Source organism: Anthropogastromicrobium aceti (assembly GCF_020687335.1).
In the GTDB taxonomy this organism is placed as follows: domain Bacteria; phylum Bacillota; class Clostridia; order Lachnospirales; family Lachnospiraceae; genus Anthropogastromicrobium; species Anthropogastromicrobium aceti.
Genome location: NZ_JAJEQN010000005.1, coordinates 1 through 115,343 on the forward strand (window position 1 = coordinate 1; position 115,343 = coordinate 115,343).

The window sequence follows — 115,343 nt, forward strand, 5'->3', positions numbered from 1 at the left end:
CCTCAAGATGAGATATCCCATCGTAAGAGTAAGACCCCTTGAAGACGACGAGGTTGATAGGGCAGGGGTGGAAGTGCCGTAAGGCATGGAGCTGACTGCTACTAATCGGTCGAGGGCTTGACCAAAAGGTCAGGGTAGGAAATGGTAATAGGTTTGAGATGAAAAGTTTGTGTGCAGTTTTGAAGGTATATGGAATTGAAATAAATGATTGCGAGGATGATGCTTCTGATTAGTTTTAGGTCAGGGCATTGTTTTTTGCATTTTAGAATGCGCGAGTGGCTCAGTGGTGGAGCATCGCCTTCCCAAGGCGAGGGCCGCGGGTTCGAATCCCGTCTCGCGCTTATCTTTACGAAGCTCCCTGACGATTTGCCAGAGAGTTTTTTTATTAAGGGGAAAAAGAATATGGATGTATTTATTTGGATTTTGGATGTGGTTGGAACTATCGCATTTTCAATCTCAGGTGCTATGGTTGGCATACGAAAGAAAATGGATTTGTTTGGTGTTTGCGTGCTTGGAGTTGTCACAGCCACTGGAGGCGGCATGACAAGAGATATTGTACTGGGAATAAATCCACCGAGAATGTTTACCAATTCGACAGATGTTTTAATAGCGGCAGTCACAGCTATTCTCACATTTATAGTAATTCATTATGCAAATAAGAAAAAGCAGACACATGTAGGTTTTCGTGAGATGTATAGTCTTGTACTTTTTGTAATGGATACGCTAGGTCTTGCAATTTTTACTGTAATTGGTATTGAGGTGGCGCTGGCAACGAGGCCTGATGCAGGCAACTTCCTGCTTGTGTTTGTCGGTACAATTACTGGTGTTGGAGGCGGATTGCTAAGAGATATGATGTCAGAGTCAATTCCATACATTTTTCAAAAGCATATTTATGCGACAGCATGTATTGTTGGTGCAGTGATCTGCGTTATTTTTTATAGAAAATTGAACATTTCGCTAAATATATCTATGATAGTGGGAGCAATTGCAGTGCTTGTAATTAGAGCATTAGCGGCACAGCTAAGATGGAATCTTCCGACAGTTCATTTGGACGAAGAGGGAAAATCGTAATTAAAAAAGTAAGCACCATGGTGCTTACTTTTTTTTAGATCGTCTGTATTCTGCCAGAATTAATAAAAAAACTCCGGAAAATAAAACTAAAAAAGCATAGGAAGGAATAACCCGCAGTGAGTAATAGCTGATGGTCAGCCAGAGTAGAGCAATGATAATTAATATAAAGGCTGCCCAGTGCAGCATATTGAATCGTTTCATACAAGCTTCTCTTTTCTGTTAGCGTTACTTATAAAATATCATACTTTAATCAAATTGTAAAGCAAAGGAAAGACGCCATTTATTAAGAATTATTTATGATGCTATTCAAATTTTGTGACAGCATTTTTGGCGTATGTTGTGGTTACGAGATCATCGTAAGGCACTTTTTGTTCAAGCTCCCCAGCATCAAGCAGGATATCCTGAAGCAGATCAAAGCTTTCCTTTGTGAATATGGTATCATTTTTCCAAGTATCCTGCTCAAGATAACGATTTACAATGATGGTAATTGTTTTGATATCTGTTTCTGGAAATTGAGGTGCAATGACGTTTGCAATCTCCGCTGCACTGTGAGAATTGACATATTCAAGCCCTTTTTGAATAGCATTTGTAAAATGCTGTATTGTATCAGGGTGGGCCTTTAAAAAGCTTTTTCGGGCGCTGTAGGCGGTATATGGAACGTACCCTGAATCAACTCCTAGAGATGCCGCTACATATCCATCACCAGACAGCTCAAGAAGCGTTGCATGTGGTTCAAATTCGACAGTATAATCGCTTAGAGATATGTCAGACGAAAAAGCTGCAGCTGTAGAACCAAAATCAATATTTTGTATTATCGTCACATCTTTTTGCGGAGTTAATCCGTTTTTCTTTAAGATATATTCAAAAACCATCTCTGGCATACCGCCTTTTCTGCCTCCAATTACAGTTGATCCCTTTAATTGTGACCAAGAAAAACTATCATATTGTTCTCGGCTGACAAGAAAGTTTCCAGCCCGTTGTGTAAGCTGGGCAAAATTGATAGCAAAATCCTCATTACCTTCTTTATACGTATAAATACTGGCTTCACTGCCCATAAAACCGATATCAGCATTTCCGGAAATGAGAGCAGTCATTGTTTTATCAGCGCCAAAACCGGTGTCGAGTGTCAGCAAAATACCTTCCTCTTCAAAATAACCAAGCTCAATAGCAGTATATTGCGGTGCGTAAAAGATAGAGTGAGCAACTTCATTTAATGTTACAGGAGTAAGCTCCTTGTTATTTTCAGTTGATGATGCAGTTGAATGAGCATTATTTTTTGAAGAAGAGCAGCCTATAAGGGAGCAGATCAAAATAGAGAAAGCAAGAATAACGAGGTGAAGAAGACCTGTTTTTAGTTTGCTTTTTACTAAAGAATTGTTTACAGAAAAATTGTTCATGGAAAACCTCAGAGAGCTGTTTGTGATTAGAATATGCATAAAAAAGGTGAAGCGTTAATGGATGATTTGTGGTATACTTATAACGTATTTTTTAACAAATCAAGGAAGTCCCCCGCTTCAATTGCGAAGAGCAATAAGCAGTGGGTGGGGACTTCCTTGTATCAGGAGGGGTATAAGCCCCTCCTGATAAACTGCGAAGCAGTTATTTGGTTATGAGCAAGTAGCGAAGCGGATTGCGAATATCCGCTTGACTAGTTAGAAAAATTGGCAGGTGAAAGAATATGAAAATTGTGGTAATTGATGGTCAGGGTGGCCGTATGGGAAGTGCATTTATTGACAAATGGATTAAGTCTGGGGGTGATCCAAAGGAACTGATTGCAGTTGGCACAAATGCGATGGCAACATCAGCAATGATGAAGGCAGGTGCTGTGAAGGCAGCGACAGGAGAAAATCCAGTAGTTGTCAATACGTCAGGAGCTGATTTTGTAGTCGGACCAATTGGAATCATTGCAGCAGATGCACTGCTTGGCGAGATAACACCAAAGATGGCACAGGCAGTTGCATCTTGTACAGCACAAAAAGTGCTATTACCGGTAAATACATGTATGTTTCATGTGGTTGGTGTGTCAGATAGTCGCCTGAGTGATAACATTGATGAAGCTATTTCTTATATTTTGCAAAATAAATAGCAAAATATTGTATTTTTTGTCATTTTGCTAGTTCCATTTTCGACAGATAATTGATATACTGGAATTGTTCTGCGAGTAAAAAGAAAGTAAAACTTATGTAAAAACCGCCGAACAAGTAAATCAGAGGCTTGGGCACAAAATGTGCTAAGTCAAAAGAATGAGAGGTAAACATGGGAGTAACATCCATATTGTCACTGTTAAGTGGCGTAGCGCTATTCCTTTATGGAATGTCGGTCATGGGCGATAGCCTGAAAAAGGTGGCAGGCAACAAGCTGGAGCTGATTTTGTATAAGCTTACCAGTACCCCTCTAAAGGGAATATTGCTTGGAACAGCAGTAACGGCAATTATTCAGTCTTCATCGGCGACAACAGTTATGGTTGTCGGATTCGTAAATTCTGGTATGATGAAGGTTGCGCAGTCAATTGGTATTATCATGGGCGCAAATATCGGAACGAGTGTCACTGGCTGGATCCTCTGTCTGTCCTATATTGAGGGATCAGGTGGCATTGCACAGCTTCTTTCAACAGCAACTATTTCAGCAGTTGTTGCCATTATCGGTATTGTTTTCCGTATGGTTATGAAAAAGGACAGCTATCGCCATGTCGGTGAGATTATGCTTGGTTTTGCAATTTTAATGTTTGGTATGCAGACAATGAGTGGAGCTGTAGCACCACTTAAGGATAGTGAGACATTTAGAAGCATGCTGACAATGTTTACAAATCCGGCAGCTGGAATTTTAGTTGGTATTCTTTTCACAGCAGTTTTACAGAGTGCATCTGCATCAGTTGGTATTTTGCAGGCACTGTCTGTAACAGGAGGAATCAGCTTTGCAGTAGCACTTCCGATTGTTATGGGTATTGGTGTCGGTGCAGCATGTCCAGTTTTAATGTCTGCAATCGGTACAAATAAAAATGGTAAACGTACAGCTCTTATCTATTTGCTGAACGATTTATTTGGTATGCTGTTCTGGTCAATTGTGTTCTACACATTAAATGCAATTTTCCATTTTAAATTCATGAATGTTGTAATGACGCCGGTATATATTGCGCTGATGAATACAGTTTTTCGTGCAGCAACAATTTGTATTTTGTCACCATTTATTAAATACATTGAGAAGCTTGTTTACATTTTAATCAAGGATGACGAGGAAGATCTTGATGAGCAAAAGGATTTTGATCTTCTTGAGGAACGCTTCTTAAATTATCCGGCAATCGCAATTGCACAGAGTCATACTGCGATGAATGGTATGGCGAGAAAGGCGCGTAAGAATTTATCAAGATCAGTGAGCCTTCTGAAAAAATATTCTGATGAGAAATATCAAAAGATTGAAGAAAAAGAAGTGCTGATTGATAAGTATGAGGATAAGCTTGGAACATATTTGATGCAGCTGACTGGAAAGGAATTAAGCGGAGATCAGACTAAGCAGGTATCTAAATTTTTGCATACAATCAGTGATTTTGAGCGTATGGGTGATCATGCACTGAATGTTGCCAGAACTGCAAAGGAACTTTATGATAAGAAGATTGTCTTTTCAGATGAAGCGCGATATGAATTAAATGTCTTAATTGCTGCAATGAAGGAGATTGTTACAAGTACAGTTCAGGCTTTTAGCCGTGATGACTTACAGATGGCAGCTAGAATCGAGCCGCTTCGTGAGCTTATTGGTATGTTGTGTGATGAACTAAAAATGCGTCATGTAGATCGTTTGCAGTCTGGAAAATGTGGAATTTCCCAGGGCTTTGCATTTAACGATTTGTTGACAAACATTGAGAGAGTATCAGATCACTGTTCCAATGTTGCCGTAGCGATGATTGAGCTTGAGTCCAGAAACTTTGATACGCATGAGTATTTAAAGAGCGTGCGTGAGATGAGAAATACTGAATATAAGCGTTACTTTGAGGAGTATGAGCAAAAGTATAGTATTGATGATTTCGAAGCTTGGTCAGAAAGACAGCAGGAGAAGGCAAAGATGAAGGCTCTATTAGAGGAGCAGCAGCTACAGCAGGGAAGAAAATCTAAGAATGTTGAAACGGCAGAGACAATCATTCCAGAGAATATTGATCCGTTAGAAGATCCGCTTGAGGATACAGAAGAAAATTAACAAATCAAGGAAGTAGTTATTTGGTTATGAGCAAGTAGCGAAGCGGAATATCCGCTTGACTATAAAAAAGCAGGTACCTGCAAATGGAGATAAATCCATACAGGTCCTGCTTTTTTGTATGTGCAACTTACTCGGGAGTTTTGGTTTGACGATTAGAATTTGCCACCTCCACCGCCAAAACCGTTGCTGTCAGTGCTTCCGCCGCCGCTACTGCCACTGCTAGAAGAGCTGTCATTTTTCTCTCGCTTTACACGCTGCGTAGTGGTATAAAGATAATAATCACGTTTCTTTGTAAGATGAAAACTTCCAGGTTCCATATAATCTGCAGCGCTAGTTTTCTTAACAGCTGTCTTCATAGAGGCAGCCTTTACACTACAAATGATAAGTGCAACTATAAATGCAATGCCAAATGACATCAGATATGGCAAAGCGCGAGATAAGAAGGTAAGTTTTGCCGGATTATCATCACTGTAAGGTGTTCCCTCACGCGCTTCCTTTAAAAAGGCTTCGCTCAGATCAGCAAAAGTGGTAAAAGCATCATAGTAATCACCATCAGAAAGCTTCGAAGTAACACGACTGGAGATGTAGTCAAAACCGTATTCATTGCTGACTGCGGTTAATCCATAGCCGTATGTTAAAAGCTGCCAGTCGCGCTCAGCCATACTGACTGCAAAGATAATACCATCATGACCGTCTCCGTAGCCGTAACCACATTGCGTATAGATTGCTTCAACGTAATTACGCACATCATAGCCATTTGTATCTTTTAATGTAAAGACAACAACATCACATTGATACTGCTGTTCAATTGCTGCCAATTTATTAGATAATGCAGTGATTTGATCTGATGAGAGAAGTCCGGCACCATCATAGACATCACCTGAAATCTCAGATTTATTAGCAACTTCAATGCTGGCAAGGTCAACTTTAGCACTGGCAAGAACAGGAAGTGTTAAGCTGATGCATAATAAGAAAGTGCACAGTACAGCAAATAACGATCGCTTGCTGTGTTTTTTATGTAAGATTGTGTTCATATGATCACTCCTTTCATGTCCAACGACAAATTAAAAGATAAACAGCTTCAGCAGAATGCCGAGCGGAATCGTAATGCCAGCGAGAAGACTAAAGAAGCGTCCCTTATCAATCGGAAGATCACCAATCAGCTTGCCGGTTTGTCCATTGATGGCAAAATGGTAGGATTTGCCATGCCAGTTAGTTGTCAGCATCCATACAGGAAGGAGTGCATAGTCAACGCTGTTTTGTGTGGTGCTGATTTTGCTGGTACGTGGTGTCAGCGTTGTGTAGTCGCATGTTCTGCGGATAGCTGCAATTGTTGTGTTTTTTACGCGAGCTGTTGCGCGCGGTGCGCATGCAGTAGCATCCTCATCATAAGTTTGTGCTGCATAGCCTGGCAGATAATCAGTATGAAAATCAGTGATAGCGCTGTAATCAAATGGTTCAATTGCATCCATGTAGGCATCATCCATCTTCGATGAGCCATCAACAGGAATGTTGTTAAAACGAGCTTCGCCATCACGCAGAACAAGATAATGTTCTGTTTCTGTGACATCATAATCACCGTCTGTGTAATGATGTGTGCGTGTCGCATCAAAGGAAAAGCTTCCATTGGATTCACAGCTGTAAAGCCAGAAAGGAACGTAAATACCGCTGATTTCCTCAAGATGGTTTTCAGCAGAAAAAGCACGCGGAAGGAAAATCTTTCCCTTATAAAAGTTTTTCAGTGTTTCTTTTGCTGTTTTTTTGTCGACCTTAAAAGGAATCACGTAATTAGGGCGCTTAGCACCACTTAAATGGTCAGACAATACGACAGGAGAACCACAGTAGGCACAGGTAGAAGCAGCTGTTGTCTCATCAGTGACAAGTTCTGCACCACATGTAGGGCAGTGATAGCTGCGCATACCTTGCTGCTCACTAGATGACCAGTTAGATCCGGCGTCAGACGTATTCCAGCGTGCATTATCTTGATCAGTACTGGAAGGTGTGTCGCTTAGAGCTTTCATTGCCTCAACATCAATTGAGGTGTCACAGTGAGAACAGTGTAGTTTCTGGGTTTTGCTGTCGAAAGTAAGTGCTGCACCACAGTTGGGACACTTATAGGTTTTAATCGAATCATCCATAGAAACCTCTTTTCCGTGCCGCTAAAGGCACTATTTTCTTATAATTATTGTATCATGGATGAAACTGTTTGTCTATAAAAAAGAGACTGCGCATTTTTATGCACAGCCTCTTTTTTATAGACAAATATTTGCAGTATGCCCTAAGACGAAACCATTGCACCGAAGGGCTTCGTCACATAATGCGTAAACTGTAATCTTTGCTACAATTATAGTTGATAAGCTAACATTTACAGATCCTCTGGCTTTACTGCAACAGTAATAAGCTCAAATGGATGATAGGAGACAACCTTGGTACTGCCTTCGATATCCTCGATGAGATTCATAGTCTGTACCTCAAATGGGAAAGCAATCTTTCCACGGCGTCCATCCTGCTCTGACAGACGAAGAATCAGATACTGTCCGTCCTCAGAACGCTTCATTGCCTGCAGATAAAGTCCACAGTTGTTTAAGGTGCCACGAAGAGCAGCAGGAACAGTGACATTTGACTTGCAAAGAGGAACATTATATTCCATAGCAGTCTTATTTACCTGTGCCTCTACAGCGTCACCGCTGTGCGGAATGATTGTGTAGCAGAAGTCATGATGACCGATATCAGATGTGATATCAGGGCGGATAGTTGCACGAAGAAGACTTAAGGAGATCTCATCTTTTTCAAGACCAACGCCATATTTGCCCTCGTTAATGATTGCAATACCGCTTCCGCTTTCAGACATATCACACCACTTATGATGGCAAACCTCAAAGCGAGCCTGCTGCCAGGAGGTGTTCTTTGTAAGATCACGTTTTACAAAGCCGGCACTTGTATCACAAACGAGCTCTCTTGTCAGAACGTCTGGTCCAAAGTTTACTTTCACGAGCTTATGCTTCTCATCCCAGTCTACGACGTTTTCAACTTCGATTGCACGAGAATCAGCAAAGAAGCGAAGAATCATCTTCCAGGTACTCTTTTCTGTTGTGAAAGTAACAGCAAATTCAGCAGAGGAACCATCAGAAGATACAAGAGCAAGTGGCTTGTCTACGTTTAAAGCGACCTGAACATCTTTATAATTTGGCAGGATATCCCATGCATCATAAACACCTGGGTTATCGGCATACAAATGAAGTTTGTTAAAGCCACAGCCTTCCTTAACCCACTCGCGGTCAAGCTCTTTATCGTACAGACTTACAAAGCTTCCATCGCTTGAAAGCTTTGCGCGGTAGTAAGGAGTTTCTACAACGAGACAATCACACTTGTCACAAAATTCAGTGCTCAGCCAGTTTTCCTTGGATGGAAGAGCTGCGACAGTGCCAGTACTAAGACCGGCAAGTGTAGGAATGCTCCAGAATCCCTTTACACCGTGACGAGTAATAGATCCGTTTTCATCTTCAATGAAGGTAATTGAAGAACGAGTGAAGTTTAATGAGTTGAAATATTCATTGCCAGCAGTTAAAGCAAGCATTGCATCAAGACGCTCGGAAACGCTGCGATAATCATTCATTGCATCCTCATATACTGGATGAATATGAGAACCTGGCAGTATATCGTGGAACTGATTTAATAAGAACTTCTTGTAGCACTCTGTCAGTTCCTCAGATGGATAAGAAGTGCCAGTTAAGGATGCGAGAGCAGCGCGAAGCTCGGTCTCACGAAGCTTAAATTCAAGAGTACGGTTTGCTTTCTTTAAATTAGACTTTGTAGTGAAGGTACCACGGTGCATCTCAAGATACAGCTCACCATCCCAGGTTGCAAGGTTTGTGTTATCCTTTAAGTTCTTGTGAAGGAATGCGTCACCGCCAGTGACTTCGATTTTTGGCATAACAGAAACCTTGTCAAAACGACGAATCATTTCAAGCATTTCCTCGGTACATCCAGAACCACCGTCTCCGTAGCCATACATATTTAGTGTTTGGCCGCCAGTTTCCTTATCCTGATAAGCTTCCCAGTTTTCCTGAATCTGACTTGGCATGTTCCAGGTAATAAAGTGTGTCGGAGGAACGCAGGCATATACGCTGCTTCCGTCGATACCCTTCCAGATAAAGTTGTTGTGTGGGAAACGGTTTGTATCGTTCCAAGTGGACATCTTGTTAGAAACAAAGTAATCAACACCACTCTTTTTTAAGATCTGAGGAAGAATCCAGCTGTTTCCAAAAACATCTGGAAGCCATGCATTGTCTATGGTGCGTCCAAATGCCTTTCTGAAGTACATCTGTCCATACAGACACTGACGAATTAAACTCTCAGCAGACGGAATATTACAGTCAGGCTCGACATACATAGCGCCAACAGGTTCAAACTGACCAGCTGCAATTTTTTCTTTTAATTCAGCAAACAGTTCTGGATAATACTTTTCCAGTGTTTCATAGGTGTATGCCTGTGTGTGAGTATATTTAAACTCTGGATACTGATCCATAAGACGAAGCTGAATAAGAATGGTTCTTGCATTTTTATGTACAGCATGGATACGGCGCCAATAATAAGCTATATCAAGATGAGAATGACCAACTAAAGCAACATCACCGCTGCCCTTGAAGTCCGTGTTAGAGTAGATATTCTTTTCTACATACTCAGCAGCCTGATCAACGCCTTCATAGGTGTCAAAATCAATGAAGTCAAGCGCCTTGCTCAGTTCACGGAACAAAAATTTGCGGTAGTCTTCATTAAAATACTCGCTGTGAGCGATATCCATAAATAAGATATAGTCATAAACAAGAGACTGTACATTATCACGGATAGTTGAAAGATAAGCTCCCTCGAAGATCTGGCGGCAGCCACGATGTGCAAGAGAGGCAGGGTTTCTCTCGTCGTCCGGCTTAGAGCGGTTATATGCTTCAATCTCAATTGTAAGATCGTCAGAATCAATATATGGATTAAGCAGGATGCGTTCACGGTTCGGGTCAACGCCGCCAACATACTTTCCATTAATTTTAACGATCATCTCAGCTGCTGTATGAAGTGTAAAGTAGATGTTTTTTCCCTTCATATGTGCTGGAATCTGCACATGGCCGCGGATAAAGGCAGTTCCATCTGGGGTGAAATACATGTCGTCTTTCTTTAACGGACGATATTCATCAGAATAATATTCGTATTGATCTTCTGAAATCTGTCTGGCATCGCGAATCTCAAGATCTGTAATTTCAAATTTCTCTTCATAAATGCCGCGCTGCAGCCATACAAAACGAAGGTCAGTCCATTCCTCCGGTCTCATACTGCGGCGGACAACTTTTACATGAGCCATAGTAAAATCCTTTCATATATGTAATTAATTATGATGCCTACGAATGCTTTGATACTTCGCATCTCTCGCAATTCTAAAAACATTCGGGTCTCAAGGTCACAAACTTCCTCATGCAAACATGATCAGCTTGCGACTTTGAGACTCTGGCATCACACGTTGTCCCAGAAGAATGGCTTCTTGCGGACAGCAGTGATCTCAACAGTTTCACCCTTTGCTTCTTTGATTTGCTGGGCAATCCAGTCTACGCAGCGGTTTAAAATCAGACATTTAGAACACTCGCCGCGGAAGATCAGAGTCAGTTTTTTATTTTCATAGGAGACAAACTCGACCCAGCCGCCATCACCCTGGAGCTTTGGAGCCAGAACATTTTCAATATATTCTTTCATGGCGTTATCCTTTCTCTTTATTAAAAATTGATCCTTATTTCTTGATGAAATCCTCACGCATTGGTGTAAAAACATCGCACAGAACACCAGCCTCAAGACATTCACATCCGTGAAGACTATTGGATGGCATTAAAATGCTGTCACCTGCGTTTACTACCTGAGTTTCTCCATCAATTGTGAAGGCGAAACTTCCCTTTACGATGTAAGTAGTCTGAACGTGTGGATGAGTGTGGAAATTACCCTTAGCTCCCTTTTCAAATGTGATCTCACACATCATAACCTGATCGCTATAAGCCATTACCTTGCGGGAAACACCTGGCTCACATGGTGTAGCAGTTACCGTATTGTTGTGTACAAACATAATGAAACCTCCGTAAATTGTAAATTTTAATCTGGATAAAAATCCTTTATGTTAAGTATACCATAAAAATTGACAAATGACAGGACACTTTTCAGGGAAAATACAACAGATTTTATAATTATGATACTAGGGTCAAAAGCTCCAAAAGCCGTTCGTGCTTGCACGATAAGGCTTTTGAGCTTGGGACCCGCAAAAACATGAGGATGCAGCGATTTTCGAAGAAAATCAGCGAATCCGAATGTTTTTAGAATTGCGAAAGTTGCATAGCAACGGAGCAATTCGTGGGTATCGGTTGGGGGCAAAATACTTTTAGACCCCAACATCATAATTAATTTCCCCAAAGGCAATATTTTATAAAATCTTGAATAACGTCGGGATGATTTTTGTCGGTGCAGACAGAAAGAGAAGATCCGTCTGAGAGAGGAAGTTTAGACGAAAGGTAACTGTCATCAAGCGAAATTCCGGTATGGATTTTGTTTCCGTTCCCATCAATGGCTGTTAAAAGACGGTTTTCTTTTTCAAGTTTTTCATATAAATCTTCAGAAAGCAAAGAAGAAAGATCAAGGAAGGCATTTTGAGCCGTATAGTAAGAAAACATTTGAGGGACTGTGATTAAAACATCTACAGTATCAGTTGCAAGAAGAGAGGTCAGCTTAATGTTGGATGCAGTGTTATAATACTGGTCATAAACCTCTTTGTTACTGTCGTCAACAGATAAAGAACAGTCAAAAATAGTGTTTTTCTTCCAAGTTTTGTCAAAGCCATTTTTTTCTTCAAATTCCTTTTGAACAACAGAAAAATCAGAGGAGAGAAGACTTGTTTCATTTACTGTTACGCAGTAAAGCATGGTATCCTGAAGATTACGGTAGATGCATGCGCCTGCTTCATATAAAAGAAATATGACTAGAAAAAATGCAAAAATCTGGAGCTTATAATATTCCCATATATACCATAGTCGATCTTCAATGCTCATCTGTTTTAATTTTTCAAGCTCAGTTTTAAAGGTTTTATTTATATTATTTTGTTTCAATGATGTTCCTCCTCAAAATCAGGAATCGGATAAATAAAGGGGATCCTGATCTGTACAATATTTTCATAATATGGAATAGAAGAAAAGGTGATTTTGACCGTTTCTCCGTAGAAAAATACGAGTCTTTGATAGACATTATTAAGACCAACATGCTTTTGTCCGTCTGTACCTGTGTGTAAAATTTGTGTCGCTCTTTCAATATCAATTCCTGCGCCATTGTCAATCACACGAAGATATAACCATGGATCATCACGGTAAACTTCAATTTTTATGGATGGCACATCGAGATAGCTAGAACTGTTGTCAAGTCCAAAACCATGACGAATAGAGTTTTCAACAAGCGGCTGAAGAATGATTTTTAATATTTCATAAGAAAGCAGTTCCTTTGGAATGTCGCTCGTAAAGCATATCTTATGGCTAAAACGGTAATTCATTATATTGACATAGGCCTGAACGTGTGCAAGTTCCTTTGAGATTGAAATCAGCTCGCCTCCAAAATTAAGACCGATTCGCATAAAGTCAGCTAAATTTTGAATCATCATGGAGGCATTTTGGGTGTGATTGCTGTAGACTTCCATATTGATATATTCAAGCGTGTTATATAGAAAATGTGGATTGATCTGCTCTGAAAAAAGTCGTATCTCAGCATTGTATTTGGCTTGACGCTCCAGCTTAATCTGTTCGATTTGCTGCTGAATTGTCTGATACATGGAATCAAGTGATTTACTTAGCTGACCAAGTTCATCTGACTGGGTTAAAATCTGACTTGAATCATAAGTCTGATTTTCAATAGCAGAAACAGCACTGATCAACTTTGAGAGTGATCTGGTAATTAGATTGGAGGCAATCAGTGTACCAACAGTGATTGTCAAAAGTACAACTAAAATAGCAAGATACAGATAATGCTGGATAGTACGAAGCGATGACAGCAGCTGGTCCACCGAAATTAAATTAGCCAGACAAAGCGATCTGTTTCCAATTCGGTTTAAGATCAGATAGGCATCATCTTGTTCAATAGTAAGAGAGTTTTTGCGAACTGGAAGAGGATGAAGCGCATCACTGTCAGAAGAGTCGCTGTTCTTTCTTGAAGCATTTACGATAAGATTGCCAGAGTCGGTTAGATAGTAAGCTCCTTCAGAGCTTCGTTCGCTATAAGTATGAAGAAAGTCGCGAACCATTCCGGCATCGAGAAGGATAAATAAAATAGCATCAGATGCATCAACACTGTCTGCTACAATCACAATGGTCGTATTTTCCATATAGGTGAGAGGAATGGCAATAGGAATTACAGTCTGCTGATCTAAAAATGGGCTTGTCTGAGCTGCAAGTACTGTGATGCCAGAGATGGACTCAGCAGGATTTCCAAGAGTATAATCAGTGGCTGACAAAAGGCTTTCACTAAAATTGTGGTAAACCATTCCAGTTTTGCTTGTTATTAAAGCAGAGCGAATAAGTGAGCTAGATACACACAGATCGTGAAGTGTATCTTGAAGATCACTGTTAAGTTTGATATAATCATCATTTTTGCATCGCCGTATTCGCGAAAATTTGTTGCTAAATTCAGTTGTTCCGCAAATATCAACGAACCGTGTCGTGATAAAGGAAAGTGCATTTTCAAATGCCTGCGCAGTGTTTGCAGTGTTATTTTCTGCCCGTGTCAGCGCATGAGACAAAAAATAGTTTTTTAAAAAGACCTGTGCCCCAAGGCTGATGAAAAGCAGGCTTGCCACAACAATAAATGTAGTGGCAAACCAACTTTTTATCATGATATGGTGTGAGGGCCGAAAATGATCAATAAATTTTTTTAATTGTTTCATCGTCATATAAAAATGTTGTATTGTGGTCTGTACTATCGGTTTTGATAGTCAGAAGGAGAAATTCCAGTGACATTTTTAAAAGCTCTTGAGAAAGAGCGGTAGTCTTGATAGCCGGTCGCATAGGCAATTTCGCTGATACTAAGCCGCTGCTCTAAAAGAAGCTTTTTGGCAAGATCAGTTCTGGCATTCAGTACATAATCACGGAAATTTTGTCCGGTTTTTGTTTTAAAGTAAATCGTAAAATAAGATTCACTTAAGTTGACAGTGGCAGCTACATCCTTTGCTTTTAAATTACTGCTGATATGGTTTTTTATATATTCTTTAGCAGTTTCAATAATAGGATCTGAGGATTTCTTTTGCCGTTTATAGCTTTCTGAAAGCGACAGAAAACCAGCTGTCAGCCATTCAATTAGTTCTGTGATTGTGTGACATAACAGCACATCATCTGGGCGTATAGGCTCTTCTGGTGAAAGCTCTGTGTGTTTTGCAAGAAAGCGCACACGGATGTTTGTCAGTACGTGAATACACATGCCGCGGATAAAATCAGGCGGAGGCAGTTGTGTAAAAAAGAGCGAATGTACAAATTGGGCACAACATCTTTTTATTTCATCAGGATCATTGCGCTCAATGCAGGAAATCATTGGATCATATGCAATTGATGAAGGAGAAAATGAAGGCTTTTGGCGGCAGACCATGGTATCGTCATATACATCATTTTCACGTTCATATATGTGATAAGATAATGCGCGAAGTGCGTCTGTGTAAGCGGCAGCAGCTTGTTCAGTCTGATCGGCAAGTGTACTGATAGCAGTATAAAAACGGATACCAGTTTGCTGCTTTAAATGGCAAAGTATACTTGCAATAGGTTCTCGGATTGCACAAAGCTCCTTATTTTGAGCGTCAGAAATAAGAAGTACAAGCTGTTTTTCACGAAGAATCCAGGCTTCAATAGACTGGTTGGAGAAAGCACTTATAAAAAGAGATTTTGCCTGTTTAAGAGCAGGTAAAAGTCTGTCATTTGATATAACTGCTGAACAGACAATAACGCGATAAGGAGTATCAAACAGCGTAAGAGAAAGCATCGTGCGGCGTCGTTCAATCTCACTTTCATCGCGAATTTCATTTAATAGAAGTTGATTCAAAAAGAAAATTTTTGAACTTTCCATTAATTCATCTAAATTTCTGGCGGCAGCAGAAGAATGATGATGGGAGAGAATCTCAGCATATTGTCGAGATAGCTCATCCTTAAATTCTTCAATTTTTAACGGCTTTAAAAAATAGCCGTTTGCACCATAGCGAATTGCTTTTTGTGCAAGGTAAAAATCGTCATATCCGCTTAAAATTAAAAAACGACAGGTGATTCCAGCAGCTTTAGTTCGGCGGATTACTTCAAGCCCATCAAGTTGAGGCATTTTAATGTCAATTATAACAAGATCCGGGAGATAGCTTCTGATTAAATCAAGTGCCTCCTGGCCGTTAGAAGCAACAGCTACTACCTTGGCATGGTATTGCTCCCAGGGAATGGCATTTTGGAGACCGTTTCGAATAGCAGCCTCATCATCAGCAAGCAGAACCCGGATAGAAATGGATTCCATGAAAGTTCCTCCTTGTTTTGAAATTTCTAATTTTGTATGTTTGTTACGCACATATGCTGGTGTTATTTTAACATGAATGGAGCAGAAAAGCAACTTTTAAACGTAAGCCAATATTTATAGCAAAGCCCAAAGGTGAATGGATTTCGTAACATTGATGCGTGAACTGTAACCAACAAAATGAATAATTGAAAAATGTCACATGATGGAAAGTGTTACATAATCCATGGAAAATGATGTTGAAAATTGTTACAATTCATGATAAAACATAACCATAGCAAACAGCAATCCGAGTTTTATTGTGAAACTGGATAAGCTGTAAAGGAATTTAAGGAGGACTTTCTAATGAAAAGAAGAGGTATGAGTCTTGCACTTTGTGCAGCAATGGCAATGGGTACGATCGGCGTAGTTCCGGCAATGGCAGATGATGTAACTACCATCACTTACTGGGTAAATGACCGCCATGACAGCGAGTACATGACTGAGATGGTAGAAAAGTACAACAAGGAGAATACAGACAATATCTACATTGATATGCAGATCATCACAGATGATTATGAGAACATGATTTCTCTTGCTTACACAGGCGGTACAGCACCGGATATCATCGGACAGAGCGTAACATTAAAGAATTTCGTAGATAACGATATGCTTGTTCCGTTAAACGATTACATTGATGCAGATGAGGAGTACCAGAAGGTTAACGAGCCATATGAGCATGCATATGAGGGCTTAAACTACATGGATGGCAATCTGTACTGGGTATATTCTGGTATGAGATCTGGTGTTCGTATTGAGTACAATAAGGATCTGTTAGAGAAGAGCGGATATACAGAAATTCCGAAGACACTTGACGAGTACATTGATATGGCAAAGAAGATCACTGAGGATGGAAACGGCGAGTATTATGGAATCGGATTTACTTCATCTTCTCCATTTGAGCGTCAGCTTGAGATGATGGCTCAGGTATCTGGTATTTATTACTATGACTATGTAAATGGCAAGTTTGATTTCAGCGGCTACAAGGAAATCCTTGAGAAGGGCAAGAGATTTATCGATGAGGAGATTGCTTACCCGGATCAGCAGGGCGTTGATAACATGAGAGCATTATTTGCAGAAGGCGAGTTTGCACTGTGGGGCAACGCTTCTCAGGAGGCAGGTGTATTCACCAGCCAGCTGCCAATCGAAGACTTTGAGTGGGGTGTAGCAGAGGTTCCATCTCTTGACGGCGAGATCAAGGGTGCACTTCAGACAACACCGTCTAAGGGCTATGCAATCATGTCTTCCAGTGAGCATCCAGATGAGGCTTGGAAGGTAATTCAGTACTTCCAGTCTGAGGAATTTTTAAAGGGATACTTAGAGAATGGTTACTGTCTGCCGATTACTTCTTATATGGATGAGAAGATCGATAAGTCTAAGATCGGCCGTCTGGCAGACTTCTCTTTACTTGACTATGAGTCTGTATACCCGGCAGTACCGACCATTAACCTGACAGGTGATGATTACAGAACTGTTATGTGGAATGCAATCATGGGTTATGTTGATGTTGACGATGCAATCGAAGATCTGAATACCCGTTACAATGAGGCATATGATGCAGATATCGAGTCTGGCAGCGTTAAGAGACTTGTAATTGAGGATTATGATCCGCTTCATCCAAGTGATGGAACTGCAACCTATCTTGACAAATAAGAAACAGACAGCCTATAGTGGCATCTGAATAAAATGGGAAGGCTGTTTCCGAAAAATAAGGAGACGGCTTTCCCTTTCTTATCGCATCTATTCACGGGATGCAAAAAAACGTGAACTAAGAAAAAAAGGAGGATTTTATGAGCCAGAAAAAAATGACTTTTTCACAAAAGTTCCAGAAAGCGAAAAGTAGTGGAAGTTTTTCAGCAGCACTTATGCTGGCACCGGCAGTATTTTTTCTTTGCCTGTGTTCTATCTATCCGTTTATCTGGATTTTCCGCTATGTAGCATGTGACTACAATGGTTTCAAGTCTACATTTACCGGATGGAAAAACTTTGAGCGTATGCTGAATGATAAGGTTTTCTGGAATAGTGTTATGCATACATTTGAATATGCATTCTATAAGCTGATTTTCATCATTCCGTTAGCTCTGTTGATGGCAGTTTTATTAAACCAGAAATTAAGAGGTTCTTCAGTATTTAGAGGAATCTATTTCATGCCGACTATCATCAGTACATCTATTGCAGGTATGATCTTTGGATTTATCTTTGCAACAAAGAATGGTATTTTAAACTCTATGCTTCAGAACATGCATATGATTGATTCTCCGATAAAGTGGTTGAACAGTCCGAGTGTTGTTATGGTAGCCGTTACGATCCTTGCAATTTGGGGTGGTTTTGGTAACTACATGCTGTATTTTATTACTGGTATGACTGGTATTTCTGAGGATGTTTACGAGAGTGCAAAGATCGACGGCGCAACTGGCGTGCAGACCTTCTTCCGCATTACACTTCCAATGCTGGCACCAGTATTAAAGGTTGTTTTAATGCTTGCAATCACTGGAGCATTTAAGGATTACGAGGCAATCATGGTTCTGACAAATGGAGGACCTGGCAACCGTTCCATGGTAATGTTCTTATATATTTACAATATTATCTTTGGATCAGCCGGAAGCACAAGCCAGCCACAGATCGGTTATGGAGCACTGCTTAGTGTTGTTGCAGCAGTAATCGTAGGTATTGTAACTGGTATTTATCTGTTTGTTTCCAAGAAACTTGACGATGTAGTATAAATTAGGAGGAGATACGATGGAAAAAACTCATGCAGTATATTCAACAAGAACGAAGATCGTCCGTCTGATCATCTGGCTGTTTTTGGCACTCGCGGCGATCATCACAATCTTTCCTGTATGCTATGTTATCTTTGGTTCCTTTAAGGACAATAAGGAGCTGCTTGTCGGAGGTTCAAGCATTTTGCCAAGCAAGTGGGTGTTTGATAACTATGTGCAGGCATGGAAACAGGCAAATTTTGCAACTTATACAATGAACAGTGTGTTCTTAAGTTTAGCTGTTATGCTTATTTCGTTAATCAATGCCAGCATGGCAGGATACGTATTTGCAAGAAAGAATTTTAAGGGTAAGGAACTTCTGTATATGCTTTTCGTAGCATTCATGTTCATCAACGTTGGTTCTGTTTCCCTTCGTCCTTTATTTGAGCTGGCTGTTAAGCTGAAGATGAATAAGAGCCTGTTAGCTGTTGCTATTATCTCAGCAGGCGGCGGCCAGGCAACATTTATCTTTTTATGCCGCGGATTCGTTAATTCTGTTCCGAAGGAGCTTGACGAGGCAGCAAAGATGGATGGGTGTGGATTCTTTAGAATTTATTATCAGATTATCCTTCCAATGTTAAAGCCGATTTTGGCAACAATTGCACTTTTATCCTTCAGACAGGGATGGAACGAGTATATTCTTCCTCTTGTATTTACAATGACTAATGATAAGCTTCGTCCTCTGACCGTAGGTGTTAATATGTTAAAGAATGCCGGAGACGGTACTGCAGCATGGAATATCATGTTTGCAGGTGCGACAATTTCAATTGTTCCGATTTTGATTGTTTACTGTTGCTTTAGCCGTTTCTTCATGGGCGGTCTGACAGCCGGTGCGGTAAAGGGTTAAAAAAAAGACAGGCCGACAATTTGTGGTAGTACGAATTGTCGGCCTTTTTTAGAAAGGATTCACTGTTATGTATAACACATATGATACACCCACTTACCCAGAATTAGGAAATATCTATCCGGGTGATTATTATGAAGCACTTCCATATGATGAATTTATCGATAAAAATCAAAAGCTTCCAGAAGGAAAAAAGGTTTTTGATATTCGCAATTTTGGCGCAAGACCAGAAAAAAATCTTTTAAATACCGAAGCTTTCTTAAAAGCTGCAGCAGCATGTGAGAAAGAAGGCGGCGGTGTGATTCTTGTTGCTGGGGGATCATATTGCATGGGCACTGTGTATATTCCGTCTCATACAACACTGTTTATTGCGGCAGATTCTGAAATCAAAGCGTCCAGAAATGTAGATCTTTTGCTTGCAAAAGAAAAAGAACAGATAGATGACAGAAAGGGCGAGTCAAGTGAGGGTGCATTTGTACGCGTTAAGAATGCAGAGGATGTGACGATTACTGGTGGCGGTCGTATTAACGGAAGCGGTGAGTGGTATGTATATGAACCAAGAGAGCTTCCGGCACTTGTTCCATTTGAGACAAGCCGTTTGCCAAGACGTGATCAGGCAAAAGAAATTAATAATATTCCAGGAACGCTTCGTTATTATTATAGACAGAGAATCCGCTATTCAGAGGATAAATATGGCGAAGGCAAGCCGAATTTAAATCGTCCGGCAGCACTTGTTTGGGTACAGGACAGTAAAAATGTTACGCTTGACAATATTATCTTATATGATTCAATGAGCTGGACACTTCATATTGAGTGTTGTGAAAATATCACAGTTAAGAATATGGTAATTGATGATAATCGTCATGTGGCAAATTCTGACGGTGTTGATATTAATGCAAGTGATAATGTATTAGTAGATCATTGTTTTATCTCCTGTGCAGATGATGGAATTGTAATTAAAAATCCAATTCGTACTGGACGTGCCATGACGCATGTACATGTAAAAAGATGTACTGTTGTTACAGTTATGAACGCATTTAAAATTGGAACTGAAACAGCAAATGATATTAGTGATATTCTTGTAGAAGACTGTACATTTTGCATGCCTGATATTTATCCTGGTTCTGTTTCAGGAATTTCGCTTGAGTCATGTGATGGAACTAATCTTTCTGATGTAACTATTAGAAATATCATGATGGATAAGATTATTTGTCCTCTTTATATTTGTTTAAATAAGAGAAATCGTTATAATGAACCTTATACAGACAATGTAGGAGAAAATCGCTACTGGGGAGGCAGCATTAAAAATATCTGCATTGAAAATATTCATGCAAACAATGCAGAGATTCCAGCAATTTTAACAGGTTATGAGACAACTAAAAATGATGGAAGTGTTGTTCGGAGACCACTTGAAAATATTACTGTAAACAGTTATCATGTTACATATAGGGATAATAAGGAAATCATTGAAATCCCAGAGACGTTTGATGAATTTTTGGAGGATTATCCAGAGAGCAATGCACATGGTGATGTAGATGCATATGGCATCTGGGCACGTCATATTGATAATCTTGTATTAGAAGATATAAATGTAGTACCAAGGAGCTGTAATACAAGAAAAGCAATTTGTCTTTATGATGTCAATAACAAAAATTGATCAGCGTAAGTAGAGTTAATGATGCTGTAGGAGGAAAAAGCAAATGAGCGGATGGAAACTAGGCCTAGATGGATTTGTGACACATTTTATGGTGTCAGGTCCGCAGGAAGAACCTTATTTTAATGAGGCAAAGGATAAAAATCAGCTTCGCTATGAGGCATACCTGCGTTCTGTAATTGCAGAACACAAACCAGTTGGTGAAACAGGTGAGATTCTTGTGGGTGCAAAGAGTCGCCTGAATGAAGAATGGAAGTATTACTATGACAGTGGAAGCTGTTTTGTAAATATTTCAACATTCTATTCTGTTATGCGCCGTATTCATTTTGACATTGCGACTGTACTTGAGACATCATCTGATATTGATGTTAAGGCAGCGCTTTGGTCATATGCAGCAGTTGATGTGTATTGCAATGGCAGATTAGAAGGTGCATTAAAGCAGCCAGTTTATAAGCCAATTCAGAAAAAAGAGCTGACGCTTCATTTAAAAGCAGGACGCAATCTTATTTATTTAGCATGCGAGAATCTTGGCGTGCGTGATACAAGAAGTGTAGCAGGTCTGCAGATTTTAAATCATAAGGATGAAATTAAAGTGTCAATTCCAGATGAAGCATGTGCTGACGCTGCAGCTGTGGCAGAAGCATTTTTGGAGAGTGCACATTTAGAGTCAAATAAGCTTTGTTTTGACAGCCCAGCTCCAGCAGGAACAAGTTATACATATCGCTATCATGAAGAGGATTTTGCAAAGGCAAAGATACCTGCTGTTTGGTATCAGGCAGAGGGAAAAAACGAGATTCTTTTAGAAAATGGACAGCCATATATAACAGTGAAGGTTGTGTTAGGAAAGCTTGAGCTTAAGCGTGTCTTTGAACGCACCGAGCAGCTTGTTCCTAAATATGCATTACGCGAAGATGGAAGTGCATTTAGCTTTGAAGAGAATAAGGAGCTTATATTCAGACGAATTGCAGATGTTATGAGCGAAAGCCGTGGAGAGAAATTTGGTTTCCCGATCTCTAACATCCTTGCAAGAAAGTATTTCAATGACAACTCTATGGATGATGAGCGATTGATGTATGAGATGCTTGAGATGATTGAAGAGCGATATGACTGTTCTGATTTTTTAATGTGCGGATTGATTCGTTATCTGCATAATTATCCAGTTGAAGGAGCCATGAAAGACCGTATCAAAGATGTTATGCTCAATTATCGCTACTGGATGGATATGGACGGCTTTGACGGCATGTGCTTTTGGAGCGAGAATCATGCGCTGATGTTCTATACATGTGCGATGAATGCAGGAGAGATGTATCCAGACGAATATTTCCCTCGTGCAAAGATGACAGGAAGAGAACTGCATTTATATGGAAGAAACAAAGTTTTGCAGTGGCTTGATGATGTAGAAGAGTATGGCTTTGAGGAGTTTTTGAGTACTGTCTATATGTGCGTTACATTTGCTGCATTGATTAATGTAGTTGATTATTCAGAGCCAGAAATTTCAAAGCGCGCGGCAGCTGTTACTGATAAGATGCTGTCTATGCTTGCCCTTCATACTTATAAAACTGGTATTGTGGCACCAATGGGACGTGTTTACAGAAGTGTATTGTATCCGTTTGATCAGGGAGCAATGGCACTTATGAATTTGATCAATCCAAAGCTGCCATACACATTTGGAGAGGGATGGCTTGGATTTTATGCAAGCAGCCACTATCCGATTCCAGAAGGTCTTGTAAAGCTTATGGAGGATGATGTTGAGACGAATTATACGACAGGCAATGCAAGAGTTTATCTGGAGAAAAATGATGACTATTGTTTGACGAGCGTAGCGTCTCCTAGAGAGCCGTTTACACGTTGGGAAAATGAGACTCTTAAGGAAGATGTGGATATCACGACACATAACTTTACGAAATCATTTAACGAGCGTTTCCATGGAACTACATATTTTAGACCAGGTACATACGGTTATCAGCAGCACATGTGGTATGCAGCGCTTGACGGAGAAGCGAGCATTTTCGTTACACATCCAGGTTCTACATCAGAGGAGGGCGATATGCGCCCAGGCTACTGGCATGGAAATGGTGTGATGCCGGCATTAAAACAGCAGCACGGTCTTCTTGGCGGTATTTATGTGATTCCAGATGAGCATCCAATTGGATATACTCATTTATATTGCCCAGAGTGTCGTTTTGATGAGGTGATTCATGAAGAAAATTGGATATTCCTTCGTAAAGAAACAGGCTATCTGGCATTATGGTGCAGTGAAAAAATGGAAGCACATAATGGTATTAATTTTAATTGTGAGCAGCGTGCTTACAGCAAAAATGCAGCTTATCTTTGTGTTTGCGGCGGTCAAAAATCAGATGCTAGTTTTGCGGCATTTAAAAAACGCGCAAAAGAAACTTTACCATCTTATGATAAAGAGTCAAAAACGCTGACAGCGCAGAACTTTGAACTAAGCTATGTGGCATGCAAAGATGTGACACAGTTTTTATAAGTATGATTGCAGCACGAACAAAAATTTTACTACCAAAAACCACACAAAAAATGTAAAAAAACACATTTTCAATCACAGTGATCTATGCTACTATGTAAATATAGTAAAAAATATATAAAACTGCCGTTTATCTGTAATGGATAATTGGCAGTTCAAACAGGAGGAGAATTCGTTATGCAGATGACAATGAGATGGTACGGCAGCCAGTATGATACCGTTACCTTACAGCAGATCAGACAGACAGCTTATGTAAAGGGTGTTATTTCTACTCTTTACAACAAAATGCCAGGTGAGCTGTGGACTTATGAGGAGATTATGGCTCTTAAGAATGAGGTAGAGGCAGCAGGACTGACCCTTCCTGGTATTGAGAGTGTAAATATCAGCGATGCAATCAAAACGGGAGCTCCAGAGCGTGACAAGGATATTGATGCATATATCAAGACACTTGAGAATCTTGGTAAGGCTGATATTCATATGGTATGTTATAATTTTATGCCAGTATTTGACTGGACTCGTACAGAGCTTGCACGTATGAGAAAGGATGGTTCTACAGTTCTTGCTTACAATCAGAAGACAGTAGATAGCATTGATCCGGCTAAGATGTTTGATTCTATTTCAAATGACATGAACGGAACAGTTATGCCAGGCTGGGAGCCAGAGCGTATGGCAAAGGTTAAGCAACTGTTTGAGGAGTATGCAGATATCGACGAGGAGAAGCTGTTTGCAAACTTAAAGTACTTCCTTGAGGCAATTATGCCTGTATGTGATAAGTACGATATCAATATGGCAATTCATCCAGATGATCCGTCTTGGAGTGTATTTGGTCTTCCGCGTATCATCAACAACAAGGATCACATCATGCGTATGATGAAGATGGTAGACAATCCGCACAATGGTGTTACCTTCTGTACGGGATCCTATGGAACCAACTTAAACAATAACTTAGTTGAGATGATTCATGCACTTAAGGGAAGAATCCATTTTGCACATATCAGAAACTTACAGTTCAATGATGGCATGAATGACTTTGAGGAGTCTGCACATCTGTCTTCAGATGGTACCTTTGATATGCATGCAATCATGAAGGCACTGTACGATACTGGATTTGATGGAATTATTCGTCCAGACCACGGAAGAATGATCTGGGGCGAGAAGGCAATGCCTGGATATGGTCTGTATGACAGAGCACTTGGTGCTGCATATTTGTGCGGTCTGTGGGAGTCAATTGTAAAGGAGAATCAGAGATGAAACTGACATTACAGGATGTAACACAAAAGAAAAATGAATTTGAAAAGGCAGGTATTACACTGCCGTCTTATGATATTGAAGCAGTTCATAAAAAGACACTTGAAGAGCCTGTATGGGTTCATTTTGGAGCAGGAAATATTTTCCGCGGATATATTGCAGGACTGCAGGAGGATCTGTTAAATAAGGGTGCTGCTGACAGAGGAATTATTGCGGCAGAGACTTTTGATTATGATATCATCGATAAGATCTACAAGCCACATGAGTCAATGACACTGATGGTAACGCTTCTTCCAGACGGAAATACTTCAAGCCGTGTAATCGCAAGTATTGCAGACGGAATCAAGGCAAATACAGCTGATGAAGCAGAGTATGGCAGATTAAAGGCTATCTTTGCAAATCCATCCTTACAGATGATCAGCTTTACAGTTACTGAGAAGGGATACGCATTAAAGGGTATTGATGGAAACTTCCTTCCGGTGGTTGTATCAGATATCGAAAATGGTCCGGAGAGCGCAAAGCATGCAATGAGCATCGTTGCTGCACTTCTTTTCGAGCGTTTTAAGGCAGGCCGTTATCCGCTTGCTGTTGTCAGCATGGATAACTGCTCTCATAATGGAGAGAAGCTTCAGGCATCTGTTATGACAATCGCAAAGGCATGGGCAGAGAAAGGTTTTGTAACAAAAGAGTTCATCAAATATCTTGAGGATGAATCAAGCATCAGCTTCCCATGGAGCATGATCGATAAGATCACACCAAGACCGGCAAAGGCTGTTGAGGAAAAATTAGAGGCAGCAGGCGTTGAAGAAATGGCACCTGTTATTACTTCCAGAAATACTTATATTGCACCATTTGTAAATGCAGAGGGACCGCAGTACCTTGTAATTGAGGACAAGTTCCCGGCAGGAAGACCGGCACTTGAGAAGGCTGGTGTATATCTGACTGACCGTGACACTGTAAACCGTGTAGAGCGCATGAAGGTAACTACCTGCTTAAATCCGCTGCACACAGCTCTGGCTGTTTATGGCTGCTTGCTTGGTTACAATCTGATTGCAGATGAGATGAATGACAAGGAGCTTACAGGACTTATTCGTCATATCGGTTACGATGAGGGTATGAAGGTTGTTACTGATCCTGGCATCCTTTCCCCGAAGGCATTTATTGATGAAGTAATCGAGAAGCGTCTTCCAAATCCATTTATGCCAGACACACCGCAGCGTATTGCAACTGATACTTCTCAGAAAATCGTTGTTCGTTTTGGTGAGACAATGAAATCTTACATGGCAAGCAGTGAGCTTGACTGTTCTTCTCTTGTATACATTCCGCTTGCAATTGCAGGATGGCTTCGTTATCTTCTTGGAAAAGATGATAAGCTTGAGAAGATGGAGCTTAGTAGTGATCCAATGCTTGCTAAGCTGCAGGAAAAGCTTTCTGGTGTAGAGGCAGGAAAGCCAGAGACTTATACAGGACAGCTTAAGGAAATTCTCACTAATAAGGCAATCTTTGGTGTTGATATGTACGAGGCAGGTCTTGCAGACAAGGTAGAGGGCATGTTTGTTGAAATGCTTGCAGGAAAAGATGCTGTTCGCAATACTTTAAAGAAATATGTAGATTAATTAAAATAATATTTCGCCGCCCTGGCAACAGGGCGGCTATTGTACTTTTAAATATGAGCTTAAGAGGTGTAAAATGAAGAACGTTATATTTGATATGGATGGTGTCATCTTTGATTCTGAGCATGTATGTGAGCGCTGCTGGGAGGATTATAAGGAAAAATATAAATTGAAGGATGCAAAGGGCATGTTTCATGCCTGCATTGGCACTACAATTGAAAAGACAAAGGAAACAATGTTTCGCTTTGAAGGACCAGATTTCCCTTATGAGGAGTTTAGAAAAGATACATCTAATCGCTTTCACGAAATTGAAGAGACAGAAGGGCTTCCTGTAAAAAAAGGAGCTAGAGAGCTTTTGTCATGGCTAAAGGAGAGCGGTGCTAATGTTGGACTTGCTTCATCTACAAGGAGTGAGACAGTCGTTCGTCAGCTGACTCATGCCGGTTTAATACAGTATTTTGATGTGATTGTAGGCGGTGAGATGGCAAAAAAGAGTAAGCCAGAGCCAGATATTTATTTAGAGGCATGCAAACGCATGGGCATTACTCCAGAGAGCGCATATGGTGTTGAGGATTCATATAACGGAATGCGTTCACTTCATGCGGCAGGTCTTCATCCTATTATGGTGCCTGATCTTCTTGAACCAAATGAAGAAATGCAAAGTCTTGCTGAAGTGATTTTGTCAGATCTGTTTGAAGTAAGAGACTATCTAAAAAACGTCTGGCATAATAGTCAGAAAGAATGAGAAAGGAAAAGACAGCGTGAACAAAAATCTCTACTATCTGATTTCTTTGTCAGGTGCCTATGACAGTCAGTCTTTTTGGAAAACAAAAGACATAGAAAAAATGGACACTGTTTTAAATAAGCCAGCCTTAGACTGCATATATACAGACTGCACTGATATTTTAGGAAGTCTATATTTTTGCAGTGATGATGCGAGAACAGAGCTGGAAAAGCGATTGGCGTATATTCCAGTGAATGCGCTTCATTTTATAGATTCAGGCGACTATCATTATGTCAGTCTTTTGTTTTTACAGCGCATAAATCGGCCATTTAGCCTTCTTTTATTTGACCATCATTCAGACTGTATGGAGAGCGCATTTGGAGGCGGTCTTTTAACATGTGGAAGCTGGGTTCTTCATGCATTAGAAAATCTTCCTAATTTAAAAAAGGCAGTATTAGTAGGTCCGGCAGATGAGGATAAAACAGCAGAGCAGCTTTTAAAAGATTCTCGCATCACATGGGTGACAGAGGCTGAATTTGAACAGCAAAAGGAAGCTTTGTGTAAGGAACTTTCAAAGTGGCCCGTATATATTTCTCTTGATAAGGATGTATTAAACAAAGAGGAAGCAGTTACGGACTGGAGCCAGGGAACCATGCAGCTTTCACAGATTCTTTGTTTTTTGACAGATGCAAAGAAGTCAGGTGCTATATTTCTAGGTATGGATGTGTGCGGAGAGCAGAAGGTATCACCAGAAGGTTTTCATTTAGATGAAGAAAATGGAGCAAACTTAAACAGTAGTACAAATGAAAAGATTAAATTTTATCAAAAAGACTTGACTTTTTCGCTTTAGCGTGTCAAAATACATGCATAGGGTTAAAAATCTAATTAAAAACCAGAAAAAATAAAAACAGGAATGTAGAAAGGAGAGGGTGTGTGCTTTAATAATATATTGTTTGAGCACACGGAAACCAGAATGAATAAAAAAATTAAAAACCCTGAAACAGATCATTTGTTTCAAGCAATTCTCACATTGAAAAATCTTGATGAGTGTTATGCTTTTTTTGAAGATGTATGTACCGTCAATGAACTTCAGTCTATCGCACAGCGCTTTGAGGTAGCAGCTATGCTGCGCCAGAAAAACACATATCTTGAGATTGCACAGAAAACAGGTGCATCTACTGCGACAATTAGCCGTGTGAACCGAAGCTTAAACTTTGGAAGTGACGGTTATGAAATGGTGTTTGAGCGTATCAATGAATAATGATATATAAGAGCAAATAACCTATTGCTTTTTATCCCAAAGTAGTGTATTGCTTCAAAAAACTTGATGTAATTTAATTGATTATTGATGCTATTTGTGGAACGAAGTTTGTTCTCTTGAAAAAAATGTCAAAATATACTAACATAGGGAAGTACAAGTGCTGAAAGGTGCTTGTACTTTCATTATGATAAAAAAGAAACTTTTTGCAGACAGCTTTTGCTGTTGGAAAGGATACAGGATGACAGGTAAGATTGCATTGATACCAGGAGACGGAATTGGTCCTGAGATTGTGGCTGAGGCCAAAAAGGTACTGGATACCGTAGCAAAAAAATATGGACATGAGTTTGAATACGAGACGCTTCTTATGGGCGGCTGCTCAATTGATGCGTATGGCGAACCGCTGACCGAAGAATCACTTGAAAAGGCAAAGGCTAGTGATGCCGTGCTTTTAGGTGCAGTAGGCGGAAACGTCGGAAACTCAAGATGGTATCAGGTAGCACCAAATTTACGTCCGGAGGCAGGTCTGTTAAAGATTCGTAAAGGTCTTGGTCTGTTTGCAAATATCCGTCCGGCAAAGCTGTTTTCACAATTAAAAGATGCTTGTCCATTAAAGCCAGAGATTATCGGCGATGGATTTGATATTGTTATGATGAGAGAGTTGACCGGAGGCGTATACTTCGGTGAACATAAGACAGAGGAAATTGATGGCATTCGTAAGTCAACTGATATTATGGCATACGATGAGAATGAGATTAAAAGGATTGCAGTTAAAGCATTTGAGGTTGCAAGAAAGCGCGGAAAAAATGTAACAAGCGTTGACAAAGCAAATGTTCTTGACACTTCAAGACTTTGGAGAGCAGTTGTTGATGAAGTTGCAAAGGATTATCCTGATGTAACAGTAAAGCATATGCTTGTTGATAACTGTGCCATGCAGCTTGTTATGAATCCGAGACAGTTTGATGTTATTTTGACAGAGAATATGTTTGGTGATATTCTTTCTGATGAGGCAAGTATGATTACAGGCTCCATTGGCATGTTATCATCAGCAAGCCTTGGTGCAGGAAAGCTTGGACTTTATGAACCAAGCCATGGCTCTGCACCAGATATTGCAGGTAAGGGCATTGCAAACCCGATTGCGACAATTTTATCTGCTGCCATGCTGCTTAGATACTCTTTCGATCTTGATGAAGAAGCAAAGGCAGTTGAGACTGCAGTAGAAGAGGTACTTAAGGCAGGCTACCGCACAATTGATATCATGTCAGAGGGTATGACACAGGTTGGCACAGTTTCTATGGGCGATCTGATTGCAGAAAAAATTCTTGGTTAACAAATTTGGAAGGGGTTAAAAACATGAGAAGTGACAATGTAAAAAAAGGAATGCAGCAGGCACCTCATAGATCACTGTTTAATGCATTAGGATTTACAAAGGAAGAGATGGACAAACCAATGATTGGTATTGTCAGCTCCTATAATGAGATTGTTCCAGGTCATATGAACCTGGACAAGATTGTAGAAGCCGTTAAATTAGGCGTAGCAATGGCAGGAGGCGTGCCGGTTGTATTCCCGGCTATCGCTGTCTGCGATGGTATTGCAATGGGACACGTTGGTATGAAGTATTCTCTTGTTACGAGAGATCTGATTGCAGATTCTACCGAGTGTATGGCAATGGCACACCAGTTTGATGGTCTTGTTATGGTTCCAAACTGTGACAAAAACGTACCTGGTCTGTTAATGGCAGCAGCCAGAATCAATATCCCGACTGTATTTGTCAGCGGTGGTCCGATGCTTGCAGGTCATGTAAAGGGACAGAGAACAAGTCTTTCCTCCATGTTTGAGGCAGTTGGTGCTTACGCAGCAGGCAAGATGACTGAAGAAGATGTATATGAGTATGAGTGCAAGACATGTCCAACATGCGGTTCCTGCTCTGGTATGTATACTGCAAACTCCATGAACTGTCTGACAGAGGCACTTGGTATGGGGCTTCAGGGCAACGGAACAATTCCAGCTGTTTATTCTGAGAGAATTAAGCTTGCAAAGCACGCTGGTATGAAAGTTATGGAGATGATTGAAAAGAATATCTGCCCAAGAGATATCATGACAGAGAAGGCATTTGTCAATGCGCTGACTGTTGATATGGCACTTGGATGTTCTACAAACAGTATGCTTCATCTTCCGGCAATCGCAAGAGAGGCTGGCGTAGCTTTAAACGTTGATATCGCAAACGGCATTAGTGCAAAGACTCCGAATCTGTGTCACTTAGCTCCGGCAGGTCATACTTATATGGAGCAGTTAAATGAAGCAGGCGGTGTTTATGCCGTTATGAATGAGCTGTCAAAGAAGAATCTGTTAAATCTTGATTGTATTACAGTTACAGGAAAGACAGTTGGAGAGAACATTGCAAACGTTGTGAATAAGGACCCTGAGGTTATTCGTCCAATCGATAATCCATATAGCCAGACTGGCGGAATTGCTGTATTAAAGGGTAATTTGGCACCAGATTCAGGTGTTGTAAAGCGTTCAGCAGTTGCACCAGAGATGATGGTTCATGAGGGACCGGCTCGTGTATTTGACTGTGAGGATGATGCAATCGCAGCAATCAAGGGCGGAAAAATTGTTGCAGGTGATGTTGTAGTCATCCGTTACGAGGGACCAAAGGGTGGCCCTGGTATGAGAGAAATGTTAAATCCGACTTCTGCAATTGCAGGTATGGGACTTGGTTCCAGTGTTGCATTGATTACAGATGGCCGTTTTTCAGGTGCTTCAAGAGGAGCAAGCATCGGACATGTATGCCCAGAGGCAGCTGTCGGCGGTCCAATTGCACTTGTTGAAGAAGGAGATATCATCGAGATCAATATTCCGGCAAACACTCTGAATGTGCGTGTTTCTGACGAGGAGATGGCAAGAAGAAAGGCAGCATGGACACCAAGAGAGCCAAAGGTAACAACTGGTTATCTGGCACGCTACGCAGCACTTGTAACTGATGCAAGTAAGGGTGCAGTTTTGCAGGTTCCGGGAACTAATAAATAAGCTGGTTTTCTGATATAAAACATAGATAAGACAGATATAAGGAAGGGAAAATAAATATGGAGTTAACAGGTTCTGAAATTTTAGTACAGTGTTTAAGGGAACAGGGCGTAGATACCGTGTTTGGTTATCCGGGCGGCTGCATTCTGAATGTATATGATGCTCTTTACAAGCATTCGGATGAAATTACACATATTTTAACCTCCCATGAGCAGGGCGCGTCTCATGCAGCAGACGGCTATGCAAGGGCAACCGGAAAGGTAGGTGTCTGCATGGCCACATCTGGCCCAGGTGCTACCAATCTGGTAACGGGAATTGCAACAGCTTACATGGATTCTATTCCGATTATTGCAATTACATGTAACGTTGCTGTTTCACTTCTGGGAAGAGATTCCTTCCAGGAGATCGATATCGCTGGTGTTACAATGCCGATCACAAAGCATAATTTTATCGTAAAGGATGTCAATAAACTGGCTGATACAGTTCGTCGTGCATTCAAGATTGCAAAGGAAGGACGTCCGGGTCCGGTGCTTATTGATATTACAAAGGATGTTACTGCAAATAAGGCAGAATATGAGCGTAAAGAGCCAGAGCAGGTTAAACGTATTACAGATAGCATTAAGGCAGAAGATATTGAAGCAGCAGTCAAGATGATTGAGGCATCAAAGAAGCCATACGTTTTTGTCGGAGGCGGTGCAATTGCATCAGGTGCAGACACACAGCTGAATGAATTTGTTCATAAGATTGATTCTCCAGTTGCAGATACCTTAATGGGCAAGGGTGCCTTCAACGGTACTGATCCTTTGTATACAGGTATGCTTGGTATGCATGGAACAAAGGCATCAAACTATGGAGTAAGCCAGTGTGACCTTCTTGTAGTTGTCGGAGCACGCTTCAGTGATCGTGTATATGGAAATGCAAAGAAATTTGCCGCAAATGCAAAGATTATGCAGTTTGATGTAGATCCAGCAGAGATCAATAAGAACATCAAAACAGATGCAAGTATCATCGGTGATGTCAAGGTTATCTTAGAAAAGTTAAATGAAAAGCTTTCACAGATGAATCATAAGGAGTGGATTACAGAAGTTAAGAGCTATGAGGAATCCCATCCGATGACTTATCATAAGGGTGTTCTGACTGGTCCTTATATCATCGAAAAGATCTATGAGGCAACACATGGCGATGCTATTATCTCTACTGAGGTAGGACAGCACCAGATGTGGGCAGCGCAGTATTATAAGTATAAGGCACCGAGACAGCTTTTAACATCAGGCGGACTTGGAACTATGGGCTATGGTCTTGGCGCTGCAATTGGTGCAAAGATGGCGTGCAAGGATAAGCTTGTATTCAATATTGCAGGAGATGGCTGCTTCCGCATGAATATGAATGAAATCGCAACAGCAACTCGATATAATATCCCAGTTATCGAAGTCGTTGTAAACAACCACGTGCTTGGTATGGTACGTCAGTGGCAGGATCTGTTCTACGGACAGCGTTATTCTCAGACAGTGTTAAATGACCGCGTTGACTTTGCAAAGGTAGCAGAGGGTCTTGGAGCAAAGGGCTACACAGTAAGCACATGCGAAGAGTTTGATAATGCAGTTAAGGAAGCAATAAAGCTGAATATTCCAGTAGTAATTGATGCTCAGATTGACAAGGACGACAAGGTATTCCCAATGGTAGCACCAGGTGCACCGATCAGTGAATGCTTCGGAGAAGAGGACGTTGCTGAAAAGTTCGGAAGATAAAAACAGAATATCAGAAGAATGCTAGATTATTAAGACACTGTATGGAGACATGCAGTGTCTTTTTTTTGAAGATTGCGTGAACGATATATGGGAAAGTATCCAGTGATTTCAATTAGCTTAAAAGGCGCAGATGCAGCAAACTACGATGAAGCATATCGTTTGATGGTGCAAATTATAAATGATGAGGCAGAATGTTTTCAGTTTTTATTGGATAGTGAAAAACTTACCAAAATTGATAAGATGCGTTATGAGACTTTAATTGATATGGAAATGCAGCCAGCAGTGTTAGCAATGAGTTTAAAAAAGCTTACAACATTATTGGAAAAACATTATGGTCAAAAAGTTGTTGTACTCATTGATGAATATGACGTACCTTTAGCTAAGGCATATGAGAATAATTTTATGATAAAATGGTTCTTTTACTTCGTAATTTATTTGGCAATGTATTGAAAACGAATGCGAGCCTTGCGTTTGCGGTTTTAACTGGATGTTTGCGCATTGCCAAGGAAAGTATATTCACTGGATTGAATAATTTTACGGTATATTCAATCACAGATAATGAATTTGATGAAACTTTTGGCTTTACCAGTGAGGAAGTACAGGAAATGCTCTCATATTATGGGTTAAGCAGTCATTATGAGGAAGTAAAAGAGTGGTATGATGGTTATCGTTTTGGAAATGCAGATGTATATTGCCCATGGGATGTTGTAAATTATTGTAAAGATCATAGAGAAAACCAAAATGCCGCTCCGAAAAACTATTGGATGAATACCAGTGGTAATGATATTATCAATCACTTTATTGACAACATTAGCGATAACGGAATGCTTACAAAAGATGTTTTGGAACGTTTGGTGAATGGTGAGGTTATCACTCAAAGGGTAGATGAGATGGTGACATACAAAGATTTGTATTCTAATATTGATAATCTGTGGAGTACGCTTTTTATGACTGGTTATCTGACACAGCGTGGGTATATTGGCAATGGATATTATAGCCTCGCTGTTCCAAATCGAGAGATTCGCAATATCATAATTGAACGTATTTTGGCGCTGTTTCGTAAAGAGGTTTCCGGAAATGGAGAACTGCTCAGAAGTTTTTGCAATGCAATTCTAAGTGCGGATGCAGAAGCTGTTGAGCGACTGTTAATCGAATATATGGGAAAAACAATCAGTGTGCGTGACAATTTTGCAAGATCACTTCACGAGAATTTTTATCATGGATTGATGATTGGAATTCTCGGATTCAGACGAGATTGGGAAATCTTGTCTAATCGGGAATCTGGTGATGGCTTTAGTGATATTCTTATTAAGACGAAAGGTCAAGAGAGTCGGGTTGGAATTGTAATTGAATTAAAGTATAGCAAAAATGAGAAATCGCTTGATAAGGATTGCCAAGATGCATTGCAGCAGATTGAAGATCGAAATTACGGACAAGAATTGTGTAATCAGGGATATCAGAAAATATTGAAATACGGCATTGCTTTTTATCATAAGAAATGTTGCGTCAAGGTAGCAATGCAATCTACAAACGATTAAAAATAGATACATAAGAAATAATCAAAATGTCAAATGACCAAAGCATTTTTATGTATCTTCAATGTCCTTATTCTGAAAAATTTTATAAAAATAATAGGCGAGGTTCATTCTGGTCTTTTATTTTTTTCAGGCAAAATGATAGAGTAAATTGTAAGTGGGTAGTCAATGAAAATTAAATAAAAAAGCAAAGTTGCTGAAAGAGCTAGGAAAATCAATGAAAATTGAGTAGAAAACACAAAGTTATTGACAAAACATACTGGTAAAACTATACTCTTAATTAAGATAGATTTGTAAATACTCTGGAAAAATGTGGTAGTTTGACATTTAAAAGGAATAGTCGTCGTTAATATATAGGTGATGATAAAATAAAGACACAAAACATTAATCAAAAAGAAAAGGAGAATTTATGAAAAAGAACACAAAATTTAAGATAAGAATGGCGGCAGCTTTCTCTATGGGTGCAGTGACAGCATTATCGTTTAATGCATTTTATACGGTAAAGAATGTTGTGGCAGAGGAAATGTCAACGGAACATGTAATAAAGGAAAGTAATTATACACTTGCAGTCGAAAATTACGATGATACTTTTTCTGTAGAATCAACAGGAATTGACAGCTTTGATTCAGAGACGGACTGGGATTGGTCCTATCAGACTTCGCATACAGTTTCTGCATTTGCCAAAGGACCGAAGGGCTACTATGTCCGCTTAGGTGATTTCGTGTATTATTGCGATTTTGAGACACAGACATTGATTGCACTATGTAATCGTCCGGATTGCCTTCATGACAAAGAAACAGACAGCGAGAAGCGAAGTGAATGCACAGCATATGTGGCTTATGGCAGTGTGAATGATGGATTGCAATATTATGATGGAAAGCTGTATGCCAATACATCATCGGTTTATTTTGATACAGAAAGGGATGCGGATTACCGTGAAAAGGAATATCTGCTGGAGCTTGCACCAGATGGAAGCAGTCGTGAGCAGATGGATTACCAGATGGAGAATGCATATAGTTTTGCCTTTCATCGTGGCAGCTTGTATTACATATCAAGAGAAACTAACCCGGAAACACTCATTGGCACCGAAACCGTTAATCGTCTTGAGTTAGGGAAAAAAGAACCAGAGACAATCGCAACACTTTCCAGTATGGATGCAGTGCTTCGTGTATATCCATATGGAGATCTTGTATATATTCAGACGAAGCTTGCCGATACAGAAGAATCCAGTCTCATCATTTATGATACAAAGACGAGCAAAGCACAGGTGAAAAAAGCAAATTGGCAGAGCATGTTCCTTCCAACTGAGAATGATACATTTCTTCAGTGTACGTTAAAAGAGGATGGTCTATATGCAGAGAATGTCAATGCGATGCTTGAATCAACAACAGAAAGTAAACTGTTGACGATGGATTCTCTTAAAAACCTTGGCTTTGATGCAAATACAACCGGCGATTTATATAGTTGGATTTCTACAGACGATACGCACTTATATGTGTATGGAATGACCGAGATTGACCCGATTGTTGCAGCCTTTAATAAAGAAAGTGGAGAACTGGAAGCGGCAGCTGTCTTGCCGGGAATGCCACTTTTCCAGTGTATCGGTGTGGACGATGAATATTTATTTTATCAGTGCGCTGAGCTGGACGGAGGAACAGACAGTGTATATTGGGTGAAAAAGTCGGATTTCCTTGAGAATGGAGCAACATTTAATTGTATGGAGCCATAATCTTTTTTCAAGAATCATTATCGAAATCAATTTTATTAGAACAGGTTTTATTAGAATGTTTTATTAAAACAGATTTTATTAAGACAGATTTTGCTAGAATATGTCAGAACAGATGTGGAGGGAAGTGAGAGAGAAGATGGAACTGGAGATAAAAGATGTAATACACACCTATCCAAATAAGAAAACAGCGTTGAATCGAATTTCATTGACGCTTACGCCGGGAATTTACGGACTGCTTGGTCCGAACGGAGCCGGAAAATCTACGTTGATGAAAATCATTACCGGAAATATGCAGCCGTCAGGTGGTAAGGTACTGTTTAATGGAAGCGATATCAAGGAATTGGGCAGAGCTTATCGTGATCGCTTGGGTTACATGCCTCAGCAGCAGGGGCTGTATAATCAGTTTACCGGACGGCGTTTTTTGTGGTACATGGCAACGCTAAAGGGCTTATCGCATCGGGAAGCAAAATACAAGATTAACGATCTGCTGGAACAGATGAATCTGACAGAAGTATCAGATCGAAAGATCGGCGGATATTCTGGCGGTATGAAACAGCGTCTGTTGATTGCACAGGCCGTCATGAATAGCCCGGATATTCTGGTGTTAGATGAGCCGACAGCAGGTCTTGACCCAAAAGAGCGAATTAACATTCGTAATTTTGTCAGTGAACTGTCAAGAGAATGCATCGTAATTTTTGCAACGCATGTCGTTTCCGATGTTGAGTGTATTGCAAAAGAGATGATTCTGATCAAACGCGGCGAGATTGTCCGTCAGGATGAGGTCCCAAAACTGATTGCAGAAATGGATGGACTAGTTTGGGAGTTTGTGGCACAGGAAAATGAAGTGGTGTCGATACAAAAAGAATATCTGGTAAGCAATTTGTCAGTGGGCAAAGAAGGCATTATCGTTCGAGCAGTTGGAATCGACGAAGAAATCAAAAGAGAAAAACATGCAGTAAGGGCAGGCATGGAAGAAGTATATTTGTATCACATGACATCAGAAGCAAAAAGAGAAAAAGACAAATAATGTGTCATGGGGGAAGTTACGTATGAAGCAGGTATGGTATGAATGGAAAAAACTGATATCGGATAAAAGCGTGCTGTTGGTAGTAGTATTGAGCATGTGCATTGTGCTTGGATATCAATGGAAAAATGCTGATAGTTATGCCTGGCAGCGGAATGAATCCTATCGGGAATATTATGAGGATGCACTTACAACAGTAGAGAAAATGGATGCAGAGACAGCCAGACAATGGCTACAGGAAGAAAGTGCATGGCAAAGCTTTCTGCTCTCGGCAGCATATGGAGATTCCGATATGGCATTCGAGCTGTTACAGATGAATGCACCAGAGGTTGATTGGAATAAACGCCTTCAGGAAAACGCGAACGAAAAGACAGATATCCAGCAGACACAGCAGAAGTATCAGGCATTCACTGAACTATTGGAACGTGTCAATTATGCAATATCCTATGAGGAGTTTTTGGAGAGCGTAAAAACACAGGCACAGTCCATGTCAAAGCTATCATTGTTTTCGGATGTGGATTCTTTTTCTCAGAAAAACATACAGAAAACCGCAGAAGCGTATGAAAAGATGAGTGCAGTACAGCCGGGGCTAACCTATTCCGATGCGGCAGATGCATGGTCAGACAGCGCATTGGCAGATGTGATTGTGCCTGGGTTGCTGTTGTTTCTAGGCTGGGCAATTTTTCGGAAAGAAAAAGAGGCGGGGCTGTATCAGTTGCTTGAAAGCACGAAAAGAGGTCATCTGGAGATGGCACTGGCAAAGACCATTGTTTATTTTTGCTTTGCTGTGTTGCTTACCATTTTGTTATATGGAAGTCAGATTGTACTTGCCATTTTGATGTATGGAACGGGAGATATGACGCTGGCCCTTATTTCCATCCCAAGCTTTCGCAATTGCCCATATCCCATAAGCATACAGCAATATTTGATTCTTTATTTAGCCGTTAAGGTGTTAGCTGCATTGTTTTATGCGTCTGTTATCATGGCAATGCTGACAAGAAGATGGCGATTTGGCATTGCAGCGAGCGCATACGTGGTAGTTATCTGTCTGGAATATCTTGCCTATAAGCAGATTAACAGTGTATCCAAATGGAATGCGTTAAAATATTTGAACTTGGCAGCTGTGATTGATGCGAAGGCATGGTTTTGTGAGTATCATAATCTCAACATTTTATCACAGCCATTTTATGTGGTAACAGGAAAGCTGTTGCTTGTGCTGTGTGGTATCATTTTATTGCCAGTGGTGTCCTGCATCAGTTTCAGCAAAGAGACGAGAGAATCAGGAAAGTTACCTCGTTGTTTTCAAGTTGTGGCAAATGGCATGGCAAAGCTTTGTGCGCAGCATAGGGGGCTGTTTTGGCACGAAGGCTATAAACTATACAAATTGGGTGCAATGGCAGTTGTAATTGTCTTACTTTTATTTTTCAGTATTCGCCTGTTGCCGGATATTGAGTCACACAAAGGAAATACAGATCAACAAGTATATCAATATTATATTGAGAAGTTAAGCGGAGCGTACACGCAGGAGAGTAGAGACTATCTGCAACAGGAACAGCAGCTCTTAAATATGGAAGATGAAGAAGCCATTCAAAAGAGACAGCAATACGAACAGGGAGAACTCTCAGAAGACGAATACGAAAAATGGCAGATGTATCGTCAGCTTTTGAGCGATACCAGACAAAAAGGCTTTCAGCGTGTAATGGAACAGGCTGCGGTGATTGAAAAGCATCTTTCGACGGGAGAAAAGGCTGGATTCGTAGATGTTGATCAGTTAGTCTATTTGTTTCAGGATAATAAGAAACAGGCAATTTTTGCAATGATTTTTGCAGCTGTTTTTCTTCTGGGTGCGACTGCGTTATTTGGCATTGAACGACAATCCGAAAGCAGTCTCCTTTTGCAGAGTACAAAGTTTGGAAAACGCCCGGTTGCTATGTGTAAGCTGATGCAGATGATAGTGCTGGAATCCGTGATCATTGCAATTTTGTATGTACCGTATGATTCTGTATTATTGAAAAATATCGAGCGCATTCCAATGGAACTATCCTTAAATACCGTTATCGGTTATGAAAAGTTTGAACTTTCGATTTCAATTCGTCATGCCTTTTTAATAAAAACTATATTGCAGTATTTTACGGTTATCAGTGTTTGCATCGTCGTTTCGCTGCTTGCCTATCGTTTAAATCCTGCATCGGCAGCAATTCTTTGTTTTTTGTTCTTTCTGATGCCATGCTTTTTATATTGGCTGGGGATTGATCTGTCAACATGGACATGGCTGGGGCTGTTTCTTCCAGAGCTTATTTTTGCAAATGGAGGAACAGCGCGTTATTATATGGAAGCGGTGATTGTCTTGCTTATAGATATGAAAATCGTCTTTTATTTCTGGGATGCGGAGATTCGGACAGGCAGATGATAGGATTTTGTATTTGGACGTAAATAAGAAAAGAAAGTAATCTCAAACGCATAACAGGTCGGTTGATTCCGGTCTGTTATGCGTTTGAGATGAAAACGAAATATTGGCAATATATTGGTTAATTTTGCGGAACGTCCTCTAAACTGTTATAAATAGGAACGTAATCATACCCCATGAGAGAATCAACAGTCTCGATATATTCTCCATAAAGATAAAGGTCATATGTCCCATCGCCATTTGAGATTCCATAAGAATTTTCATTAGTTAAGGTAAAAATCTCATTATTTTTTGCTTCAGATGGGGTGGAAACGCCTCGTAAAGTGAAATAATAAGAAAAAAGATAAATGCTGACACTAATGACAACCACAAAAACAGAAAGAAAATGCTGGCGCTTCTGTGAGTGCGTTAAAAGCTGAAATCGCTTTTCCAACATACTCTCCTGAAGATTGTTCATGGAAAGTGAAGAATTCAGCTTTGGGAATAGTTGTTGCTGTGCAGACTGCTTTTTCACTTTCAATAAACAATTGAGGTAAGCGATTGTTTCATCTGCGGATGAAGAAAAACTATGATCAATACTCATTTCCAATAACGTGTCAATTTGCTTTTTAATATATTTGTTGAGCGGGTTCCACCAATATACGATTGAAAATAGTTCGCCCCCAAAATGGTACAGCAGATGATGATAATAGAAATGGCCTACCTCGTGTCGAAAAATGAAAATAAGTTCTTGGTCAGTATATTGATTTTGGGCTGGCAACAAAATCGTTGGTTTGCGTATAGAAAAAATCATAGGGCTAGAGAGTTCATCAATTTCATAAATATCAAAACTTCGGTTTAAATGATAATACTGACAAGCACAAGTTAAAAGCTTGGAATACCGATCATTATTAGAGACGTTCACCCCTAAGCTATGAATTAAAAAATGATCTCTTTTATAAGTTTTAATATATTTATACAAACCAATTATGATGCCCAACATCCAAACAAGGATTCCAATATCAAATAATGAAAACGTAATAGTTGAAAGAAGCATATGTTTTCTTCTAAAAATAACAACAATATGAGTAGCCATTTTATTTAAGTGTAGGTTACTGCCAAAAGAAAATTCAAACGGAAAAAGCAATCGTAAAACGGAAAGCACACAAACGACAGTCAGAGTATGGTAACCAATCGTAAGAATTCGTTTTGAACGAACGAACAAAAAACAGGCAATTAGAAAAAGTAAAAAAGATGCCAGAAGGGTGGTAATGAAAGACTCAAACTCCAATCTCATTGAAAAATCCTCCCAATGTACAAGTCAATATTTGTATTTTATCGCAAAGTTGGCTATCTGTCAAAAGTAATACAGAAGGAAGGCAAAGCTACTGAAAAATCACTGTGCTACCGAATAGAATTAAACAAACAACGCAAAGTTATTGACAAAACATACAGGCAATATTATACTTTGAATAAGAGAAATTTGCAAATAATCTGGGAACAAAAAGTATTTTTTAAGGTAATCATCATTGCAGCGATACCGGCAGTGATAAAACTAGTGGTTAATTGAGAATCAAAAAAAGGAGAGTTTATGGAAAAAACAAAATTTAAGAGAAGAATGTTTGCCGTCGCAGCAATAGTGGGAATGGGCATGACAATGACACAGATTGCATTTGGAAAAGAAAGTTTTAATGCAGAAAATGGAGGGCTTAACTATGTGCTTCCAGCTGATAATGGATATTATTTCTTATGTGGTGGTCATTTATATTTTTGGAATGGTGATGTTACAAAACAGGCTGTGCCATTGTGTAGTCGTCCTAATTGCAGTCATACAACAGAGGATTGCGTTGCGATGATTCGAGATGCATCTCGAAAAATGTACGAAGTAGATGATGGATTCTATGTGCTTTCTACATGGCCAAGAGAGGATTCAAGGACCGGGGAAAAGATGATGCCAATATGGAGAGTGGAAAAGGATGGGTCAGGTAAGGAGATTATAGCAGAAATTCCAGAGGCAGGTTCGGTAAACTATACGATATTTCAAGACAAGATTTACTATACCATGGAAGATGCACAGGAAGATGGAAATTATCAGTTTTCGATATGGCAGATGTCATTAGACGGAAAGGATAACAAACAGATTTGGCAAAGTGATTTGTATAGTGGATATATAGATACGTTGCAGGGAATCGGAGATTGGTTATATGTAAGTGAGAATGGATGTGAAGAAATTATTGACTGGACAAATGAGGACAACATTGACTTTGAGAAATTGCCTATGCGAACAAATTTATATTTGTATCAGCCACAAGCAGAGGAATGGATAACGAATCCTGATGAATATAAGAAGGAAGATGTTTTATTAAGCATTCAGAATATTTATCAGGATGAAATTTATTTGACTTACTATGATTCAAAGGCAGAGATTCGTAAAGTATGGAAAAAAGGTTTTGATCTGGAGGATGAAGCTCAATTTGTAGGAGAGTTTCCCAGAAAAGCGTATAAATGGGATAATTTGTATGGTTATACATGGCCAGATCGTAATAATGAGAATGAAAATTGGTTTGAAATTTATGATCACAATGGAACGTTTGTGCAGAAAATTGATTTGTATCCGTATGATGATGTGGATATCGTAAGTGCAGATGAAAAGTATGCTTTTGTATACTGGGAGCAGGTACAAGATAATGTTTCACAGGACGTAATAGGTGTGATTGAACGCGATAAAATTGCAACACAGGAAGCTACGCTAATTCAGTTGACTAAGGGAATGAATGGAAATTCTTTTGAACGCTGATTGGTAGGTGTTTGATTATGGATTACAAGGGCAGAGAGGTGATGGAGAAAAATGATAAGAGCGGAATGGAAAAAGCTTCTGCGTCAAAGATGGTTGATCGGAATTGCGATATTGCTTATTTTTGTAGATGTTGGTCTATTTCTTAATACTCAGTATACAGAGAAGAAAGATTGTGTGGCAGCGGTTCCTCTTTTTGCAAAGTATCAGAAAGAAACCGCGAATATGACAAATGAGCAGGCACAGGAATGTTTGACTGATCAGCTAAATATGCTTTCTAATTTTCAGTTTGTGCAGATTGCGTTGAATGGGGAAGTGGATGAGGGGTTTCTGCAAGGGCTTGTGGAGGAGAATCCAAATATCTTGGACGAATATCGACAGGCTGGATATGAGGAGAATCCACTGGCGCTTACGACAAAAATACAGGTAATATCAGAACTTCTTGAACAATATCAAAATGTCAGCGGGTATCAGGCGTATTTGGAATCCATTCAGGCACAGTATAAACAGATGAAGGACAGTTCGTTTTATGAAGGACGTCCGTATGCGGAAGCACAGGGCAAAAAGACGGTAGAAGATTTTGCAAAGCTACAGGGAACGAAACTTGAAATTGGTATGAACTGGGGCGTGGAAGCACTGATGGAGGAACAAATCTCATCAGTAATTCTTATTTTACTGGCACTCGGTATTTGTATTGTCTTGGTATCTCAGGATCGCACATATGATATGTTTGGGTTGCTTAGAAGCTGTAGACGTGGACATGGCTATCTGATTGTTGCCAAATTTGCAACAGCGCTGACAGCGGTTTTACTTTTTGGAATTGTTATGTATGGGAGTCAAGTTGCAATCGCGTGGAAGCTGTATGGAATGGGAAATTTAAATCGTCCGATGCAGTCTGTCAATTTATTAAATGAAAGTGCAAGACAACTGACAGTGGGCGGCTATCTGCTCGACTATTATCTGAGACATTTAATTGCAGTGCTTGTCTTGACGGCATTCATGCTATGCTTATTCTTATCGGTTTATTCGACAATGACGGTGTTGGCGGTAGTCGGTATTTGCGCGGTGCTGTGCGCTGTGGGCTATTGGAAGGTATCGGAGATCGCAGCAAACTCGTGGATTCATTTTTTAAATCCAGTTGCCTGGTTTTTGAGTTCGCAATTATATGAAAGTTATTGGAATATAAATTTGTTCGGAAAACCGGTGAATGCGTTGACAGCGAATAGCTGCTTTCAGCTTGTAGTGGTAATTGGCTGTGTAGCAGACAGTGGTCTTCTAGGAAGACGGATTCCGGGAAAGCTAAGAGTCGCATCAGGGCAAATTCAAAAGTGGATTGAAGCCGCAAGGGAACGACTCTGGTATCCATCCAGTGTAGTCGGTCAGGAATGGCGAAAACAGCTGATAAAAAATGGCATAGTGTGGATGATGATAATAGTGGCAATCCTTTTGGTATACGGTATGCGAACAACACCAGTGACAGTAGGGCAGACCGAGAAAATTTACCATGAATATGCGAAAAAATATGAGGGGATTGCAGACCAGACGCTGATAGAAGCATTGCAGCAGGAAAAGGAGCAATTTGATAAGCTAAGGCAGCGTCAGGCCGAATTAACTGAAAAATGGAAGAAAAAGGAAGTTTCAAACGAGCAGTATGCGTCAATTAGTGCGATGATTGATCATATGCTGCAAAATGAAGCAGGACTGACGCGTGCAATTGAACAGGCAGATACATTGGTAAATTGGAGCGAAGCACATGATCTTCAGCTGTTTTTCACGGATGACAGTATTGGGCGTTACCTGTTTGAAAATGCCAGTATGGATCAGTATCGAGGCGCTGTATTGCTTTTTGCAGTAATCGTATTACTGAGTGGTATTTTCCCGGGAGAGCGCAAAAATGAGATGCAAAATATGCTTCTCTGTACGAAAAATGGACGGCGTCCGCTGTTTGTAGCAAAATATGTGTTGGGCGTCGTGATTGCATGTATCGTGTCAGGTGGATTTACTGTGATTCATTTGTTTTCCGCATCAAAGATGTATGACTTTTCTTTATGGAAGGTTCCGCTACAAAGCATTCGTCAGGCGCAAGTAATAGATGTACAGTTGTCCGTGCGTGGATATTTGGTGTGGACGTCGGTGATGCAGATGATGGGTGTGGTCTGTGCAGCGGTTAGTTTTTTGTCGATTTCTGTGCGGATGAAGAACCGGCTGTATGCGGTGTTAGTGGGAGCTGTACTGTTTGTTCTTCCAGTAGTAATTAGTGGAGCAGGGTTGTCAAACATATTTGATCTTTGGCTTGCAAAGGTATTTCTGTTTGGAACGCAGACATTGAAACAAGGCTTTGGGGAACAGATTGGATATCTAATTTTGCTTGTAGCAGTGGCATCTGTTTTTACAGCAGGCGCGTGGCGCGCATATCAGAGAAAAAGGAGAGCAAGATGATGAAACTGGAATTAAAAAATCTGACAAAAAGCTATGAAAAAGGAAAAATAGCGCTCGATCATTTTTCGGCAGCGCTTGAGCCGGGCGTTTATGGTTTACTTGGACCAAATGGGGCTGGAAAATCGACCTTAATGAACCTGATTACGCAAAATTTATAGCCGGATGAGGGTGAAATATTGGTAAACGGTATTAGCGCGACCAAAATGGGCGCTTCTTACCGTGATGTGCTTGGTTACATGCCACAACAGCAGGGTCTATATGATCGTTTTTCTGCGCTAGAATTTTTGCGCTATTTTGCATCATTAAAAGGACTGAAGGCAAAGGAGTCAAGGAAACGAATTGAGGAATTGCTTGAAGTTGTAAATCTGACTAAGGCAAGAAATCGAAAACTGGGCGGATTTTCTGGCGGTATGAAGCAGCGTGTGTTGCTTGCGCAGGCATTACTAAACGAACCGCAGATTTTGATACTGGATGAGCCAACGGCAGGTCTAGACCCGAAAGAGCGTATCCGTATTCGTAACTATATCAGCAGCATTTCCGAGAATAAGATAGTGCTGATCGCAACGCATGTAGTCAGCGATGTGGAATGTATCGCAAAGGAAATCTTGTTTCTGCGAGGCGGAAAATTGTTGGAGAAAGAGACACCGGAAAAGTTGGTGGAACAAATGGATGGGCTTGTTTGGGAAGTAATTATTCGGTCGGATCAATTAAGTCAGCTGGAACAGGTGCTTCTTGTCAGCAATGTGAATATCGCAAAGGAAGGTCTTCTGGTGCGCGTAATCGCAGAAAGTGAGCAGATGAAGGAACAACAGCTTCAATTTGGATGGGGTACGCAAAAGGTGGTTGTCCCAACACTGGAAGATGTATATTTATATCGAATGGAAGCAGATAATAAGCTTTATAAAAATTGAAAATATAGAAAAAAATAACAGACCGATTCATTTTGACCTGATATTTTTTACAGAACTTTAAATGCAAAATGCATCTGCGATTTCTGTAGTAACGCATCTATGGACCAGATTTTATACCCCCCCAGAAGTCTTCTTCTTAAAGTTTTCCAATATACTTTCCAGTCGATCAATTTCTTCCTTCTCTGGATTTTTTGTAAATTCAGATTTTACCAAAGATATCAAGAGTGAGTTATCCGTAAAAAGCTCACGGAAAGACTGGTACTCCTGTTGGAAAATATCTTGAAGAACAAGATGAGCTGTTTTGGTTGGTTTGAAGGTTCTGGCGATAGAGGTTCCCCGATAGACGATTCCGGCGACCTCGACCATTTCAAGTTTCGATAGCTTGCGAATAATTGGCTTGATCATGTTGATCGTGTAGTCTGGATTCATAGCAACAATATCTGAAATTGTCATTGGCTGTTCGGAACGAAGCAGCAACGACAAAACGTCTAATTCCTTTTGTGGCATTTTAATTGGCATAAAAGACCTCCTTAAGACAAATAAAAATCCTAAAATCAAGAATTCAAGAATGCTTGATAAATAATGGTATCTGTATTTTAACGCAAAAATAGGCGTATGTCAAAAGCAATATTAAAAAATGGAAAAGTTACGGGTGTATTTTTTCGATTTTTAAGTTACGAAATAGATGCATAGAAAATGTACAAAAGATACGAAGTTATTGACAAAACTTACTGGCAACAATATAATAATTTTAAAATAAAAGACATGTGAGATGACATGTTGAGGTGTAAGGAGAAGGAGACAAGGAAGCACATGAAAAAGAACACGAAAAATAAAATCTCTCAAATCGACAAGATTCTAATGAACAACGAAAAGCAAAATATTATAACTGCCTTTTCGATGATTTTATTGGCGATATTTGCACCATTAAAATCTTTTGTCGCGCAGTGGTTGATTGATTCTCCTTCCATTAAAGCAATCTTTGTCTCCGTTTTGATTGGTGCGGCGGTAGTTGCCATGAGTCATATCTGCGAGTATATTGTCAGAAACACGTTTAATCGGATGGCAACACGTTCTGTATCCGAAATACGTGGTGTTTTGTGCGAGAATTTAAAGAATATGTCGTTAAGCCAGATTCATGTGCTGCCGATGGAAGACTGGCAGTCTGCATATACAAATGACTTAAAGATTGTATGTGATGATTATTATTTTGGCCTTTTTAATATGGCAATGTGGGGAAGCATGGGACTTGTAGCAGTCGTATATATGGCTGTGATTTCACCGGCATTATTGATCGTGTCTTTGGTTATGGTTTGCTTTCCTTTTATTGGTCCAAGGTTATTTGCAGATAAGCTTAGAAAAACAAAAAGTGAGTATGCAAAGTCATACAATACGGTTTGCTCAAAAATCAATGAAATGCTGCATGGTACAGAGACTTTGCTCACATGTGGAAAGCATAGCTTTTTATTTCAAAAGATGCAGAGGGTTTCCGATGACAATATGCAAAAAGATTTTGACATGAAGCAAACGGAAACGGTAGCGACAATTATTACGTCACTGATTACATGGATACCAGGTTTTGTAATTATGGTTGCAGGTGCAATGCTTGTTGTTCAGGGAAAATTGACGGTAAGCTATCTGATCACAGCAAATGGTCTTTTAAATTTTATTATTTCTCCATTTCGGCAAACCGCAAATTCCTATCAGTCTGTTAAGTCTGCAAGAGCCTTAAAAGATCGTATTGATGAGTTGCTTGCCCAGAAAACTTCAAATCAGATGGAAAAGAAAAATATCGAAATAACTTCGATAGATATAAAGAAGCTTTCTTTTGGCTACGGGGAGTCTGATGTTTTAAAAGACGTAAATTTAACCATTAAAAAAGGCGAGAAAGTTGCGATTGTTGGTGCCAGTGGAAGTGGTAAGAGCACAATTATGAAGCTGATCGGACGTTTTTATTTAAATTACCGAGGTAGGATTTCGATAAACAACGAAGATCTAAAAACATTAAGTGACGCAACATTTTACTCAAGTGTTGGGTATATACCACAGGAGCCATTTATTTTTGCGGATACCGTGCGAAATAATATCTGTCTTGGCAGAAACTGTTCGGATGAGGAAGTATGGTCTGCAATCGAAAAGGTTGGGTTGACCGAACTTGTAAGTTCTTTGCCAGATGGAATTAACACAGAGTTGGCAGAGGGCGGTGGAAATATTTCTGGAGGACAAAAGAAACGAATAGCAGTTGCGCGGGCGCTTATTCGTGATTGTGATACGCTTCTGATTGATGAGATGACATCCTCTCTTGATATTGAGACAACCGATGAGATGGTAAAGCTTATATTGTCGCTGTCATGTACCGTAATTATGATTACACATGATATATTTGATTCGTATATGGATGGATTTTCTGCAATTTATTACATAGAAAATGGTGGAATTGCAGAGAGTGGTACCTATCAGAGATTGCTAGAACAAAATGGAAATTTTGCGAAGATGCAAGCAATGATGAAAATAACCAATAAATAGAGGAGAATAGATAAGATCAAGGTCTTGTACCATTAAAAATGGCAAACAATTCTTTGACGGACACGAGAAAGAGTGCTATACTTTGGACATCAATGCAAAGACTGGAGGCAAAGCTATTGATTTCAAGTAACGATCAAATGAATCAAGTAGAAAAAAATCAAGTGGATCAACGAGCCAGCAGATATGCCAGCCAATATGCTGATATCATAGATCTTCCACACCATGTCTCGAAGCGTCACCCACAGATGGCGCTGTCGGATCGTGCTGCACAGTTTGGCGCATATGCTGCACTTAGAGGGTATGATGAAGCAGTAACAGAAACGGTGAAAAAATCAATACAGCAAACAGAAGCGTATATTGAAATGGAGCAGTATAATGACTAAAATGGCTGAAAATAAAACATATCTTTGCATTGACTTAAAATCATTCTTCGCATCGGTTGAATGCGTTGAGCGTGGTCTTGACCCACTTTGCACAAATCTTGTTGTGGCGGATGCTGCACTTACTGAAAAAACCATTTGCCTTGCAGTATCTCCGTCGTTGAAAAAGTACGGCATAGGAGGACGAGCAAGGCTTTTTGAGGTTGTGCAGATGTTAAAACAGGCAAATGCTAGAAGACGTTTCCAAGCACCAAAAAGATTATTTGAAGGATCTTCAAGCAATGCAAAAGAGCTTGATTTGCACCCTGAGTATCAGATTGACTATATTATTGCACCGCCGCGTATGGCAAAATATATGGAGTACAGCACAAAAATTTATAATATTTATTTAAAATATGTGGCACCTGAGGATATACATGCGTACTCAATTGATGAGGTATTTGTCGATATCACGCAGTATCTGATTTTGACAGGGCTTAATGCTTATGAGTTTGCAGGCCAAATGATAAAAGATGTATTAAAGACAACAAAAATTACAGCAACTGCAGGGATCGGAACAAATCTTTATCTGGCTAAAATTGCAATGGATATCGAGGCAAAGCACATTACGGCAGATAGTGATGGCGTGAGAATTGCTATGCTTACAGAAAAAAGTTATAGACAAAAGCTGTGGGATCATCGCCCTCTTACTGATTTTTGGCGGATAGGACCTCAGACAGCAAAAAAGCTTGAACAAAATGGAATGTTTACAATGGGAGATGTGGCAAGGTGTTCTGTTGGTAAGATTAATCAGTTCCATAATGAAGAATTGCTGTACCGACTTTTTGGCGTTAATGCAGAGCTTATAATTGATCATGCATGGGGCTGGGAGCCATGCACGATTGCTCATATTAAGGCATATCGTCCGCAGTCAAGCAGCATAGAGAACGGTCAGGTGCTTCATTGCCCATATACTGCAGAGAAAACGCGTTTGATTGTAAAAGAAATGACTGATCAGCTTTTGCTGCAGCTTGTAGATAAAGGTCTTGTTACTGATCAGATGGTTTTAACGATTGGCTATGATATTGAAAATCTAACAGATCCAAAACGCCGTGAGCAGTATCATGGTGATATTGTTACAGATAGGTATGGAAGACAGATTCCAAAAAGCGCACATGGCAGTGCCAATATCGGACGATTTACATCGTCAGCAAAGTTAGCAACCGAGACAGTATTGAAGCTTTACGATACAATTATTGATAAAAATCTTCTTGTGAGACGTCTTAGTCTGACAGCAAATCATGTAGTGCCAGAGGGTTCAGAGCCGACTAGAAAAAAGCCTCAGCAGCTTGATTTATTTACAGATTATGAAGCATTAGAAAAAAAAGAACAGGAAGAAAAAGCCGCGCTAGATAAGGAAAAGAAAATGCAGCAGGCAATGCTGCAGATTAAAAAGAAATTTGGAAAAAATGCGATTTTAAAAGGAATGAATCTGCTTGACGGCGCAACTGCAAAGGAGAGAAATGAGCAGATTGGTGGTCATAAAGCGTAGTCAGTAAAAACGCATTATGAAAAATGAATTAGTGAAAGGAATAAATTTATGAAGAAGGAACGCTGGCGTCTGTACGCAAAAAAGGCAGATTTTGCAGCCATCAGCAAAGCATACGGCATCAATCAGGTAACGGCAAGGATTATGAGAAACCGAGGTGTTGAGACAAAAGAGGAGATTGAAAGCTATTTAAAGGGAGATTTAGATTATCTAAGTGACCCTGCGCTTATGAAGGATGCAGATAAGGCCGCGTCTTTGCTTGAGGCTGCGATTGCGAACAACGAACTGATTGCAATCTCAAGTGATTTTGATAATGATGGAATTTTCTCCGGTCTTTTGTTAAAAGAAGCTATTATAGAACTTGGCGGTCGCGCAGCAATCTTTACGCCAAACCGAGTAATGGAAGGTTATGGTGTAAATAGTCGTATCGTTGAGGAAGCAAATGCAAATGGAGCAAGTGTACTTTTAACATGCGATAATGGAATTGCAGCATTTGAGGCAATTGATGAAGCAAAAAAACTTGGCATGACAGTTATTGTGACAGATCATCATGAGGTTCCATTTGAGGAGCATGATGGAAAAAAGATATATCTTTTGCCGAAGGCTGATGCCATTGTTGATCCAAAGCAGGAAGACTGTGCATATCCGTTTAAAAGTCTTTGTGGAACAGGTGTAGCCTACCAGCTTATGACACTGCTGTTTCGCAGAATGAAGCGCACAATGAGCCGTCAGGAGATTTTTTTACAATATACGGCGATTGCTACTGTGGCTGATGTTATGGAGCTTGTCGGGGAAAACCGTATTCTAGTCAGAAAAGGTCTTTCATATCTTAATCATACAAACCATATAGGTCTTCGTGCATTGATGGAGGTGTGTGGCATATCACCAGAGCAGGTGCGTGCCTATCATATTGGATTTATCTTAGGACCATGTTTTAATGCAGCAGGACGACTAGATACGATTGTTCATGCATTGGCGCTTCTTGAATCAAAGGAATATGATCAGGCACTTGCCTTAGCTGGTGAGCTGTGGGCAATGAATGAGGAGCGAAAGGAATTAACGCGAGTCGGAACAGAGCGCGCAGTAGAGCTTATTGAGCATGCAACGTGGAAGGATGAGCATGTATATCTTGTTTACATAAAAGATTGTCATGAGAGTGTAGCCGGCATAATTGCAGGACGTCTTCGTGAACGTTACTATCGTCCTGTGCTTGTCTTTACTGATGCATCAGAAGAAGGGCAGATTAAGGCTTCTGGCAGAAGTATTGATGATTATGATATGTTTACAGAACTAAGTGCATTTAGGAACTTATTTCTTCGCTTTGGCGGTCATAAGATGGCAGCTGGTCTTACAATGGAAAAGAAAAATTTAGAGATTTTGCGAGACGGTTTAAATGCGAGATGTACGCTTACACAAACGCAGCTTATGCCGCTTGTCATGATTGATGCTGCGATGCCGCTTGGTTATATCAGTGAAGAAGTCATTGCTGATCTTGAAAAGCTAGAGCCATTTGGACGAGCCAATGAAAAGCCATTGTTTGCCCAGCAGCATTTGTCTGTGCTTCGTCTCTCACGTATCGGAAAGAATAGAAATGTTGTAAAAATGTCTGTTATGGGACCAGAAGGCATTATTATGGATGCGCTTTATTTTGGGGACACAGATGTGTTCTTTGATTTTCTTGAAGATGAATATGGGCGTGACAATGTAGCGGCGGCTCTTAGGGGAATGCGCAATACAATTGATATTGGTGTGACGTATTATCCACAAATTAACGAATTTCAAGGGAAAAGAAGCCTTCAAATCGTGATACAAAACTATTGCAGAGTTTCGTTAAATTGAGTATAATTAAGAAATCACATAATACTAGGGTTAAAAGCTACAAAACCTGCTCGTGCTTGCACGATAAGGTTTTGCAGCTTTTAACCCTAGTATCAAAAAAGTAGCGAAACGCGAAGGGAGAATTGTATGAGAATCGGAATTCGTGCCCATGATGTAAAGGCAGATACCTTTGAAGGGCTTGTAAAGGAAATACACAATGAGGGAATGCATTGCTGTCAGTTAGCAGTACCGAAGGCAGTTCATGAGTTTCCAACAAAAAAGGAGGTTTTAACTCCTGGTATGGCATTGTACATGAAGGAAGTCTTTGCAGAGAACAAAGTAGATGTTGCAGTTCTTGGCTGCTACCAGAATCTGGCAACTCCTGATGAGGCTGCATTAAAGGATACTATCGACACTTACAAGAGACATATTGTATTTGCGAGTCTTCTTGGAGCAGGTGTAGTTGGAACAGAGACAGGTGCATGTAATACCGAGTATCGCACAGAGCCATTTTCATTTACTGAGGAAGCACTTGAGATTTTTATTAAGAATTTGCGTCCTGTTGTGGAATATGCAGAAAAGCTTGGTGTAATTGTTGCAATTGAGCCAGTATGCCGACATATTGTAAACAATGCAAAGCGTGCAAGAAAGGTTCTTGATGCGATTGATTCTCCGAATCTTCAGATCATCTTTGATCCAGTGAATTTGCTTGATGAGTCCAATTATCAGGAGTATCCGGCAATTTTTAAAGAGTTTGTTGAGATTCTTGGACCAGATATTGCAACGATCCATGCAAAGGATTTCAAGATCGAAAATGGCAAGCTGTTAAGCTGCGCATGCGGAACAGGTCAGATGGACTATGAATTTTTGCTTCGCTATATCAAGGAGCATAAGCCGCATATTCACGTGCTGTTAGAGGATACAAATCCATCCAATGCACAGCAGGCAAGACAGTTTATGGAAGAAAAGTACGCAAGCTTATAATTTTCAACGAATAAATATGTTGAGTTGAAATGAGGAAAAGAGGTGTCTGATATGAATCCAGAAGAAGAAGGATTAATCCCGCCAAAACCTTCGGTTAAGGCACCGGCTAATTTTACATCGCCGGATGAATTATATAAAGAATTGGAGGATAGTGTCAGAAAGTATCATCCATCGGATGATCTGTCACTGATCCGCAAGGCTTATGAGGTTGCACTAAATTCGCACGGAGATCAGCGCAGACGCTCCGGAGAGCCGTATATCATCCATCCACTTTGCGTAGCAATTATATTAGCAGAGCTAGAACTTGATAAGGAAAGTATTGCGGCAGGACTTCTTCATGATGTCTTAGAGGACACCCCGATGACTCTAAAAGAATTGATCGGGCTTTTCGGAGAAGAAATCGCATTTTTGGTAGATGGCGTAACAAAGCTGACGCAGATCAACTGGGATATGGATAAGATTGAGATCCAGGCAGAAAATCTTAGAAAGATGTTTCTTGCTATGGCAAAGGATATCCGTGTTATCATGGTAAAGCTTGCAGACCGTCTGCACAATATGCGTACAGGTCAGTTCTGGAAGCCAGAGACGCAGAAACAAAAGGCAAGAGAAACACTTGAGATCTATTCGCCGCTTGCATCACGTCTTGGTATTTCTAAAATCAAGACAGAGCTTGACGATTTGTCTCTTATGTATCTGCACCCTGATGTCTATAAGGAACTGACAGAAAAGATTTACAGCACGCAGGATGCGCGCGAGCGTTTTATAGATGAAATCAAATCTGAGGTTGCGGTCAAGCTTGAGGAGGCTGAAATTAAGGCTGAGATTTCAGGTCGTGTTAAACATCTGTTTAGCATCTATAAAAAAATGGTAAATCAGGATAAAACACTTGATCAGATCTATGATATTTTTGCAGTTCGTATTATTGTTGATACAGTAAAGGACTGTTATGCCGCACTTGGTGTTATTCATGAAATGTATCATCCTATTACGGTTCGTTTTAAGGATTACATTGCAATGCCAAAGCCAAATATGTATCAGTCACTTCATACGACTCTGATTGCAAAGAATGGTCAGCCGTTTGAGATTCAGATTCGTACCTTTGAGATGCATCGCACTGCTGAATATGGTATCGCAGCACACTGGAAATACAAGGAGCGCGGTTCGGGAGACACTACAGTGCGTGATGAAGAGGCAAAGCTTTCTTGGCTTCGTCAGATTCTTGAATGGCAGAAGGATGTTTCCGATAATAAAGAATTTATCAGCATGGTAAAAAATGATCTTGATTTATTCTCGGATAATGTATACTGCTTTACACCGCAGGGTGATGTAAAGAATCTTCCGGCTGGATCTACACCGATTGACTTTGCTTACAGCATTCACTCAGCAGTAGGAAACCGCATGAAGCAGGCGGCAGTTAATGGCAAGATGGTTCCTCTTGATTATAAGATTCAAAATGGTGATCGAATAGAGATTTTCACTTCTCAGAATGTCAAAGGACCTAGCCGTGACTGGTTAAATATCGCAAAGAGTACACAGGCTAAAAATAAGATTAATCAGTGGTTCAAGCAGGAAGGACGAGCTGGAAATATCACCAGAGGAAAAGAGCTTGTTGCCAGCTGTGCCAAGGGCAAGGGGTTTGAGATCAGTGATCTTACAAAACCGGAGTTTACAAAGAAGGTTATCACAAAATATGGCTTCCGTGATTGGGATTCTATTTTGGCAGCAGTAGGACACGGCGGACTTAAGGAAGGCCAGATTGTAAACAAGCTGATTGATCTTTATCAGGAATCTAAGAAGAAAGCACCGACAGATGAGCAGGTTTTGGCGTCTGTAATTGAAAATAATAAGAATAAGCCAGTCAAGATTCGCAGCACAAACGGCGTTTTAGTCAATGGTGTTGTTGATGTTAATGTTCGTTTTTCAAGATGCTGTTCACCAGTTCCAGGTGATGAGATTGTTGGCTTTATTACAAGAGGACGCGGTATTTCTATTCACCGTACAGACTGTGTAAATGTCATAGCGCTTCCAGAGTCTGAAAAGTCACGTCTTGTCGATGTTGAGTGGCAGCAGGAAAGCTTCCATTCTAATGAGAAGTTTATGGCAGAGATCAAGATCTTCTGTAACAATCGTATTGGTATTTTTGCAGATATCTCTAAGATTTTTACAGAGCGAGAGATTGACATTGCTTCCATGAGTTCTAAGACAAGTAAGCAGGGAACGGCAACTATCAACATGTCATTTGAAGTTGGTGGTGTAGATGCTCTGCAGCAGCTTATCAATCGCCTGATGGCAGTTAACAGCGTAATTGATATTGAACGTTCTAATGGATAAAACAATGATGTTATGCACAGATTGCAGGCAGGGTATTGGCCCTGCCTGTTTTTAGAATTGCGAGAATTGCATCGCAACGGAGCAATTCGTAGGCATCAATTATAAAATTAAGAAGAAAAGGTCAGGTATTTTCATGAGAATAGAGACAATTATGGTAGGTCAAATGGGGACAAATTGCTATTTGGCATGGGATGAAGAAAGCAAACGCGGCTTTTTGGTGGATCCAGGTGAACAGGCAGATAAAATCATTCGCGTGTGCAGCCGTTATGAAATAAAGCCAGAGGCAGTACTTTTGACACACGGTCATTTTGACCACATCATGGCAGCAAAGAAAGTGAAGGAATATTATCAGATTCCTGTATACGCCGGCATTCATGAAGAGGAGCTTTTAGCAGATGCCGAGAAAAATCTTTCTGCGATGTGGGCTGAGGGCTTTACTATGAAGGCAGATGAGTTTGTTGTTGACAATCAAAAAATTGAGATTGCAGGAATGAAGATTACCGTGATTGAAACACCAGGTCATACACTAGGTGGTGTGTGCTATTATATAGAAAAGGAACATGTGTTGTTTGCGGGAGATACGTTGTTTTTCGAGAGCTATGGAAGAACAGATTTTCCTGGCGGAAGTATGTTTTCACTGATTCGTTCTCTTGGGAAAAAGCTATTTGTACTGCCAGATGAGACAGATGTATATCCGGGTCATGGACAGGCGACCTCGATAGGTTATGAAAAAACACACAATCCGGCAGCAGGAATGCGATAAAAAGTAAAAGGAAAGCAAAGGAAACGATATGATTTATTTTTATTTGGAATGCGATGCATTAGATAACGATATTCGAAGCCTGTTCATGGCATTTTATCCGGGACGGGCAATTAAAAGAATTGAAACAAAGGAATATGCGTGTGCAGAGGGTGATTTGTTTCTTCGTGTGTGTATGAGTGATTGTGCAGAAACACAGTGTTTAGCAAACGAGGATAACACTAAAAAGAAGATGACAATGGAGCTTGTGCAGGATGGCACATTGCTTGATGATGCATGTGAATGTGAATTGTCAGATCGAAAGGACACTAAAACAAAGGCAAAATGTATGCTGTATTGTCTACTCTCTAAGCTTACAAAAAAAGAGCTTCCATGGGGAACACTGACAGGTATCCGACCGACAAAGATTGCAAGAACTATGCTGATGGAAGGTGCTTCTGATGAGGAATGCATAGACTACATGAAAAATCAGATGCTTTGCGGTGAGGAAAAGACTATGCTTAGTCTTGATATTGCAAAGAGAGAAATTAAGTTGCTTGATTGTCTGGACTATAAGGATGGATATAGTTTGTATGTCGGAATTGCATTTTGTCCGACAACATGTGCGTACTGCTCATTCACATCATATCCAGTGAGCCGATTTGGTGATCGTGTAGATGCATATCTTGATTCAATTGAAAAAGAGATTGAATATGTGGCAGAGGCTTTTAAAGATAAGAAGCTAAACACAATATATATCGGTGGAGGTACGCCGACCACATTAGAGCCAGATCAGTTAGAACGCCTTCTATCAAAGATTGAGAACTCCTTTAATTTGTCTTTCCTTCAGGAGTGGACAGTTGAGGCAGGACGTCCAGACAGCATCACACGTGAAAAACTTAAGACAATAAAGTGTCATCCTGTCACACGTATAAGTATCAACCCACAGACAATGAAAGACGAGACACTAGAACTGATTGGCCGAAGACATACAGTTTTACAGGTAAAGGATGCCTTTTTGCTTGCAAGAGAAGAAGGCTTTGATAATATTAACATGGACATCATTGTTGGACTGCCGCAGGAGACAAAAGAAGATGTTGAGAATACGTTGGAAGAAATCAAAAAACTAGGACCAGACAATTTGACGGTTCACTCCCTGGCCATTAAGCGTGCTGCAAGATTAAATACTCAGAAGGAAGAATACGCAGGTATGAAGAGTGTTAATTCTGAAAGTACGATGGAGCTGACACAAGATGCCGCAGAGGAAATGGGTATGAAGCCGTATTATCTGTACCGCCAGAAAAACATGACAGGAAATATGGAAAATGTCGGATATGCAAAGCCAGGAAAAGAGGGAATCTACAACATCTTAATCATGGAAGAAATGCAGACAATCGTAGCACTTGGTGCAGGGGCCATCACAAAGGCGGTATATCCAAACGGCAGGATCGAAAGATGCGAAAATGTCAAGGATATCAAGACTTATCTGGAAAAAACAGACGAGATGATCGAGCGTAAAAAGAGGCTTTTTGCGGACGAAAAGAGGTCTGATTGATCGAGTCTACGTTAGGACGAATTCATTCATTGATTCAATGAGTGGATTCGTCTTTTTTAATTTCTGTTATTATTAAAAATTTTAAAAAGGTTAAGGAGGTACAGTATGAGCAGTACAGCGTTAAGCGCAACAAATAAAATAGAAAGCAACAAAATTGTTAGAAAAATAAGATAATTTACAAAAAAATGTACGAACAATACAAAACTATTGACAAAATATATTGACTACATTATAATGAAATCAAGAAAAGTGATGGTGAAATGAACATATCATGGTTTTAACGACCAGAAAGGAGCGCCTATGAGAAAAATTTCAGAAAGAGGTTTATTTGGAGTATTAGTTATGATTATCAGTATGCTAGCTGTTCAGATGAGTGCATTCGCTTCTAATACGTATGAAAATAGCACACAGATAAAAGCTCAGCTTCAGTTAGATGCAGAGGATGAGGCAGTTTTAAATCAGTATTTCCAGAACAGAGCGGAAAATTTTTACGGGAATACAGTAGTGGATGGTTGGATGAAAGAGGAACAGCAGCAGCGAATAGCAGCACTTAGCCAGTGGATGGAAAGCTGTGGATTTAAGGTAGAAAAAGCAACGGTTGCTTTTACCGTAAACAGTGTATTGGCAAAGGATGAGAATGAAACCGTTGTACTTGGATCAGAATGGAATACATTAACTTATAAGTTTGATTCGGAAAACGAGTCGAGAGATATGATGTTTGAGACAATGCATGTATTGCATATATCAGAAATTACACATGAGATTACTTCAGATTGTTATAGTGAGTATACAGGATATCAATATGGTTCTCAGGAAGAACTTTCTTATGTTCAGATTGGTGAGAACAACGGAGAACTTGGAAAAGGCGCATTTCCAATCGAGGGTCTGCTGTGGGGAATGGAGGCACCGCAGTTAAGTGGAATGAATATAAGTACATTAACATTGCAGGATCTTTATAATATTTATGGAAATGATATGGAAGTAACGCTTCATTTCTCAGAAGACGGGCTATGGTGCTTAGAAGGAAAGTATGAATTAGGCGAAACAGACGTTGTAACTGAAATTCAAAACGAAGGTTGGTATGGAGAAGGTCAGTCAGTGGAGATACCAGATTATACCGCTTGGTATTTTGAAATTATACAGGAAGTTTCGTATCAGGACAAAGCGTTTTCAGAAGTGAATTGTGCAGAAGTTCGTGAATACCCAGACGGAACTGGACAGCTTATTCTCACGTTAGAAAAGATTCCAGCGGAAAACATAGAGACAGAATAAAGTTTAATTCGATAAAAACATACAGATTTTTTATTTAACAGTATTGACATATAAATAACTTCGTGGTATTTTATTTTGGAAAATCAAAAGCAAACCTGCTGAAAAGCAGGGACGCAAAGCCAGAAGGGACTAAAGTCAGAAAGTTTGACCATGTCAGCCGGTTGCCATTGTTTCCATATCATCATAATATATGGAAAAGATGTTTGAACAGAAGAGATTCCTATACCTTTTATACTATATAGATGTGTGATTTTAGAGAAATATAGTAGGGACACTGGCAGATTTTGGCAAGTGTCCTTTTTGTATGCAAAAATATATAAGAGAACTGGCAGGGACAAGTTCTCTGTATCGGTATACAGAAAAAAGCAGGATGAAGAATGGGGAAAGCAGAGAGAGGATTTTTATAAAATGAAAAATTATGAAGACAAAATATATTCCTTAGGTGAGACTGTAACGGGGCAGACACAGGACATGTCACAGGCCGTACAGAAAACACTGGAAAATAATGGCGGGGTAGGTATAATGACAGGATCTTATGACCAAAACCTGTCTATTTTGTCTGTAAGTAATCTGCTGTTGCATAGTACAGGATATACATACGATACTTTCATGGAACAGACAAAAGGCTCATTGAGAAACTTCTTTTATGACGAGGAAGATATACTGGAGCGAGACCGTTTTTTGCAGCTTCACGGAACAGGGGAAGCACAGATCCTTACAGCAGACGGTACAGTGAATAATGTACGGCTTTGTAAAGAGGATGCGACAGATGAGGCAGGCAGACAGATCTGGGTTATGTCCGTACAGGTCAACTGGGATCATGTAAATCTGGCACTGCTCAATGAGGCTATCTATTCCGGCTTCTGGTATTTTGACTGTGACGAAAACAGCGAGATTGTGAATGCAAACTGGAGTCATGAATTTAGAAAAATGCTTGGCTATCATGACACCCTGGACTTTCCGAATAAACTGGAATCCTGGTCAGATCTTCTGCATCCACAGGATAAAGAAAGAGTAATGGCGCAGCTTCAGGCGGCAATTGCGGATAAGACGAACCAGATAAAATATCAGGTAGAGTATCGTCTGAGAATGAAGAATAATCAGTACCAGTGGTTTCGGGCATCGGCAGAAGTAATACGCCGTCTGGATGGTTCTGCAAGCAGGATTGCCGGGATTTTTATTAACATTGATGGGGAGAAAAAAGAAATCATGCAGGCACAAAAATCTGCTGCTTTCCACCGGGCTTTTACGAAAGCAGATTTGTGCGAGTATTATGTGAATCTGGAAGCGAATACTTTTGATACCTTTAAGGTTGAACCGTCCCTGATGACAGTCTTTGAACAGAGTTATACGTGGGATGAATTGATTCGCCATTTTGTGGATTCCTATGTTGTGGAGACAGATAAGAAGGCGGTATCCTCTTTTTACGACCGTGGTTATATTGCAGAAAAGCTGAAGGGTCTGGAAACTGAATTGTCTTTGGAGTGCCGAATCACTCTGAATGGAGAAGAACGATGGGTTCGCAATGTGATCATACGTGGCGAGATAGAGGATTCAGAATATGCCATGATCTTTCTGCGTGATATCACGGATGCAAAGGTAGAGAGCGCACGGCATCTGCAGATGGCAGCGGATAATGCTTCCATGGAGCAGCTGATTCAGAGTATTGTGCGTCTGGTTGACCGCTTTGTTGTCTGTGATCTGGAAAATGACAGATATGAATTCTACAATCTGAATGGACAGATGATATATAAACCTCTGGGATTTTATCATGATTTCCAGAGGCAGGTTCTTGAAAAGTATAAGACACTGGAACCATTGGAAGCTATTGATATACTGATAACACCGGAAAATATCCGGAAGAATCTGAAATGTGAAAATGATATTTATAAGTTTGAGTACTGCAGCCTGGATGAAAAGACTTATAAAATAGCTTCTTATATTCCATTAAAATGGGAAAATGGAAAGCTCGTAAGAGTATTGCTGGCATCCATAGATGTGACACAGGAGAAAAAAGCAGAGATCGAATCTCGTCAGGCATTGAAAGAAGCTTACCGGTCGGCAGAAAATGCAAATCGTGCGAAGACAGAATTTCTTTCCAATATGTCCCATGATATCCGGACACCGATGAATGCCATTGTTGGTCTGACGGCAATCGCAGGAGCAAATATTGAGAGTCATGACAGAGTTATTGAGTGTCTTGGCAAGATTACAGAATCAAGTCGTCATCTGTTGGGGCTGATCAATGGAGTATTGGATATGGCACGTATTGAAAGTGGAAAAATGACGCTGGCTCAGGAAGATTTCAATCTGTCGGAGCTTGTGGATAATCTTATTACGCTTACGAAACCGGTGCTTGATGAACATAAACATAATTTTGATATACACATCAATCATATTGAACATGAGGATGTCTGTGGTGACAGCCTGAGAATCCAGCAGGTATTTGTGAATCTGATGAGCAATGCGATCAAGTATACACCGGATGGTGGAAATATTACCTTTTCTATAGAGGAAAAGCCAAATGGATTTTCGGAACTTGGATGCTATGAATTTTCGATTGAGGATAATGGGATCGGTATGTCACCGGAATTCCAGAAGATCATGTTTGATCCTTTCAGCCGCGCAGATGACCACAGGACAACCAAGGTTCAGGGAACTGGTCTGGGAATGGCAATCAGCAGAAATATTGTGAACCTGATGAATGGCACTATTAAAGTGGATAGTACCTTACACAAGGGAACTAAAATTACGGTAACAATTTATCTGGAGCTTCAGGAAAAAGAAAAAGAACAGGACAAAGATCTAATGAATTTGCCGGTTCTGGTTGTGGATGATGATAGGACATGCTGTGAAAGTACAGTTGCCACACTGAAGGAAATCGGTATTATGGGTGAATGGGTTCTCTCTGGCAGGGAAGCCGTTGAGTGCTGTTATGCACGTCATGAGTTGAAAGATGATTACTTTGCTGTTATTTTAGACTGGAAGATGCCGGAAATGGATGGCATAGAAACTGCCAGACAGATCAGAAAACGGATAGGTAAAGAGATCACCATCATTGTACTGACGTCTTATGAATTTAGCGAGATCGAAGAAGAAGCAAAGGCTGCAGGCATAGATGCTTTTATTGCAAAACCGCTGTTTCGTTCTCGTCTGACGGCTACACTGCGGCAGTTTACTTCAGAAAGAAAAGAAAAAACAGCAAGAAATTATTTGGAGAAGCTGTCAAAATCAGACTACACGGGAAAAAGGATTCTGTTGGTCGAGGATAATGAATTAAACAGAGAAATTGCTGTTGAAATTTTGCAGATGACAGGTGCAGAAGTGGAAACAGCAGAAAATGGGAAAATTGCAGTTGAGAAAGTGGAAGCTTCTCCGAAAAGTTCGTATGATCTTATTTTTATGGATATTCAAATGCCTGTCATGAATGGCTATGAGGCAACAGCAGCAATCAGGAGCCTTCCGGGTGAACAGGGAAAACTGCCTATTGTTGCCATGACCGCCAATGCTTTTGCGGAAGATGTACAGCTGGCAAAAAATACAGGCATGAATGGACATATCGCAAAACCGCTGGATATGAATAAACTTAATGATGTTCTGGAAAACTGGCTGTAATTTATTCTCATGGGATGGGAAAACTAAAAAACAGTTGACACAGCCTATTGCAAAAACGTATAATGTTGAACGTAGTGTATCATACAGGGAAAGCCCTGATAGTGGAAAGAGGAGTGTTTTATGGCATTAGTAAAGAAGCCTGTTACAGGCATGAAGGATATTCAGCCGGCAGAAATGCAGATCCGTGATTATGTGATTGGGCTGATTAAGGAAACGTATAAGGGATTTGGTTTCACACCGATTGAAACACCTTGTGTTGAAAATATTGCAAACTTAAGCAATAAGCAGGGTGGTGAGAATGAGAAGCTTATCTTTAAGATCTTAAAGCGTGGTGAGAAGTTAAACTTAGAAACAGCACAGACAGAAGCAGATTTGGTAGATAGTGGTCTTCGCTATGACCTGACTGTTCCGTTGTCAAGATATTATTCCAATAATGCAGCAAATCTGCCAAAGCCGTTTAAGGCATTGCAGATCGGACCGGTATGGAGAGCTGACCGTCCGCAGAAGGGTCGTTTCAGACAGTTCTATCAGTGTGATATTGATATTCTTGGAGATCCGACAAATCTTGCAGAGATCGAGCTGATTTTGGCAACAACTACACTTCTTGGAAAGGTTGGCTTTAAGGGATTTACCGTACATATCAATGACCGCCGTATTTTAAAGGGCATGGCAAAGTACAGCGGCTTTGATGAAGCACAGTATGATGAAGTCTTTATCATTTTGGATAAGATGGATAAGATCGGTCTTGATGGTGTAGCAAAAGAGCTTGCATCAAATGGTTTTGCAGAGGAATCAATCGAACGCTATATGGGTCTGTTCAAAGGCTTGAATGAAGCAGAGGATGGTGTTGCTTATCTTGCAGAGACACTTGGTGATTGCTTAGAGGGCGGCGCAGCAGAGAACTTAAAGCAGATTTGTGAGGCAGTTACGGCAACAACTCAGGCAAGCTTTAAGCTGCAGTTTGATCCAACATTAGTTCGTGGTATGTCTTACTATACTGGAACTATTTTCGAGATCGGAGTAGAGGGCTTCCCAGGTTCAATTGCCGGAGGCGGACGTTATGATAAGATGGTTGGCAAGTTCACAGGAATGGAAACTCCAGCATGTGGCTTCTCAATCGGATTTGAGCGTATTGTAACAATTCTCTTAGATGAGGGCTTTACTGTTCCAGGCAGCAAGGAAAAGATTGCATATTTGGTAGAAAAGGGTGTAGATAGCAAGGTGCTTGGCACTGTTCTTCAGGAAGCAATGGCAGGACGTGCAGCAGGACAGCAGATTCTTGTTGCATGGATGAATAAGAATAAGAAGTTCCAGAAGGAACAGCTGACAGCAGAAGGCTACAGCGAGTTCAAGGAGTTTTATAAGGAAGCATTAAAGTAATCACATGTAAAGGCGCTGCAGCGTTTGCTGCAGTGTCGTTTCTGTGTAAGCTAAAATGGAGGTAAGGCGATTGAGAAAACAAGTATTGCTGAAAAAAGGTATTGCAGGACTGCTTTCTATTGGAATGCTGTTAGGGTCTGTTATTCCGACAGCAGCACAGGAAACGTCCAGTCAAAGTGCATTTGAAACGAAGTTGCAAGAGCAGATGCAAGAAACGCAAATGCAGCCTGAAGAGCTGACGTCTGAAACAGAATCCGAAACGGTCAAGACTCAGTCGCAGGAAACTCAGACAGAAACATCTGCGCAGGAAAGTGAAGTGATTCCATCGGAAGAATCGTCATCTATATCACAGGCAGAAACAAGTGAAGCTCAGACAGAGCAGCCAACACAAACGGAAATTCAAAGTGAGCCTCAGACGCAGGAGACAGTGCAGACCTCGTCAGAGTCTGACAGTGTAGAAGAAACACAGGAAAATGAAACAGAGTATTCTACAGAAGAATTTACAGAGGAAGAGTCAACAGAAGAAGAGTCAACAGAAGAGGAAACAACTGAAGAAGCAGAGTTAGAAGGAGTTGAAGAAAGCTTCTATGCTAATGCAAGCTTAAATACAGATTCAAAAGTATATTCTGGATGGAAAAAAGATTCGTCAGAGTTGGTGACACTTCCAGCGGGTTCTTATGTTTACATAACATCTGTAGTTTGTGTGGAGGAAGAGCCGCGATGGGCGCATGTTATTTTTGATATTAATGAATATTGCTATGAAGGTTATATTCCATTTGAAGTGCTTTCTGTAAGCTATGATGCTGATCTGATGGAAGCAGATGAGACACAGGCCTTTCCAGCAGATTACCAAAGTGCCTTGAATGCACTTCATCAAGCACATCCTAATTGGGTATTTAAGCCAGTTTATGTTGGCGATACTTTTTCATATGCAGTAAATCAACAGGTTACGACACCTGCAAGAGCGCTTGTAAGCACTTATTATAATGAATGCTTCCGATCTATGTTAGACAGAGATTACAATTGGCAGACCAATACGTGGAAACAATGGGAACCAGGTTGGGCTGGTGCGTCAGAAGAGACTGTGCGCTATTATATGGATCCGAGAAATTTTTTAAATGAAAATGACATTTTTATGTTTGAATCACTTATCTATGAGAAGTATCAGACACAAGGGGCAGTTGAGGCTGCACTTGCCAATACATTTATGTCGAATGCGAAAGTTCCAGGTGCAGAGTATACATATGCATGGTTGTTTTGTTGGGTTGGAGAAAAATATAATATTAATCCGGTAGCACTTGCAAGTCGTGTTAGACAAGAACAGGGAGCAGGTACGTCTGATTTGATTTCTGGAAAATATGCTGGATATGAAGGATTGTACAATTATTTCAATATACAGGCAACTGGTTCAAGTAGAGATCAAATCGTGCAGAATGGATTAAAAGAGGCAAAGACGGGTTCGACAATGATGCTTCCAGATGGTACAGTATCAAGTGGATCTTGGGATACCCCAACAAAGGCATTGATTGGCGGTTCATTGAAGTTTGCCAATCTGTATATTCTCAAAAATCAGAATACGCTATATGCCCAAAAATTTGACTATGACGGTCAGTATAACGGTAAATATTGGCATCAATACATGACCAATATCATGGCACCGTATTCAGAGGGAAATCAAGTAAGAAGATCCTATACCAATAGTGGTCAATTAGGAAATAGTTTTGTTTTTTTGATTCCTGTTTATGAGGAGCGTCCGGTATCTTCACCCAAACCACAGGAACGAAAAAATCAAAATAGCTGCTTAAAGTCATTGACAGTAAATGACCAGGAAGTAATCACTGCATTTGATAAGACACAAAAAGATTTTTATTATAGTGTAGGAGAAAAGACAGTTTATGCGAATATCAGAGTAAAAACTGCATCTTCATCAGCTACACTGAAATTTTCCAATATTGGAAGCATGTCTCACAAGGTTGAGGTTAGCACAATAACCGTTACAGCTGAGGATGGCACACAGACACAGTACCGTTTGTTTGTTGGTTGTGGTGTAACGATAGAACAGGGATTTTTTGATGGCTTTGATGTGAATTCTTATCGAAAGCGTTATCCAAAGCTTGAAAAAGCATATGGAAATGATATTGACGCGTATTATGAGCATTATTTCCTAACTGGGAAAAAAGCCGGATGGGATGGAACAAAAGGTGATTTCGCAGAGGATAATGATGACAGTGATAAGACGTCAACAATTTATAAAGGCGTTGACTATGCTCCAGTATTTGATGCTAAATACTATTTGAATCGTTACTCAGATTTAAAGTCAGCATTTGGAAATGATTATGCGGCAGCATTGAAGCATTTTGTGGATTATGGAATAGGTGAAGGCAGACGTGCCAGTGAGTCATTTGATGTTACGCTCTATAAAGCGAATTATCCGGATCTGCAGGAATTATTTGGTGATGATAATACAAAGTATGTAGATCATTATCTGGATTATGGAATCAATGAAGGCAGGTGTGCCAACAGACGAATCCTAAATGGAATTTCAGTGGCTTCTGATGGAAAGAAATATTACTATAAAAATGATCAGGTTGATACTAGTTACACAGGTTTTGCAGCATATCAGGGAAATATGTATTATGTATTAGGCGGAATAGTGTCGAATTATACAGGACTGATAAATTATTATGGAACTTGGTATTATCTTCAGTCAGGAAGTGTAAAGTGGGATTACACGAGCCTTGTAGAACACAGTGATGGTGCTTGGTATTATGTAGAAAAAGGTATTTTGAACTGGAATTACAATGGTCTTGTTGAATATTATGGTACACTGTATTACATTCAGAACGGATACCTTAATTGGGGATATTCTGGACGGATTTGGTATAATGGTAAATGGTATAAAATTGTGAATGGGGTTGCACAAAAAGACTGAATCTGTTACAATAGTTTGCTGTGAACAAAATGAAAAATAGTAAATAAGAACATTTGAAGAAGAAAGGCATGGAACACAATGTCATTATATGAAAATGAAATCAGCAAACGAAGAACGTTTGCCATTATTTCTCACCCGGATGCGGGTAAAACTACATTAACAGAGAAGTTCCTTTTATATGGAGGAGCAATCAATCAGGCAGGTTCCGTAAAGGGAAGAAAAACAGCAAAGCACGCTGTTTCTGACTGGATGGAGATTGAAAAGCAAAGAGGTATTTCCGTAACCTCTTCCGTTTTACAGTTCCACTATGAAGGCTATTGCATCAACATTTTGGATACACCAGGTCATCAGGATTTCTCAGAGGATACGTATCGTACTCTGATGGCAGCAGATTCTGCCGTTATGGTAATTGATGCTTCTAAGGGTGTTGAGGCGCAGACAATTAAGCTGTTTAAGGTTTGTGTTATGCGCCATATTCCAATTTTTACTTTTATCAACAAATTAGACCGTGAGGCAAATGACCCATTTGATCTGATGGATGAGATCGAGCGCGTGCTTGGTATTAAGACCTGCCCAATCAATTGGCCAATCGGATGCGGTAAGAATTTCAAGGGTGTTTATGATCGTAACACAAATAAGATTACTACATTCGTTGCAGCAGATGCAGGTATGCATGAGATTGAGAGTCATGAGCTTGATGTTGAAGGTGCTGAGGATCAGGTTGGTATTATTGGTTATCAGAAGCTGCTTGAGGATATTGAGCTGCTTGATGGTGCATGTGAGGAATTTGATCAGGATAAGGTAAGTAATGGTGAGATTTCTCCTGTATTCTTTGGTTCTGCACTGACAAACTTTGGTGTTGAGACATTCCTTGAGCATTTCTTAAAAATGACAACATCACCGCTTCCAAGACATAGCTCAATTGGTGAAATCAGCCCATTTGATGATAATTTCTCTGCCTTTGTATTTAAGATTCAGGCAAACATGAATAAGGCACACAGAGACCGTATCGCATTTATGAGAATTTGTTCTGGAAAGTTTGAAGCCGGCATGGAGGTGAACCATGTGCAGGGCGGCAGAAAGATTCGTCTGACACAGCCACAGCAGATGATGGCATCAGAGCGAACAATCGTAGAAGAGGCATATGCCGGAGATATCATTGGTGTATTTGATCCAGGTATTTTCTCAATTGGAGATACAATATGTTCTCCTAAGATGGGTAATATGGCATTTGACGGAATTCCAACATTCGCACCAGAGCATTTTGCCAGAGTGCGTCAGATGGATACAATGAAGCGTAAGCAGTTCATTAAGGGAATCAGTCAGATTGCTCTTGAAGGTGCTATTCAGATTTTCCAGGAATTTAACACTGGAATGGAAGAGATCATTGTAGGCGTTGTCGGCGTGCTGCAGTTTGACGTTTTGAAATTCCGTCTGGAAAATGAGTACAATGTAGAGATTCGCCTTGATCCGCTGCCATACGAGTATATCCGCTGGATTGAGGATTGGGAGAATGTGGATGTAGCAAGAATCAATGGAACATCCGATATGAAGAAAATTAAGGATCTGAAGGATCGTCCGCTGTTATTGTTTGCAAATAGCTGGAGTCCGCAGATGGTACTGGAAAGAAATCCAGGCTTAAAGCTGTCTGAGTTTGGAACAGAGCACTAAACAATATATATTAACATAGTGTCTAATATATTTGTCAGAAGGCAGAATATATTTAATACGCATATACTATACCGAGAAAGTGAAATGCTTTTGAGGGTAGCATATGCGTATTTGTGATTTAAGGCAAAAAGAAGTGATTAATATAAAAGACTGCAAAAGACTTGGCTATGTGTGTGACATTGAATTTGATCGAAAAACAGGCTGCATAACACATTTGATTGTTCCGGGCACAGGAAAAATATGTGGGTTATTCGGACGAGATACGGAATATCGCATTCCATTTTGCAGAGTATGTCAGATTGGACCAGATATCATATTAGTTGATATTGATGAGGGAGAAAAACCAATCAGAGATAAAGAAAAATAGAATTGAAAACAATTCAGAAAAAACTTGACCTTACATACCTTTTTATTTTATAATAATAGCATTAAAGAGATGCTGGCAGACAGCAGGAATGGAGGCAGCAATGAAGTGTCCGTTTTGCGGAGAAGATACAACAAAAGTAATTGATTCAAGGCCTTCTGACGATAATACTGCGATCCGCAGGCGCAGGATGTGTGAGGTGTGCAACCGGCGCTTTACAACATATGAAAAGATTGAAGTATTTCCGCTGATGGTAGTAAAAAAGGATCAGACAAGAGAGGCTTATTCGAGGGAAAAATTAAAAACTGGAATTGTTATGGCATGCCATAAACGTCCGATCCCGACTGATGCAGTAAATCGTCTGGTGGATGATATTGAGACAACTATCTTTAATAATTATGAAAAAGAAGTCAGCAGCAAGGTGATTGGTGAGCTGGTGATGGAAAAGTTAAAAACACTTGATGAGGTCGCTTATGTGCGCTTTGCGAGTGTATATCGCTCTTTTACGGATTTGAATAATTTTGCACAAGAGCTTGAAAATATGATTCAGAGAGAGAAAAAACAGTGAGTAAATTGTATCCATGGGCAGAGGCAGCGTCTGCCTACCAGATTGATTATCAAAAGGAATATGATAACGGCGTGCGTGGCGTACTATTCGATGTGGATAATACGCTTGTAAGGCATGGAGAGCCAGCTACAAAACAGGCAAAGGAATTGTTTGAACATCTTCGCAGCATTGGTTTAAAAACCTGCATTATTTCAAATAATAAGGAGCCGCGTGTCAGTCCGTTTGCGAAGGAAGTTGGAAGTGACTATATTTATAAAGCAGGGAAGCCATCAGTACGCGGTTATGAGGACGCTATGAAGCGTATTCATACAACACCAGATACAACGATTTTTATCGGAGATCAGATCTTTACAGATATTTATGGCGCAAACAGAGCTGGAATTAGGACATATCTTGTTCAGCCAATTCATCCAAAGGAAGAAATACAGATAGTGCTAAAGCGTTATATAGAGCGTATAGTATTGTTTTTTTACCACAGGAGGAATAAGCGATGAGTTCAATTGTTTTGATTGGCTTTATGGGAGCAGGAAAGACAACAGTAGGAAAAGAGCTTGTAAAAAAAGGATTCGAGCTGATTGATACTGACGCCTATATAGAAGCTTGTGAGAAAATGAGCATTTCTGATATTTTTGCTCAAAAAGGAGAAGATTATTTTCGTCAGGCAGAGACAAAAGCACTCAAGACGCTGCTTGTACAAGATAAGCAATTTGTGATTTCATGCGGAGGTGGAATGCCGCTTAGTGAGGAAAACAGAAAGCTTTTAAAAAAACTCGGCATGGTAGTCTATTTAAGGATTCAGCCAGAGACTGTTTTGGCTCGTTTAAAGGGTGACACAACGCGCCCTCTTCTTAAAGGAGATGATAGTGGAGAGCGTGTGCGTACACTGATGAAACAGCGTGAGGCACATTATTTAAGCGGTGCAGATTTTGTGCTAGACGTAGATCAGAAAACACCTGGGGAACTGGCAGAGGAAATTTTTAAAGAGTTTTAAAAATACTACTTGAAAAGTTATATTTTTTATTGTATGATAATATAGTATGTAGCGCCATTTTATGGGCGTTTGCGTTTGTTTAGAACGATAGGCATCTGTGCAAGAGTACAGAAAGATGCCGTTAATTCTCATTTACAGGAGGAAAAAAAATGATTTCAGCTGGTGATTTCAGAAATGGTAAGACTTTGGAAATTGAAGGCACTGTCTATCAGATCCTTGAGTTTCAGCATGTAAAACCAGGTAAGGGTGCGGCATTTGTTCGTACAAAGTTAAAGGATATCAAGAATGGTGGAGTAATCGAGAGATCTTTCCGTCCAACCGAGAAGTTCCCGGAGGCAAGAATTGACCGTAAGGATATGCAGTATCTGTATCAGGATGGAGATCTGTACTACTTCATGGACAATGATACCTATGAGCAGATCGCACTTGGAAGTGAGCTGATCGGTGACGCATTAAAGTTCGTTAAGGAGAACGAGATGTGTAAAGTATGTTCCCACAATGGAAACGTATTCTCAATCGAGCCGCCGCTGTTTGTAGAGCTTCAGGTTACTGATACTGAGCCAGGCTTCAAGGGAAATACTGCTACTGGTGCTACTAAGCCGGCAATCGTTGAGACTGGTGCACAGGTAAATGTTCCGTTGTTTGTAGAGAACGGTGAGGTAATCAAGATCGATACCAGAACAGGTGAGTATTTATCCAGAGTATAATCTGATCAGAAATTCAAAACAAAATATTTAACGTTTTGTTTCAGAGTCAGCTGTTTGATCTAACAGCTGACTCATATACACCTGTAGCTCAGTGGATAGAGCAGTAGAATCCGGATCTACGTGCGGGGGTTCGATTCCCTTCAGGTGTGTTCTCTCATCCAGCTTTTCTGGAGTTTAGAACGGAGGAGCAATATGGATTATCAACAATTTTTATTTACCATTACTGCGGGTCTTCAGTCCGCCTGCCAGGCAGAGGAAAAGATTACCGTGCAGACAATTGAACAAAAACATACAGCAAAGATAAAAACGGTGTCATTATACCACAGAGGAAAAAGAACAACTCCTTGGATATATATGGCGCCGTTTTACCGTTTATATCAGCATGGCTATTCTATGGAAAGTATTCAAAAGGAATTAAAAAACGTGCTTGATATGGTAACAGAAAATAATAAAGTGGAGGGAGAGATATTTACAAACTTTGAATGTGCTGCTGCCTTTTTATCAGTGCGGCTCATTTCATATCAGAAAAATAAGGAATTTTTATCACTTGTCCCACATAGACGTATTCTTGATCTTGCCATTATCTATCAGCTGGTATTTGAGGGAACAGACACAACGATGGGTGCTGCCGTTGTGTATCAGGATCATTGCAGAATCTGGGAGGTGACAGAGGACATTTTATTCCAGACAGCCATCACATCGATGATTCGCCGTTTTCCACCGTCTTTAAATAGCGTAGAGGCATTGATTGGGCTGCCTGAGCTGCCAGTACAGTCTGATTTTCCTCATTTATTTGCGCTGACAAACAGTAAAGCATTTTTTGGAGCATCAGTCATCATGTATCCGGGTATCCTTAGGACGGCAGCAAAAAAGCTTGGCGGTGCATATTATATTTTGCCGTCAAGTATGCACGAGGTACTGCTTCTTGCAAAAGATAAAGACACAGATCCGTCACAGTTAAAGGAAATTGTGGAGGAGGTAAATCTGACAGATGCTGTAAGTACAGATTTTTTGTCAAATCATGTTTATGAGTATGATTCAGACGAGGATACTGTCACTATCGTAGTGTAATCACACCATATCATGGTAATTTTGCACAAAATAAAGTGTCGCGTGTGGCAAAAGAGATAAAAAGCTTGCATATTTTACAGATTCGTATTAAAGTATATAGGAGCTTGGTCAGTTTATGTCATTTTGGTGGTGACAAGAAATGACAGTAAAAAACTGCTGCAAAAGGTATCAGGAAAGGATATGTCTATGATAATAAATGGAAAGACAGGCCTTACCGGTCTGCTTGGAAGTCCGGTGGGACACAGCAAATCACCGATGATGCACAACACATCATTTCAGGAGTTAGGAATTAATTATGTCTATCTTTGTTTTGATGTTGGCATTGAAGGTCTTAGCGGTGCCGTAGACGGTCTTGTAAGTTTGGGAGCAAAAGGTTGGAACTGTACTATGCCAAATAAGTCTAAGATGGCACAGCTTTGTGATGTGCTTTCGCCAGCAGCGTCGATTACAGGCTCTGTGAATACGGTTGTGAATGAAAATGGAAAGCTTATGGGATACAATACGGATGGAACAGGCTATATGAGAGCCGTAAAAGAAGCAGGATTTTCGATCAAGGGTGAGAAAATGACTCTTCTTGGAGCAGGAGGCGCAGCAACATCTATTCTTGTTCAGGCAGCACTTGATGGTGTGCGGGAGATTTCTGTATTTTGTCGTCCGGGAAAATCGACAGAGCATGCAAGGCAGGTGATTAATCAGCTGACAAAGCAGACAGCATGTAAGATTAATTTATTTGATTATTCAGATGAGTCTGTGATTAAAAAAGAGCTTTTGACAAGTCGTATTTTGACAAATGGCACAAATGTAGGCATGGCACCAGATACAGATAGAAGTCTGATTACATCAGCAGATTTCTTCCATCCAGATTTAATAGTATCAGATGTAATCTATAATCCAAGAGAGACAAAGCTGATGGGAATTGCTAAGAGTCAGGGCTGCAGCTGTTTTAATGGGTTATATATGTTGCTGTATCAGGGTGCAGAGGCATTTACATTGTGGACAGGAAAGCAGATGCCAGTTGAACTGGTGAAAGAACGATATTTTGATGAGCCTGAGGCGCGTCTGCGTACAGCGCAGTAACGCAAGATGGCAGAATAGGAAGGAATTATGGCAAAAAATAATTTTAAGAGAAAGAAAAAACCAGGTGTGGTCAGAAGGATTCTTCCATACTTTGTCATTATTCTGGTAGCAGCTGCGCTGATTGTGGCAGTTATTTTGATTACGAGCAGAAAAGGCAACAAAGATCGTCAGGAAATCCAGACGGTTGTTGATGTTACAGAAAATCAAAACAATAATAACAATCAGATTCAATCCTTAGAAAAGGACGGCGTGCCGGAAGTAAAAGAACTGGTACAGAAGTATTTTGATGCAGTAAAAAAGGCAGATGTCAAGGATCTTAAGCAGATTGTTGTGCAGGATACAGAATTTAGTGAGGAAGCACTTAAAAAGCAGTGTGAATATGTTGAGTCCTATGAGAACATTATCTGCTATACAGTTCCAGGTATTGCTGATAATACTTATATAGCATATGTATATTATGAGATAAAGTTTATTGGAATTGACACGAAGGCACCATCTATGATTCGACTTTATATTTGTCAGAATAAGGATGGAAGCCTGTATATTGATAAGAATGCGAAGGATGGCGAGATCGCAGCTTATCTGCAGGAGGTTGCCGGATGGGAGTCCGTGCGTGAACTGGTTGCAAATGTAAATACAAGATACCAGGAAGCATGCGTAAAGGATGAGGCACTAAAGAACTTAAAGGATATGCTGGATGGAAAGACATCTGTTCCATCATCTGAAAAATCATCTGAAGAAAATACGTCAGAATCTGTCAGTGATACTGTTTATGATGCAGAATCACAGGCAGATGAGGCATAAGACAAGGAATGAGAGGAAACATGGAGAATATACAAAACGTAAAGAAAGTTTGGCAGGCAATTGATGATATAAAAAAGGTAATCAAGGGTAAGGATGAGAGTCTGAATAAGCTTATGTGTACGATGCTTGCAGGCGGTCATATACTGATGGAGGATATTCCTGGTGTAGGAAAGACAACGCTGGCGCTGGCATTCTCAAAAGCATTGTCCTTAAAACAAAAGCGTATGCAGTTTACACCAGACGTGCTTCCGTCTGATGTGTGTGGTTATCATATGTATCAGAAGGATACTGGAAAGTTTGTGTATTATCCAGGAGCTGTTATGTGTAATCTGTTTCTTGCAGATGAGATTAACCGTACATCACCAAAGACACAGTCTGCACTGCTTGAGGTTATGGAAGAAGGCACTGTCACAATTGATGCAGTAAAAAGAGAAGTGCCGCAACCATTTATGGTAATTGCAACAGAGAACCCTACAGGATCTTCTGGTACACAGCTGTTGCCGGAGTCTCAGCTTGACCGTTTCATGGTTCGTATGTCTTTGGGCTATCCAAGTCAGGCAGATGAAATTTCTATGATGAAGAGCAAAAAGGAATATTCTGTAGATGATATTCCAGCATCTCTCACCGTTGAAGATATTCTTGAGATGAAGAAAGAGGTCGAGAAGGTATTTATTCATGATCTGATCTATCAGTATACGACAGATCTTGTCAATGCGACCAGAAAGCATCAGTATTTGACACTTGGCGTTAGCCCAAGAGGAACGCTGGCGCTGATTAATATGGCAAGTGCACATGCGTACCTTCAGGAGCGCGATTATGTAGTTCCAGCAGATGTGGCTGCTGTATTTACTGATGTATGTGCGCATCGTCTGATTTTAAATACAAAGGCAAAGGTGGGCGGATTAACAGCAGAAGGCATTCTTGAGCAGATCTTAAAGCTGATCCCTCAGCCAAAGGCAAAATAAAAAGACAGGCCTTGTAGGAGCATGTTCTATAAGGCCTTTGTTTGCTTTTTCCTGAAAGGAGAGTTTTTATGTGGGGAAGAAAAATAGTCTATATTCTTCTGGTTATAATCACATCATATATTGCACTGATGTATGAAAGTCCTGTTCCTGGAGTATTTCTGGCGTTTGAGCTGCTGCTTCCAATAGCATTATTTGCACTTACCTGGTATCACAAAAAAAACGTTAAGGTAACAATTGGAAATGGACAGCAGGTGGCAGATTGTGAAGAAAAAATAGAAATTCCTATTCGTTTTCATAATAATGGCTGGTTTCCGATAACAGATGCGTCTGTAAGAGTAAATGTCAGCAATACATTAGATGGAGAAAAGGAATCCTATGATATCAATCTGCGTGCACCGGCAAAAACATCAGTAACTGTTCCATTTACATTTTGTTCCACATATTGTGGTGTGATTAAAATTTCATTTGAGCGAATTGTAGTCTTCGATTATCTGAGATTATTTCAGAGAAAAAAAACAATTTCTGCTCAGGCAGAGTGTGTTGTAATGCCTCATCTTCTTGATCTTCAAGTCGCTGTGACAGATGCCTGCCGTAATTTTGACAGTGACAGCGAGGAGTACGATAAGCATAATGCAGGAGATGATCCTGCTGAAATTTATCAGATCCGCGAATTTCGTCAGGGCGACAAAATGTCAAGAGTTCATTGGAAGATGACAGCCCGCCTTGATCAGATGATGATTAAGGAACTGTCAAGGCCAATCAGTGATTCAGTTGGAATTTTTCTGGATCTTCGTTATCAGACAATAGAGGAGATTCAGTCGGTATATGATCTTTGTTATTCACTTTCAGCGGCACTTTGTTTTAACGAGTGTCATCATCGCATGATCTGGTATTCACAGGATGGTGGAGGTGCATTTGAAGAACATCTGATTAAAGGAATGGATGACATTACAGCTGTTATGAGTAAGCTTCTTGTCAGTGCAAAAAGAACTGACAAGCTGTACTGGGAGGAGTATAAAAGCAGCCGCAGTACACCGCTGTACCGTATGATTGCAATAAGCTGTATGGATACGAATAAAGATGAACAATTAGGTGACTTTTTGTCATCAGATGGTACAAGAAAATCAATTCTTACAATTAACGAGATTCATGAATTGATTGAGATATGATAAAATTAACTGTCATAATTAAATTGTATATTTAATTTGCAACGAAGGAGGAACTTCATGGAAAACGAAGAGAAGGGCATTCTGGTCGAGCAGGTTGTTCAGGCTGACCGAATCCGGACTCACGGCAAGTTTCATGAGCGATTGTTTTTGCTGCTGCGCATTATCTATTTTTTAATAGGAATGCTTGGTGTGGTGCTTGGACTTGCGCTTACCTATGAGATTGAGCTAAATTATGTGCTGCTTGTGGTGGGAACGATTGTGATCGGCCTTCTTATAACAGCAGCCTGGGAACTCCCAATCAGCCGCATGATTACATGGCCGGTCTTATTTGGCATTTATCTGTTAGCAGGAATTGTATTTCACAACAGTATTTTTAGTGGATTGTTGGGATTCTATAACAGTTATGCAGGATATATAAATGAGTATTATGGTACAAAAGTTTCACTTGCAGCTATTGAGCCAGTTTCAGCAGCCTCTTATTTGATTACGCTGTTGTTTGCAACATTTTTAATTGGAGCAATTTTATCGCTTGGAACGATTCGTTCATTAGATGGAAGGGTGACAGCGCTATTATTTGGAGTAATCTTTATTCTTGCGCTTGCAGTTGGAGAGCTTCCGGCAATGCCATCATTTTTAATGATGCTGTTTGTGCTGATAGGTATGTTTTCTCTGCAGTACAGCCGTTATCGTGAGAGTCTTAGTGTGAGAACAGTTACAGTAAAGATGAGCAATAGCGCATTTGGAATGCTTAGGTGGCAGACATCTGTTGTAATTGCCGCTTTGTTCTTGCTGCTTCTTCCAGTGAGCCGTTTTATGTTAGGACCTGCATTTACAGATGGATATGAAGCACAAAGCCAGATACGTGAAGATATTCGAAACGGAGATCTGTTAAAGAGTCTGGAGACCTTCTGGAAGAAGGTGACTAGAGGTGAGTGGGATTGGCTTCCTGTTGATATTATTCGAAGCAGCGGCGTCCACGGCGGTAAGCTTAGTAATGTAAAAGAGGTGCGCGATTATAATGAGACGCATTTGTATTTAGATATTTCGAGTGATTTAAAGGCACCGCTTTATATTCGAGGCTACGTAGGAAGCAATTATACGGGCAGCGGCTGGCGCGAGCTTAGTGATAAGCAAAACGAAGAGGGACTTGCAACGGGTATGGATCTGATAAGCTTAAGCAGTCAGTATTATCAGGTTTTGGAAAGTCTCTATAATAGTGGTGATGAATCCGTTGCCAGACGAGATCTTGTTATTTCAGACGTAGATGCAAACAGTGCCTTCTCGTACATTCCGTATGGTACAAGTCTTGTTGATTTTACAGCGGGGGAGCCATTTGATGCGTATCCAAAGCAGGAAACAGATAGAGAGATCTTTTCTATGTACTATATGAATACGCAGCGTCTTTCAAATATTCAAAAGCTTGAGACGGCAGGCTCATACGAAACACAAGATGCGTCTTACCGCGCCTTTGCAGATTCAGTCTATCTGTCACTGCCAACAAAGGGACTTGATTCCTTCTATGAAGAATATTCAGGAAAGAAATTTACATCAATTGCAGATTGTGTGTCATTTGTGCGATCAACGCTTGAAGCGCATGCCTCTTATACAAAGACACCAGGCTCAACTCCGCGTGGAAATGATTATGTAGAATATTTCCTGTATGAAAATAAGCAGGGTGTATGTACACATTTTGCATCAGCAGCAGTACTTTTATTCAGGCTTTATGGAATCCCGGCGCGCTATGTAGAAGGATATCTGGTGCGCGATTTGGAATCAGGAAATGGTGCACAGGCCATTATGGATGAGGCAGCGCATGCCTGGGCTGAGATTTATGTAAAGGGTGTTGGCTGGATTCCAATCGAGGTAACACCAGGCTTTATAGATGAGGCAGATTTAGCTGATTCAAACGACGGACAGGATTCTACTATTAGTTCCGATCAGCTTGAAAATGCAACAAATCCGGCAGAACCAGAGACACAGGTAGAGGAGCCTCAGGCAACAGTAGAGGGAATCTTTGAAACTACGCCAGAGACAACAGCAGAAAATGAGCAGCCATCAGAACCGGCTAAGCCATCAGAGCAAAATCAGCCAACAGCACCGAATCAGCAGCAAAGTCAGAGCGATCCTAATAATCAGAATAATACAGATAATTCTAAGGATGATCACTTTTTCAAGCTTCTAATGCATGTGATTTTGATTGTGCTTTGCTGTATTTTATTTATTGCGCTTATCATCTTTGGAATGATCTATCAGAGAAAGATGCGTTTAAAGCGTCAGGAACAGCATTTAAAGGGTGAGCCAAAAGAAGCATTATTATATGCTCTTTCCAGAATGGATGCGCTGTGTGAAGCAGAAAACCTTGAGAAAATCAGTATAGCAGCTGATGCAGCAGCGCTTCAGGAATCATTCCCGACAATAACACAGGAAAAACTGATGTGGCTTCAGGATCTTTTGCAGGAACTCACCTTTAGCAATCATGCCTACGGAACAGAGCTGCGCGATGAGACGGCACAGCTGTATCGTGATATGGCATCAGATGCGACAGCGCGTCAGAGCCGCCTTAAACGTATGTGGTATCGCTATGGAAGATGCTTCTGCTAAGACTAACTAAAGAATGATCCAGCGCATCCTCCGAGGCAGCAAAGGCCAAGAACAAGAAAGGCGGGGTACGACAAAGTAGCCTTTGCGACAACAACACAGACGAGTGCGAGTAGAACGAAATACCCGATTCCAAAGCAAAGTCCCCAGAGAATGCGCCTTTTAGGAAAGATGTGTCCAAAGCAAAAACCGCCGAACAGGCAGGAGAGAAGGTAGGACAGATAAAGTCCAGTCTTTACCTGACCGTCCGACAGTGAGAGCTTCCACATAAGAAGTGCCATCAGGCAAAGAATGATTATACTAATCAGAAATGAAAGAAGAAGTGTGCGAATTACAGGAATAAGTTTTGAGCGCATGAAAAAGCCTCTTTGAACATGTTTACTAACATGTATTCAAAGAGGCTTTTCTTTATGTCTAAGACTATTTAAAAAACAAATGAGATTGTGGTATTATGCATCAAGTACAGCAACAACATGAACCTGTTTCTTAGAAGCATCATACGGAATCTGGTTTCCATCAACTGTGACACCGTCAACAATAAGCTTTGAGATACCCTTCTGGCTCTTGTTTGGATTTTGAACCTCAATGGTGTATGTAACATCACGGAACTTTCTAGTAATGGTAAAGCCGGACAACTCAGATGGAATACATGGATCAACGACAAGTCCGTCATAATCTGGCTGTATGCCAAGGATTGCCTGAGAAACATTCAAGAACGTCCAGGCAGCAGTTCCAGTCAGCCAGCTGTTCTTTGCCTCACCAAAGTTTTTCGCATCCTTACCAGCGATCATCTGAGAATATACATAAGGTTCGGTGCGATGGATCTCACTGATATTTTCAATATACGCCGGGCAGATCTTGCGGTATACATCAAACGCGCGGTTTCCATGACCAACGCATGTCTCAGCGATAGAGATCCAAGGATTGTTGTGGCAGAAGATACCAGCATTTTCCTTATATCCCGGCGGATAAGAGGAAACCTCACCAAGTTCAAGATGATAATCCTTGTAAGCTGGCTGCAGTAAGACAATGCCATATTTTGTATCAAGAATCTTTTCTACGCTGGCAAGTGCCTTATTTGCATGGCCTTCTTTAATGCCAACGCCAGCAAGTACACAAAAGCCCTGTGGTTCAATAAAGATCTTGCCATCCTCACACTCATGAGAACCAACCTTATTCTCGTAAGCATCATAAGCACGGACAAACCATTCGCCGTCCCAGCCAGCGGTAAGAATTGTCTGATACATATCGTCTACCTGTGCCAGTGCATCGTCAGCTTCCTTGTCTAATCCCTGTCTTTGACAAAGCATAGCGTATTCTTTTCCATACTTGACAAACATGGCTGCAATAAATACAGATTCTGCAACTGGTCCCTCAGAAGGTCCGCTTGTCTGGAAGGATTCGCCAGGTTCAGATGAGAAGCAGTTTAAGTTCAGACAGTCATTCCAGTCAGCACGTCCAATTAACGGAAGCTTATGTGGTCCGCGGTGTGTAACTGTAAAATTGAAGGAACGGCGCAGATGCTCCATTAAAGGAACTGCAGTCTCTTCCTTGTTATCAAAAGGAACAGACTCCTCAAGAATAGAATAGTCGCCTGTTTCCTTGATGTAAGCCGCTACAGCAGCAATCAGCCATAACGGGTCATCATTAAAGCCGCTTCCAATATCAGAGTTGCCGCGCTTTGTCAGCGGCTGATACTGATGGTAAGCACTTCCGTCTTCCATCTGAGTGGAAGCAATGTCAATGATACGCTGTCTTGCCTTTTCAGGGATCAGATGGACGAAGCCAAATAAATCCTGGCAGGAATCACGAAATCCCATGCCACGGCCAATTCCTGATTCAAAGTAAGAAGCAGAGCGGGACATATTGAATGTAACCATACACTGGTACTGATTCCATACATTAACCATGCGGTTCATCTCTGTATAGTCAGATTCAACATGGAACTTGCCTAACAGCTGGCTCCAGTATTCCTTTAAGTGATCAAGAGCTGCATCCGCCTGTGCTTCTGTTGCAAATGCTTCCATAAGAGCTTTAGCAGGAGCCTTGTTTACAACGCCCTGTGATTCCCATTTCTGATCAGCAGGATTCTCACAATAGCCTAATACGTAAATATAAGTTTTTGTTTCGCCAGGCTGTAATGAAAGGGTAATCTGGTGACTTCCAATCGGAGCCCATCCGCTTGCCATAGAGTTTTTAGATTTTCCATCTTCGACAACCTGAGGGTTATGATAACCACGGTAAGCGCCAAGGAAGCTGTCACGGTCAGTATCAAAGCCGTTTATAGGTGTGTTTACACCAAAGATGGCATAATGTCTGCGGCGTTCACGATACTCGGTCTTGTGAATGATGACAGAACCCATGACCTCAACCTCACCAGTGCTGAAGTTTCTTTGGAAATTTGTCATATCATCCATGGCATTCCACAGGCAAAATTCAACATAAGAAAATACAGAAAAATTCTTGACAGTGTCGGACTCATTGGTTAAAGTTAACTTGTTGACTTCACAGGTATAGCCCATCGGAACGAAAGAAGTAACTTGTGCCTTCAGGCCGTTTTTAACACCTGTAAAAATGCTGTAGCCCATGCCGTGACGGCACTCATAGCTGTCAAGCTCAGTCTGTACAGGCTGCCAACCTGGATTCCAAACGGTATCGCCGTCCTTTATGTAGAAATAATGACCGCCATCATCAAAAGGAACATTATTGTAACGATAACGTGTAAGTCGCAGCAACTTTGCATCCTTATAGAAGCAATAGCCGCCACTTGTGTTGGACTTAATAGAGAAGAAATCCTCACAGCCAAGGTAATTAATCCATGGCAGAGGGGTTTTTGGGGTGGTAATGACATACTCTCTGGAGCTGTCATCGAAATATCCGTATTTCATAGCAACCTCCTTTTCTTCGGGTTATTCAAAATTTCGAGCAGTAAAACCCTGTTACAATCAGTATAGTAGAAAAAAAATAAAAAATCAAGAGGAAACGAAAACGTTTTCGTAAAAATTTTCAAAAAGGCTGCAGTTCATAGCCTAAATAGTGAGCAGCAGCGAAAATTTTGGAAGGAGCAAGCATGATAAAACAATTTTTAGGACATCTTCACACGATCAATCATCACAAATGGCTAGTCACAAGAGACTGTATTAGGGTAGGTCTGATCAGTCAGGGTCTGAAGCATGATCTGTCAAAATATGCGCCAATTGAGTTTTTTGCGGGTGTGAAATATTATGAGGGCGGAAAAAGAAGTCCGATCAATCGCGAAAAAGAAGAAAAAGGATATTCACAGGGCTGGCTGCATCATAAGGGACGCAACCGCCATCATTTTGAATATTGGATCGATTACGCTGTCAATCCTAAAGATGGTTTTATAGGAGCTAAGATGCCAAAGCGCTTTGTTGCAGAGATGGTAATTGACAGAATCAGTGCAAGCCGTAATTACCAGAAGGAAAATTATACATGCCGCAGTGCATGGGAATATTATGCACGTGCAAAGGATGTTTATGTGATGAATGATGAAACTCGTTTCCTGCTGGAATACCTGTTAAAGATGACAGCAGCAAAAGGAGAAGCGTACACGTTTTCGTATATGAGAAAAAAGTTGCTTCGCCACCGTTATCGTGATTATCATGTAGTAAATGGGAAACTGGTATTAGACTAATATATCCTTTTTTCTTGACAATTATGTTTTGAAAATTTATACTAATGATGAATGTCAGCTTTACAAGACAGCCGCTGCAGCCGCAGCAGAAATGAGGTTTGCGATGAATTTAAAAGGAAGAGATTTTTTAAAACTGCTTGACTATACACCAGAGGAGATTACTTACCTGCTTGATCTGGCGGCAGACTTAAAGGATAAGAAGAAAAAAGGTATTTTGGTTGATACTTTTCGTGGAAAAAATATTGCGCTGATTTTTGAAAAGACAAGCACAAGAACACGCTGTTCCTTCGAGGTAGCAGCACATGATCTTGGGATTGGCGTAACTTATCTGGATCCGTCAGGTTCTCAGATTGGAAAAAAGGAAAGCATTGCAGATACAGCAAGAGTGTTAAGCCGCATGTACGATGGAATTGAATATCGTGGTTATGGCCAGGCAATTGTCGAGGAATTGGCAAAATATTCATCAGTGCCGGTTTGGAATGGCTTAACAAATGAATTTCATCCAACTCAGATGTTAGCAGATCTTTTAACAATCCGCGAGCGTTTTGGTTATTTAAAAGGCATTCATTTTACTTATATGGGCGATGCCAGATACAACATGGGTAATTCCCTAATGATCGCCTGCAGCAAGATGGGACTTCATTTTACTGCATGCACTAATAAGAAATATTTCCCAGATGAAAGCCTAGTTGAGCAGTGTAAAGCATTTGCAAGGGAAAGTGGTGGTTCTGTTACATTGACAGAGGATGTTAAGGCAGGAACGACAGGTGCAGATGTCATTTATACTGACGTATGGGTATCCATGGGCGAGCCGGCTGCAGTATGGGAGGAGCGTATCCACGATTTACTTCCATATCAGGTAAATAAGGCAGCTATGGATAATGCAGCAGAGGGTGCTGTATTTATGCATTGTCTTCCAGCATTCCATGATTTAAATACAGGAATAGGAAAAGAAATCTCAGAAAAGTTTGGATTGACTGAGATGGAAGTGACAGATGAAGTATTCGAGAGCAGCCAGTCAATTGTATTTGATGAGGCAGAAAACCGTATGCATACGATTAAAGCTGTGATTGCAGCAACCATTTAACCGGAGGTTTTGTTACGCTATGGAACACAGACGCAAAAGATGGGGATTCGCGCTGACAGAGATTTTTATGTCATTATTGATCGTCATATCAGCTGTGATTCTGGTGCTGGATTGGAAACATTATGAGTATTTCTTTATTATCGCATTTGCAGCGGCAGCACTTTTGTTTTTAGCAAGAGGAATCCGAACTATAGGTGAGGGCAAAAGCCATCTGGCAGGCGGCATATTGTATCTGATAGGCGCTACATTTATGGTGAGCTTTCTGACGGCGAGTATATTAACAATTTTGGGAGGCAGTCTGTGAAACAGAAATTATTGGAGCTTTTGCAAAGCACAGAAGGTTTTTTATCCGGTCAGGAGCTTTCAGATTACCTGAATGTTTCAAGAACAGCAGTGTGGAAAGTAATGAAGAGCTTAGAAGAGGACGGATACGAGATAGAGGCAGTGCGAAATAAAGGGTACAGCCTGAAAAAAGAACCGGATATTTTGACTAAGGAGAGCTGTGCAAGCCGTATTAATACAAAATGGCTTGGCAAAAATCTCATGGTCTATGATGTCACCGATTCTACAAATACAAGATTAAAGCTTGCAGGAGAGCAGGGCGCACCTAATGGAAGCGTTGCTGTGGCTAATGCGCAGGAGGCAGGAAAAGGCCGTCTTGGAAGACATTGGGAGACACCAAAGGGAAGTGCACTTGCGTTTTCTCTTCTGCTTCGTCCACAGATTCAGCCGGAAAACGCATCCATGCTTACATTAGTTGCGGCGCTTGCAGTAAGCCGTGCAATTGATGGATATGCCGGCATCAAAACACAGATCAAGTGGCCAAATGATATTGTCTATCAGGGAAAAAAGCTTTGCGGCATTTTAACAGAGATGAGTGCTGATATGGATCAGATTCATTATGTGATTGTAGGAATTGGCATAAATGTCCAGATGACCGATTTTCCAAAGGAAATTCAAAACACTGCAACTTCGTTAAAACTTGTGACAGGAAAAACGCTTCTTCGAAATGAACTTCTGGCAAAGGTTCTCGAAGAATTTGAAGTTTTATATGAACAATTTGTAAGCGCAGAGAGTCTGAAAAATTTAAAGGCTGAGTATGAAAGCCGCCTGGCAAATAAGGATAATCGCGTTAATGTGCTGGCACCGTCAGGCGCCTGGCAGGGAATTTGTCTTGGAATAAAAGAGGACGGCGCACTCCTTGTACAGCGCGAAGATGGAAAAGTCGAGGAAGTCATCGCGGGAGAGGTATCTGTGAGAGGCATTTACGGGTACGTATAAGTATGCATTGTTACTGAGCAAAGCCACTTCACCGAGTGGGCGTTTCATGAAATTAAAAGAAAGCACAAAGAGGAACACCATGGAACAAAATGTAGTGCTCTGCGGAGCAAATTCATACGATCAGAAATACTATCTGAATCAGGAATTTTCAGCACTGCCGGATGCTGTTAAGCAGGAACTTCAAATCATGTGTGTCTGGTTTACCGAAGACATAGGCGGCATTTTGACGCTTGAGTTTGAGCCGGACGGAACACTGATTATGAAGACAACGGCAGATGATATGGATTATTATTATGATGATATTGGTGCAGGATTAAAGCTGCATCAGTTACAAAGACAAAAGCGTGAATTAATGTCATCGCTTGAGATGTACTATCGCGTGATGTTTTTGAATAAAACAGTAGAAGAGGCAGGAAAAGAAATTTTATGAGGATAGGAACAGTAGAAATTTCCCATCCTGTTGCGTTAGGGCCGATGGCGGGGGTAACTGACCTGCCATTTCGTCGTCTTTGCAGGGAAATGGGCTGTGGACTTTTATATACGGAGATGGTCAGTGCAAAGGCATTGTCATATCACAACAAAAATACAGAGCCAATTTTAGAAACAGAAGATGGTGAGCATCCGCTTGCCGTGCAGCTGTTTGGAAGTGAGCCAGAGCTTCTGGCGGATATGGCAAAAAAACTAGAGGAAGGCCCATATGATATAATTGATTTAAATATGGGATGCCCAGTTCCAAAGGTTGTCAATAATCATGAGGGCTCGGCACTCATGAAGGATCCAATTCTTGCCGGAAAAGTTATAGAAGCTATGGCAAAAGCGGTAAAAAAGCCTGTAACGGTGAAGATTCGCCGTGGATGGGATGAATCAAGCGTAAATGCCGTTGAGATTGCAAGAATTGCACAGGAAAGCGGTGCAGCAGCAGTTGCAGTTCATGGACGGACAAGACAGCAGTATTACAGTGGAAAGGCAGATTGGGAGATCATTCGCCAGGTAAAAGAAGCGGTTAAAATTCCTGTTATCGGAAATGGTGATATCACAGATGCATCATCAGCAAAGAAAATGATGGAGGAAACCGGCTGTGACGGAATTATGGTGGCGCGTGCAGCTAAGGGAAATCCATGGATCTTTAGAGAATTAAAGGAATCATTTGAAGGACAGCCAATTAGTCCGCGTCCAACCTACAAAGAAGTATGTCAGATGATTCTTCGTCATGCATCAATGCAGATAGAATATGTAGGTGAGCATATGGGAATGCTGCAGATGAGAAAGCAGGTTGCGTGGTACACGGCAGGGTATCCGGGATCTTCCAAACTCCGCCAGGAGGTTAATCAAATTACTACCTATGAGGAGCTAAAAAGTCTGTTGACAAGGTTTGCTGTTTCCGATATAATAATTTGAGCGACAGAAGGTTCTTTTGTCGTTTCTTTAAGTTAAAGTATGAAATCAATAATATTAATGAGCCTGCAGGCAGGCCGTAGAAAGGCATGGTTACAGTCATGGCAGAAAAGAAAATGATGACCGTCGAAGGTCTGAAAAAGCTGGAAGACGAGTTACACGAGCGTAAAGTGATCATTCGTAAGGAGATTGCAGATAAGATCAAAGAGGCACGTGAGCAGGGTGACCTTTCCGAGAACGCTGAGTACGATGCAGCTAGAGACGAGCAGCGTGACAACGAGGCAAAGATTGAGGAACTGGAAAACCTGATCAAGAATGCAGTTGTTATTTCTGATGATGATATTGACCACAATGTTGCAAACCTTGGTTCAGCAGTTACCTTAAAGGATCTGGAGTCTGGCGAGGAGATGGAGTTTTCTATCGTTGGTTCCGCAGAGGTGAACAGTCTTGAGTTCAAGATTTCCAATGAGTCTCCTCTTGGAAAGGCAATGATTGGCAAAAAGAGAGGCGACATCATTAAAGTAGAATTCATGGGCAATGAAGTAAAGTATCAGGTATTAGACGTAAAGAGATATTAAAGATAGGAGTTTTATACGATGGCGGATAATAATCAGGACATTAATCAGCTTCTTAAGGTACGCCGCGAGAAGCTTGCTGAGCTGCAGGAGCAGGGAAATGATCCCTTTACCATCACAAAGTATGATGTAACTGCACATACACAGCAGATTAAGGACAATTACGAGCAGTTTGAAGGAAAGGATGTTTCCATCGCAGGCCGTATGATGAGCAAGCGTGTTATGGGAAAGGCATCTTTCTGCAATATTCAGGACAGAGACGGCAATATTCAGTGCTATGTGGCAAGAGACAGCATTGGAGAGGATGCATATAAGGCATTTAAGAAAATGGATATCGGTGATATCGTAGGTATCAAGGGTACACCATTCACCACAAAAACAGGTGAGAAGTCTGTACATGTTGCTGAGATTACATTGCTTTCTAAGAGTCTTCAGATTCTTCCGGAGAAATTCCATGGCCTGACGAATACCGATATCCGTTATCGTCAGCGTTATGTCGATCTGATCATGAACCCAGAGGTAAAGGATACCTTTATTAAGCGTTCTAAGATTATCAAGGAAATCCGTAATTTCCTCGATGGAAGAGATTTCATGGAGGTAGAGACACCAATGCTTGTTTCTAATGCAGGTGGTGCAGCTGCCAGACCATTTGAAACTCATTACAATGCACTTGATGAGGATGTAAAGCTTCGTATTTCTCTTGAGCTGTACTTAAAGAGATTGATCGTTGGCGGACTTGAGCGAGTATATGAGATTGGTCGAGTATTCCGTAATGAGGGTGTTGATACACGTCATAACCCAGAGTTTACTCTGATGGAGCTGTATCAGGCATACACAGATTATGAAGGTATGATGGAGCTGACTGAGAGCATGTTCCGTTATCTGGCTGAAAAGGTATGCGGCAGCACATTGATTTCTTATAATGGAACACCGATTGATCTTGGCAAGCCATTTGCACGTCTTACTATGATTGATGCTATCAAGCAGTATGCCGGCATCGATTTTGATCAGGTTAAGACTGATGAGGAAGCAAAGGCATTAGCTGATCAGCATAAGATTGAATATGAGGCACGTCATAAGAGAGGCGATATCATCAACATGTTCTTCGAGGAGTACTGTGAGGATAAGCTTATTCAGCCGACATTCATTATGGATCATCCGATTGAAATTTCTCCGCTTACAAAGAAGAAGCCGTCCGATCCTAACAAGGTAGAGCGTTTTGAGCTGTATATCAATACTTGGGAGATGTGTAACGCATATTCTGAGTTAAACGATCCGATTGACCAGAGAGAGCGTTTCAAAGCACAGGATGCAGCAGCTGATGCTGGTGATGAGGAAGCAAACCATACCGATGAAGACTTCCTGAACGCACTGGAAGTAGGTATGCCGCCGACAGGTGGTATCGGATATGGTATCGACCGTCTTGTAATGCTGTTAACAGATTCAGCAGCAATAAGAGATGTTCTCCTGTTTCCGACAATGAAGTCACTCGACTCCGATAAGAAGGCTGCAAAGCCAGTTGAGGAGGCTCCAAAGGCAGAAGAAAAGGTCGATTTTTCCAACGTAAAGATCGAGCCAATCTTCAAGGAAATGGTTGATTTTGAGACATTTGCAAAATCAGATTTCCGTGCAGTTAAGATCCTGGCATGTGAAGCAGTACCGAAGTCAAAGAAGCTTCTTAAGTTCACATTAGACGATGGAGAACGTAAGGATCGCGTGATTTTAAGCGGTATTCATGAGTATTACGAGCCGGAAGAACTGGTTGGTAAGACAGCAATCGCTATCGTAAATCTGCCGCCGAGAAAGATGATGGGAATTGATTCCGAGGGTATGCTGATCTCAGCAGTACACGAGGAAGATGGTCATGAAGGACTGAACCTTCTGATGGTAAATAACAGAATCCCGGCAGGTGCAAAGCTCTATTAAAAATATAATTTTTTGTACCTTAAGTTGTACAGTACGACAAGAGTACGACAAATTTGTCGGCTTTAATAAGTCGTAATAAGCGATTTTAAATTAAAATCTCACTTGAGAAAGTTCATATTCGTATATGAGGACACTTTTCCTAAATGCATTTTTGGGAAAGGTGTCCTTTTTGTGTTGTGGTTAAAAAAATATAGTATAAGGAGAAATTCAATATGAACAGTACAGCGTTAGGTGCAAGCAAGTTAAAAGATGGAATTATATTTATTAGTGAGGCCCATGAGAAATTCTATTACGAAAAGTTAAAAGAAGTACGGTATCAGGATGAGTACCATATGGCACTTTGCTATTGCCTTGGCATTAACAGTGATACAAGAAAGCACATTGACAGTATTTACAGCTTTGAAACAGGCTGTGTTAGACCGGAATGCTTACAGGCAAGTTGGCAGACCAGTGGAAGCATGAAAGTGGTTAGAATGGCATTTAACCTTTATTGTAATGGTACACCGAGTGTAGATGAAGATACAGATGAGATAGAATGGCAGCTGCGAGAATGCAAACAGTATGCGGTGGAAGAATTATTTTGCTGTGCATATGCACCATTCTTCTGGCAGGCAATTCAGATCCGCTATCCTGAGTATACATACTATGATCGCAAGCGGTACGATTTAATAGGAGGATCAGACTGAGTGTTGAAAATAAGATTAATGGGAACAAAGGGGGATATTGAGTGGTTTCAAAAACTTATGAAGAACCATCTTCAAGTTAAGGTTTTAGAAACATCAGATCTGTATACCAATAAGGGCACAACAAGGTATTACAGATGTTATATGGAAATAAATACAAGAAAAACTACAGAGCAATAAAGAGATAAAGGAGAATTGATCATGGGTGAACAGAATAATTGCCGCGTCATCGCGATTGCAAATCAGAAGGGTGGCGTAGGAAAGACAACGACAACAAGTAACCTTGGAATTGGACTGGCAAGACAGGGAAAGAGAGTGCTGCTTATTGATGCTGATGCGCAGGGAAGTTTGACGGCAAGTCTTGGCTACAGAGAGCCTGACAAGCTTGATATTACGCTTGCAAATGTAATGGGCAACATTATCAATGAAAAAGAAATGGATGTAGAGTATGGTATTTTAAGACACGAGGAAGGCGTTGATCTGATGCCGGGAAATATTGAGCTGTCAGGCATTGAGGTATCACTGGTAAATGTAATGAGCAGAGAAACTGTGCTTCGTTCTTATATAGAAGAGCAGCGCAGCAGATATGATTATATTTTGATTGACTGTATGCCGTCACTTGGAATGCTCACGATTAACGCAGTAGCGGCGGCAGATAGTATTCTGATTCCTGTGCAAGCTGCATATTTGCCAGTAAAAGGATTAGAACAGCTGATTAAGACAATTGGCAAGGTAAAACGTCAAATCAATCCTAGACTGGAAATAGAGGGCATTCTGATGACCATGGTTGACAGCCGCACCACTTATGCAAGGGATATCAGTAAATTGCTGATCGAGAACTATGGTAGTAGAGTAAGGATCTTTAACAGCAGCATTCCGATGTCGGTACGAGCCGCAGAGATATCGGCAGAAGGAACAAGTATTTATAAGCATGATCCAAATGGAAAGGTAGCAAAGGCTTATCAGCCTTTAACGGAGGAGGTATTAGGAAATGAGTAAAAACGCAAGTGCATTAAAGGTAAAATTGAGCAGTTATGACGAGTTGTTTGGCGCGAAAGCGCCAGCAGCATCTGATCAGATTGTGAATGTGACATTAAGTGAGCTGCACACGTTTAAAAATCATCCTTTTCATGTTAATGATGATAAGGAAATGGAAGAACTTGCAGAAAGTATCCGAGAGCATGGTGTGCTGATTCCGGGTATTGTAAGACCAAGAGCTGAGGGAGGATATGAGCTGATCGCTGGACATCGCAGAAAGCATGGATCAGAGCTTGCAGGAAAGACAGAAATGCCAGTTATCGTCCGTGATTATTCAGACGATGAAGCAACAATCATGATGGTGGACTCCAACATTCAGCGTGAAACTATTTTGCCAAGCGAAAAAGCAAAGGCATATGCGCTCAAATATGAGGCATTGAAGCATCAGGGAAAGAAATCTGGAAAGAGTACACTTGATCAGGTGGGGGAAGCTGCCGGAGAAAATTCAAAGAAAGTGCAGAGATATATCTGGTTATCCAGATTGTCAGACCAGATGCTCCAGATGGTAGATGAGAAAAGACTGGGATTTTCACAGGGAGTAGATCTGTCGTTTCTGTCTAAGAAGTCGCAGCAGATTGTGGCGGATGCGATTGAACGAAGTAAGTGCACAGTAAGCATGGGACAGTCAGCAAAGTTGAAAGAGTATGAGAAGAAGAATGAGCTGACATCGACAGTGGTAAGGCTAATTCTGGAGGAGAAAAATGTTCATAAAAGAAAATTTACGTTGAAGATGGATAAGCTCAGCCAGTACTTTGATGATCGTTACAGTAGCGAGGAGATGGAAAGCATTATTCTTCATCTGTTAGAGGAATGGAAGAAGACACAGGAGGACATACAGTGATGGAAGAAGGATTAAAGTTTGATTATTATTATGGAGTACAATCGGAACAGTTTTCATTCTATCGGATTCCGAGATTGCTAATAAAAGATCAGCATTTTAAAGGCTTGTCCAGTGATGCAAAGCTTTTGTATGGACTTATGTTAGACAGAATGGCACTTTCAATGAAGAATCACTGGTTGGATAATGAGAATAGAGCATATATTATTTATTCCATCAGTAATGTGATGGAAGATATTAATTGTTCAAAACCTACATGTGTGAAAATTATGAAGGAATTGGATTCATTTGGTCTGATTGAACGAAAAAGAAAAGGGTTAGGAAAGCCAGATATTATCTATGTAAAAAATTTTGCTGTGCTTGAAGATAGTCAGGAACAAGATGAAGAAAGCTCCGATGCTGCGGACACATTTGAAGAAAATAAGCCTGTAATGAGTAATGGGAATATTACTAGTGAGGGTAAACAAGATGAACTTCCAGAAGTAAAAGATTTTAACTTCAATAATGAAGCATACGGTTTAGAGATGGTCGAAACTGGGGAGATTTTTAAAGAAAAAGAGCAAATTTCACCCAATGTAGGCGTTAATTCGGGCATAAGTAAAAAAAGTGAACTCCCAGAAGTAAAAGATTTTAACTTCTGGAATGAAAAAACATTAACTTCTGGTGGAAAAGAATCTTTACCTCTGGAGGTTAAAAACCTTGCCACTAATTATAACAATAATAACTATAACAATCAGAGTTATAACTATATCAATCAATCTTATCAATCTAATCTATCTAGTCAGGCAGATCAGGCTTGTAATGATGAGATAGATACGATTGGTAATACTGATGCCTACATACAGCAAATCAAAAAGAATCTGGATTATGACTTTTATATGACTAATGATGTAGCATATATGGATAAGGATCTGCTAAAGGAGTTGTTTGTCATTATCTGCGATGTGGTTTGTACAAAAAGTGAGACTATCAAAATTAGCGGTTATGTATACTCTTGTGACTATGTGAGATCCAAGTTTTTGCGGTTAACAAGTAATCATGTCATGTACGTCATGGATTGCATAAAAAATATAACTACAAAAATAGCAAACATAAAAGCCTATCTGCTTGTTGCACTTTTTAATGCACCAAGCACTATTGATCACTATTATCAGCAGGAAATACGGCATTACGCAGATTCTGATGTGCAAGAAGTATGCTGATAAGAAATGGTTAAGTATAGCAGAAGATTAGGTTATTGATAAACTTCTGGACAAATTGTCCAGAAGTGAAAACTGAATACAAAATCACGAAAAGAGCGGTCAAATCATGTTTGGCGGCTCTTTTTCTGCCCATATAGGGCAGATCAACAACATGGGAGGCTGCGAATGGAAAATATAAATCAGCTAACAGAGAAAGATGTTACTGAGATATTGAGCCAACGGGAAGAATTGTTGGAAGGATATCGTAAGAGACTAGAAATGCTTTCAAGAGAATATGAAGATGCAGGAGAGTTGATTGAAATGTTACAGTTGAGAAGTCCGTCAAATGATCAGGAAGGAAGCAAGGGCCAAGAAATAAAAGGGTTGGATGATATTTATATGCTTTATGAAAAGCAAAAGAAAAATTATCAGAAAGAAATTTACAAGAATATGCTTCAGATTGTAGACTCAATAGATCAGGTGAAGCATGTTTATTTGTATTACCTACAACTATCACCGAGGGAGCAGGAAATATTAAAAGCAATTTATATAGATAAAAAGCCATATAAAGCTATCATAACGGAGGGAATGTCTGAGCAAACAATTAACAGATTGAGAAAGAAGGCGATTCAAAAAATTATTCATAGATTGGAAAAAGATAATCAGGCGGAGCGGTAAGAGTAAGAGCCAACTTCTGGACAAATTGTCCAGAAGTGAGAATCAAATAAGAAATCAGAGAAAGAGCAGTTAAAGTAGTGTTGGCTGCTCTTTTTGAGCGTGAAAATAAGTCGGGTCATATCGAATAGTATAAATTTTCAACAGACATTATAGAGAAAACTGTATGAGCAAAGTATGTAGAAATTGTAAGGAAAGCAAAACAAGATCAAAAATCTTGATTTAAGATAAATAATGACTGCTTGTTTGCCATAAAAAAGAATCAGCTGTTTATGGTGAACATTGTCAAAATAGGATGAAAAGAAGAAAACTACGCGATATACGCGATGTGATTTGCTGGCGTTTTCTGTCGAAACTACGTATAATCAAGGGGCAAATAAGACAGAAAGGAGTCAATAAAAATGTTGAAAGTAACAGATGAAATGTTAACTGGGATGGAGAAGATTTTCAAAACACAATTGCAGGCATCTGATGTATTGGCGGTATGGAATGCTGAAACAGAAGAGATGCAGTTGGAAATTTACTATTCAGAAGGAAGGTATAGAGTTCTTCAGTTTAGAAAATGCTTTGAAGAAAGCAGTATTTGATAGGTTAGGGTGTATATAAGATACGGCTTCAACACGGATTATTACTAGTCCGAGTTGAAGCCGTATCTTATGAGGAGATCTTTGGTTGAGCGTGAAAAATAAGTCTGATTTTGGCGAAAGTTGTTGAATAATCATGTGGCTGTCTGTATAATTAAAATAAATGTTCGAAGATACAAAGGAGAAGGAGCATTAAATGAGAAATTTCAATGAAGATACCAGAGTGAAGATACCTGCAACATTGCAGTTCCTTCGTCTGGGATATCAATATCAATCAATGAATGATTCTGACATTGATTTCAATACGAAGATTTTCATTAACCGTTTTAAGCCAGCCCTTGAGAAAATCAACGGAAGGTCTTTTTCCAATGGAGAAGTGTGGAATGTCCTTGATGAAATCCATACCCTTATCAGAAGTAATGATCTCGGTAGGGAGTTCTATAAAAGACTTAATGACGTTGTTTCAGATGTGAAGCTGATTGATTTTGATAATGTTTTAAATAATGATTTTGCTGTAGTAGATGAGCTTCCGTTCACTATTGAGAAGGATACGGATGATGGTTCATTTAGACCAGACATTAACATCCTTATCAATGGTATGCCGATTGCCTTTCTTGAAGTAAAGAAGCCAAACAACGAAGACACGATTCAGGCAGAGTTTAATCGTATGTTGAATGTACGACTCAAGAATCCAGCATATAGAAAATACTTTAATCTCATTCAGTTTGTATCGTTCTCAAACAATATGAACTATGAGAACGATGATTCGGAAGCTACTGAATTGGTAAAATCGGGGTCATTCTATACAACACCAAATGGTGTAAAAACGTCTTTTTCATTCTTCAGAGAAGATGAAAAAGGATACCATAAGAATTATCAGTATCTTACATTAGATGATGATTTTTGCCGTTCTGTCATTAAGGATCTTGGGTACAGTACATCGATCTTTGATACTGATGAATTTAATACCGCAAATGATACAGATATGCCATGTAATCGTTTCATTACATCCATGTATGACAAAGAGCGTTTTCTTTAATGTGTTAAAAATCAATGTCATTTAGATAAGGTTTTTTATGATGAGAACAGTATATCATATGCGTTTATGCATTGAAAATACTGTTCAGTTAAGAAATGCTGTATTTTTTAGGTGCACTAATGCGTAGAAAGCAGGTGTATGATGAGTTCAAATCATTTTTTTGTGTATGACAAAAAGACAGATTGCATATCTGCCTCATAATGGAGTATAATGGTAACGAGATTTATGCAACCCGATACATGAAATCCCTATTTCTCTTTGGACGGAGGTGGATAGGATATTTTCGATTGTACCTGACAGGTGTCAGATGCTTTTGTATGAGAAGCATGGTCTCTGTTTCGTTACCACCGTGTTTGAGATATGGTTTGCATATTTATGACAATCCAGTAGGAGTGCTTACGAATAATCCACCATTTCCACAGCAGATGTTTCAACTAAATAATTATATGTATTTATCTCCTAAACAGCCCAGAAATACTTTCTGCGAAAATTTGGCTCTTGATGCATATAGTAGAGGTATGGGAGGATTAGGTCTTCCGGGAGATCTCTCATCTTCCTCACGCTTTGTACGTGTAGCTTTTACAAAGGTAAATGCAATTTCAGGTGAATCAGAGGAAGAAAGCGTTAGCCAATTCTTCCACATTCTCGGATCTGTGGATCAGCAACGAGGATGTTGCGAAGTAGCGGATGGAAAATATGAAATCACATTGTATACGTCGTGTTGTAATGTTACAAAAGGTATTTATTATTACAATACTTATGAAAACCATCAGATCAGTGCAGTAGATATGCATGTAGAAAATCTGGATAGTGATAAAATGATTTGTTATCCAGTAATTCAAGGAGAACGAATCAACTATCAAAATAAATAATGTTTTGAAATCAGGGATGAGGTAGAAAGGAAAGTTTCATGACAAAAGATGAAGTAAAAAAACTCAGGATGGACAGTCCGGAATCACTACAGTTTTTAAATAATGCTACAAAATTTTATAATTTAATGATGATGTATCGTTGTGCTATTCGGGAGATACAAACTAAACTTGAGGTTTTGGATGATGAATTTTCAGTTGAGAACAATCGAAATCCTATTTCTTTTATAAAAACAAGAATTAAGAAGCCCAATAGTATTTACGATAAACTGCAGAAGATGGGATATGAATTTACAACAGAAAATATACAGACATATCTCAATGATGTAGCAGGCGTTCGAATAGTTTGTGCGTTTATTGACGATATTTATATGATATCAGATTTGATTACCCAACAGGATGATATTAAAGTTATTGAAATAAAAGATTATATAAAAAATCCAAAATCGAATGGTTATCGAAGCTATCATATGATTGTTGAAATACCAGTATTTTTTGCTAAGGGTAAAACACCTATGCGTGTAGAATTACAGATTCGAACCAATGGTATGGATTTCTGGGCAACATTGGAACATCAACTTCGCTATAAAAAAGGAATTGAAAAAATGCCTGGCTATGATGAGATAAGTGAAGAATTACTTCATTCTGCAAGAGCTATCATTGAAGCAGATAATGAAATGCAGAGAATAAAAGACAAAATTGGTATGTTCCACGAAATTTAGGGAGAAAACTGAGCAAGTAGGAAGGTGAAATATATATGAAACAAGATACTTTAGAGGGCAAAGCAAAAACAAAAAATGGGGTAAAACGGCTGTGTTTTTCCATAATCTGCATTCTTCTGGAAGTGATTTTTATTATTACTATCGTAACACGCTTGAATGAATATGCAGAAATCATAAATTTATTTACAAGGATTTTGAGTGGGATCTTGGTTTTGGGATTGTACGCATCAAATAAGACATCCTCTATGAAAATGCCTTGGGTCATCTTAATTCTAATTTTCCCAATTATGGGTGTAGGCCTGTATTTGTTGATTGGTTTGAATGGTGGCACACATAAAATGCGTGAGCGATATGCAGAAATTGATAGCAAATTGTTACCAATGCTTCCGGACAGTCAGGAGTGTTTGAATAGAATAAAAGAAACAATTCCGAAAGCAGGAAATATAGCAAGTTACATACAAAGAAATTCGCAGTATCCAATCTATCAGAATACGGATATTGTGTATTTTGATGAAGCAGTGAAAGGATTAGAGGCACAGCTTAAGGATTTGGAGAAAGCACAGAAGTTTATCTTTATGGAATATCATGCGATAGAAGACGCTGAAGCATGGCATAAGATTCAAGATGTTCTGGAAGAGCGAGTAAAAGCAGGTGTGAAAGTTAGAGTATTCTACGATGATATGGGTTCTATAGGCTTTATTAACACAGATTTTGTGAAAAAGATGAAGGCAATAGGAATTCATTGCCGTGTATTCAATCCGTTTGTGCCAGGTTTAAATCTGTTTTTGAACAATCGTGATCATAGAAAAATAACAGTTATTGATGGAAAAGTCGGATTTACAGGTGGATATAATCTAGCAAACGAATATTTTAATTACACACACCCGTATGGACAGTGGAAAGATACAGGTATTCGTTTAGAAGGAGATGCTGTTCAGTCGCTTACGGTGACATTTTTGGAAATGTGGAATGCAGTAAGTGATAAGGATGCTAATGATTCTGATTTTAGTAAATACCTTTTCCACTATGATTATGCGGCACAGCAAACTGGGTTTGTTCAACCTTATGCAGACAGCCCTATGGATAATGAGCAAGTAGGAGAAGAAGTTTATATCAGTATGATAAATAAAGCTGAAAAATATTGTTGGTTTATGACTCCATATTTAATCATAACAGATGAAATGACGCATGCGTTATGTCTGGCTGCTAAGCGAGGGGTAGACGTAAGAATTATCACACCTGGTATCCCTGATAAAAAATTCATTTATAATATAACTCGTTCTTTTTATCATGGATTAGTTAAACATGGTGTTCGTGTTTATGAGTGGACTCCTGGTTTCTGTCATGCAAAAATGAGTGTGGCAGATGACTGTATGGCAACTTGTGGAACAATTAATCTGGATTATCGAAGTTTATATCACCATTTTGAAAACGGCTGTTTTATGGCAGATTGTCAGGCAGTTGTGGAAATAAAAAATGATCTGATAAGAACGATGGGAGAATGTCGTGATGTGACAGACCAATATCAAACCGGACGAAGTGCATATTTGCGACTGGGACAATTATTTATGAGATTATTTGCTGGATTGCTATAAGAATCTGATGAAACGACCTTTCAAAAAACAGTTGATTTAGAAGTTAACTGTTTTTGAAAGGCCGTTTTTGCTATATCTAACAGTCTGTTGTACAAAGAAGATTTTGCATGGATGAAAAAACAAACCTTGTTGAGGTTAAATTGAGTTTTCCATTGTATTGCTAATGAATAAGAATAAGAACAGACAATGCTGAATGCTCTGGAAACAAGAATATCTGAGTATAGTATGTAAGTTCGTAACAGAATGAAAGGAGCGATTCAAATGAGCAATTTGGAAAATTATATGAAACGGCAAGCAATTTTTTGTGAACAAAATGATAGCATTAGTAAGAATCTGTATTCAGAGTATGGTGTAAAAAGAGGCTTACGAGATGAAAAAGGCCAAGGTGTGTTGACGGGGCTTACAAATATTTCTGATATAAAAGCTTTTGAATATCGTGATGGAGTAAGCCGGTCATTTTTTTTATGAAAAATAAATTTTGTTGAGGTTAAATTGAGATTGACTTTGTATTGTATAAGTATAAAATAAAAAGGAATCAGGTGATGTACAATGAAAAAGCATAAAATATGTAAAATTCTTCTTGTTATACTGGCAATTTTTTTATGTGTGGCTTTTTATGAATTGCTCGGAATCTGCGTTGCATATAAAAAGCAGCCGGAAGTGTCCAATACAACCAAAAAAGAAACAAAAAATGGGTCATGGAACGAATGCAGTGAAAATACAGAACGGGCAGTAATCATAGAAAAGAATCCAGAAGCGCTTTTACAAAGAGTGCGTTTGATCAAGAATGCAAAAAATGTGTGTTTTTATTTGAATGCAATCGAGTTGAAAAAAGAACCAAGTTTCGCAAACTTGAGCACCCCCGGACAATAATCTGGGCACAGTGCCTGTCACCAATGGTATCCTAAAGTTTCACTAGAAACTGCTTGTAATTTGTCTCGTTTGGGAATATAATCAGTATGTATCTTGCCCCAAATGTGTACTGCACTATGTGGCGGTACACATTTTCCATAAGGGGGGATTTAAAATTGAAAAGAAAAAAAGTAATATTGTTCCTGCTGTTGACGGTCACTGCACTTTTAGCAGGCTGTGGGAAAAAGAGTGTAAAAAAAGAAGAGGCAGAAACAATAAGGGTATACTTATGGACAACAAATCTGTATGATAAATATGCACCTTATATTCAGTCACAGCTTCCAGATGTGAATATTGAATTTGTAGTTGGCAACAACGATTTGGATTTTTATAAGTTTCTGGATGAAAATGGCGGACTTCCTGATATTATTACGTGCTGTCGTTTCTCACTTCATGATGCAAGTCCGCTTAAGGATAGTCTTATGGATCTTTCCACAACAAATGAGGCAGGTGCTGTCTATAATACATATCTCAATAATTTCATGAACGAGGATGGAAGTGTGAACTGGCTTCCTGTATGTGCGGATGCACATGGATTTGTAGTAAACAAAGGATTGTTTGAAAAGTATGGTATTGAGCTGCCAACAGATTATGACAGCTTTGTTTTGGCATGCCAAAAATTTGAAGAAGCAGGTGTTCGTGGATTTACTGCAGATTATTACTATGATTATACATGTATGGAAACACTGCAGGGACTGTCTGCTTCAGAGCTTACATCTACGGATGGCCGTAAGTGGCGTACTGCTTATAGTGATCCTGCCAACAAAGAGCGTGTTGGTCTGGATGATATTGTCTGGCCACAGGCTTTTGAGCATCTGGAACAGTTTATTAATGACGTGAAATTGGAACAAGATGATCTGGATCTTACTTATGATGATGTAATAAGTATGTATCAAAATGAAGAGCTGGCTATGTATTTTGGAAGTTCATTCATGGTGAAGACGTTTCAGGATCAGGGCATCGACACAGCGTTTTTACCATTCTTTAATCAGGATGGTGAAGAGTGGATCGTGACAACTCCATATTTTCAGATAGCCTTGAATAAGGATTTGGAACAGGATGATTCACGACGCAAAAAAGCAATGAGTGTATTAAAAGAGATGCTGTCAGAGGAAGCGCAAAATCTGATTATTGCGGATGGTCAGGATATGTTAAGCTACAGTCAGAATGTGGATTTTTATCTTACTGAGTATTTAAAAGATATTAAGCCTGTCATTGAAGAAAACCATATGTATATTCGCATTGCCTCAAATGATTTCTTTTCCATTTCTAAAGATGTGGTTTCTAAGATGATTGCAGGTGAGTATGATTCAAAACAGGCATATAAAGCCTTCAATGATCAGTTGAAAGAGGAAAAATCAGCTTCTGATGATGTTGTGTTAAAAGTTCAGAATACATATTCAAATTATTTCCATGCTGATGGCGGAAATGAAGCTTATTCAGTTATGGCAAATACGCTGAGAGGTATTTACGGGACAGATGTGCTTATTGCAGCGGGAAATAGTTTTACAGGAAATGTGCTGCATGCTGACTATACTAAAAAAATGGCAGTCAGCATGATCATGCCAAATAGTCTTTTTTCTTACAAATGCGAAATAACAGGAGCAAAGCTGAAAGAATTATTGAAAGCTTTTGTGGAAGGCTGCGAGGGCGGATTTATTCCATTTAACCGCGGTTCACTGCCAGTTGTAAGTGGCATTTCTATGGAGGTTAAGGAAAATAGCGATGGCTATACATTGACTAGCATTAAAAAAGACGGAAAGACAATCAAAGATGATGATACCTTTACCGTGATGTGTCTGGCAGCAAAAAAATATATGGAGCCAATCATTTCAGCAGAAGGTTATATGTTCGAAGGTGGAGACACGTTTGTGAAGGATACGTGGATCAATTATGTCTTAGGGGATGATGCTGTTTTGGCAGAGCCAAAATCATATATCACTTTGAGGTAAGTAGATGGATGAGATAAAATACAGAAAAAAGAAACAGTTCATGAAAACGAGATTGGGAGCATTTGCAGCAGCAATTGTCTTAATAATTGGAATCAGTATGGTGGGCATCCGATATACAAGGTTTGTGTCAAAGACTGTGTATCAGGAAAGTACTTCTCATTTGACAGAGATCTTTCATCAGTCAAATAAAGCATTAAATGAACTTGTCAATAAAAATTTGACATATCTTCATATGTGGAGTGCATATCTACAGAAGGCCTCGACTGAAAATGAAATTTGTGATTACATCAATAAAGTACAGGAAGAAATAGGATTTTCTGGCTTCTATTTTTTATCGTTTGATGGCAATTATAAAACGATAACAGGCGAGACAGGGTATCTTGGATTACAGGGAAATCTTGATGATAAGATCACTCAGAGAAATGATATTATAATGAATGCAGCATTGCCTGGAAAATCACAGATGCTTGTTTTTGCATGTCCTGAAGTTAATGGAATTTATCAGGGGTTTGAATATGACGCCATTGCTGTTGCATATGACAACGCTGATATTGTAAAGGTATTAGATATTTCTGCTTTTCAGGGAAATGCAGGCGGATATGTGGTTCATTCAGATGGACGAGTTGTGATTGATCATGCGCCAGAGTCATGGGAAACAGCATATAATTTCATAGCTGTTTTAAGAGATCACTCTGGACTTTCAGAAGATGAGATCATGACATTTTCAGAGGAGCTTAAGCAGGGACACACAGGCGCTATGCTTGTAAATTTAGAGGGAAGAAATTACTATCTGATTTATGAAAAGGTGAACATTCAGGATTGGGCATTGCTTGGAATTGTTCCAGCTGATATTGTCAATGCCAGTATGAATGAGCTGCAGCTTAATACGCTTATTATTGTAGGTGCCATGCTGTTTAGTATTGCATCATTCATTATTATAATGATTATTAGAAGAAGTCGGTTAAATATAAAGAGCAAGAATACACAAATTTTGTATAGGGATGAATTGTTTAAAAAACTTTCGATGAATGTAGATGATGTGTTTTTGATGGCAGATGCTAAGACAGCCAGAGTTGACTATGTTAGTCCGAATGCTGAAAAGCTGCTTGGTATTACAGCGAAACAGATTGAAGATAATATTTATGTTTTGGGAAAGCTTCATCCGCAGGATACAGAGGGACAACGATCTAAACATCTAAGAGGATTACTTGTCAATGAACAGCGTGAGTGGGATTTTGAGTATGTTCATAAAAAAACTGGGGAACAGCGTTGGTTTCATATCATAGCAATGGGCAGTGAGGTAGAGAAAAAACGAAAATGTATCATTGTCATGTCAGATAGAACTGCTGATAAGAAAATGAATCAGGCACTGTCAGATGCTGTATGCGCAGCTGAAACAGCCAATCGTGCAAAGAGCACATTTCTGTCAAATATGTCTCATGACATAAGAACACCAATGAATGCCATTATAGGTTTTACTACACTTGCTGTAAGCAATATTGAAAACCAGGAAAAGGTAAGGGATTATTTGGGAAAAATCCTTGCATCAAGTAATCATCTACTTTCTTTAATCAATGATATATTGGATATGAGCCGTATTGAAAGCGGCAAGATTCATCTTGAGGAAACTAAGGTTAATTTGTCAGATATTCTTCATGATTTGAAGACAATTATTAGCGGACAAATTCATGCAAAACAGTTAGAACTTTACATGGATGCAATGGATGTTACAGATGAAGATGTATACTGTGATAAGACAAGATTAAATCAGGTGCTTTTGAATCTGCTCTCAAATGCAATTAAATTTACACCGGCAGGAGGAACAGTTTCTGTTCGTCTAAGACAGTTTCCAAGCACGCAAAAAGGTTGTGCTAAATATGAGATTAGGGTCAAGGATAATGGAATTGGCATGAGTCAGGAGTTTGCACAGAAAATTTTTGATCCTTTTGAGAGAGAGCGAACATCTACAGTCAGCAAGATTCAGGGTACTGGACTTGGCATGGCTATTTCTAAAAATATCGTGAATATGATGGGTGGTACGATTGATATTCAGACGCAGAAAAACAAAGGTACAGAATTTATTATCAGTTTGATGCTTCGTATTCAGTCTGAGCAGCATCGCGTGGAAAAGATAACAGAGTTAGAAGGTCTTAAGGCATTAGTAGTAGATGATGACTTTAATACATGTGACAGTGTTACAAAGATGCTTGTAAAGGTTGGAATGCGTTCAGAGTGGACTCTTTCAGGCAAGGAGGCTGTTCTTCGTGCAAAACAGTCAATGGAGTTAGGGGATGCTTTTCATGCGTATATTATCGACTGGCGGCTGCCGGATATGAATGGAATTGAAGTTACGCGTCAGATAAGAAGCCTTGGTGATGATACTCCGATTATTATACTGACTGCATATGACTGGTCAGAAATTGAAGTGGAAGCAAAAGCAGCAGGCGTAACTGCGTTCTGTGCGAAGCCGATGTTTATGTCAGATCTGCGTGAAACCTTAATGACTGCACTTGGCCAGAAAAAAGAACAAAATAATGATGGTATTCTTCCACAGGCAGGTTACAATTTCAAAGACAAGCATATATTGCTTGTTGAAGATAATGAATTAAACAGAGAGATAGCTGTGGAGATTCTTACTGAGTATGGTTTTATTGTTGACACAGCAGAAAATGGGGCTGAGGCGCTAGAGAAAGTAAGTACTTCAAAGCCAGATACTTACGATTTGGTGTTGATGGATGTGCAGATGCCTATTATGAATGGGTATGAGGCTACGAAACGTATTCGCAAGCTGAAGGATCCTGCAATAGCAAATATTTCAATATTGGCAATGACAGCCAATGCATTCGATGAAGATCGAAAAAAAGCACTCGAATCAGGTATGGATGGCTTTTTGTCAAAGCCAATTGTAATTGAAGAACTTGTTCAGGCACTGAAAAATAAATTTACATTAAAACAGTAGTGAAGAAATAGAGGAGAGTTGATAATGGCTTACAGCAGTACAAAGAAAAAATCATCTGGTATTGTTCAAATAAGCATTTGTATACTTACGGTTATTTTAGTTGTATTGATTATTGCGATGATGATGATTGTATCTAGTATCCAGGGAACGGCTCGTATAGTTAACTATGCAGGTCTTGTTCGTGGTAAGACGCAGCGTATCGTAAAGTTTGAAATTTCTGGAAAACAGGAAGATGATATGATTCAGGAGATTGAGTCATTTATCGATGGATTGAGGAATGGAAACAAAGAGCTGAACTTGGTTCGTCTGGAGGATAGTGATTTTCAGACAAAGATGGAAGAACTGAATGAATACTTTTTAATGTTAAAACAGGAAATTATGCAGGTGCGTGCGTATGGAGCTGATAAAACACAGATTCTTTCAAAGAGTGAACATTTTTTTGAAATTTGTGATGAGGCAACAGGACTGGCAGAGGTGTATTCTCAGCGAAAGGCATCATCATTATCATTACTTGAAAAATATATAACAGCAGATATTGTTGTGTTGATGCTTCTGATAGAATATGAATTTATTAAAGCTGTGCGATATGCGGCGATGAATCGTGTTTTGCAGAAAAAAGTATATATTGATGGTGCGACAGGGCTTCCTAATAGAAATAAATGTGATGAATTGTTAAGTCAGCCAGATGCCGCACCAGAGGATATAGGTGTGTGCAGCTTTGATTTGAATAATCTTCGCATAATCAATAATAGTATGGGGCATGAGGCAGGTGATGAATATATTCGCCGCTTCGCCGTCTGTTTACGCGCATCCATGCCGGCAGAACAGTTTGTGGGGAGAGCCGGAGGAGATGAATTTATTGCTGTTACTCACGGAATGGGGAAGGAAGAGATGAAAGCCTGCCTTGCATCAGTAAGAGAACAGATGGCAGAAGAATCTAAGTCATATCCGGATACTCCATTAAGCTATGCAGTGGGCTTTGCACTTGCAAGCGAGTTTCCTGGAAGTACAATGCAGGAAATGTTTAATTACGCAGATAAAAATATGTATATCAATAAGAATCATGTAAAACGTGAGGAGGCAGCAGCGCAAAGACAATTGGATTACAAGCTGTTGAAGCTATTGAATATGCATGGAAAAACTTTCACGGATTGTCTGTACTGTGATGTAAAGCTAGATACATATCGTACAATTCGTGCAAACAACAATTTTTTTCTGGCATCGGATGGAAGCTATTCTGGTGCTGCAGAGCAGATTGTTAAGGAGAAGATAGGAAAACAGGATAAAGATCGCTTTGGTCAATGCCTTAAGATTTCTTATTTGTGTGAAAAGATGCGCACAAAAGATGACGTTATGGAGCTTAAGTATGATGTAAATGAGCAAGATAGTTACAGCCGCCTGACATTCATTCCAGTAGACTGGGACAAAACAGGAATGCTTCATCATTTTCTCTTGGCATTTGAAACTATTCGTCAGGGTGCAGGAAGCCATGCAGATGCAAAGGAACAGCTGACAATTTATTATGAGCAGCTAAAGCAGTCTATTTTGGAGAACGACAGCTACGTAGATGCACTTCTCGAACCATCTGATGTCATTTATACGGTAAATCTCACAAATGATATTTTGGAAAGAATCATCCTTTTAGGTAAAAGAAAAAAAGAAAGTCTGGATATGCTTTTTGATTATCCGCTTCCTGGTTCATATAGGGATTATTGCAGTGAGTATAAAAGAATAGTCACGCAGGAAACTCTTGGAAGCTATCGTATGGCAGATGATTGTGAAAAGCTGTTAAAGCGTTTTGATGCGGGCGAAAAATATTTGTCAGTTGAATTTTGTATTTATGGAGATAATGGCATTGTTTACTGGATACAAAAAACCATTTTGATGACGCAGACAGTTGTGTTTGACGAAGAAACAAGGAATGAGATTTATGTTGTCCATGCAATTGTTCTCTTGCAGGATACTACCCAGCTGCATGAGCGCGATGAGCAGGAGCACGCAAGATTGCAGGCGGCTTTTGATGAAATGCGCGTGGCAAACCGCACAAAAACACAGTTTTTGGCGCGCATGAGTCACGACATTCGTACACCGCTTAATGGAATCATTGGTCTTTTAAAGATTGATGAGGAGCACTTTGATGATAAAGAGCTTGTGAAGGAAAATCATGAAAAGATGAAAGTTGTAGCAGACCATTTACTCTCATTGATTAACGATATACTGCAGATGAGTAAGCTTGAGGAAGGCAATATTGCTTTGAAGCATGAACAGATTTGTTTGCAGGAATTGATGAATGATATTGAAACAATCACTATATCACGCGCAGTGAGTGAAGGAATTAAATGGGAGTATGAGAAGAAAAAAACAGATTTTGTTTATCCTTATATTTACGGAAGCTCTCTTCATATTCGCCAGATCTTTTTAAATATTTACGGAAACTGTATCAAATATAACAGGAAAAATGGAACTATAATGACATCTGTAGAGTCACTTGGAGATAAGGATGGGATTTGTACGTACAGATGGACTATTTCAGATAACGGTATGGGTATGAGCAAGGAGTTTTTGTCTCATATTTTTGAACCATTTGTACAGGAAAAAAATGATGCAAGAAGCATTTATCAGGGAACAGGACTTGGAATGGCAATTGTAAAGGAACTGATTAATCAGATGAAAGGAACAATTGAAATTTCAAGTGAAGTGGGAGTCGGTTCAACCTTTGTTATTACAATTCCATTTGAGATAGCCCCGCCACCACAAAAGCAGCAGGAAAAAGAATCGACTTGCAGTATTGAGGGTATGAAGCTATTGATGGCAGAGGATAATGAACTAAATGCTGAAATTGCGACAACACTTCTGACTGACAGAGGTGCTCTTGTAACGAATGTATCAGATGGAAAGCAGGCACTTGATGAGTTTACAAAAAATCCGCCTGGAACTTATGATGCAATTTTGATGGATATAATGATGCCTGTTATGGATGGAATTACAGCAACAAAGGCGATTAGAAGTCTCACACGGCCAGATGCAAAGACAATTCCAATTCTTGCAATGACAGCAAATGCATTTGAAGAGGATGCAAAGCAGTGTTTTGCGGCTGGTATGAATGCACATATTGCAAAACCAGTTGATATGGAATTTTTAGAAAAAACTTTACAACGCATTTATGAGCAGTTATAATGATAACGAATTTATTTTAAGAAGTCTAAAGAAGGGGGACTATAAGTGAAAATTAAAAGAAAACAAATGGTAATGCTTGTGTTGCTTGCAGTATTTGCAGCATTACTTGTTGTCACAATAATAACAGGAGGCAAAGAGACAAACGGTGAATATACAAGCATCGCATATGCTACCATTTTTTCACTGCTTCCGCCAGTTATTGCAATTGGTCTTGCACTTTTTACAAAAGAAGTATATACATCACTTCTTGCAGGAATCCTTGCAGGTGCATTGCTGTATTCTAATGGAAATCTGGAAACAATGATCAACACCATGTTCTTTCATGAAGAGGGTGGTATGGTGTATAAGCTTGCAGATGCATGGAATGTCGGAATAATTGTGTTTCTTGTTATGCTTGGAATTTTGGTGTCACTGTTAAATAAAGCAGGCGGTTCAGCAGCATTTGGAAAGTGGGCATCAAAGCGTATTAAGACAAGAATCGGTGCACAGATCAGTGTTATGATTCTTGGTGTAATGATCTTTGTCGATGATTATTTCAACTGTCTGACAGTAGGAAGTGTTATGCGTCCTGTGACAGACCGCCACAAGGTATCAAGAGCAAAACTGTCCTATATTATTGATGCGACAGCAGCACCAGTATGCATCATTGCACCAATCAGCTCTTGGGCAGCAGCAGTCACTTCATCTGTTCCATCCGATTCTGGAATCAATGGTTTTGCCGTATTTATTCAGACAATCCCATACAATCTATATGCGATTCTTACACTTGTAATGTTAGTTGCTATCACACTTCTTCGCGTTGATTTTGGACCAATGAAGCGCCACGAGATGAATGCAATTGCAGGTGATTTATTTACTACACCGGGAAGGCCATATGAGGGCAATGAGGAAGAAGTCATTAAGGAAAATTCTCATGTGCTTGATCTGATTCTTCCAGTAGCCGTTTTGATTGCAAGCTGTATTATTTCAATGATTTATACAGGTGGATTTTTTGAAGGTACATCATTTGTGGATGCATTTGCAGGATCGGATGCGTCTGTTGGACTTGTACTTGGCGGTGCTGTGACATTGGCATTTACATTTGTTTACTATATGATGAGAGATGTTCTTACTTTCCAGGAATTTACAGAGTGTATTCCAGATGGATTTAAATCTATGATTGCACCTATTATGATTCTTACTTTGGCATGGACACTGTCAGGTATGACAAATCTTCTTGGTGCGAAGGTATTTGTTGCAGATTTAGTGGAGCATTCAGCACAGGGAATGCAGGGCTTTTTGCCTATGATTATTTTCCTTGTTGCGGCATTTCTTGCATTTGCAACAGGAACATCATGGGGAACTTTCAGTATACTTATTCCTATTGTAATCGGTGTATTTCCGTCTGGTCAGATGATGGCAATCTCAATCGCGTCCTGCCTGGCAGGTGCGGTGTGTGGTGATCATTGTTCTCCAATTTCTGATACAACGATTATGGCATCAGCAGGAGGTCATTGTGAGCATGTCAACCATGTAGCAACTCAGATCCCATATGTTGCACTCGTGGCAGCTGTATGTATGGTAGGATATTTTATCATTGGTGTGCTGCAGGCAGTTGGTATGGCACAGCTTTCTCTTATTTCACTTCCGATTTGTATTGTGATTTTAGTAGGAGCACTTTGTGTGATTCGTGCAAAGACAGGTGGAAAAGAGGAAATCTAAGGCTTTTTGTAAAAGTATTTCAAAATAATGTTCTTTTTAATAAAACAGCTCTCTGTGGAAGATATTACATATCGGCAGAGGGCTGTTTTTGATATTTTATTCTAATATAGAGTCGAGAAAGACAAGTAAAGCTTCGCGTTGTTTTGGCGTCAGGCGGTATACCTTTGCAATAAGTGGATCATTCCAAAATTGTCCATTTGTCTGCTCATCAAAAAACTCACGCAGTGAGATATTTAATGCTTCGCAGATATAGGATAGGATTTCGATTGTAGGATTTTTATTCCCTAGTTCAATATCACGCAGATAGCTTTGCGAGATACCAGACAGTGTTGCAAGCTTATTTACAGAATAATTTTTTGCGGTGCGAAAAAAAGTAATGCGTTTTCCAACATTCATAGAATCAGTCCTTTCATATAAGTAGATATGAATCTAGGATATCAGAAAATAAAAATGAAAATTACATATATAGAGATTGACAATATATGCTATAGATATTATTATGACATAAGCAAAAAAATAATTGCTGAAACTAAAGAAAAATTGTGCCATAGACAGTGACTGTCATTCAACGCAGCTATAATATCGTTATAAGAACTATTCAGAGCCATAAAAAAATGCGTTCTGCGAATGGGGTATGAATAGTTACACACTATTGGAACTATGATTTGCACATGAATATATAGGAGGAACGCAAATGGTTCATACAAAAGAAGCTGTTTTGATGTTGGATACGCCATCTGAATCAGGAGAGTCATGCGTACTTGGCAGTACAATTCTTCGCAGTCAGATTGTTAGAGTTCAATTTTGTTCAAAAATGCCATTGGAAGTATGTCAGGAAGAAATGTGGGATGTGTCTGCAGCACATGATCGGAGCATTTTGGCATGGGCAAAGAAGGTCTTTATTTCTTCTAAATTGTTGTATGAATTATATATAGCTTCAGATACCAAAATAAAGCTGCAAAACGCCAGAGGACTGTTTTGGGGATATGAGAATCTCTGTGAAATCAATTTAGATAAATGGATTGATTCAAGCAGTGTGTCTGATATGAGTTATATGTTTTGTGGATGCCACAGCCTGAAAAAATTGGATGTATCAGGACTAGACACATCAAATGCAATCAATATGGAAGGAATGTTTTATTGGTGTAGCAAGATTCAGACATTGAATGTGAGTTTTTTTGACACATCACATGTAATCAATATGAAAAGCATGTTTGATTATTGCAGCAGTTTAAAAAAATTGGATTTAAGTTCATTTTGTACCAAGCATGTAATTGATTTTTCGTCAATGTTTGGAGACTGTATTCAGTTAGAAAAGCTAGTTTTAAGCGGATGGGATACTAAAAGTGCAGTATATATGCGTGGGATGTTTGAAAACTGCAGAAGTCTTCGCATGCTTGACGTATTATCTTTTGACACAAAAAATGTCATCAATATGAGCAATATGTTTGCAGGCTGCGAGAAGTTAAGACATATTGAACTGTCCTCATTTTCGACAGGAGCACTGCAGGACATGAGGGAAATGTTTCACAACTGCAATTGTTTACAGACACTTGATTTATCAGGCTTTGATACAAAAAATGTAACTAACATGTCATATTTATTTTGCGGATGCAGCAAGTTAGCTAAGCTTAATGTTAGCAACTTTGATACAGCAAATGTGATAGATATGAGTAACATGTTTTGTAGATGTGAAAGTCTTACAAGTATTGATGTAAGCCGCTTTGATACATCACATACAGAGAGTTTTGCAAGAATGTTTCGAGACTGCGTAAAAGTAGAAACACTTGATGTAAGTCATTTTCAGACACAAAGAGCACTTCATATGGAAAATATGTTTTATGGATGTAAGTGTCTTAAATATTTGGATTTACGTGGATTTGACTGCTCAAAGGCGGCAGATTTGTCATATATGTTTTATGGCTGCCAGTCATTAAAGAATGTTTTAACTGCAAAACGACCATCAGATAGAAAACATCGAGCAATTATGATAGAATTATTGGCAGGATGTAAAAAGTTTGCAGAAGAAAAGAAAGGAATGGGGATATGAGAAAGAGTATGCAAGAAAGCAATGAAAACGCAAAAATCAGAAAGAGCGCGCAGAATGCAAACTCTGATTTTAAATATAAGCGTATTTTACAGCTTTACACCAGATTACTTAAAGGTGAGGTGATAAACAAGGCAAAGGAGGCAGCAGCCGCGAATGTCACAGAGCGTTCTATCCAGCGTGATCTTGATGATCTGAGGGCTTTTTTTGATGAGCAGGCAGCAAATGGAAAAGATTCCTATGAGCTTGTATACAGCCGTAAAGAACATGGTTATCTTTTACATACAAAAGAAGCACCGACCTTTACAGACAGTGAAGTGCTGGCTGTTTGCAAAATTCTTTTAGAAAGCCGTGCATTTAGAAAAGACGAGCTTGAGCCTATGCTTCGAAAGCTCATAAATAATGGTGTCCCAAGAGAAAAGCAAAAGGCAATCAAAGAACTGATCTCAAATGAACTGTTTCATTATATAGAGCCACAGCATAGACAGCACCTTGTTGAAAAATTGTGGGATTTAGGAATGGCAGTAAAAGAACAGCGCATGATGAAGATTTCATATCAGAAGCAGAATGGTGCGATTGTGGAAAGAAAAATTAAGCCGGTTGGCATTATGTTCTCCGAGTTTTACTTTTATATGCCAGCCTTTATAGCTGATATTGACAAGGAATCTCATTTTACAAATAAAGATGATAGCTTTCCAACAATTTATCGAATAGATAGGATCCGTTCTTTTGAGGTATTAGAAGAGACATTTGAAATTCCATATCGTGATCGCTTCAAAGAAGGAGAGTTTCGCAAGCGCATCCAGTTTATGTATGGAGGACGGCTTCGTAGCATTCGCTTTATCTATAAGGGAAGTAGCGTCGAGGCAGTATTAGATCGCCTGCCAACAGCACAGATTATCGCAAAGAGACCAGAAGGCTATCTGATCAGCGCAGAGGTGTTTGGAGACGGCATTGATATGTGGATCAGGAGCCAGGGAGATATGGTGGAAGTGGTGAAGTAATGTTGGTGCCCCTTTTAAATAAAAAGAAAAGATAGTAATGTGATCATGCAAAATAATAATATCATTAACTTTCTGGAGGCTAAATTAAATAGTTGGGGGAGTAAAATCTTCCCCCAACTATTTTTCGTGACAATAAAAATCACTTCTCTAATCTATATTCTTTAAGAAGCTGTTTTTGAAAATCAGGATCGCTTATGGAACGTTTCAGATCATCGAAACGATTATCGGTGAGCAGACATTGATTAAGCTTGTTGATCTGTTCTTTTCCGTGTTGTTCGGCATAGTGAATTGAGCTATTCCAATCACGAATGGCTTTCTCACGGTTAAGTGCTAGAATACGAAGTTTTTCATCACTGCTTACAGTAGTAAGACGTTCGTAGGCAGCATGTAAAGTAGTGTTGTTTTCTGCCAATTTTTGCTGCACCTCCTTGTTTTTAGTAGCCAGAAATAGAATCCATTGGTCTTTGCCAGAAAGGGCGTGGATAAAATTTGTAGGATCAGAAGTTTTTGTTCGAGTTAACTCAGAAACACCTTTGAATAGTTCCAAAAAAGAAACCTCAAGATAGTTTGGGTATTCTGAGTTTGTTTTTTTATCTTTTAAGATAAAGCTTCGGAAATATTCACTATCGTTATAAAGATTAAAGCATAAAAGATTTAATCCGATTGCTGGACGAAGTTGTGTATAATCATCCCCTTTTTGAAGTTGGTCTACACATAAGCGACAGACATAGTACAGAGCACGAGGCTCAATATTGTGCTGATCAATCACTTGAATTTCAACGTCGATACTGGTATGATCCTGCAATTGAACTCTGATATCAAGTATGCTTAATTTGTCATCTATGTATTCTGGATTTAATTCAGGATTGAGAAGTGTAATTTGATCTGGAGAAGTGATATTCATATCAAGAATATCATTTAGAAAACCCATTAAAATAGGTTTGCTTTCTTCTTGACCAAGCACTTCTTTAAAGACAACATCAGAAGTTAACGGAAGTAGAGTATCTGGCTCAATACTTGAGCTGAAAAATGTGTTCATTAAAAAGATCTCCTTCGATAAAATAATTCGCATCTTTGTGGCTTTGCTTATGTATCTTTTTATTTTCAGATTGCCTCTTTTTCGTATTTTTCGTTTTGTTGTTTTATCCTATGCAAATATAACCAAACCTCCTATAAATATTATAGCAACCAGATAGGGAAAAAACAAGAAAAAAATAAAATTTAAGAAGCTTTCCTTATTGTCCCCATATTGCATATGTGATACAATATCATCATCAGTTGAGAAGATTCACTGTAAGTGATTGCGAATTTCCTACAAAAAAGTATAAGACATTTGCCGGGGTGAGAAAATATGAAAGTAGTAACATTCAATATCCGCTGTGATTACGGTCAGGACGGACTTAATGAATTTGCAAACCGAAAGGAATTGATTTTAAGAAAAATCAATCAGGAAAAGCCAGATATTATAGGATTTCAAGAGGTGCTTCCGCATGTTGCTAAGTGGCTTAAGGAAAATCTGAATGAGTATTATGTGATTGGTTGCGGACGCGGAGCAAATCTTCGTGATGAGCAGATGAGCATTGCATATCACAGGGACAGAATTAATTTGATCAGTATGGAAACCTGGTGGCTGTCTCAGACACCAGATGTGCCTGGATCACGCTATGAAGAGCAGAGTAGTTGTCCTCGCACAGCAACAGAGGCAGTATTTGAAGATATTAAGAGCGGTAAGGTATTTCGATTTATTAATACGCATCTTGATCATATTGGTGCACAGGCAAGAGAGAAAGGGTTGACTCAGATTTTGAATCAGCTAAAACAGGAACGTTTCTGGAAGGATATTCCTGTAATTTTGTGTGGTGATTTTAATGCAGAACCAAATGCACCAGAGATGGAAATTATTAGCAGGGATTCATCGTTTAACAATTTGACAAAGGATATAGGAATCACGTTTCACGGATATTATAAAAACGATCCAAATGATCCGCCATGCAGTATAGATTACATTGTTTTAAAGGGAGACTGGCAGTGTGAAACAGTATATAAATGGACAGATGAAGAAAATGGAATATACCTGTCGGATCACTATCCAGTATGCGCTGTAATTAAGCCATAATGAACAGAAAAAAGAGTTGCATTTTGTCAAAATCCCCCTTATACTAAATGTGTTCTCTTATATGTAGAACGGAATAGTTACTGACTTGGAAGGAAAAGGAATGGGACAAAATGCATCAGGAATGTATATAGTTGATGATAACTATAAAATTGTTGGCTTCAATACAGTTGCCGAACACATGTATCCACGGATAAAAAAGGAAGAAAAGTGCTATAGGTGCCTAATGAATCAAGAGGTGCCATGTGCGATGTGTCCGATTTATAATAAGATAGAGGGGCCAAAAACATATATAGATCCTGTGAGTGGACATTATGAGACTGTAGATGCGGTAGATATGGATTTGCCAGATGGCACGCATGGACATGCAGTTATATTTGGATTTACCGCAGAGAATGGACAAAAGGCAGTTAATGAACCGCTTCCAGCTAATAAGGAAGGTCTGGGACTGACCAGCATAATTAATGCACTTGGAAGCGATTATAGAAGTATTTACTCAGTAGACAGAAAAACGCAGCAAGTCAGTATGTATTTGGAAAGTAAGAATGCAGATGAGATGACACGTATGAATGATACAATTTATACATCTGCAATCACGTCTTATGTTAAAGAAAATGTGTTGCCACAGGATCAGTATAAGCTTGAGTTTGCAATAAATTTTGAATCACTTTGCGCACACTTAAAGCGTGTGCCTCAATTTATGGTTCATTATCGCAGTGTAAAAAAAGAAACAGGAGAAATTCATTATAACTATATAAAATGTGCAAGGGTAGGATCTGCCGATTCATTTGAGACGATTGTTCTTGCATTTGCAAATGAAGATGCAGATATTAAGCGCAGCCAGCTACAGGAGATTGTTTCGCCTGGCAGCAGTTTAGCAAAACGCCGCATTTTAATTGTAGAGGATGATGAATTAAATCGTGAGATTTTGAAAGACTTGCTGTGTGATCAATATGATGTGCTATGTGCTGAGGATGGCGCAGTTGGCTTAAAGCTGCTAGAAGAACATTATGCTGAACTGTCAGTTGTGCTTCTTGATATGTTTATGCCTGTTTGTGACGGTTTTCAGTTTTTGAAAGAGGCAAAGCAAAATCCGATACTGGCATTAGTTCCGATTATTGTCATGACAGGAAGCGAAAGACAGGAAGATGAAGCAAGGTGTCTGGAGCTAGGAGCATCAGACTTTGTTCCGAAGCCATATAATCAGCGAGTTGTTAAGGCAAGAATAAATAGTGTAATTAAATTAAGGGAATCTGCTGCGGCACTTAGTGC

88 protein-coding genes, 2 tRNA genes, 1 rRNA gene, 4 pseudogenes and 1 riboswitch (1 of these 96 running past the window's edge) are annotated in these 115,343 nt (G+C 39.8%); of the genes and pseudogenes, 79 read left to right on the top strand and 16 right to left on the bottom strand.

Annotation, left to right across the window (positions count from 1 at the left end; genetic code table 11):
* From LKD48_RS02705 to LKD48_RS02715, 3 genes are all read left to right on the top strand, one after another.
* Nucleotides 1-125, top strand: a 23S ribosomal RNA gene (locus tag LKD48_RS02705); the annotation flags it as partial.
* A 144-nt stretch (nt 126-269) separates the two neighbouring features.
* A tRNA-Gly gene (locus tag LKD48_RS02710) sits at nt 270-341 on the top strand.
* Between the two features lie 61 nt (nt 342-402).
* On the top strand, nt 403-1,071 hold the full coding sequence (locus LKD48_RS02715; RefSeq protein ID WP_227101753.1) for a trimeric intracellular cation channel family protein: 669 nt from the start codon (nt 403-405) through the stop codon (nt 1,069-1,071).
* A 24-nt stretch (nt 1,072-1,095) separates the two neighbouring features.
* Here LKD48_RS02715 and LKD48_RS02720 read toward each other — a convergent pair whose 3' ends face one another.
* On the bottom strand, nt 1,096-1,272 hold the full coding sequence (locus tag LKD48_RS02720) for a hypothetical protein (RefSeq protein ID WP_308731109.1): 177 nt from the start codon (nt 1,270-1,272) through the stop codon (nt 1,096-1,098).
* Between the two features lie 101 nt (nt 1,273-1,373).
* The gene (locus LKD48_RS02725; protein ID WP_308731110.1) at nt 1,374-2,468 is read right to left on the bottom strand and encodes an ABC transporter substrate-binding protein; all 1,095 of its coding nucleotides are present in this window, start codon (nt 2,466-2,468) and stop codon (nt 1,374-1,376) included.
* Between the two features lie 281 nt (nt 2,469-2,749).
* Between LKD48_RS02725 and LKD48_RS02730 the strand changes: the two genes are divergently transcribed.
* Together LKD48_RS02730 and LKD48_RS02735 are read left to right on the top strand one after the other, a co-directional pair.
* Nucleotides 2,750-3,157: a DUF3842 family protein gene (locus LKD48_RS02730; protein ID WP_308731111.1), complete on the top strand. Its 408-nt coding sequence runs from the start codon at nt 2,750-2,752 to the stop codon at nt 3,155-3,157.
* Nucleotides 3,158-3,327: 170 nt separating this feature from the next.
* On the top strand, nt 3,328-5,259 hold the full coding sequence (locus LKD48_RS02735) for a Na/Pi cotransporter family protein (protein WP_308731112.1): 1,932 nt from the start codon (nt 3,328-3,330) through the stop codon (nt 5,257-5,259).
* 152 nt (nt 5,260-5,411) lie between these two features.
* Here the strand turns inward: LKD48_RS02735 and LKD48_RS02740 are convergent, their stop codons facing one another.
* From LKD48_RS02740 to LKD48_RS02775, 8 genes are all read right to left on the bottom strand, one after another.
* Nucleotides 5,412-6,293 (bottom strand): TPM domain-containing protein, encoded by an 882-nt coding sequence (locus LKD48_RS02740; protein ID WP_066561674.1) that lies wholly within the window; start codon nt 6,291-6,293, stop codon nt 5,412-5,414.
* A gap of 30 nt (nt 6,294-6,323) precedes the next feature.
* Entirely contained in the window at nt 6,324-7,397 is a 1,074-nt protein-coding gene (locus tag LKD48_RS02745) for a TFIIB-type zinc ribbon-containing protein (RefSeq protein ID WP_118613188.1), read from the bottom strand.
* 227 nt (nt 7,398-7,624) lie between these two features.
* Nucleotides 7,625-10,612, bottom strand: coding sequence for an alpha-mannosidase (locus LKD48_RS02750; protein WP_308731113.1), 2,988 nt, complete (start codon nt 10,610-10,612; stop codon nt 7,625-7,627).
* Between the two features lie 149 nt (nt 10,613-10,761).
* Entirely contained in the window at nt 10,762-10,998 is a 237-nt protein-coding gene (locus LKD48_RS02755) for a NifU family protein (protein ID WP_066561670.1), read from the bottom strand.
* Between the two features lie 34 nt (nt 10,999-11,032).
* Nucleotides 11,033-11,359, bottom strand: coding sequence for a cupin domain-containing protein (locus tag LKD48_RS02760; RefSeq protein ID WP_118613192.1), 327 nt, complete (start codon nt 11,357-11,359; stop codon nt 11,033-11,035).
* A 328-nt stretch (nt 11,360-11,687) separates the two neighbouring features.
* Nucleotides 11,688-12,389, bottom strand: a complete 702-nt coding sequence (locus tag LKD48_RS02765) for a hypothetical protein (RefSeq protein ID WP_308731114.1) — start codon at nt 12,387-12,389, stop codon at nt 11,688-11,690.
* Nucleotides 12,386-14,206, bottom strand: a complete 1,821-nt coding sequence (locus tag LKD48_RS02770) for a sensor histidine kinase (protein ID WP_308731115.1) — start codon at nt 14,204-14,206, stop codon at nt 12,386-12,388. The genes LKD48_RS02765 and LKD48_RS02770 overlap by 4 nt, the downstream gene beginning before the upstream one ends.
* 32 nt (nt 14,207-14,238) lie before the next feature.
* Nucleotides 14,239-15,801 carry a response regulator gene (locus LKD48_RS02775; protein ID WP_308731117.1) on the bottom strand — a complete coding sequence of 521 codons (1,563 nt, stop codon included), beginning with the start codon at nt 15,799-15,801 and terminating at the stop codon, nt 14,239-14,241.
* 342 nt (nt 15,802-16,143) lie between these two features.
* On the opposite strand from LKD48_RS02775, the gene LKD48_RS02780 reads away from it, so the two are divergent.
* From LKD48_RS02780 to LKD48_RS02865, 18 genes are all read left to right on the top strand, one after another.
* Nucleotides 16,144-17,490 carry an ABC transporter substrate-binding protein gene (locus LKD48_RS02780; protein ID WP_262536587.1) on the top strand — a complete coding sequence of 449 codons (1,347 nt, stop codon included), beginning with the start codon at nt 16,144-16,146 and terminating at the stop codon, nt 17,488-17,490.
* A 137-nt stretch (nt 17,491-17,627) separates the two neighbouring features.
* On the top strand, nt 17,628-18,560 hold the full coding sequence (locus LKD48_RS02785) for a carbohydrate ABC transporter permease (RefSeq protein WP_262536588.1): 933 nt from the start codon (nt 17,628-17,630) through the stop codon (nt 18,558-18,560).
* A 16-nt stretch (nt 18,561-18,576) separates the two neighbouring features.
* Nucleotides 18,577-19,443 (top strand): carbohydrate ABC transporter permease, encoded by an 867-nt coding sequence (locus LKD48_RS02790; RefSeq protein ID WP_308731118.1) that lies wholly within the window; start codon nt 18,577-18,579, stop codon nt 19,441-19,443.
* A gap of 67 nt (nt 19,444-19,510) precedes the next feature.
* Nucleotides 19,511-21,097: a glycoside hydrolase family 28 protein gene (locus LKD48_RS02795; protein WP_308731119.1), complete on the top strand. Its 1,587-nt coding sequence runs from the start codon at nt 19,511-19,513 to the stop codon at nt 21,095-21,097.
* Nucleotides 21,098-21,140: 43 nt separating this feature from the next.
* A complete protein-coding gene (locus tag LKD48_RS02800; protein ID WP_308731120.1) occupies nt 21,141-23,585 on the top strand; it encodes a hypothetical protein in 2,445 nt (814 codons plus the stop codon).
* A 174-nt stretch (nt 23,586-23,759) separates the two neighbouring features.
* Nucleotides 23,760-24,833, top strand: coding sequence for a mannonate dehydratase (uxuA, locus tag LKD48_RS02805; RefSeq protein ID WP_066561648.1), 1,074 nt, complete (start codon nt 23,760-23,762; stop codon nt 24,831-24,833).
* Nucleotides 24,830-26,446, top strand: coding sequence for a mannitol dehydrogenase family protein (locus tag LKD48_RS02810; protein ID WP_308731122.1), 1,617 nt, complete (start codon nt 24,830-24,832; stop codon nt 26,444-26,446). Before uxuA ends, LKD48_RS02810 begins: the two co-directional genes overlap by 4 nt.
* A gap of 73 nt (nt 26,447-26,519) precedes the next feature.
* A complete protein-coding gene (locus LKD48_RS02815; RefSeq protein ID WP_308731123.1) occupies nt 26,520-27,188 on the top strand; it encodes an HAD family hydrolase in 669 nt (222 codons plus the stop codon).
* A gap of 16 nt (nt 27,189-27,204) precedes the next feature.
* Nucleotides 27,205-28,017 (top strand): arginase family protein, encoded by an 813-nt coding sequence (locus LKD48_RS02820; protein WP_308731124.1) that lies wholly within the window; start codon nt 27,205-27,207, stop codon nt 28,015-28,017.
* Nucleotides 28,018-28,140: 123 nt separating this feature from the next.
* Nucleotides 28,141-28,428: a YerC/YecD family TrpR-related protein gene (locus LKD48_RS02825; RefSeq protein WP_066561695.1), complete on the top strand. Its 288-nt coding sequence runs from the start codon at nt 28,141-28,143 to the stop codon at nt 28,426-28,428.
* A 238-nt stretch (nt 28,429-28,666) separates the two neighbouring features.
* Nucleotides 28,667-29,755, top strand: coding sequence for a 3-isopropylmalate dehydrogenase (gene leuB / locus LKD48_RS02830; RefSeq protein WP_066561694.1), 1,089 nt, complete (start codon nt 28,667-28,669; stop codon nt 29,753-29,755).
* 23 nt (nt 29,756-29,778) lie between these two features.
* Nucleotides 29,779-31,455 carry a dihydroxy-acid dehydratase gene (ilvD, locus tag LKD48_RS02835; RefSeq protein WP_066561640.1) on the top strand — a complete coding sequence of 559 codons (1,677 nt, stop codon included), beginning with the start codon at nt 29,779-29,781 and terminating at the stop codon, nt 31,453-31,455.
* A gap of 56 nt (nt 31,456-31,511) precedes the next feature.
* Complete coding sequence (gene ilvB, locus LKD48_RS02840) at nt 31,512-33,200, top strand: biosynthetic-type acetolactate synthase large subunit (protein ID WP_308731125.1); 1,689 nt, start codon at nt 31,512-31,514, stop codon at nt 33,198-33,200.
* An 87-nt stretch (nt 33,201-33,287) separates the two neighbouring features.
* On the top strand, nt 33,288-33,650 hold the full coding sequence (locus tag LKD48_RS02845) for an AAA family ATPase (RefSeq protein ID WP_308731126.1): 363 nt from the start codon (nt 33,288-33,290) through the stop codon (nt 33,648-33,650).
* Between the two features lie 74 nt (nt 33,651-33,724).
* Nucleotides 33,725-34,738, top strand: a complete 1,014-nt coding sequence (locus LKD48_RS02850) for a PD-(D/E)XK nuclease domain-containing protein (protein WP_456298315.1) — start codon at nt 33,725-33,727, stop codon at nt 34,736-34,738.
* 406 nt (nt 34,739-35,144) lie between these two features.
* Nucleotides 35,145-36,464 (top strand): hypothetical protein, encoded by a 1,320-nt coding sequence (locus LKD48_RS02855; RefSeq protein ID WP_308731128.1) that lies wholly within the window; start codon nt 35,145-35,147, stop codon nt 36,462-36,464.
* A 100-nt stretch (nt 36,465-36,564) separates the two neighbouring features.
* Nucleotides 36,565-37,491: an ATP-binding cassette domain-containing protein gene (locus LKD48_RS02860; RefSeq protein WP_308731129.1), complete on the top strand. Its 927-nt coding sequence runs from the start codon at nt 36,565-36,567 to the stop codon at nt 37,489-37,491.
* A gap of 22 nt (nt 37,492-37,513) precedes the next feature.
* Nucleotides 37,514-39,898 carry a hypothetical protein gene (locus LKD48_RS02865; RefSeq protein ID WP_308731130.1) on the top strand — a complete coding sequence of 795 codons (2,385 nt, stop codon included), beginning with the start codon at nt 37,514-37,516 and terminating at the stop codon, nt 39,896-39,898.
* Nucleotides 39,899-40,016: 118 nt separating this feature from the next.
* On the opposite strand, the gene LKD48_RS02870 is transcribed toward LKD48_RS02865, so the two are convergent.
* Nucleotides 40,017-41,171: a M56 family metallopeptidase gene (locus LKD48_RS02870; RefSeq protein ID WP_308731131.1), complete on the bottom strand. Its 1,155-nt coding sequence runs from the start codon at nt 41,169-41,171 to the stop codon at nt 40,017-40,019.
* Between the two features lie 294 nt (nt 41,172-41,465).
* Here LKD48_RS02870 and LKD48_RS02875 point away from each other — a divergent pair, with 294 nt between their 5' ends.
* The 3 genes and pseudogenes from LKD48_RS02875 (at nt 41,466) to LKD48_RS02885 (ending at nt 46,018) form a co-directional block, all read left to right on the top strand.
* Entirely contained in the window at nt 41,466-42,671 is a 1,206-nt protein-coding gene (locus tag LKD48_RS02875) for a hypothetical protein (RefSeq protein ID WP_308731132.1), read from the top strand.
* Nucleotides 42,672-42,722: 51 nt separating this feature from the next.
* A complete protein-coding gene (locus tag LKD48_RS02880; RefSeq protein WP_308731133.1) occupies nt 42,723-45,107 on the top strand; it encodes a hypothetical protein in 2,385 nt (794 codons plus the stop codon).
* Nucleotides 45,107-46,018 (top strand): annotated as a pseudogene (locus LKD48_RS02885) (ABC transporter ATP-binding protein). Before LKD48_RS02880 ends, LKD48_RS02885 begins: the two are co-directional and overlap by 1 nt.
* 111 nt (nt 46,019-46,129) lie before the next feature.
* Here the strand turns inward: LKD48_RS02885 and LKD48_RS02890 are convergent.
* A complete protein-coding gene (locus LKD48_RS02890) occupies nt 46,130-46,537 on the bottom strand; it encodes a hypothetical protein (RefSeq protein ID WP_308731134.1) in 408 nt (135 codons plus the stop codon).
* Nucleotides 46,538-46,831: 294 nt separating this feature from the next.
* Here LKD48_RS02890 and LKD48_RS02895 point away from each other — a divergent pair, with 294 nt between their 5' ends.
* The 25 genes from LKD48_RS02895 (at nt 46,832) to LKD48_RS03015 (ending at nt 79,066) form a co-directional block, all read left to right on the top strand.
* Nucleotides 46,832-48,544: an ABC transporter ATP-binding protein gene (locus tag LKD48_RS02895; RefSeq protein WP_308731135.1), complete on the top strand. Its 1,713-nt coding sequence runs from the start codon at nt 46,832-46,834 to the stop codon at nt 48,542-48,544.
* A 137-nt stretch (nt 48,545-48,681) separates the two neighbouring features.
* Nucleotides 48,682-48,927, top strand: a complete 246-nt coding sequence (locus tag LKD48_RS02900) for a hypothetical protein (protein WP_308731136.1) — start codon at nt 48,682-48,684, stop codon at nt 48,925-48,927.
* Nucleotide 48,928: 1 nt separating this feature from the next.
* Nucleotides 48,929-50,455 carry a Y-family DNA polymerase gene (locus LKD48_RS02905; RefSeq protein ID WP_308731137.1) on the top strand — a complete coding sequence of 509 codons (1,527 nt, stop codon included), beginning with the start codon at nt 48,929-48,931 and terminating at the stop codon, nt 50,453-50,455.
* Between the two features lie 48 nt (nt 50,456-50,503).
* Nucleotides 50,504-52,291, top strand: coding sequence for a single-stranded-DNA-specific exonuclease RecJ (gene recJ, locus LKD48_RS02910; protein WP_308731138.1), 1,788 nt, complete (start codon nt 50,504-50,506; stop codon nt 52,289-52,291).
* Between the two features lie 126 nt (nt 52,292-52,417).
* A complete protein-coding gene (locus LKD48_RS02915) occupies nt 52,418-53,254 on the top strand; it encodes a sugar phosphate isomerase/epimerase family protein (protein WP_066561625.1) in 837 nt (278 codons plus the stop codon).
* A gap of 51 nt (nt 53,255-53,305) precedes the next feature.
* Nucleotides 53,306-55,585 (top strand): RelA/SpoT family protein, encoded by a 2,280-nt coding sequence (locus LKD48_RS02920; protein WP_308731139.1) that lies wholly within the window; start codon nt 53,306-53,308, stop codon nt 55,583-55,585.
* A gap of 133 nt (nt 55,586-55,718) precedes the next feature.
* On the top strand, nt 55,719-56,348 hold the full coding sequence (locus tag LKD48_RS02925; protein WP_308731140.1) for an MBL fold metallo-hydrolase: 630 nt from the start codon (nt 55,719-55,721) through the stop codon (nt 56,346-56,348).
* Between the two features lie 28 nt (nt 56,349-56,376).
* Nucleotides 56,377-57,879, top strand: coding sequence for a coproporphyrinogen dehydrogenase HemZ (gene hemZ / locus LKD48_RS02930; RefSeq protein WP_308731141.1), 1,503 nt, complete (start codon nt 56,377-56,379; stop codon nt 57,877-57,879).
* A gap of 300 nt (nt 57,880-58,179) precedes the next feature.
* Nucleotides 58,180-59,151, top strand: coding sequence for a hypothetical protein (locus LKD48_RS02935; RefSeq protein ID WP_308731142.1), 972 nt, complete (start codon nt 58,180-58,182; stop codon nt 59,149-59,151).
* 78 nt (nt 59,152-59,229) lie between these two features.
* A riboswitch (cyclic di-GMP riboswitch) is annotated at nt 59,230-59,320 on the top strand.
* Between the two features lie 239 nt (nt 59,321-59,559).
* Complete coding sequence (locus LKD48_RS02940) at nt 59,560-62,766, top strand: hybrid sensor histidine kinase/response regulator (RefSeq protein WP_308731143.1); 3,207 nt, start codon at nt 59,560-59,562, stop codon at nt 62,764-62,766.
* 120 nt (nt 62,767-62,886) lie between these two features.
* Nucleotides 62,887-64,146, top strand: coding sequence for a histidine--tRNA ligase (gene hisS, locus LKD48_RS02945; RefSeq protein ID WP_118613246.1), 1,260 nt, complete (start codon nt 62,887-62,889; stop codon nt 64,144-64,146).
* Nucleotides 64,147-64,216: 70 nt separating this feature from the next.
* Nucleotides 64,217-67,078: a hypothetical protein gene (locus LKD48_RS02950; RefSeq protein ID WP_308731144.1), complete on the top strand. Its 2,862-nt coding sequence runs from the start codon at nt 64,217-64,219 to the stop codon at nt 67,076-67,078.
* A gap of 78 nt (nt 67,079-67,156) precedes the next feature.
* Entirely contained in the window at nt 67,157-68,749 is a 1,593-nt protein-coding gene (locus LKD48_RS02955; protein ID WP_227102375.1) for a peptide chain release factor 3, read from the top strand.
* A gap of 103 nt (nt 68,750-68,852) precedes the next feature.
* Nucleotides 68,853-69,116 (top strand): PRC-barrel domain-containing protein, encoded by a 264-nt coding sequence (locus LKD48_RS02960; RefSeq protein ID WP_118613252.1) that lies wholly within the window; start codon nt 68,853-68,855, stop codon nt 69,114-69,116.
* Nucleotides 69,117-69,216: 100 nt separating this feature from the next.
* Entirely contained in the window at nt 69,217-69,681 is a 465-nt protein-coding gene (gene nrdR / locus LKD48_RS02965; protein ID WP_066557028.1) for a transcriptional regulator NrdR, read from the top strand.
* On the top strand, nt 69,678-70,175 hold the full coding sequence (locus tag LKD48_RS02970) for a YqeG family HAD IIIA-type phosphatase (RefSeq protein ID WP_118613254.1): 498 nt from the start codon (nt 69,678-69,680) through the stop codon (nt 70,173-70,175). Before nrdR ends, LKD48_RS02970 begins: the two co-directional genes overlap by 4 nt.
* Nucleotides 70,172-70,672, top strand: a complete 501-nt coding sequence (locus LKD48_RS02975) for a shikimate kinase (protein WP_118613256.1) — start codon at nt 70,172-70,174, stop codon at nt 70,670-70,672. Before LKD48_RS02970 ends, LKD48_RS02975 begins: the two co-directional genes overlap by 4 nt.
* A gap of 149 nt (nt 70,673-70,821) precedes the next feature.
* Complete coding sequence (gene efp, locus LKD48_RS02980; RefSeq protein ID WP_066556986.1) at nt 70,822-71,379, top strand: elongation factor P; 558 nt, start codon at nt 70,822-70,824, stop codon at nt 71,377-71,379.
* Nucleotides 71,380-71,456: 77 nt separating this feature from the next.
* Nucleotides 71,457-71,528 (top strand) — tRNA-Arg (locus LKD48_RS02985).
* Nucleotides 71,529-71,571: 43 nt separating this feature from the next.
* Entirely contained in the window at nt 71,572-72,450 is an 879-nt protein-coding gene (locus LKD48_RS02990) for a DUF5688 family protein (protein ID WP_308731145.1), read from the top strand.
* Nucleotides 72,451-72,630: 180 nt separating this feature from the next.
* On the top strand, nt 72,631-73,527 hold the full coding sequence (aroE, locus tag LKD48_RS02995) for a shikimate dehydrogenase (RefSeq protein ID WP_066557021.1): 897 nt from the start codon (nt 72,631-72,633) through the stop codon (nt 73,525-73,527).
* A gap of 27 nt (nt 73,528-73,554) precedes the next feature.
* Nucleotides 73,555-74,331 (top strand): hypothetical protein, encoded by a 777-nt coding sequence (locus LKD48_RS03000; RefSeq protein WP_227102381.1) that lies wholly within the window; start codon nt 73,555-73,557, stop codon nt 74,329-74,331.
* A gap of 20 nt (nt 74,332-74,351) precedes the next feature.
* Nucleotides 74,352-75,296, top strand: a complete 945-nt coding sequence (locus LKD48_RS03005) for an AAA family ATPase (RefSeq protein ID WP_066556979.1) — start codon at nt 74,352-74,354, stop codon at nt 75,294-75,296.
* 68 nt (nt 75,297-75,364) lie between these two features.
* On the top strand, nt 75,365-76,465 hold the full coding sequence (locus tag LKD48_RS03010; RefSeq protein ID WP_227102382.1) for a DUF58 domain-containing protein: 1,101 nt from the start codon (nt 75,365-75,367) through the stop codon (nt 76,463-76,465).
* Nucleotides 76,466-76,522: 57 nt separating this feature from the next.
* Nucleotides 76,523-79,066: a transglutaminase domain-containing protein gene (locus LKD48_RS03015; RefSeq protein ID WP_308731146.1), complete on the top strand. Its 2,544-nt coding sequence runs from the start codon at nt 76,523-76,525 to the stop codon at nt 79,064-79,066.
* A 2-nt stretch (nt 79,067-79,068) separates the two neighbouring features.
* Here the strand turns inward: LKD48_RS03015 and LKD48_RS03020 are convergent, their stop codons facing one another.
* Both LKD48_RS03020 and LKD48_RS03025 read right to left on the bottom strand, forming a co-directional pair.
* On the bottom strand, nt 79,069-79,419 hold the full coding sequence (locus LKD48_RS03020) for a TIGR04086 family membrane protein (RefSeq protein WP_066556973.1): 351 nt from the start codon (nt 79,417-79,419) through the stop codon (nt 79,069-79,071).
* Nucleotides 79,420-79,512: 93 nt separating this feature from the next.
* Nucleotides 79,513-81,951, bottom strand: a complete 2,439-nt coding sequence (locus LKD48_RS03025; RefSeq protein WP_066556971.1) for a glycoside hydrolase family 94 protein — start codon at nt 81,949-81,951, stop codon at nt 79,513-79,515.
* Nucleotides 81,952-82,133: 182 nt separating this feature from the next.
* Here LKD48_RS03025 and LKD48_RS03030 point away from each other — a divergent pair, with 182 nt between their 5' ends.
* From LKD48_RS03030 to LKD48_RS03145, 24 genes and pseudogenes are all read left to right on the top strand, one after another.
* Nucleotides 82,134-82,718, top strand: a complete 585-nt coding sequence (locus LKD48_RS03030; protein WP_066556968.1) for a DUF5662 family protein — start codon at nt 82,134-82,136, stop codon at nt 82,716-82,718.
* A 103-nt stretch (nt 82,719-82,821) separates the two neighbouring features.
* The gene (gene argF / locus LKD48_RS03035) at nt 82,822-83,805 is read left to right on the top strand and encodes an ornithine carbamoyltransferase (RefSeq protein ID WP_308731147.1); all 984 of its coding nucleotides are present in this window, start codon (nt 82,822-82,824) and stop codon (nt 83,803-83,805) included.
* 19 nt (nt 83,806-83,824) lie between these two features.
* A complete protein-coding gene (locus LKD48_RS03040; RefSeq protein ID WP_308731148.1) occupies nt 83,825-84,109 on the top strand; it encodes a DUF6637 family protein in 285 nt (94 codons plus the stop codon).
* A complete protein-coding gene (locus LKD48_RS03045; protein ID WP_308731150.1) occupies nt 84,106-85,086 on the top strand; it encodes a biotin--[acetyl-CoA-carboxylase] ligase in 981 nt (326 codons plus the stop codon). The genes LKD48_RS03040 and LKD48_RS03045 overlap by 4 nt, the downstream gene beginning before the upstream one ends.
* 79 nt (nt 85,087-85,165) lie before the next feature.
* Nucleotides 85,166-85,516, top strand: a complete 351-nt coding sequence (locus LKD48_RS03050) for a DUF6145 family protein (RefSeq protein WP_066556959.1) — start codon at nt 85,166-85,168, stop codon at nt 85,514-85,516.
* Nucleotides 85,513-86,484: a tRNA dihydrouridine synthase DusB gene (gene dusB, locus LKD48_RS03055; protein WP_066556958.1), complete on the top strand. Its 972-nt coding sequence runs from the start codon at nt 85,513-85,515 to the stop codon at nt 86,482-86,484. Before LKD48_RS03050 ends, dusB begins: the two co-directional genes overlap by 4 nt.
* A gap of 98 nt (nt 86,485-86,582) precedes the next feature.
* Entirely contained in the window at nt 86,583-87,059 is a 477-nt protein-coding gene (gene greA / locus LKD48_RS03060) for a transcription elongation factor GreA (RefSeq protein ID WP_308731151.1), read from the top strand.
* An 18-nt stretch (nt 87,060-87,077) separates the two neighbouring features.
* Entirely contained in the window at nt 87,078-88,982 is a 1,905-nt protein-coding gene (gene lysS, locus LKD48_RS03065) for a lysine--tRNA ligase (protein ID WP_308731152.1), read from the top strand.
* A 212-nt stretch (nt 88,983-89,194) separates the two neighbouring features.
* A complete protein-coding gene (locus LKD48_RS03070) occupies nt 89,195-89,668 on the top strand; it encodes a DUF6075 family protein (protein WP_308731153.1) in 474 nt (157 codons plus the stop codon).
* A 198-nt stretch (nt 89,669-89,866) separates the two neighbouring features.
* The gene (locus LKD48_RS03075) at nt 89,867-90,664 is read left to right on the top strand and encodes a ParA family protein (protein ID WP_308731154.1); all 798 of its coding nucleotides are present in this window, start codon (nt 89,867-89,869) and stop codon (nt 90,662-90,664) included.
* The gene (locus LKD48_RS03080) at nt 90,657-91,544 is read left to right on the top strand and encodes a ParB/RepB/Spo0J family partition protein (protein ID WP_308731155.1); all 888 of its coding nucleotides are present in this window, start codon (nt 90,657-90,659) and stop codon (nt 91,542-91,544) included. The genes LKD48_RS03075 and LKD48_RS03080 overlap by 8 nt, the downstream gene beginning before the upstream one ends.
* The gene (locus LKD48_RS03085; RefSeq protein ID WP_308731156.1) at nt 91,544-92,743 is read left to right on the top strand and encodes a replication initiator protein A; all 1,200 of its coding nucleotides are present in this window, start codon (nt 91,544-91,546) and stop codon (nt 92,741-92,743) included. The genes LKD48_RS03080 and LKD48_RS03085 overlap by 1 nt, the downstream gene beginning before the upstream one ends.
* Nucleotides 92,744-92,908: 165 nt before the next feature.
* Complete coding sequence (locus LKD48_RS03090) at nt 92,909-93,400, top strand: sigma-70 RNA polymerase sigma factor region 4 domain-containing protein (RefSeq protein WP_308731157.1); 492 nt, start codon at nt 92,909-92,911, stop codon at nt 93,398-93,400.
* Nucleotides 93,401-93,798: 398 nt separating this feature from the next.
* Entirely contained in the window at nt 93,799-93,984 is a 186-nt protein-coding gene (locus LKD48_RS03095) for a hypothetical protein (protein ID WP_308731158.1), read from the top strand.
* 193 nt (nt 93,985-94,177) lie between these two features.
* Nucleotides 94,178-95,020, top strand: a complete 843-nt coding sequence (locus LKD48_RS03100; RefSeq protein WP_308731159.1) for a type I restriction endonuclease — start codon at nt 94,178-94,180, stop codon at nt 95,018-95,020.
* A 353-nt stretch (nt 95,021-95,373) separates the two neighbouring features.
* Nucleotides 95,374-95,892, top strand: a pseudogene (locus LKD48_RS03105) (linear amide C-N hydrolase); the annotation flags it as partial.
* Between the two features lie 38 nt (nt 95,893-95,930).
* Nucleotides 95,931-96,611, top strand: coding sequence for a GTP pyrophosphokinase (locus LKD48_RS03110; protein WP_308731160.1), 681 nt, complete (start codon nt 95,931-95,933; stop codon nt 96,609-96,611).
* A gap of 35 nt (nt 96,612-96,646) precedes the next feature.
* A complete protein-coding gene (gene cls, locus LKD48_RS03115; RefSeq protein ID WP_308731161.1) occupies nt 96,647-98,206 on the top strand; it encodes a cardiolipin synthase in 1,560 nt (519 codons plus the stop codon).
* 243 nt (nt 98,207-98,449) lie between these two features.
* Nucleotides 98,450-98,653, top strand: a pseudogene (locus LKD48_RS03120) (citrate synthase); the annotation flags it as partial.
* Between the two features lie 102 nt (nt 98,654-98,755).
* Nucleotides 98,756-99,001, top strand: a pseudogene (locus tag LKD48_RS03125) (phospholipase D family protein); the annotation flags it as partial.
* A gap of 233 nt (nt 99,002-99,234) precedes the next feature.
* Nucleotides 99,235-101,070, top strand: a complete 1,836-nt coding sequence (locus LKD48_RS03130) for an ABC transporter substrate-binding protein (protein WP_331466784.1) — start codon at nt 99,235-99,237, stop codon at nt 101,068-101,070.
* Nucleotides 101,071-101,110: 40 nt separating this feature from the next.
* A complete protein-coding gene (locus tag LKD48_RS03135; RefSeq protein ID WP_308731163.1) occupies nt 101,111-104,029 on the top strand; it encodes a response regulator in 2,919 nt (972 codons plus the stop codon).
* Between the two features lie 24 nt (nt 104,030-104,053).
* Nucleotides 104,054-107,206 carry an ATP-binding protein gene (locus LKD48_RS03140; protein WP_308731164.1) on the top strand — a complete coding sequence of 1,051 codons (3,153 nt, stop codon included), beginning with the start codon at nt 104,054-104,056 and terminating at the stop codon, nt 107,204-107,206.
* 51 nt (nt 107,207-107,257) lie between these two features.
* Nucleotides 107,258-108,907 carry a Na+/H+ antiporter NhaC family protein gene (locus tag LKD48_RS03145; protein WP_308731176.1) on the top strand — a complete coding sequence of 550 codons (1,650 nt, stop codon included), beginning with the start codon at nt 107,258-107,260 and terminating at the stop codon, nt 108,905-108,907.
* Nucleotides 108,908-109,003: 96 nt separating this feature from the next.
* Here the strand turns inward: LKD48_RS03145 and LKD48_RS03150 are convergent, their stop codons facing one another.
* Complete coding sequence (locus tag LKD48_RS03150; protein ID WP_118615293.1) at nt 109,004-109,303, bottom strand: helix-turn-helix domain-containing protein; 300 nt, start codon at nt 109,301-109,303, stop codon at nt 109,004-109,006.
* Between the two features lie 298 nt (nt 109,304-109,601).
* On the opposite strand from LKD48_RS03150, the gene LKD48_RS03155 reads away from it, so the two are divergent.
* Both LKD48_RS03155 and LKD48_RS03160 read left to right on the top strand, forming a co-directional pair.
* Complete coding sequence (locus LKD48_RS03155) at nt 109,602-110,957, top strand: BspA family leucine-rich repeat surface protein (protein ID WP_227101824.1); 1,356 nt, start codon at nt 109,602-109,604, stop codon at nt 110,955-110,957.
* The gene (locus tag LKD48_RS03160; RefSeq protein ID WP_308731165.1) at nt 110,954-111,958 is read left to right on the top strand and encodes a helix-turn-helix transcriptional regulator; all 1,005 of its coding nucleotides are present in this window, start codon (nt 110,954-110,956) and stop codon (nt 111,956-111,958) included. Before LKD48_RS03155 ends, LKD48_RS03160 begins: the two co-directional genes overlap by 4 nt.
* Before the next feature lie 139 nt (nt 111,959-112,097).
* On the opposite strand, the gene LKD48_RS03165 is transcribed toward LKD48_RS03160, so the two are convergent.
* A complete protein-coding gene (locus LKD48_RS03165) occupies nt 112,098-112,997 on the bottom strand; it encodes an Rpn family recombination-promoting nuclease/putative transposase (RefSeq protein WP_308731166.1) in 900 nt (299 codons plus the stop codon).
* Between the two features lie 312 nt (nt 112,998-113,309).
* Between LKD48_RS03165 and LKD48_RS03170 the strand changes: the two genes are divergently transcribed.
* A complete protein-coding gene (locus LKD48_RS03170; RefSeq protein ID WP_308731167.1) occupies nt 113,310-114,074 on the top strand; it encodes an endonuclease/exonuclease/phosphatase family protein in 765 nt (254 codons plus the stop codon).
* Nucleotides 114,075-114,174: 100 nt separating this feature from the next.
* Nucleotides 114,175-115,343, top strand: partial view of a putative bifunctional diguanylate cyclase/phosphodiesterase gene (locus LKD48_RS03175; RefSeq protein WP_308731168.1) — the beginning only. The gene runs 1,240 nt beyond the window's last position; the window shows 1,169 of its 2,409 coding nt (coding positions 1-1,169); its start codon is at nt 114,175-114,177; the stop codon falls past the right edge of the window.

Bases quoted from the DNA above. Each gene is read 5' to 3' on its own strand.
- LKD48_RS02770 (WP_308731115.1), bottom strand. From the start codon at position 14,206: ATGAAACAATTAAAAAAATTTATTGATCATTTTCGGCCCTCACACCAT.
- argF (WP_308731147.1), top strand. From the start codon at position 82,822: ATGAATTTAAAAGGAAGAGATTTTTTAAAACTGCTTGACTATACACCA.
- greA (WP_308731151.1), top strand. From the start codon at position 86,583: ATGGCAGAAAAGAAAATGATGACCGTCGAAGGTCTGAAAAAGCTGGAA.
- LKD48_RS02895 (WP_308731135.1), top strand. From the start codon at position 46,832: ATGAAAAAGAACACGAAAAATAAAATCTCTCAAATCGACAAGATTCTA.
- LKD48_RS03170 (WP_308731167.1), top strand. From the start codon at position 113,310: ATGAAAGTAGTAACATTCAATATCCGCTGTGATTACGGTCAGGACGGA.
- dusB (WP_066556958.1), top strand. From the start codon at position 85,513: ATGAGGATAGGAACAGTAGAAATTTCCCATCCTGTTGCGTTAGGGCCG.
- LKD48_RS02915 (WP_066561625.1), top strand. From the start codon at position 52,418: ATGAGAATCGGAATTCGTGCCCATGATGTAAAGGCAGATACCTTTGAA.
- LKD48_RS02920 (WP_308731139.1), top strand. From the start codon at position 53,306: ATGAATCCAGAAGAAGAAGGATTAATCCCGCCAAAACCTTCGGTTAAG.
- LKD48_RS03040 (WP_308731148.1), top strand. From the start codon at position 83,825: ATGGAACACAGACGCAAAAGATGGGGATTCGCGCTGACAGAGATTTTT.
- ilvB (WP_308731125.1), top strand. From the start codon at position 31,512: ATGGAGTTAACAGGTTCTGAAATTTTAGTACAGTGTTTAAGGGAACAG.
- LKD48_RS02860 (WP_308731129.1), top strand. From the start codon at position 36,565: ATGTCAGAACAGATGTGGAGGGAAGTGAGAGAGAAGATGGAACTGGAG.
- uxuA (WP_066561648.1), top strand. From the start codon at position 23,760: ATGCAGATGACAATGAGATGGTACGGCAGCCAGTATGATACCGTTACC.
- recJ (WP_308731138.1), top strand. From the start codon at position 50,504: ATGAAGAAGGAACGCTGGCGTCTGTACGCAAAAAAGGCAGATTTTGCA.
- LKD48_RS03110 (WP_308731160.1), top strand. From the start codon at position 95,931: ATGACAAAAGATGAAGTAAAAAAACTCAGGATGGACAGTCCGGAATCA.
- LKD48_RS02740 (WP_066561674.1), bottom strand. From the start codon at position 6,293: ATGAACACAATCTTACATAAAAAACACAGCAAGCGATCGTTATTTGCT.
- LKD48_RS02715 (WP_227101753.1), top strand. From the start codon at position 403: ATGGATGTATTTATTTGGATTTTGGATGTGGTTGGAACTATCGCATTT.
- LKD48_RS02795 (WP_308731119.1), top strand. From the start codon at position 19,511: ATGTATAACACATATGATACACCCACTTACCCAGAATTAGGAAATATC.
- LKD48_RS03135 (WP_308731163.1), top strand. From the start codon at position 101,111: ATGAAAACGAGATTGGGAGCATTTGCAGCAGCAATTGTCTTAATAATT.
- LKD48_RS03020 (WP_066556973.1), bottom strand. From the start codon at position 79,419: ATGCGCTCAAAACTTATTCCTGTAATTCGCACACTTCTTCTTTCATTT.
- LKD48_RS02825 (WP_066561695.1), top strand. From the start codon at position 28,141: ATGAATAAAAAAATTAAAAACCCTGAAACAGATCATTTGTTTCAAGCA.
- LKD48_RS03030 (WP_066556968.1), top strand. From the start codon at position 82,134: ATGATAAAACAATTTTTAGGACATCTTCACACGATCAATCATCACAAA.
- LKD48_RS03025 (WP_066556971.1), bottom strand. From the start codon at position 81,951: ATGAAATACGGATATTTCGATGACAGCTCCAGAGAGTATGTCATTACC.
- LKD48_RS03050 (WP_066556959.1), top strand. From the start codon at position 85,166: ATGGAACAAAATGTAGTGCTCTGCGGAGCAAATTCATACGATCAGAAA.
- LKD48_RS03015 (WP_308731146.1), top strand. From the start codon at position 76,523: ATGGAAAACGAAGAGAAGGGCATTCTGGTCGAGCAGGTTGTTCAGGCT.
- LKD48_RS02755 (WP_066561670.1), bottom strand. From the start codon at position 10,998: ATGAAAGAATATATTGAAAATGTTCTGGCTCCAAAGCTCCAGGGTGAT.
- LKD48_RS03090 (WP_308731157.1), top strand. From the start codon at position 92,909: ATGGAAAATATAAATCAGCTAACAGAGAAAGATGTTACTGAGATATTG.
- LKD48_RS02955 (WP_227102375.1), top strand. From the start codon at position 67,157: ATGTCATTATATGAAAATGAAATCAGCAAACGAAGAACGTTTGCCATT.
- lysS (WP_308731152.1), top strand. From the start codon at position 87,078: ATGGCGGATAATAATCAGGACATTAATCAGCTTCTTAAGGTACGCCGC.
- LKD48_RS03080 (WP_308731155.1), top strand. From the start codon at position 90,657: ATGAGTAAAAACGCAAGTGCATTAAAGGTAAAATTGAGCAGTTATGAC.
- LKD48_RS02880 (WP_308731133.1), top strand. From the start codon at position 42,723: ATGATAAGAGCGGAATGGAAAAAGCTTCTGCGTCAAAGATGGTTGATC.
- LKD48_RS03075 (WP_308731154.1), top strand. From the start codon at position 89,867: ATGGGTGAACAGAATAATTGCCGCGTCATCGCGATTGCAAATCAGAAG.
- ilvD (WP_066561640.1), top strand. From the start codon at position 29,779: ATGAGAAGTGACAATGTAAAAAAAGGAATGCAGCAGGCACCTCATAGA.
- LKD48_RS02905 (WP_308731137.1), top strand. From the start codon at position 48,929: ATGGCTGAAAATAAAACATATCTTTGCATTGACTTAAAATCATTCTTC.
- LKD48_RS02845 (WP_308731126.1), top strand. From the start codon at position 33,288: ATGGGAAAGTATCCAGTGATTTCAATTAGCTTAAAAGGCGCAGATGCA.
- LKD48_RS02935 (WP_308731142.1), top strand. From the start codon at position 58,180: ATGAGAAAAATTTCAGAAAGAGGTTTATTTGGAGTATTAGTTATGATT.
- LKD48_RS02775 (WP_308731117.1), bottom strand. From the start codon at position 15,801: ATGGAATCCATTTCTATCCGGGTTCTGCTTGCTGATGATGAGGCTGCT.
- LKD48_RS02900 (WP_308731136.1), top strand. From the start codon at position 48,682: ATGAATCAAGTAGAAAAAAATCAAGTGGATCAACGAGCCAGCAGATAT.
- LKD48_RS02745 (WP_118613188.1), bottom strand. From the start codon at position 7,397: ATGGATGATTCGATTAAAACCTATAAGTGTCCCAACTGTGGTGCAGCA.
- LKD48_RS03165 (WP_308731166.1), bottom strand. From the start codon at position 112,997: ATGAACACATTTTTCAGCTCAAGTATTGAGCCAGATACTCTACTTCCG.
- nrdR (WP_066557028.1), top strand. From the start codon at position 69,217: ATGAAGTGTCCGTTTTGCGGAGAAGATACAACAAAAGTAATTGATTCA.
- LKD48_RS02815 (WP_308731123.1), top strand. From the start codon at position 26,520: ATGAAGAACGTTATATTTGATATGGATGGTGTCATCTTTGATTCTGAG.
- LKD48_RS03150 (WP_118615293.1), bottom strand. From the start codon at position 109,303: ATGAATGTTGGAAAACGCATTACTTTTTTTCGCACCGCAAAAAATTAT.
- hemZ (WP_308731141.1), top strand. From the start codon at position 56,377: ATGATTTATTTTTATTTGGAATGCGATGCATTAGATAACGATATTCGA.
- LKD48_RS02760 (WP_118613192.1), bottom strand. From the start codon at position 11,359: ATGTTTGTACACAACAATACGGTAACTGCTACACCATGTGAGCCAGGT.
- LKD48_RS02730 (WP_308731111.1), top strand. From the start codon at position 2,750: ATGAAAATTGTGGTAATTGATGGTCAGGGTGGCCGTATGGGAAGTGCA.
- LKD48_RS02975 (WP_118613256.1), top strand. From the start codon at position 70,172: ATGAGTTCAATTGTTTTGATTGGCTTTATGGGAGCAGGAAAGACAACA.
- LKD48_RS02925 (WP_308731140.1), top strand. From the start codon at position 55,719: ATGAGAATAGAGACAATTATGGTAGGTCAAATGGGGACAAATTGCTAT.
- leuB (WP_066561694.1), top strand. From the start codon at position 28,667: ATGACAGGTAAGATTGCATTGATACCAGGAGACGGAATTGGTCCTGAG.
- cls (WP_308731161.1), top strand. From the start codon at position 96,647: ATGAAACAAGATACTTTAGAGGGCAAAGCAAAAACAAAAAATGGGGTA.
- LKD48_RS02790 (WP_308731118.1), top strand. From the start codon at position 18,577: ATGGAAAAAACTCATGCAGTATATTCAACAAGAACGAAGATCGTCCGT.
- LKD48_RS02735 (WP_308731112.1), top strand. From the start codon at position 3,328: ATGGGAGTAACATCCATATTGTCACTGTTAAGTGGCGTAGCGCTATTC.
- LKD48_RS03085 (WP_308731156.1), top strand. From the start codon at position 91,544: ATGGAAGAAGGATTAAAGTTTGATTATTATTATGGAGTACAATCGGAA.
- LKD48_RS02990 (WP_308731145.1), top strand. From the start codon at position 71,572: ATGGATTATCAACAATTTTTATTTACCATTACTGCGGGTCTTCAGTCC.
- LKD48_RS02780 (WP_262536587.1), top strand. From the start codon at position 16,144: ATGAAAAGAAGAGGTATGAGTCTTGCACTTTGTGCAGCAATGGCAATG.
- aroE (WP_066557021.1), top strand. From the start codon at position 72,631: ATGTCTATGATAATAAATGGAAAGACAGGCCTTACCGGTCTGCTTGGA.
- LKD48_RS03095 (WP_308731158.1), top strand. From the start codon at position 93,799: ATGTTGAAAGTAACAGATGAAATGTTAACTGGGATGGAGAAGATTTTC.
- LKD48_RS02800 (WP_308731120.1), top strand. From the start codon at position 21,141: ATGAGCGGATGGAAACTAGGCCTAGATGGATTTGTGACACATTTTATG.
- LKD48_RS02725 (WP_308731110.1), bottom strand. From the start codon at position 2,468: ATGAACAATTTTTCTGTAAACAATTCTTTAGTAAAAAGCAAACTAAAA.
- LKD48_RS03155 (WP_227101824.1), top strand. From the start codon at position 109,602: ATGGTTCATACAAAAGAAGCTGTTTTGATGTTGGATACGCCATCTGAA.
- LKD48_RS02960 (WP_118613252.1), top strand. From the start codon at position 68,853: ATGCGTATTTGTGATTTAAGGCAAAAAGAAGTGATTAATATAAAAGAC.
- hisS (WP_118613246.1), top strand. From the start codon at position 62,887: ATGGCATTAGTAAAGAAGCCTGTTACAGGCATGAAGGATATTCAGCCG.
- LKD48_RS02810 (WP_308731122.1), top strand. From the start codon at position 24,830: ATGAAACTGACATTACAGGATGTAACACAAAAGAAAAATGAATTTGAA.
- LKD48_RS02890 (WP_308731134.1), bottom strand. From the start codon at position 46,537: ATGCCAATTAAAATGCCACAAAAGGAATTAGACGTTTTGTCGTTGCTG.
- LKD48_RS03000 (WP_227102381.1), top strand. From the start codon at position 73,555: ATGGCAAAAAATAATTTTAAGAGAAAGAAAAAACCAGGTGTGGTCAGA.
- LKD48_RS03070 (WP_308731153.1), top strand. From the start codon at position 89,195: ATGAACAGTACAGCGTTAGGTGCAAGCAAGTTAAAAGATGGAATTATA.
- LKD48_RS02855 (WP_308731128.1), top strand. From the start codon at position 35,145: ATGAAAAAGAACACAAAATTTAAGATAAGAATGGCGGCAGCTTTCTCT.
- LKD48_RS02720 (WP_308731109.1), bottom strand. From the start codon at position 1,272: ATGAAACGATTCAATATGCTGCACTGGGCAGCCTTTATATTAATTATC.
- LKD48_RS02875 (WP_308731132.1), top strand. From the start codon at position 41,466: ATGGAAAAAACAAAATTTAAGAGAAGAATGTTTGCCGTCGCAGCAATA.
- LKD48_RS03140 (WP_308731164.1), top strand. From the start codon at position 104,054: ATGGCTTACAGCAGTACAAAGAAAAAATCATCTGGTATTGTTCAAATA.
- LKD48_RS02785 (WP_262536588.1), top strand. From the start codon at position 17,628: ATGAGCCAGAAAAAAATGACTTTTTCACAAAAGTTCCAGAAAGCGAAA.
- efp (WP_066556986.1), top strand. From the start codon at position 70,822: ATGATTTCAGCTGGTGATTTCAGAAATGGTAAGACTTTGGAAATTGAA.
- LKD48_RS02940 (WP_308731143.1), top strand. From the start codon at position 59,560: ATGAAAAATTATGAAGACAAAATATATTCCTTAGGTGAGACTGTAACG.
- LKD48_RS03100 (WP_308731159.1), top strand. From the start codon at position 94,178: ATGAGAAATTTCAATGAAGATACCAGAGTGAAGATACCTGCAACATTG.
- LKD48_RS02750 (WP_308731113.1), bottom strand. From the start codon at position 10,612: ATGGCTCATGTAAAAGTTGTCCGCCGCAGTATGAGACCGGAGGAATGG.
- LKD48_RS02865 (WP_308731130.1), top strand. From the start codon at position 37,514: ATGAAGCAGGTATGGTATGAATGGAAAAAACTGATATCGGATAAAAGC.
- LKD48_RS03010 (WP_227102382.1), top strand. From the start codon at position 75,365: ATGTGGGGAAGAAAAATAGTCTATATTCTTCTGGTTATAATCACATCA.
- LKD48_RS03160 (WP_308731165.1), top strand. From the start codon at position 110,954: ATGAGAAAGAGTATGCAAGAAAGCAATGAAAACGCAAAAATCAGAAAG.
- LKD48_RS03005 (WP_066556979.1), top strand. From the start codon at position 74,352: ATGGAGAATATACAAAACGTAAAGAAAGTTTGGCAGGCAATTGATGAT.
- LKD48_RS02870 (WP_308731131.1), bottom strand. From the start codon at position 41,171: ATGAGATTGGAGTTTGAGTCTTTCATTACCACCCTTCTGGCATCTTTT.